This is a genomic window from Streptomyces sp. NPDC091272 (assembly GCF_044757485.1).
Classification (GTDB): Bacteria; Actinomycetota; Actinomycetes; order Streptomycetales; family Streptomycetaceae; genus Streptomyces.
Window position 1 is genome coordinate 1 of the sequence record NZ_JBIVVC010000005.1, and the last position, 111639, is coordinate 111639.

Here is a 111639-nt window from a genome sequence, read left to right on the forward strand (position 1 = left end):
CGTCGGTGAGTTCATGTCGTCGCACCATACGAAGCCACTTCCCACCCGACCGAAAGATCCACCCAGCCCACCAAGAGCCATCAGAAACGACCTAGGCGGGCCCCGCCGTCCAGGGCCCCCGGGGAACCCCCCGACCCGTCCCGCACGTTCATCCCCCGCACCGGTACGGTCAGTGCCGCCACCGACAGCCCCCGTCGCGCCCCCGTCCCGCCCCGTCACCCGCCCAGGAGGCCGCACCCATGACCACCGCCATCAGCCGCAGGGACCGCCGCATCAGCCCGGTGTTCCTCGGCATCGTCGCCGTCATGGCGGTCGCGGGCTGGGCCGTCTGGACGGACTTCGCCGCGCGGGCCGGTGTCACCGCGCGCCTCGACGCCTCCGTGTTCCTCTTCGTCACGGCCGCCTGGATCGTCTCGCTGTGCCTGCACGAGTACGCGCACGCCCGTACCGCCCTGCACAGCGGCGACATCAGCGTCGGCGCGAAGGGCTACCTGACACTCAACCCGCTGAAGTACACGCACGCCCTGCTCAGCATCGTCCTGCCGGTCCTCTTCGTGATCATGGGCGGCATCGGCCTCCCCGGCGGCGCCGTCTTCATCGAGCGCGGCCGTATCCAGGGCCGCTGGAAGCACAGCCTGATCTCCGCCGCCGGGCCCCTCACCAACGTACTGTTCGCCGTCGTCTGCACGGCGCCGTTCTGGCTGGACGCACTGGACGGCGTCCCGGCGACCTTCCGCTTCGCCCTGGCCTTCCTGGCCCTGCTGCAGGTCTCGGCGGCGCTGCTGAACTTCCTGCCGGTACCGGGGCTCGACGGGTACGGGGTGATCGAGCCGTGGCTCTCGCACGGCTTCCGGCGGCAGATCGAGCCGTTCGCGCCGTTCGGCCTGCTGTTCGTCTTCGCGCTGCTGTGGGTGCCGGAGGTCAACCGGGTCTTCTTCGACGTGATCTACGCGATCACCGACGGACTCGGTGTGAACGAGGCGGAGGCGTACTGCGGGCGCGAGCTGTTCCAGTTCTGGCGGGGCGAGAACCCGATCTGCGCCGCTCCCTAGGCGGACGCCGAGGCCGCGTACCAGGCGGAGCCGAGGCGCCCCCTAGACGGACGCCGAGGCCGCGGCCGCTTCCTTGTCCACCTTGGCCTTGCGCACGTAGTACCAGGTCATGTTCGACGAGACGCCTGCCAGCAGGATCCAGACGATCCCGAGCAGGCTGCCCTCGACGAAGGAGACCACTGCCGCGGCGACCGACAGGACGCAGACGACCAGGGAGTACAGGGCAAGGCGGGGCATGGGGGACGGCTCCTGTCCGAGCGGCGAGGGGACACTGCCCGTCCAGTGTCCCCCATGCCCGTATCGCCTCATACGTCGGTTCGCCCCGCGGCGCGAACACGCGTCGCACGCCACCCCGCGCCCGTACGTCGGCCGCTCACGCACTACACGTCGGTCACCCGCCCTGCATGCACGTCGGCGTCACGCCCTACACGTCGGTCACCCGCAGTCCCGCGTGCGCCTTGTAGCGGCGGTTCACCGAGATCAGGTTGGCGACGAGGGACTCCACCTGGTGGGCGTTGCGCAGCCGGCCCGCGAAGACGCCGCGCATGCCCGGGATGCGGGCGGCCAGCGCCTGGACGAGGTCGGTGTCCGCGCGTGCCTCGCCCAGCACCATCACGTCGGTGTCGATCTCCTCGACCGCCGGGTCCTGGAGCAGCACCGCCGAGAGGTGGTGGAAGGCCGCCGTGACACGCGAGTCCGGGAGGAGGGCCGCGGCCTGTTCGGCGGCGCTGCCCTCGGCCGGCTTCAGCGCGTACGCGCCCTTCTTGTCGAAGCCGAGCGGGTTCACGCAGTCGACCACGAGCTTGCCCGCGAGCTCCTCGCGCAGCGTTTCGAGGGTCTTGGCGTGGCCGTCCCACGGCACCGCCACGATGACGACGTCGCTGCGGCGCGCGCACTCCGCGTTGTCCGCGCCCTCGACGCCGAGACCGAGCTCCTCGGCGGCGGCCTGCGCCCGCTCGGCGGCGCGTGAGCCGACGATCACCTTCTGGCCGGCCCTGGCCAGCCGGTACGCGAGGCCGCGGCCCTGGTCACCGGTGCCGCCGAGGACGCCGACGACGAGACCGGACACATCGGGAAGGTCCCACGGGTCCTTGACCGGCTTCTTCTCGGCCGCGGGCCCGGAGGTGGAGTCTGTGGTGGAAGTCATGAGCCGACCCTACTTGGCGGTAGCGCCCTCGTCCGGGTGAGTACGACCGGAACTCCCCGAACACCGAGGGGCCCGCGGGGCAGGCTGGCCGCCATGGATGCCGTGAGGGTCGCACTGCTGCGGGAGGTCCTGGCCGGTACGCAGTGGCTGGGCGCGACGCGGCGGTTCGCCGGGGTGCTGCGCGGCTCGGTGGAACCGTACGGCGGCGGCCTGCTGCTGGTCGGCACCCAGCGGTACGAGCCGTGGCACCTGGCCGCCCACCTGGTGGACGAGGCGGCGTGGTCGGGGCTGCCCGCCCTGGCCCCCACCCTCGTCCGGCACGAGGTGCGCAGACCTGCCCCGGAGCACCTCGCGGTGGATCTGGGCAGGCTGGAGGCGGCCCGGCGCGGCGAGACCCTGCTGGTGGTGGCCCCGGGCACGGTGGAAGCGGGACTCCTTGAGCGGGTGCAGGGGGTACGGAGAACGGGGGCGACGGTACTCGCCCTCTCCGACGAGGGGTCCGAACTGGAAGGACTGGCCCACGAGTTGCTGACGGTCCCGAAGGCCGGTGCGGTGGACCTGGACACCGTCCAGCACCTGGTGAGCGCGGCGGCCGGCGAGAACACGGTGCCTGGAGCCCGCGGCGGGCGGAACTTCCGGGACCGCCTGTCCCGACTGGCCGACCGGCTGACGGCGCCGCCACCGGAGAGGTGGTGAGGACGTCGGGCGCCACCGGAGAGGCGGTGAGGACGTCGGGCGCCACCGGAGAGGCGGTGAGGACGTCGGGCGCCACCGGAGAGGTGGTGAGGACGTCGGGCGCCACCGGAGAGGTGGTGAGGACGTCGGGCGTCGCCCACCCAGGGCCTGGGCGGCCGGGGGCTCGTTGCCCGAGCCCCCGTAACGACAGGCCTGCCCACCCGGGGCCCCGGACAGCGGGCCTGCCGTCCGGGCCGCGGCCACAGGGCAGCCCGCCCGTCCCGATCAGGCCTGCGGGGCGCCCGCGCCCCCCTGGCCGCCCTCCTGCGATCCCTTGTCGTGCCACTTCGGGTCGTTCTCCCACTCCAGGTTGCGCTCGCGTGCCGTGTCCATGGCGTGCTGCGCCTCCTGCTGGGTGGCGTACGGCCCGAAGCGGTCCTTCGAGGGGCACTGCGGGCCCTCCTCGACCGTCTTGTGCTCCAGGCAGTAGAACCATTCACCGGGCTTGCCGGTGGTACGTCGCTTGAACAGGGCCATCGCCCGAACTCCTCGCCTCGGCCGCACGCGGTGCGCGGTTGTTTCTGCCGCCATAGTGCCCCCGTAGCGCTGACTACACTCGTCGGCATGTCTGGCCAGTCGCTGCTCGTACCAGGGGAGCTCTCTCCCATCCGTTCCGTCCCCGGCAACATCCGGCGCCCCGAGTACGTCGGGAAACCCGCGCCCGCGCCGTACACAGGGCCCGAGGTCCAGGACGCCGACACCATCGAGCGGATGCGCGTCGCGGGCCGCATCGCCGCGCAGGCGATGGAGGAGGCCGCCAAGCACATCGCGCCCGGCGTGACCACCGACGAGCTCGACCGGGTCGCGCACGAGTTCATGGTGGACCACGGGGCGTACCCCTCGACCCTCGGCTACCGGGGCTATCCGAAATCGCTGTGCAGCTCGGTCAACGAGGTCATCTGCCACGGCATCCCCGACTCGACCGTCCTCAAGGACGGCGACATCGTGAACCTCGACGTCACCGCGTTCATCAACGGTGTGCACGGCGACAACAACGCCACCTACTTCTGCGGCGACGTCGACGAGGAGTCGAAGCTGCTCGTCGAGCGCACCCGCGAGTCGCTCAACCGCGCGATCAAGGCGGTCAGGCCGGGCCGCCAGATCAACGTCATCGGCCGGGTCATCGAGTCGTACGCCAAGCGCTTCGGCTACGGCGTCGTACGGGACTTCACCGGTCACGGCATCTCGACGGCGTTCCACTCCGGGCTGATCGTGCCGCACTACGACAGCCCGCACGCCACGACCGTGATGCAGCCCGGCATGACGTTCACCATCGAGCCGATGCTGACGCTGGGGACGTACGAGTACGACATGTGGGAGGACGGCTGGACGGTCGTCACCAAGGACCGCAGGCGCACTGCCCAGTTCGAGCACACGCTAGTGGTGACGGAGACCGGGGCGGACATCCTGACGCTGCCGTGACCAGGGGCACGGCGGGCGGACGTTTTTACCGACAGGTCGTCGGGAACCAGTTGACTTAGGTAACCCTAAGCAGGGAGGATCGGTGGTGGCGGGAGCCGTTGCTGCCATCACCGCTCTCCCCGTCCCGTCCCGTCTGTCCTCGGAGGTCCGCTTTGGACACCCCCTTCTCCACCCAGATCCGTGTCGCCTCGCACGAGCAGCACACGGAGGCGGAGACCTCGACGTTCATGAGCGACCTCCTTGGCGGCAAGCTCGGCGTGGACGCGTACACGCGCTACACCGAGCAGCTGTGGTTCGTCTACAAGGCCCTTGAGGACGCCGCCGGTTCGCTGCGCGACGACCCGGTCGCGGGCCCGTTCATCCAGGACGAGCTGATGCGGGCAGGCGAGCTGGAACGCGACCTGACGCACCTGCGCGGCGCGGGCTGGCGCGAGGGCCTGGTCGCCCTCCCCGCCACGGCGGCCTACGCGGCACGCGTCACCGAGTGCGCGCGGACCTGGCCCGGCGGGTACGTCGCCCACCACTACACCCGCTACCTGGGCGACCTGTCGGGCGGTCAGATCATCCGCGACAAGGCCGAGAAGACCTGGGGCTTCGACCGCAAGGGCGACGGCGTCCGCTTCTACGTCTTCGACGGCGTCACCAACCCGGCCGCTTTCAAGCGGCACTACCGGGAACTGCTCGACGCGGTCCCGGCGGACGAGCTGGAGAAGAAGCGCATCATCGACGAGTGCAAGCGGGCGTTCGACTTCAACGGGGCGGTCTTCCGCGAACTGGGCGGGGAGTTCCCGCTCAGCGCGTGACCGCTTGGCGCTCGGCGGTTGAGGGCGCGTCAGTAAGGGCCCGCATCCCGGGGGATGCAGGCCCTTACGCGTGCGCGCGGCCAGGGGTGGGGGACGGCGCGGGCAGCCGTGCGTGTCGGTGATGACGTACGGGGGCGTGGTGAGCGGCCGCGGGGGCGTGGTGACCGGCCACGGGAACGTGGTGAGCGGCCACGGGAGCGTGGTGAGCGGCCGCGGGGCCGGTGCACCGAGGCCGGCCGCGGGACGGGTGCGTCGTGGCGGACCACGGTGCGCGTGCGTAACGGTTGGCGACGGGCGGGTGCGTCGTGGCGGACCACGATGCGCGTGCGTAACGACCGGCTGCCGTACCGGTGCGCCGAGGCCGACCACGGTGCGCGTGCGCGACGGCCGAGTGCGACGCGAGCCCGTCGTGGCCGGCCGCCGCACGGTGCGGGGCGGCCGGCCCGCCGAGGTGCGCCGAGGCCGACCGCAGTGCGCGCGCGTAGCGGCCGGCCGCCGCACAGGTGCGCCGGGGCCGACCGCGGTGCGCACGCGTAACGGCCGGCCGCCGCACAGGTGCGCCGAGGCCGGCCACGGTGCGCGCGCGACGGCCGAGTGCGACGCGGGCCCGTCGTGGCCGGCCGCCGGACGGGAGCGCGGCGGCCGGCCCGCCGTGCAGGTGCGCCGAGCCCCGCCACGGTGCGCGTGCGTGACGGTCGGCCACGGGCGGGTGCGCCGGGGCCGACCGCGGTGCGCGCGTAACGGCCGAGTGCGGCGCGGGCCCGTGGTGGCCGGCCGCCGGACGGGTGTGCCGAGGCCTGCCGCGGTGCGCGCGTAACGACCGGCCGCCGCACAGGTGCGCCGAGGCCCGCCACGGTGCGCGCGCGTGACATCCGGCCACAAGGCGGGGGCCTCGTGGCCCGTTACGGCACGGGGGCGTCGTGGTCTGCCACGGTGCGGGTGCACCGTGGCATGCCGCAGGGCGGTGGGTGCCGGCCGGCCGCCCTGCGGGTGCACGGGGACCTGCAGGTGAGTCTCGGCCGGTCGTGCAGTTCCCCGCGCCCGTGACTGCGCGCCCCCGGCTCTCTCAGCCCCGCTTGCGCTTTCGCGCCGCGAAGACGACCGCTCCGCCCGCCACCGCCAGCGCCCCCGCCGCACCGAGCAGCGCTCCCGACGGCGTGGAGGATCCCGTCGCGGCGAGGTTGCCGCCGGCCGACGCCGCGGTCCCGCCCACGGACCCGCCGACCGAGCCACCACCCGTCGTGGTGCCCGTACCGCCGGTCGTGTCACCCCCCGCTGTCCCGGCGGAGCCCGCGGTGCCGGCCGAGCCCGAGGTGCCGGTGCCTCCCGTGCCCGCGCCCGGCAGCTGCGCGTCCTTGTCCACCGAGACCGCGACCGTCAGCGCGTCCATCTCCTGGCCCGCCTCGTACATGCCGCCGAACGCCTTCGAGCCGCCCGCCGTCAGCTTCACCGGCACGCCCGCGAGCTTCACCACGCCGTCCACGACCGACAGTTCACCAGCCGGCTTCAGGTCCGCGACGGTCAGCGCCTTGTACGTGAGGACCTTCTTCGTCGCGCGGTCCTTCGTCGACACGTCCGCGACCAGCGTTCCCTTTCCGCCCTTCACCTCGACCTTGAGCGCGGAGAAGTTGAGGTCGAGGGTGTACACGCCGCCCTCCTCGTGGCCCAGGAACCGGACCTTGCCGCTGAAGGCCGCGGAGAGGTTCTGCTTCTCGGCGTCGAAGGAGCCCGTGCCCTTCGGGAAGCGGAAGCCGTCGCCGGACTTCACCGCGCCGCCGGAGAGTTCGACCTTGCCGTGCGCGATGGGGCCCGTGACGTAGTTGCGGAAGCGGCCGAGGACGCCCCAGTCCAGGTTGCCGCCGACGATCGCCCCCTGCTCGGCCTCGGCCGGCGGAGCCACCGGCGGCTTCGACCCGGTGGGGCCGGTCGTCGGCGGCTTGCTCTCTTCGGGCCGGGTGATCGGCGGCTTCGTCTCACCCGGGTTCGTGACGGGCGGCTTCGTCTCGCCCGGATTCGTGACGGGCGGCTTCGTCTCACCCGGATTCGTGACCGGCGGCTTCGTCGCGCCCGGGTCCGTCACCGGCGGCTTCGTACCGCCGACCGGGACGGTGAGCGTCATCGGGTCGAACGCCGAGCCCGCCGGGTAGAAGTTGTTGAACGCGACGCTGCCCGCGGCGGTGACCTTGGCCGGGATGTCCTTGAAGACCATCGCGTCCTTGCCCGCGGCGGGCTTGACACCGGTCAGGTCGAGGTTCACGAGCGCCACGTCGTTCGTGACGACGTACTCGCCCTTGCCGCCCTTGTCGGTCATCGACTTCACGTCGGCGGTGACGGTGCCGCCGGTACGGGTCGTGGTGACCTTGATGTCCGAGAGGGTCAGGTCCAGCTTGCCCTGGTGGCCGCTGAAGTTGACCGAGCCCTCCAGCGCGGTGGTACTGGCGTGCGTCGTGACGTCGTAGGCGGTCTTGCCGTTGACGAACGTGAACGCACCGTTGCCCGCGGCCTGCTTGGCGCCGCCCGCAGTCGTGATCTTGCCCTGTGCGACGGGGCCCGCCACGTACTTGCGGAAACCGGCGAAGACACCCCACTCCAGGGTGCCCCCCACGGTCGGGGCTCCCGCCGCGGCGGGAGCGGCAGCGTCGGCGGCGGCTGCCGGCAGGGTGAGGGCGGTGGCGCCGACGGCGGCGACCGTGGCCACGGCTGCGGCAAGGGCTATGGGGCGGCGGTTGACTGCCATGTTCCGAGAACTCCTGAGGAGAAGGGGAGAGAGGGGGAGGGGGGATACGTGGGTGGGGATGGAGGGGCTACCGAACAGGGGCGCAGGCACAGGAGCAGGTACAGGCGCAGGCACAGGCGCAGGCACAGGTGCAGGCACAGGTGCATGTGCACATGCCGGCCAGGCGGTGGCGTCGGAGAGGAGTCAGCTCCCCGCGTCGCCTCCACCCGCCGCCCCACCGCTCCGCCTGCGGACCGCGAAGAACACGGCCCCGGCGACGAGCACCAGGACGACCGCGCCGACGGCGACGTACGTTCCGGTGGAGGAGGACGTGGACGAGGAGGCGGGGGCTGTGGCAGCGGCGGTGTCCGCCGGCTTCGGCGCCGCCGAGGACTTCGGGGCGGTTGTCGTGGGGGTCTTGGTGTCGCTGCCCAGGTCCGGCAGGGGCGGCAGTTTCGCGCTGTCGTCGACGGTGACCGCGAGCGAGACCGGGTCCATGTCCGTGCCCGCCTTGTACATCGAGCCGAAGGCCTTCGCGCCCTGCTCGGTGAGCGTCGCCGGTGCCTCCGTCAGGTCCACCAGGCCGTCCTTGGCGGTCAGCGTCCTCGCCGCGAAGCTCACGAGCGGCACTGCGGGCGTGCGCGTGGCCTGCTTCGTCCGCGGGTCCTTGCCGGCGACGTCGGCGATCAGGGTCCCCTTGCCGTCGGCGACCTTCACCGCGACCTTCGAGAGCGTCAGGTCGAGGTGGGCGCCGTGGAAGCGGACGCTGCCGGCGAACGCCGCGTCGAGGCTCTGCTTCCCTGCGTCGTACGCACCCTTGCCCTGCGGGAAGCGGAACAGCGCGCCGCCGTCCAGCGCGCCTCCCGCCAGCTCCCACCTGCCCTTGGAGATGGGACCGGTGACGTACTCGCGGAAGGTGCGCCGGACGCCCCAGTCGACCGCCGCGTCCTTGAGCGTGCCCGGGACGGCCGCCGTGTCCCGGTCCTTCTGCTCCGGGGCCTTCGCGTCGGGCCGCTTCGCCTCCGGGGACCTCGCGGGTGCCTTCGCGCCCGCCGCCACGTCCACCGACAGGCTCACCGGGTCGAGCGCGGTGCCTGCCGTGTAGTAGCCGGCGAACGCGCGCGCCCCCTGTGAAGTGAGCGTCGCGGGAACGTTGTTGAGCGCGACCGGGCTGCCGCCGCCCTTCATGTTGATGCCGCCGACGGCCAGCGACGCCAGCGGAATCTGCGGGGAGCTGGTCACCTTGCCGGTACTCCTGGCCTTGCTGGTGACGTCCGCGAAGAGGGTGCCGCTGCCGCCGGAGATCCGGACGGTGGGGCGGCCGATGGTGAGGTCCAGTTCGTTCGTACCGTCCGGCTTCCCGTGGCCGGTGAAGCGGACCGCGCCCGAGAATCCGGACCGGAACTCCCCGCTGTCCGGATCGTAGGAACCGGATGCGGAGTGGAAACGGAACTGGCTGCCGCCGACCGTCGCTGCGCCGCCCCGGAGCGCGAAGTTGCCGTGGGCTATGGGCCCGGTGACGTAACTCTGGAAGGAGGACTTGATCCCCCAGTCGAGCCTGCCGCCCTGGACGGTGCGCGCGTCCGCGACGGCGACAGTGGCCGGAAGCAGTGCTCCCAGCACGGCCGCGATGAGCGCGACGGCGAACGCGCGGGCCGATCTGGACGACAACATCAGGGTCCCTCCGAGGTCTGGCGAGCAAGGTAAGGCTAACCTAAGCTATGTCCGACCTGGTCCGGAACCCTCCGGGCCCCGACAGACGGCCGGGCAGCCGAAACTCCCCCGCAACACCGGCCACTTCGGCCGGCCGCGGGCAGCCCGTACGAGCCGGCGACGAGACAGCAGCAGAACAGGAGGTGCATCCGTGCGAACGCCAGCCGCGTCCCCGCGCCCCTCACGTCTGGCAGGTGCACTGATATCCGTGCTCGCCCTCGCCGTCACCGCGACCGGCTGCGGCGCCGGTACGGGACAGGACTCCCCCGCCGCGAAGCCCCCGGCCGCCGCGCGGCAGCCCGCCGACCGCGTGGAACCCCTGACCACCGCGCCCAGGCCCCAGCTCCCGGCCACCGTCCCCTCCGCGGACGGCACGCGGGTCAAGGTCACCTCCACCGACCGGATCGTGCCGCTGACGGGGAGCCTGAACGAGATCGTCTTCACCCTCGGCCTGGGTAAGAACGTGGTGGCCCGCGACATCACCGCCACGTTCGAGCAGGCCAGGGCCCTGCCGGTGGTGACACGCGCGCACGACGTGTCGGCGGAGAGCGTCCTGTCCCTGCGGCCGACGGTCGTCCTCGCCGACACCACCACGGGACCCGCCGAGGCCGTCGCCCAGATCCGCGACGCGGGGATTCCGTTGGTCGTCGTCAAGCCGGCCAAGGAACTCGCCGACGTCGCCAGGCGCATCGACGCGGTCGCCGCCGCCCTGGGGGTGCGGTCCTCGGGCGAGGAGTTGAAGCAACGCACCCAGGAGCGCATCGCCGCCGTCCAACGGGACATCCCGCGGCCCGAGGACGGCAAGAAGCCACGCGTGACGTTCCTGTACCTGCGGGGCTCCGCGTCCGTGTACCTGCTCGGCGGGCGCGACTCGGGGGCGGGTTCGCTGCTGGAGGCCGCGGGGGCGGTGGACGCGGGCAAGGACTCCGGACTGGAGAAGGACTTCACCGCGATCACCAGCGAGGCACTGGTGAAGGCCGCGCCCGACGCGATCCTGGTGATGAGCAAGGGCCTCGCGTCCGTCAACGGCGTGGAGGGCCTCCTCAAGGTCCCCGGCGTCGCCGAGACCCCGGCCGGCGCGGACCGCCGCGTCGTCTCCGTCGACGACGGTGTGCTGCTGAACTACGGCCCGCGCACGGACCAGGTCCTCAGGAGCCTGGTCGAGCAGCTCTACGGCAAGGAAGGGTGACCCGGTGACCGCCACCACCCGGACCGATTCGGACACGCCGACCGTGGAGCGGCAACCCCCCTCCGCCGAGCACGAGTTGCCGCAGTCCGCCGCCAGGAGACGCCGCGGCGCCACCTTCACCCTCACCGCGGGTCTCTCCCTCGCACTCGTGGTCCTGGCCCTCGTCTCGGCGGGGCTCGGCACCTACCACATCTCCCCCGGCGACGTGCTCGCCTCCGTGCAGCACCGCGTCGGGCTCGGCGGCGCCCCGCTGGACCGGGTCGGGGAGAGCGTGCTGTGGAACATCCGGCTGCCGCGCGTCGTCCTCGCCCTCCTGGTCGGCTCCTCACTGGGGTGCGCGGGAGCCCTGATGCAGGGCGTGTTCGGCAACCCGCTCGCGGAGCCGGGCGTCATCGGCATCTCGTCCGGCGCCGCGGTCGGCGCGGTCGCCTCGATCGCGCTGGGCCTGAGCTTCTTCGGGAACTGGACGGTCACCTTCTGCGCGTTCGTCGCCGGCCTGGTCACCGTGCTGCTCGTCTACGTGCTGTCCCGCTCGGGCGGCAGGACCGAAGTGGTCACCCTGATCCTCACCGGCATCGCGGTGAACGCCTTCGCGGGGGCCCTGATCGGTCTGTTCATCTTCTTCGCGGACAACGCGCAGATCACCCAGATCACCTTCTGGCAGCTGGGTTCGCTCGCCCAGGCCACCTGGCCGAAGGTCCTCGCCGTCCTGCCGTGCGCCCTGCTCGGGCTGCTCGTCGCGCCCCTGCACGCGAGGAAGCTGGACCTGCTCGCCCTCGGGGAGCGGCCCGCCAGGCACCTCGGGGTGGACGTCGAGAAGCTGCGCATGGCCCTGGTGCTGGTGGTGGCCCTGCTCACGGCGGCGGCCGTGGCGGTGGCGGGCATCATCACCTTCGTCGGCCTGCTCGTTCCGCACCTGCTGCGGATGGCCAACGGTCCCGGACACCGCTTCCTGGTCCCCGGCAGCGCTCTGGGCGGGGCGCTCGTCCTGCTCGCCGGCGACCTCGCGGCCCGTACGGTCGCGAGCCCCGCCGAGCTCCCCCTGGGCGTGCTGACCGCGCTCTTCGGCAGCCCGTTCTTCTTCTGGCTCCTTCGCAGGACCCGACGCAAGCAGGGTGGTTGGGCATGAACGCCCTGAAGTCGCTTCTCTCCTCCGGCCGTTCCCGCGCGCTGCCGTCCCCGCTCACTCCCGGCGCCGCCGCCGTGGAGGCGCGCGGCCTGCACGTGCGGCTCGGACGGCACGAGGTGCTCTGCGGCATCGACCTGACGGCACACGCGGGTGAGGTGCTCGCCCTGGTCGGCCCCAACGGAGCAGGAAAATCCACCCTGTTGGCCGCCTTCGCCGCCGATCTGCCCGCCACCGGCGGGACGGTACGCATCGACGGCCGCCCCGTCGGCGACTGGAGCGCGCCGGAGCTGGCGCTGCGCCGGTCGGTGCTTCCCCAGGCGGCGGCGCTGTCCTTCCCGTTCCCCGTGGAGGACGTCGTACGGATGGGGCGCGCACCCTGGGCCGGCACCCCGCGGGAGGACGAGGACGACCTCGCGGTCGCGGAGGCCATGGCTGCCACCGAGGTCTCCGGGTTCGGGCCCCGCTCCTTCTCCGCGCTGTCCGGCGGCGAGCGGGCCCGGGTCGCGCTGGCCCGGGTGCTCGCGCAACGCGCCCCTGTCCTCCTGCTCGACGAGCCGACCGCCGCCCTGGACCTGCGCCACCAGGAACTGGTGCTGGGGATCTGCCGGGAGCGGGCCGCCGCGGGGGACGCGGTGGTCGTCGTCCTGCACGACCTCGGCCTCGCGGGTGCGTACGCGGACCGGGTGGCGGTGCTGCACGACGGGCGCATACCGCTCTGCGGCCCGCCGGCCGAGGTGTTCGACGAGGAACTGCTCACCCGGGTCTACCGGCAGCCGGTCGAGGTGCTGCCCCACCCGCGCACGGGGGATCCCCTGGTGCTCCCCAGGAGGTGACCCGGTCGACGGGCCCGAACCGCGCCGGGCCGCGCCGCGGGTCACGGTGCGGCCCCGGTGCCAGGTCCCCGTGCCCGCGCCGTTCCCGGCCCCGGTAGGGTTCCGGACGTCGGTGGCGGCTGGTACGACGGGGACGGCAAGGGCAGCTCATGGGGACGCGCACGCGAAGGGCGAGGCGACGGCTGGCGACGCTGGGAGCGGCGACGGTCCTGGCGCTGACGGCGAGCGGATGCGTGACGGTGCACGGCGAGCTGGCCCTCGTCCCGGCGGCGACCAGGTCCGAGGCCGCGCAGGCGGTCAAGGACTTCACGGACGCCTACAACAAGGCGGACAAGGCGTACGACCCGGCTCTCGTCGCAGGCCGGACCACCGGCGCGCTGAGCGCCATCAACCAGGCGGGGCTCAAGGCCCGCCACAGTCAGAGCCCCGGCGGCAACAGCAACCACCGGCCGCTCGCCCTCACCGACGCCCGCTTCCTGATCCCGAAGAAGGCGGGCTGGCCACGCTGGTTCGTCGCCGACACCGACAGCAACCGCGACACCGAGGGCGGGGACGGCCGCGCCGACACCCGCTGGCTGCTGGTGTTCGTCCGGGGCGGCGCCGACCAACTCTGGGAGGCATCACACCTGTTGACCCTGCGGGCGGGGGACGTCCCCGAGTTCGCGGTGGACGGCGAGGGGTGGGCGCGGCCCGCGGACGGCGCGGCCCTGGCGGTGCCGGCCGATGAGCTGAGCCGCTCCTACGCGGCGTACCTCCAGAGCGGTTCCGCCGTCGGCAGCCGTCCTGCGGCCGGTTTCGCCCCCGGCCGTGACACCACCGGGTGGCTGGACTCGCGCAAGCGGGCCTCGCAGCGCGTCGGACGGTCCATGCAGTACCTCGACCAGGCGCTGGACACGGGTGCGTACGCGCCGCTCGCACTGGCCACCGAGGACGGCGGCGGTTTCGTCTTCTTCGCCTCCCGCCACTTCGAGAAGCAGACCGCGGCCAGGGGCGTGCCGCTGCTGGACCTGAACGCGGACGTACGGGTGCTCATGACCGGCGCCCCGAAGTCCACGCTGATCAAGGAACGCGTGTCGAGCGAGGTGGCGCTGGTGCCGGGAAAGGGCGCGGCGGACACGACGGTGGAGCTGCGCTCCCGGGTGCAGGGACTGGTCGCCGCCACCGGGTCCTAGAGGCGGGCGGCGCGAGAGGTTCAGCGGCCGATGGGCCAGGCCACCGCGTGCGGGTCTGTGTCCGCGCCTGCCTCGTCCGCGGCGGCGGTGTAGCGGGCGCAGGCGTCGGTGAGGGTCTCCAGCAGGGTCAGCGGGTCCGGCAGCCCGTGTTCCAGGCCCCGTACCCAGTGCACGTCCAGGTCACCGGGCAGCCGCGCAGGGGGGACCAGGACGTAGCTGCCCCGGCAGTGCCAGCGCAGGCCAGGGTGCTCGTCCATGGTCTCGGGGTGGCAGTCCAGCTCGCACGGCCACCACTCGTCCTCGTCCTCGGGGGTGCCCCGGGTCGCCGTGAAGAACAGCATCCTGGCGTCGGCCTCGCTGCCGCCCTCGCCGAAGACGGCGACCGGGCCGACCTCGATGCCGGCCTCCAGCAAGCGCTCCAGCGCGCCGGCGCCGGCCGCCAGGGGCACGTCGAGGACGTCGTGGACCATGCCGGTCGCGGTGATGAAGTTGGCCTGCGGCTGGGTGTCGGCCCAGCGCTCGACCTGGGCCCGGTCGGTGGTCGACTGGGTCTGCCAGGCGAAGGACACCGGGTGCCTGGCGGGCGTCGGACAGCCGACGCGCTCGCACGAACACCGGTAGCCCACGGGGTACGCGGCGGGGGCGAGCGGCAGTCCGGCTCCGGCGGCGGCGCGCAGCAGGCCGAGCCGGTCCGCCGAGGTGTCGGGAGCGGCCCTGCCGCCCGAGCGGCGGCGCAGCCACTGGGCGATCCGGCCGCCCTGCGCGGCCGGGGCCCGGCCCGGGTCCGCGCCCTGCCCGGCGGCCTGTTCCGCGCCGGGTTTCGAGCCTGTCCCTGCGCCGCGATTGCGGCCGAACTCCGCGCCCATCTGGCTCCTCACCCTCACACCTCGGCCCCCGGCCCTTGAGCTTTCGCCCCCGGCGGACCCGTCCATGCTCGCACCATCCTGCTCCTCGGGTGGCAGGTGTCCGCATCCGGGGTCCCGCGGCACGGGGCCGGTGGACGTGCTCAGCGCGGGGCGAGACCGTGCACGGCGTAGTCCACGACGCTGTCCGCGTAGGCGTGGGTGAGCGGCGCGGTACGCAGCAGCCAGCGGTGGGTGAGCGGCCCGGTGAACAGCTCCAGCGCTGTCTCGGGGTCCACGTCGGGGCGGACCTGGCCGGCCTCCTGGGCGGACCGCAGCCGGTCCACGTACAGCTGGAGGGCGGGCCGCAGCAGCCTGTCGACGTACTGGGCGCCGAGCTGGGCGTCGACGACGCCCTCGGCGGTGAGGGCGCGGGTGGGGATGTCGTACGTGGGGTCGACGAGTTCGTCGACGGTCGCGCGCAGGACGAGCTTGAGGTCCGCCACCAGGTCGCCGGTGTCGGGGATGGCGCGCGCGAGGTCACCGACCGCCTCGGCGGCCCGCTCGTTGAGGTCCACGAAGGCCTCCAGGAGAACGGCCGCCTTGGAGGGCCACCAGCGGTAGATCGTCTGCTTGCCGACGCCCGCGCGGGCGGCGATGCCCTCGATGGTGGTCTTCTGGTAGCCGAGTTCGCCGACGAGGGCGAGGGCGGCGTCGTGGATCGCCCGCCGGGAGCGGTCACTGCGCCGGCCGGAGTCGGGGGCCTTCGTGGTTGCCATGGGCGCAATTTACCAGCGGACCGAGACGAGACGAGTCGTCTCTCAGCTGCGTGGCCGGTCCGTCCTACCCGCCCCGGCCACCCAGGAACCACCCTTTCGGTGCACAGCACAATCCGCCCTCCACCCCCGACCATGACAGCAGGCACACACCGTGCCCAGCCGGACCCGTCGTTCGTGAGGAGCCCTCATTGACCGGACGCATTCGTGACGCGGCGCCCCGCCGCTACCTGATGTGCCCCCCGCGGCACTTCAGGGTCACGTACTCCATCAACCCCTGGATGGATCCCGCCAAGCCGGTCGAGCTGCCGCTGGCCCTCGCGCAGTGGGAAGACCTGCGCGACCGCTACCTGGCACTCGGCCACACCGTCGAACTCCTCGAACCCCGCGCCGGACTCCCCGACATGGTCTTCGCCGCGAACGGCGCCACCGTGGTGGACGGGCGCGTCCTGGGCGCCAGGTTCGCCTACGCGGAACGCACCCCGGAGGCCGAGGCCCACCGCGAGTGGTTCAGGTCGCACGGCTTCGAGGACGTCCACGAGCCGGAACACGTCAACGAGGGCGAGGGCGACTTCGCCGTCACCGCCTCCTTCCTGCTGGCCGGCCGGGGCTTCCGCTCCACCTCGGCCGCGCACGACGAGGCGCAGGAGTTCTTCGGCCGCCCGGTCATCGGCCTGGACCTCGTCGACCCCCGCTACTACCACCTCGACACGGCGCTCGCCGTCCTCGACGACCGCACCGACGAGGTCATGTACTACCCGGGCGCCTTCTCGCCAGGCAGCCGCGCCGTCCTCGCCAGGCTCTTCCCCGACGCGCTGATCGCCCAGGAGCCGGACGCCGCGGCGCTCGGCCTCAACGCGGTGAGCGACGGCCGTCACGTCCTGCTGCCGCAGGCGGCGGCCGGGCTGTACGCGCCGCTGCGGGCCCGCGGTTTCGAACCGATCGGCATGGACCTCGCCGAACTCCTCAAGGGCGGCGGCAGCGTGAAGTGCTGCACCCAGGAACTGCGCGGCGGCTGAGCGGCGGCGGGTCCACCGGGGCGGCCGGGCGGGGCCTACCGGGGCGGCCAGGCGTCGCCCCAGTCGGTGTCGCGAGCGGCCCGGTAGAGGTCCCCGTCCCGCTTCTTCGAGACGTTCTCCCGGACGAGGGCGAGCTGCTCCCCCTCGTCCCGGCAGAGCTCCAGCATGACCAGGCCCTTGCGGATCTGCGGTCTGCGCACGACGCGGGCGGCGGCACCCGTCGCCCGCACCGCCTCGGGGCGCACCGCGGCCACGTAGGCGAACTTCTCGTCCTCGTAGGCGAGCGAGCCGCCCTTGACCTGCCGGTGCAGCGAGGACCTGCTGACCCTGGCGGAGAAGTGGCACCAGTCGGTGCCCGCAGGGTCGATCGGGCAGGCGGCGCTGTGCGCGCAGGGGGCGGCGACCCGCATCCCCGCCCCGAGCAGCCGCTCGCGGGCCGCCAGGACACGGCGGTAGCCGTCGGGTGTGCCCGGTTCGACAATGACGACCGCCCCGGCCGCGGCACGGGCCGCCTCGGTGACGAGGGTGTCCCGGTCGGCCTCGGTCAGCTCCTTGAGCACGTACGAGACGGTGACGAGATCACTGCTCTCGATGGTGAGCGCCGATCCAATACGAGAGCGCTGCCAGACGGTGTCGCGCAGCGCGGGCACCCCGGAGGCCTCCGCGAGCTCCCGGCCGAGTGCGAGTGCGGGCTCCGCCCAGTCCAGGACGGTGCTCCGCTGCGTCCCCCACGCCTCCGTGACCGCCCAGCTCGCGGCCCCCGTCCCGCCGCCCACGTCGACGTGGGTCTCCGGCGTCCACCCTGGCGCCGCGGCCCGCAGCGCGCCGAGCGCGGACCGTACCGCCTCGAAGGTCGCGGGCATCCGGTACGCCGCGTAGGCGGCCACGTCCGAGCGGTCGCGCAGTACCGGGGCGTCGGTCGGAGTGGTCCCCCGGTAGTTGGCGATCAGCCGGTCGACGGCCTGCGTCGCCTGCTTGGGCGGCAGCCCGTCGAGCAGGCCCGCGAGGGCGCCGCGCAGGGCTTCCGGGAGGGAGAGGGTGGAGTTCACCGGAAAAGTGTAGGGGGCAAAAAGGGACGCGACGGAACTGCTGCGCAAGCAGGGGCAGTTGCATACGCTGACAGCCGTCGGCCGGTTGCGGGGGGCGGTGCACCGGCGTCGGTGCGCCGGGACGAGCAGCGGGGGGAAACAGTGGCACAGCGAACCGTCCGGGTGGCCCTGGTGGCCGGCGTCGCCGTCCTGGCGCTCCTGCTCCTGCTGGCCACCTGCGGCGCCCCCGGGGAGGGCAAGGACGGCAAGGGCGCCGGGGACGGCCGGGGGCCGGGCGCGGACAGCACCGCGCAGGCCCGGCAGCACCCGGCGCCCACCCCTGTCCCGCGCCTCCAGGTCCCGGCCGCGTACGACACGGGACCGCGGGACGCCGAGGGCGGGCCGACGGGGAGGGGGACGGGCTGGCAGATCGTCGGCGGCTCCCCGGAGTACGCGATCGTCCACCCGCCCGCCCGGCTCCTCGGACACGTGGAGCGCTCCGGCGCCGACCGGTTCGTGCTCCGCGCGTACGACGCGGCGACCGGGAGGCCCGTCTGGGCGGGCGCACCGTGGCGGGCGCTCTCGGACCCGGCGTACTTCCCCCGGCTGCTCTCCCTGGCCAAGGGCGACCGCCGTTACTTCGTCACCTGGTCGTACGGGAAGGTCGGCGGCTCGGACGCCCTGTCGACCGGGGACTCGGTCGTCGCCCTGGACGTGTACGACGCCGCGACCGGCCGCCAGCAGCACGTCGAGCTGCCCTGGACGGGGGTTCCCGTGGTGACCGGCACCGGACCCGGCATCCTGATCACCGACGGTGCGGCGACGGCGACGGTGGTGGACCCGCTCACCGGCCGTCCGTCCGCCGTGGCCGCGAAGGACCTGCGGCCGCCCAAGGGCTGTGCGAACTGCCGCACCCGCACCGAGGTCAGGGGCCTGACGTCGAAGGGGCTGCTGGTCGGCGGGCGCAGTGAGTTCTGGGTGCGGGGCGGCTGGTACAGCAGGTCGGTCGCACCGAAGGGCACCGACCCGGCGTCCGGGCTGCCGACGTCGGTGACCCCCGCCGGGCACGTACTGGCGAAGTGGCGGCCGAAGAAGGCGAACGGGTGGGACCGGTGGGCGGTGCACGATGCGGACACCGGCAAGGTGCTCGGCACGGTCGACTGCCGCAGGCCCGCGCTGGAGCCGGGCGCCTACCCGCAGGCGGTGACCTCGCCCGACGGCAGCTATCTGGTGGCCGGGAACCTGGCCTTCGACCTCCGTACCCCCGCGGTCGAGGGCGCGGAGCGGGCCCACTGCCTGCAGGAGAAGGACGGTGCCAGGCCGCTCACGCTGACCTCGGTCACCGACGACGGCGTCGCGTACGGCACGACGAGTCCGGCGTCCGCGGGCGGCACACCGGTGGAGGTGCCGCTGGCGACCGCGGTGCCGGTGGCACTGACGGACACCACGGTGCTGCCGGAGGCGGAGGTGGCGGGCACCGGCCTGTTCCGCTGGACGGACCGGCAGGACAGGCCGCGCCTGATCGGTTATCCCAGGCGCTGACCGGCAGGACAGGCCGCACCTGATCGGCCGGCCCGGGAGCTGACGGCCGGACAGGCCGCACCTGATCGGCCGGCCCAGGCGCTGACCGGCCGGAACGGGGCCCGTCTCAAGGACCCGGGGGGCCGGAACTCTGGCGCGGCGGCGGGAACTCGGCCACTCTGGGCGGATGTTGTTGCCCAGCGCACACGAGCAGACCGAGCTGGTCGAGGTCGTCCGAATCACCCCGGACGCGAACGACCCGCTGCCGAAGACCATGACGGGCGAGGACACGGCACTCTGGGAGCAGGCCGAGGCCCGCGAGGCGCTGGCCCTGGTGAAGGAGCTCCCGGGCAGCCAGCCGGGCCAGACGTTCCTGCCCGGGTGGGGGATGAGGGTGCACGGGCCGCGCGGGACGCTGTTCGAGATCGCCTTCTCGTACGAGTGCCACGCCGCCCGCGTATGGGGCCCCGCCGTCCCGCACAAGCAGGAGGGCATCTACAGCTTCGACCCGGACAGCCCGGCGGCGGTCGAGCTGTTGCGCCGCTTCCGCTCGGGCGAGTAACGGGAGCCGCGCGTACCGGCCGGCCGGCGGGAGGAAGGAGCGGCGCCCCTTCCTCCCGCCGACCGGCGGCTCACGCCTCCGAGGTCCGCTGCCAGGGCCGGCACAGCCCCAGGAAACAGCCCACGGCGAGCAGCGCGCACACCAGTTGGACGACGGCCATCGGCACGGCCGTGGACTCCCCCGCGATGCCGACCAGCGGGGATGCGACCGCACCGATCAGGAACGAGGACGTGCCGAGCAGCGCCGAGGCGGAACCCGCCGCGTGCGGGGTGCGCATCAGGGCCTGGGTGTTGGTGCTGGGCATGATCAGGCCCATCGCCGACATCAGGACGAACAGGCCGGCGGCCACCGGCCACAGCCCGACCTCCCCGAAGACCCCGGTGGTCATCAGCAGCAGCGCGACGGCGGCGACGGTGATCACGGCGAGGCCGAACGCCAGCACCTTGTCGAGGCGGACCCGGCCGACGAGGACCTTTCCGTTGATCTGGCCGACGGCGATCAGCCCGACGGAGTTGACGCCGAACAGCAGGCTGAAGGTCTGCGGGGAGGCTCCGTAGATCTCCTGCACGACGAAGGGCGAGGCGCTGATGTAGGCGAAGAGGACCGCGAAGGCCAGGCCGCCGGTGATCATGTAGCCGGTGAACACGCGGTCGGCGAGCAGCCCCTTCATGGTGCGCAGCGCCTCACCGACGCCGCCGGTGTGCCGGCGCTCCTGGGGCAGCGTCTCGTGCAGCCACTTCCACACCACGAGGGTGAGCAGGACACCGACCGCGGTCAGCACGTAGAAGATGCCGCGCCAGTCGGTGATCCGGAGCACCTGGCCGCCGATGACGGGGGCGATGACCGGGGCCACCCCGGAGATCAGCATCAGCGTCGAGAAGAACTTCGCCATCGCCACGCCGTCGTACATGTCACGGACCACGGCCCGCGCGATGACGATGCCCGCGGCTCCCGCCAGCCCCTGCAACAGGCGGAAGGCGATGAGGAGTTCGGCATTGGGCGCGAGGGCGCAGATGGCGGTCGCCAGCACGTACACGACCATGCCGAAGAGCAGCGGGCGGCGTCGGCCGAGCTTGTCGCTGAGCGGGCCGACGACCAGCTGGCCGAGCGCCATGCCGGCCAGGCAGGCGGTCAGGGTGAGCTGGACGGTCGCGGCGGGGGCGCCGAGGGCCTTGGTGACCTCGGGGAGCGCCGGGAGGTACATGTCCATGGAAAGCGGCGGCATCGCGGTGAGTCCGCCGAGGACGAGCGTGACCAGGAGGCCGGTGCGCCGGACGGCCGTGGCGGCCGGGGAGGCCGGGGCGGCCTCCGGGCCGGCGGACGGGGCCTCGGCCGCCGAGACCTGGGGGCCGGCGGACGGGGCCCCGGCCGGGACGGCGGACCCGGCCGGGACGGGAACGACGGTCACCGGGCCCGCGGTAGCGGCGGTGGCGGACTCGGCGGCGGCCGCCGCCGTCGCCGACTCGACCGCGGCGGTGGCCTCGGCGCCCGCCCCGGTTATGTGGTCCTGTTCCGCTGCCGCTGTCCGGCGGCCGCTGTCCGGCATCGTCGCTCCCGTTTCGTTGAATACCGACCCATGCTCTCAGCTCGTCCGCAGTGATCGGAACAAACGTCCGGTCCGGGAGACGGGCCGGGGGATCAACGTTGCCCGTGGCCTGTCACACCGGCCTGAGTCCCGGGTTGCCGGCCTCCGAGACGAACGAAGCGGCGGTCGTCACGGGCGCCCCCGGGGTGGTGACCGCGGACACGGTCCTGAAGTCGGCCCTGGCCTGCTCGGGGGTGAGGGTGACGAGGGTGTACCCGCGCCGACCGTTGTAGTGCTTCATGTGCGGGTTCGCGCCGGTCAACCGCTCCCAGTCGGCGGGCCGGTCCGCACCGTCCCTGCCGCTGGCTATCGAGGTCGTGACGATCTCCGTGCCGACGGTCCGCGAGCCGGGGTCGCGGAAGTCCCGCTTGATGTCGAGGCCGTACGAGACGTGCACGTCGCCGGTGAGTACGAGCAGGTTGCGCACGCCGGCCGACTCGGCCCCGCGATGATCCGCTCCCTGGACGCGGGGTAGCCGTCCCAGGAGTCCATGCTGAGCTTGAAGCCGGGGGCGGCCTGGCTGCGCCGCTCGGCGAAGGTCACCTGCTGCGGGACGACGTTCCACACGGGCCTCGGTCCCCTGCGCCACCCGTCGGTCAGCCAGCGCTCCTGGGTGGCGCCGGTCATCGTCCTGGCCGGGTCCTCGGACTCGGGGCCCGGGACCTGCCAGCCGTCGCCGTACGCCTGGTCGGAGCGGTACTGCCGGGTGTCGAGGATGTCGAACTGGGCGAGCCGCCCGAACCGCAGCCGCCGGTAGAGCCGCATGTCGGACCCGGTGGGCCGCTGGGGCAGGCGCAGCGGCTGGTTCTCCCAGTACGCGCGGTAGGCGGCGGCCCTGCGCAGCAGGAACTCCTCCGGCGGTACGTCGTTCTCGGGGGTGCCGCCGGCGTAGTTGTTCTCGGTCTCGTGGTCGTCCCAGGTCACGACGAACGGGTGCGCGGCGTGCACGGCGGCCAGGTCGGGGTCCGACTTGTAGAGGGCGTAGCGCAGCCGGTAGTCCTCCAGGGAGACGGTCTCCCGGTTGAAGTGGGCGGGCAGCCGCCGGTCGGTGTACTTCCGCTCGCCGCCGGTCGCGTTCACCGCGTACTCGTACAGGTAGTCCCCGAGGTGCAGTACGGCGTCGACGTCCTCGCCCGCGAGGTGCTTGTACGCGGTGAAGTAACCGTCGTGGTACGCCTGGCAGGAGACCACACCGAGCCGCAGCCCGCCGACGCTCGCGCCCGGCGCCGGGGCGGTGCGGGTCCGCCCGGTCCTGCTGATCCAGGCCCCGGCCCGGAAGCGGTAGTGGAAGACCCGGTCCGGCGCGAGGCCGTCCACCTCGACGTGCACGCTGTGGTGGAACTCCGGGTGGGCGGTGACGCTGCCGCGCCGCACGATCCGCCGGAACCGGTCGTCGTAGGCGACCTCCCACTCCACCCGGACCCGGGACGCGGGCAGGCCGCTGTCGGTCTCGTACGGTCTGGGGGCGAGCCGGGTCCACAGCAGCACGGACCCCGGCAGGGGGTCGCCCGAGGCGACGCCGAGGGTGAACGGGTCCTCCTTGAGCCGGCGGGCGTCGAAGTCGCCGACGGGAGCGGCGTGCGCCCGGGCGCCACCGGTGCCGGGCAGGTTGGTGGCGAAGGCGAGGGTGGCGGCGGCTCCGGCGACGGTCAGGAAGCGACGGCGGCCGTGGGTCAACCGGTGGGCGGCGGCGCGGAGTTCTGGCGCATGGCTACTGGTCATACGGACAGCTCAGCCGCCGGGGACGGCTCACGCTTGTCGCGTACACGTCCACCACATGACGGACAGATGAGTTCCTGGGCGGCGCGGGTGGCTACCCTCCCTGCCCATGAGCACTCAGAAGATCGCGGTGGTGACAGGGGCGGGCTCCGGCATCGGCCGGGCGGTGGCGGTGGAGCTGGCCGGGTCCGGCTGGGCGGTGGCGCTGGCGGGCCGGCGCCCGGAGCCGCTCGCCGAAACCGCGGAGCTGGCGGGCGGCGAGACGCTGCCCGTCCCGACGGACGTCTCCTCCCCCGCCGGGGTGACGGCGCTGTTCGACGCCGCGCGGGAGCGGTACGGCCGCGTGGATCTGCTGTTCAACAACGCGGGCACCTTCGGCCCCGGCAACACGCCCGTCGAGCAACTCTCCTACGAGGACTGGCAGTCCGTGGTCCAGGTCAACGTCACCGGCGCGTTCCTCTGCGCCCAGGCGGCCTACCGGCAGATGAAGGACCAGTCCCCGCAGGGCGGCCGGATCATCAACAACGGTTCGATCTCCGCCCACGCCCCCCGCCCGCACTCGGTCGCGTACACGACCACCAAGCACGCGATGACGGGCCTGACCAAGTCCCTCTCCCTGGACGGCCGTCCGTACCGGATCGCGGTCAGCCAGATCGACATCGGCAACGCGGCCACGGACATGACCCGCCGCATGCAGACCGGCATCCTCCAGGCCAACGGCGAGCTGGCGGTGGAACCGGTGATGGACGTACGAGAGGTGGCACACACGGTCCGCCACATGGCAGACCTCCCCCTGGAGGCAAACGTGCAGTTCGCGACGGTACTGGCGACGAACATGCCGTACGTGGGACGGGGCTGAGCATCGCGCAGGGTGGCGGACCCGCCCCGCCCGGCCCCAGAGGGGCGGGGCGGGCCTGCCCCGCCCCTCTGGGCCCGCCCCGCCCCCTGCGCCCCGCCCCTCGGGGCCCGCCAGGGTGCGCCCCTGGAGGGACGCGGAGCCCGTACCCATGCCCTCGCCCCGGCCCCGACGCACCCGCCTGGCGTCCGGCTCGCCCCGGGCCCCGGCGCATCCGCCCGTGGGGGCGCGCGGCCCGCGCCGCCGACCTGGCCTCGCCTCCGGCCTCGCACCTGGCCCGGCCGCACACCTGGCCCGGCCTGGCCCGTGGCCTCGCCTCCGGCCCCGCACCTGGCCCGGCCCCGCCCCTGGCCTCGCCTCCGGCCCCGCACCTGGCCCGGCCCCGCCCCTGGCCTCGCCTCCGGCCCCGCACCTGGCCCGGCCCCGCCCCTGGCCTCGCCTCGCCCCCCGGCCCCGCGTGCGGCCCCGGGCGTCGACTCACCCGCCCGAAGGGGCGCGCCGCCCCCCACGGGAATGCAACCCACCCCCCAGCAGTTGCCCGCAACATGACGACCACGCCGGCTCCCGCCAGCCCCGAGATCCTCCGTTACACCGCCTTCTCCTCCGACCCCGCCGGCGGCAATCCCGCCGGGGTCGTGCTGGACGCCTCCGCGCTCTCGGACGGGGAGATGCTCGCCATCGCCGCCGGACTCGGTTACAGCGAGACCGCGTTCCTGGTCCCGGCCGAGGCGCAGCACCACTACTCCGTGCGCTACTTCAGCCCCAAGGCCGAGGTTCCGTTCTGCGGGCACGCCACCGTCGCGACCGCTGTCGCGCTCGGCGAGCGCCTGGGCCCGGTCGAGCTCGTGTTCGAGACGAAGGCCGGCACGGTCCCGGTGAGCGTCACCATTCCCCCGGGCGGCAGCCCCCGCGCCGTCCTCACCAGTGTGACGCCGCACACCGAGCCTGCTGACGACGCGGACGTCACCGAGGCCCTCGCGGCCCTCGGCTGGGCGCCCGCCGAGCTCGATCCCGCCGTCCCGCCCCGGATCGCGTACGCCGGCGCCCGCCACCTCGTGCTGGCGGCGGCCACCCGGGCCCGGCTGGCCGACCTCTCCTACGACTTCGAACGGCTGACGGCCCTGATGCTCCGGCTGGACCTGACCACGCTCCAGCTGGTCCACCGCACCTCGGACACCGTCTTCCACGTCCGCGACCCGTTCCCGGTCGGCGGCGTCGTCGAGGACCCGGCGACGGGCGCCGCGGCAGCCGCCTTCGGCGCGTACGCCCGTGAACTCGGCCTGGTGCCGGACGCGTCCACCCTCACCCTCCACCAGGGCGACGACCTGGGCCGCCCCGGCATCCTCACGGTGGAACTCCGCACCGGCGACCCCCGCGTCCGCGTCGGCGGCACGGGGGTGCGCATCCCGCGCGGCGGTCTGAGGCGGCATCGCGACCCGAGGAGTCTCCCCGCCCGTGCCCGTACCAGGGCAACTTTCGACCTCGGTGGGGCGCACCCCGCCGGGGTCGGAAAGCGAAGGCGGCGGCGCCTGGAGTCCACGGGTAGCGCTATCTCTTAGTGGAGTGCAGCATCCACACCGAAACCCCGGCCCAACTCCGGAGGTTTCTTCTCGTTTCACTTCACCGAAGCCACGAAGGCACTCCACGCTTCAGCGGTGGACGTGACCACGGGAAGCTGCCTGTCCTTCGTGTCGCGGATCAGGACGAGGTTGGGGATATTGTCCGCGACCTCGACGCAGTTGTCAGTCTTCGTGTAGGTGCTTGTGTGCCAGTTCAAGGGTTCGCTCATGGTGTCTCCCTGGTCAGTGGCGGTCATATTGGTCGTAGTGCCGGAGAGCACCACGGATCAGCTCCTTGGCGCTGTCGCCGTAGACGGCCGATCGCTTTAGGGTCTCGAACACCTTCGCGTACGCCTCTATCTCCGAGGGCTTCGAGACGGAGAGCTCTGCCGAGAAGGTCTCCACAAGGACGAGCCTGTCGTCGAACATGCTGAACGAGTTGCCGGGCCAGATCCACATGGGGGCGGAACGGGGAATGAACCCGACGCTCAGCCTCGGGAGTCGCATGATGTGCAGGAGCCATTCAAGCTGCTCCAGCATCACCTGTCGGCCACCGAAGTTCGTATACAGGGCTTGTTCTCCCAAGATCACGTGGAAGGCCCTGTTGCCCTTATACAGGTATTGCTGTCGCTCCAGTCGCTTGGCTGTGGCCGCCTCAACATCGTCCGGGATCTCGTAGAAGTCGACCACCTGTCTGAAGGTAGCCTCGGCGTACCCCTCGTTCTGGAGGGCTCCCCACACCACAGTTGGGTGCCAGATCCGAAAGAGTTTGGTTCGCTCGTAGACCGGCAGAGCCTTCTGCTGTCTCGCCGTGGCGCCCTCGCCCAGGTGCCGCCTCCACTCCATCCAGAGCTCGTCGATGTGGCGAAGTGCGCCGATCAGGTCTTCAAATTGATCGGCCTGCCCCGTTGCCTCACACCAGACACGAAGGTCGTCGTCGCTGGGCTTCTGCCTTCCGTGCTCTATCCGGCTGACCTTGGATTCGTGCCAGCCTGTCACGGCCGCGAAAGCGCGACCGCTGCTGAATCCCGCGTCCTTCCGGAATCCACGCAGCCGCGCCCCCAGCGCCTCTCTCTGGCCTTGTGCCTCTGTGCTCACGAGTCGGTCAGGGCTTGTACTCAGCGTGCGGTGTAGCGAGCCCCCACAGGAGATCCCTGATCCGCACGCACTCGGCTACGACCTTCGGATCCTCGATCAACTCCGACCCGAGCACACGGCCGTCATTGTCGAAGTGGCCAACTGCCACAAGCCGAGAGTCGATCAGCCACCAGTCGTTCCCGCCCACTGGGAAGGAGATTCCTTCGGGGAGCTTGTGACGCGGCAACCAACGAATGGATTCTCCTGCTTCCAGATTCACCGGCGTCGTCTCGTACTCCCAACGCACGTAGTCCGAGTGCGGTTCGGTCACGACCCTCACCCTGCGCCAGGCCCCTCCCGATGCGGTGGTCCGCCGTACGAGGTTCACCCAGTAGTCCATGAACGACGGGTCATTGGGCTCGCCCCGCAACCAACTCTGGAACGGTCCATCCTCCTCGGGCACGGAGTAGTCGTCCCTGAGCTCCAGATGGAAGGCTTCCTGCTCGAAGCTCTCAAAGAGCTGGTTGCGCTCGGCGCTTGAGATCAACTCCACGCGGATCCTCCAGAAGTGCAGTGATGGCGGCCTTGGGGACCTCGACCACTGTTTCGTAGTCGGGGACATCCATCGCCGAAAGAGCCTCGGGGTCGGTGACCTCCAGGCCCTGGACGACGAACGTCCCTCCGGGCGTGAGGACCATGATCGGGTCCTCGATGCGCCGGATGTCCCCGGAAGGGAGTCCGTCCTTGGTCAGGTGGCCGAACAGTTCGGTCGGGACCTCCACGGCCGTCTGCCCCTCGCAGAGGTCGAGCTGCATCAGCAGGTCGTTCGCGAAGATCTTCCAGCCCTGGACCAAGTAGGTGTCCCGGTCCGTGGAGTAGAGAGTCGGGCATTCCCCGACGTTGGAGTTCTTACCAAGGAACCGTAGCTTCATGGTCGTTCCACTGTCCTCGCCCTTGCGCAAGTTTGCGCGATGAACCGATGGTCGGCTGAGCATTCGGGCCCGTCAAACGGATCGCTGCAAACTGCTGCAAGTTTCTTGGGAGTTGACAGCGTCCAGTCCTACGTTCGTTGTGACAGCGCGAGCGACGAGGGAATGAGGCGAAGCCATGGCTGACTCCGAAGCGATACCTGCACAGAAGCTCGGCTCAAAACTTGCAGCGCGTCGTCCCGGAGCTACACGCGATCTCTCGGGAGATCCAGGTCGAGACGGGTTACTCGAATTACGTGCACGCGTTCCTAACCCCGGCGAGCAGCCAGGGACTGCGGCACCACTGGGACCAGCAGACAGCGATCATCACGCAGATGTCAGGGATAAAGCGCTGGCAACTGTGGAAGCCGGTCGTGGAGTCTCCGATACGGCACTTCGGCGAGTCGACGCGCGTGTGGGATGAAAGGTGGCGCAAACGCTGGATGGCCATGGGGCCCGATTTGGAGATCGATCTGATGCCGGGGCAGTCCCTGATTCTCCCGCGCGGCTGGGTTCATAACCCCTTCACGCCGGATGCCACGGAAGGAAGCTGTCACCTGACCTTCGCGATCCGCGAGCGGACTCCGTACTGGATGGCTGAGAAGCTGCTTGAGTCCCTCTTGGAGCGCCCAGAGTTCCGGAGGGTCCTCCTTCCGGACGCAGTCATCGGCGGGGGGCTCGCTGGGAGCTTGCACGAGGTGAGGGGGCTGCTCGCCGAGGCTTTCAACTCGAAGGCTGACGTCGAGAAACTCGCAAGCATGATTCGTGATGCCGCACGAAGCGAGTTGGAGTACTCGACCTGATGGCGAGAGACTCGATGGGCTCCACTGCGGAAAGGAACGGAACAGCACGATGGACGACGAACCTCTGTCGGAATGGTTGAAGCGCCGGGAAGCGCGAATCGGTCGCCTGAGAGCTGTGGTCGCCGACGAAAAGGGTCGGCGGGCCACGCATCTGTTCCCGGACAAGCCGCGGGCCATCGAGCGCTGGAACGGGCACACCTGGGAGCTGGTCACTGTCGTACCGAATCTGGCCGAGGCGAAGCGGGTCCTGTATCCGGACGTAGCGAAGCCTGACAGCCCGACGAGGCAGCCTTCGCTCATGAAGGAAGGCACGGGCCGGCACCGGAAGCCCCCTGCTACCTGAGCTCACATGACGGCCCAGACGAAGGCGCGCGACCGACGCCTTCACCGCCACAGGATCGCCACAGGACACTCAGAAACAGGCAGAAAAACAAGGTCACCAGGCGCAAATAGCGTCGGTCGTGCCGCAAATGAAAGCAGCCCCTCCGACCCGCAAAGATGCAGGTCAGAGAGGCTGTTACAGCCCCCCGCCCCCTTGCGGGGACGGAGGCTAGAGACGAGCCGACCTATACGCCGGGTTCTGTCTCGCGGTCGCCTCGCGGCGGCCGCGGAGACGGCCATCCATCTAGGGCCGGCGTTGCCGCCGGCCTCGTGCGGTCTACCCGCGGACTCGGGCGAGCAGCCCTCGGACGTCCGCGCAGGACCGTCTTGCGACGGCCCCTCTTGACCTTGCTCCGGGTGGGGTTTACCTAGCCGTCCGGGTCGCCCCGGACGCTGGTGGTCTCTTACACCACCGTTTCACCCTTACCGAGGACCTCGCGGTCCCAGGCGGTCTGTTTTCTGTGGCACTTTCCCGCGGGTCACCCCGGGTGGCCGTTAGCCATCACCCTGCTCTGTGGAGCCCGGACGTTCCTCGGGAGGGGCCCCGAAGGGTCCTCACGCGGCCGTCCGGCCGACTCGTCTGCCGTGCCGACCATGCTACCCGGCGGGGCGGGGCGCGGGGGACCTGCCCTGTCGTGCCATGTCCTGCTTGACCTTGCCGCAGCGTCAACGTTTCTACTGGGCGCATGAGGATCGGAGAGATCGCCGCGCTCGTCGGTGTCACCACACGTGCGGTGCGCCACTACCACCACGTCGGGCTGCTGCCCGAGCCCGTGCGGCGCAGCAACGGCTACCGCGAGTACGGGCTGCGGGACGCGGTCGTGCTGGCCCGGATCAGGCGGCTCACCGAGCTGGGTCTCGGGCTCGACGAGGTCAGGGACGTCGTACGGGACGACGCGGGGCGCGAACTCGTCGAGGTGCTGGGCGAGCTGGACGACGACCTGGCCAGGCAGGAGGCGCAGATCAGGGCGCGCCGCAGCCACATCCGCGCACTGCTGGCGCGGGCCGACGCGGGAGAACTCACCGAGGAGGGCCCGGTGTCCCAGGAGCTGGGCGAGCTGCTCAACGAGCTTCCGGTGTTCTCCGGCGGCATGGCGGCGAAGGACCGGCAGATCCTCACGCTTCTGGAGACCGTCGCACCGCCGGAGTCGCGGGGGCAGCTGCTCGGCGCGATGCGGGACGCGTTCGTGACGACGCCCGGGGCGGCGGAGCGGGTGCAGGAGGTGTACGCGCTGCTGGACGAGCTGGTGGACGCCGGCCGCGACGACCCTCGGGTGACCGGGGCCGCCGAGGCGCTGGCCGAGTGCATTCCGGACGGGCTCTGGGAGCAGGGGGCCGCGCCGGACGAGAGTGACGCCTTCGTCGAGGCATTCTTCGCGGACTTCTCCCCCGCACAGGCGCAGGCCGTACTGCGGGCGATGGACCTCGTGACCGCACGGGCACAGCGGAAAGAGCAGGCAGAGCAGAGGGGTGAGGGTGCATGAAGAGGATTCTCAGAGGGGTCGCGTACGCCGTCCTGCCGGGGGAACTGGTCTTGTTCGTCTGCCTGTTGGCGGGCGTGCGGGTGTCCGCTCCGGTGCTGGCGGCGGCGGAGGCGCTGGTCGTGGCCGTGGTCCTGGCGGAGGTCTGGCTGTTCGTACGCCTGCGCCGTCGTGGGCTGACCAGCCGGCAGGCCGTGGCCGAGCTGGTGCCGGAGCCGGTCCTGCGGCTGTTGGGGCACGAGCTGCGGGTGCTCGCCTCGCTCGGGCGGTGGGTTGCCCGGCGCAGGCACGGGGTCGGGGCGGCCGACCTCGCATTCGGGCATGCGAAGGCCCAGGCGGCGCTGCTGTACGGGTTCACCTTCGTCTGCGTCGTGGAGACGGTCGGACTGCACGTGCTGCTGGCGGGGCTGCCCCTGGTGCAGAAGGCGTTCCTGGTGGTGGACGTGTACACCGTGGTGCTCATCCTGGGACTGCACGCGGCGGCCGTGACCCGGCCGCATGTCGTACGGGCGGACGGCGGCCTGCGGGTGCGGGCGGGCGCGCACGTCGACCTGTCGCTCCCGGCCGGGCGGATCGAGTCCGTACGGTACGACCTGCGGCTCAACCCCGGGCAGCGGGAGGACGGCGTGCTGGAGCTGGCCGTCGCCTCGCAGACCTCCGTGACCGTGCGGCTGACCGCGCCTGTGGAAGCGGTGTCGCTGCTCGGGAAGCGGCGGCCGGTGACGACCGTACGCTTCCACGCCGACGACGCGCGGGCACTGGTCACGGCGTACCGGGCCGCCACGCTCACGCGGGCCGGAACTGAACCTTCGCCGCCCCCGGGTCTGCCTGCGTCAGCCTGACCCTGATGCGCTCGCCGAGCGGCAGCTTGCCGCCGCCCTCGACCCGGGCGATCACCGCGAGGTCCTCGCCCTGCAACTGGACGGTGCCGACGGTCGGTTCCCGGTCGTCGACGTCGACGACGTGCGCGTCGAAGAGTGCGCCGACGCGGTCCTGGAGGAGGGCCGCCTCGACGATGTCCACGCACTCACGCTCCACGGTGTTCTGCCGCCGGGTGCCCTCCGCCATCTCCTTCGGCAGGCCGGGCAGCGCGGCGAGCACCCACTCCGGGGTGCCCTCCCCCGCCACCGCCGCCACGCACAGCTCGCCCGCGTACCGGTCGACGAGCCGGCGCAGTGGCGCGGTGCAGTGGGTGTACGGGGCGGCCACGGCGGCGTGCACCGCCGGGTCGGGGAGCTCGCCGCCGCTGAACACGGTGTAGCCGGCGCCCCTGAGCAGGGTCGTGCACTCCTGGAGGAAGGCGGCGTGCCCCGGGTCGGCGGGGTCCAGGCTGCGGACGATTTCGGCGTACGAGGTGTGGTGCGGCCAGTCGACGTGCAGGGCGTGCGCGGTGCGGCGCAGTCGGGCTACCGCGCCGTCCGGGGCGGCCGGCAGGGTGCGCAGGATGCCGGCGCCCGCCGCCGTCATGAGGTCGGCGGCGGCCATCCCGGTGAGCAGCGAGATCTGCGCGTTCCAGCCGTCGGCGGGCAGCGGGGTCCGGTAGCTGAGCCGGTAGGCGCCGTCGCGCAGTTCGATCTCCTGCTCGGGGACGTTGAGCGAGATGCCGCCGCGGGCGCGTTCCTGCTCCTCGCGCAGCAGCCCGATGTCCTTGAGCAGGGCCAGGGACTCCTCGGCCGTCCCGGCGTCGATCTGCCGCTGCACCCCGGCGTAGTCCAGCTTGGCGCGGCTGCGCACCAGTGCGCGGCGTACGTCCGTGGCGGTGGCCGTCCCGTCCGCGTCGAGGTCGATCCGCCACAGCAGCGCGGGACAGGTCTGGTCGGGCAGCAGGCTCGCGGCGCCCTCCGAGAGGATCCGCGGGTGCAGCGGAACCTTCTCGTCCGGGAAGTAGAGGGTGGTGACCCTCCGGTGCGCCTCGGCGTCGAGCGCCCCGCCGTGGGCCACGAAGGCGGCCACGTCGGCGATCGCGTAGTGCACCCGGTAGCCCCCGCCGGTCCGCCGCTCCAGGTGCATGGCCTGGTCGAGGTCGGTGGAGGTGGGCGGGTCGACGGTGAAGAAGGGGACGGCGGTGGCGTCGTACGGGTCGGCGGGCAGCCGCGGGTTCTTCGCCGCCCGCTCCGCCTCGGCCTGCACCTCGGGCGGGAAGGCGTCGGGCCCCGCCGGGTCGGCGGGCACGTCGAGCGTCGTGCGCAGCTCGCGCAGGGCGGCCCGCAGGGGGGCCGCGTCGGCGGCGCCGGTCATCTGGATGTGGCGGCGTGGCATGGGTCGAGCGTAGGGCGGGGAACGGGATGCGGCACGGCGGAAGAGGCCGTTCCTGCGACGGACCGCGGACGGACTACCGTTGCCTGGTTCACCCCGTACGTACGAAGGAGTCACCCGGTGCTCGTGCTCTTGCCGCCGTCCGAAGGAAAGGCCGCCGCGGGGCGCGGTGCCGCACTGAGGCCGGAGTCCCTGTCACTGCCGGGGCTCGCCGGGGCGCGGGCGACGGTCGTCGCCGAACTGGTGGAGCTGTGCCGGGGCGACGAGGAGAAGGCCCGCCTGGTGCTCGGGCTCAGCGAAGGACTGAGGGGCGAGGTCGCCAAGAACGCCGGGCTCCTCACCGCCGGCACCCGCCCCGCGGGGGAGGTCTACACCGGGGTGCTGTACGACGCCCTGGGCCTGGCCTCGCTGGACGCGGCGGCACGCAGGCGGGCCCGGCAGTGGCTGCTGGTGTTCTCGGGGCTGTGGGGGGCGGTGGGGGTCGCCGACCGGATTCCCTCGTACCGCTGCTCGATGGGGGTGAAGCTGCCGGGAGTCGGTGCGCTCGGTGCCTTCTGGCGGCCGGCGATGGCGGAGGTCATGCCCGCGGCTGCCGGGGACGGTCTCGTCCTGGACCTGCGCTCCGCCGCGTACGCGGCCGCCTGGAAGCCGAAGGGCGAGGTCGCGGGACGGACGGCGACGGTGCGGGTGCTGCACGCGCAGGTGGTGAACGGGGTGGAGAAGCGGTCGGTGGTCAGCCACTTCAACAAGGCCACGAAGGGCCGGATCGTACGGGACCTGCTGGTCGCGGGCGCCGCGCCCGCTGACCCTGCCGAACTGGTCGTGGCGCTGCGGGACCTGGGGCACGTGGTGGAGGCGTCGCAGCCGACCGCGGCGGGCAAGCCGTGGGCCCTGGACGTGGTGGTGCGGCAGATCCACTGAGGGCGGGAGATCCACTGAGGGCGGGAGATCCGCTGAGGGCAGGAGATGCGGTCGGCGGCGCCGGTATATGCGCGTAGAGTAGCAAGGTTGTTTTTCCAGCTTTGTCTGACTTCCGCCTTCCGCAGGGCCCACCGCCTCCGCGAACGGGCGCAGACCTGTCGAACCCGCAGAGGAAACGCGTGCCCAGCACATTGCCCGACATCCTGGCCGACGTGGCGCAGGGGCGGTACCCGGCGCCCGACGGCCGCACGGTCGTGGTGCCCCAGCCGAGCCCCCGTGACGCGGGGGTGCTCGCCTTCACGGCGCACTCGGTGATCTTCTCCGACCAGGACCCGGAGTGGATAAGGGCGACGCTGGAACAGGCCTGCCCCGACCCCTTCTCCGCCTCCCTGCACCCGGCGTTCCTGGCCGCACTGATGGTGCGCACCGGCCGCCGCATGGACACGGTCGGCTCGCTCACCCTGGCCTCCGCGCTGGAGGGGCCGCCCCCGCTGGACCTGACGCCGATCGAGGACCCGGACCACCCGAGGGTGGCGCGGGCCCGCAGGTACCGCGACGACGTACGGGTCTGGTCGTCCGAGGGCGGCGGCATCCTGATCGTCGGCCGCGGTCTCGCGGGGCGCTGGGAGACCGCGATCGAGGTCGACGAGGAGTCCCGCCACCGGGGCCTCGGCCGGGCGCTGGCCGAGTCGGCCCGGCACCTGATCCCGGCGGGCGAGGTGATCTGGTCCCAGCAGGCCCCGGGCAACGCCCGCAGCGTGCGCGCCTTCCAGGCCGCGGGGTACCGGCCGGTGGGCGCGGAGGCGCTGCTGATCGCGGCGTAGCGGGGGCCGTGGCACGTCTGGGTCGCGGCACGTCTGGGCCGCGACACGTCTGGGCCGCGACACGTCTGGGCCCCGGCACGCTGACGCTGCGCCGCGGCACGCTTCGGGTTGCGCCACGGCACGCCTGGGTTGCGCCGCGGCACGCCTGGGTTGCGCCGCGGCACGCCTGGGTTGCGTCGAGGCACGCCTGAGTTGCCTCGCGGCACGCCTGAGTTGCCTCGCGGCACGCCTGAGTTGCCTCGCGGCACGTCTGGGTTGCGCCACGGCACGCTTCGCGTCGAGTTGCACGGTGTGCAACGCGCGTTGCACACCACACACCTCACCCGGCAGGATGCGGGTATGGCCTCCGTACTCGACCTCGCCCCCGTCGTCCCCGTAGTCGTCCTCGACGACGCCGCCGACGCCGTACCCCTCGCCCGAGCCCTCGTCGCCGGCGGTCTTCCCGCCATCGAGGTCACCCTCCGCACGCCCGCCGCGCCGGCCGCCATCCGGGCGATCGCCGACGAGGTGCCGGACGCGGTGGTCGGCGCGGGGACCGTGATCTCCCCGGCCGGTGTCGCCGAGTCCGTGGCGGCGGGAGCGAAGTTCCTGGTCAGCCCCGGCTGGACGGACTCGCTCCTCGACGCGATGAAGGCCTCGGGGCTCCCCTTCCTGCCCGGCGTCTCCACCACCTCCGAGGTCGTCGCCCTGCTGGAGCGCGGCGTCACCGAGATGAAGTTCTTCCCGGCCGAGGCCGCGGGCGGCACCGCGTACCTCAAGTCGCTGTCCGCCCCGCTCCCCCAGGCCCGGTTCTGCCCGACCGGCGGGGTCTCCCTCGCGTCCGCGCCGTCCTACCTCGCCCTGCCCAACGTCGGCTGCGTGGGCGGGACCTGGATGCTCCCGGCCGACGCGCTCCGGGACAAGGACTGGGGCCGGGTCGAGGCGCTGGCCCGCGAGGCCGCCGCACTCCGCTGAGCGGGGCGGCCCCCAGGCACGACGAAGCCCCCGGCGGTGACCGCCGGGGGCCGTGCGCACGTGCTCAGCGCAGGTGCGAGGTGTCGTTCAGCAGCCGTACGGACGCGTTGCCGTCCGCGTAGTACGCGACGGCCGACAGCGAGGCCGCCGAGAGCTCCATCTTGAACAGGGCCTCCGGCGGGGCTCCCAGCGCCAGCCGTACCAGCGTCTTGACCGGCGTCACATGGGTGACCACCAGGACGGTACGGCCCGCGTACTTCTCGGCGAGCCTGTCCCGCGCCGCCGAGACCCGCCGCGCCACCGCCGCGAAGCTCTCGCCGCCGCCGGTTGGCCCGGCATCCGCGGACCCCAGCCAGACGTCCAGGTCCTCCGGGTACCGCTGCCTGACCTCGGCGAACGTCAGGCCCTCCCAGGCCCCGAAGTCCGTCTCGCGCAGATCCTCCTCGATCTGTACGGGCAGACCGAGGCGGGAGGCGACCGCTTCCGCCGTCTCGCGGCAGCGGGTGAGCGGGGAGCTGACGACCGCCTCGATCGTGCCGCGCGCGGCGAGCGAGCCGGCGACCGCGGCGGCCTGCTTGCGGCCGACCGCCGAGAGCTCGGGGTCGGAGCCGCCGCTGCCGGAGAACCGCTTCTCCGGGGTGAGCAGGGTCTCGCCGTGCCGGAGCAGTACGAGGGTGGCGGGGGCGCCCATGTCCGCGGCGGGCCCCCAGCCGACGGCCGGGGCGACAGCCTCCGTGGCCGCCTGCGCTCCCGCGGGCTCCTCGTCCAGCGCGAACAGACCCTCTTCTGCGGGGGCGCTCCGCGCACCGGCGAGCGCGGCCCGTGCCTTCGCCGCACCGGCCGTCGCGTCACCGACCACCCGGGGCGGTTCGGCGACCGCGGCCCTGAGGGCGGCCGTCGAGCCCGAGGGCTCCCACTGCTTGCCCTTCTTGCCCGCGTCCATGGCCTCGTTGGCGAGCCGGTCCGCGTGCTTGTTCTTCTCGCGCGGGATCCACTCGTACCGCACCTGGGCGCGCGGCAGGACCGTCGCGGCCTCGGCGGCCAGCGGCTTCATGTCCGGGTGCTTGATCTTCCAGCGTCCCGACATCTGCTCGACGACGAGCTTGGAGTCCATCCGCACGTGCACCCGGGCGTCGGGGAACAGGTCGCGGGCGGCCTTGAGCCCGGCGATCAGGCCCTTGTACTCGGCGACGTTGTTCGTGGCGACGCCGATGTACTCGGCGGCCTCGGCGAGGGTTTCGCCCGTCTCAGGGTCGAGGACGACGGCGCCGTAACCGGCGGGGCCCGGGTTGCCCCGGGAACCGCCGTCGGCCTCGACCACCACGGTGCGGCCCACCGCTGCTACAGCCCCGAGTCGGAGGTGCGGACCAGGATGCGGCGGCAGTTCTCGCAGCGCAGCACCGCGTCGGGGGCCGCGGCGCGGACCTCCATGACCTCGGTGATGTTCAGCTCCAGCCGGCAGCCCTCGCAGCGGCGCTGGTGCAGGCGGGCGGCGCCCACCCCGCCCGACTGCGCGCGCAGCTTCTCGTACAGCTTGACCAGGTCGGCGGGGACGGAGGCGACGACGACCTCGCGCTCCTTGGTGAGCCTGGCGCTCTCCTCTTCGAGCTCGGCGGTGGCGGCGTCGCGGCGCGCGGTGGCGGCGTCGACCTTGCCCTGCACGGCGCCGACCCGCTCGGTGAGCTCGGCGGCGCGCTCCTGGGCGGACTCGCGGCGCTCCATGACCTCAAGGACGACGTCCTCCAGGTCGCCCTGGCGCCTGGCCAGCGAGACGATCTCCTTCTGGATGTTCTCCAGGTCCTTCGGCGAGGAGACCGCGCCGGAGTCGAGGCGCTGCTGGTCGCGTACGGCGCGCTGGCGGACCTGGTCGACGTCCTGCTCGGCCTTGGTCTGCTCGCGGGCGGTGTCGCTCTCCTCGGTCGTCGCGGCGACGAGCAGGTCGCGCAGCTGGGTGAGGTCCTTGGTGAGCGACTCGATCTCGGCGTGCTCGGGCAGCGACCGCTGCTTGTGGGCGAGCTGGGACAGCCGGACGTCGAGGGCCTGGACGTCGAGAAGGCGGATCTGGTCGGCGGGCGCGGCGTTCAGTTGGGGGCTCCAGGAGAAGAGAAGGGGGAGGAGAAGTGGGATGTCCAGGGGTCGGTCACCGTCGACGAGACGTGGACCCGCAGGTTCCACCCCTCGCGGTCGGAGACCGCTTCGAGCTGTCCCGCGGCCTGCTCGCACCACGGCCACTCGGTGGCCCAGTGCGCGGCGTCGACCAGTGCGAGCGGTGATGTCTCGCGCGCCTCGGAGACCGGGTGGTGGCGCAGGTCCGCGGTCAGGAACGCGTCCGCCCCGGCCGCCCTGACCGCCTCGAAGAGGCTGTCCCCCGATCCGCCGCTGACGGCGACGGTACGCACGACGGCGTCCGGGTCGCCCGCGAAACGGATGCCCTGCGCGGTGGCGGGCAGCCGCTCGGCGGCCCGCGCGGCAAACTCGCGCACGGTCTCCGGGTGGTCGAGCTCACAGATCCTGCCGAGCCCCCGCCGCCCGTGCGGATCATCCGGATCCGGCACGAGGGGGCGTACGACGCGGAGCCCGAGCGCCGCGGCGAGGGCGTCGGAGACCCCGGGGTCCGCGGTGTCGGAGTTGGTGTGCGCGACGTGCAGGGCCACGTCGTTCCTGATCAGCGTGTGGACGACCCGGCCCTTGAAGTGGCCTGCCGCGACCGTCGTCGTCCCCCGCAGATAGAGCGGGTGGTGGGTGACGATCAGGTCGGCGCCGAGCCGCACGGCCTCGTCGGCGATCTCCTGAACGGGGTCGACGGCGAACAGCACACGGGTCACCTCGGCGTCCGGGTCGCCGCAGACCGTACCGACGGCGTCCCAGCTCTCGGCCCGTTCGGGGGGCCAGAGTGCGTCGAGCGCGGCGATGACTTCAGACAGACGGGGCACGGGGGCAAGGCTACCTGCCGTCCGTCCCCCTTCGGCCTGCGCTGCCGGACGGGCACTCTACCCGCCTGCCGCGGGGCGGAACCCGTTCAGCACACCTGTCCCCCCGGTACCGGTCGAACGACCGGACGGCCACCCTTATGTGTGAAGTGACGTGACTCGTGTTGTCCGGCGGGAAAGGCGAAAACTAGCGTCTCGGGCGGAGGTGACCAGACGATGACAGCCTGTGCCATCGAGACTGCCCCGGAGGGCGGCGCGGTGCGGCGACGCGGATTCACGATCGCCGCGGACGGTTCGTACGCGGCGCGGCTGGCGGGGTCCGGCGAGACGTGGTTCCCGGAGCGCTGGACGCTGGACGGGCCGGAGCCCTACGCGGTGCCGCTCCCGGCCGGCCAGCCTGAGGAGCCGGGCACCGAGGTGCTGCCGCTGAGCGACGGCCGGGTACTGATCCACCGGGAGGCGGCGGGCCGCCATCTCTTCTCGCTGCTCTACCCCACCGGCCCCTCGACCGGCGAACTCCCGCTGGGCGCGGTCGAGTTCGGCGAGGGGCCGCTCACCCTGCTGCCGCCCGCCCCCGGCGGCACGGCCGCGTACGCGCTCGCGGTCGGGCCGCGGTCGACGGCGGTGTGGCTGGTCGCGGGCGGGGCGTTCGGTCCGGAGCACGTGGCGCAGCTGCAGGGCCGGTGCTCCGGCGGGGTGTGGCTGGACCGTGAGGGGCGGATGCTGGCACTGGACCGGGAGGCCGGGGACGGTGGCGTGGTCAAGTCCGTCGCCGTCGACCTGGAGCGGGGCGGTGAGGTGACCCCGCTGCTGCAGATCGCCGAGCGGAGCAACGACCGGCTGCTCCTCGCCGACCCGGACAGCGGGCTGATCGTGATCCGCTCGGACGCGCCGGGCGAGGACCGGCTGGGCTGGGGGGTGCTGGGCAGTACCCGCCCGGTCCGCTTCCCGGACTGCCTGCGGGTCGAGGACTGCACGCTCACGCCGTTCGCGGCGCAGCCGGGCCAGGTGCTGATGCCGGAGGGCTGCGCGGTGGCGGTACGGATCGACCGGACGACGCCTGCGGCGGACCCGGCCCTTGCCCCTGCCCCGGCCTCTGCCTCTGCCCCGGTCCCGGCCCCGAGGAGCTGGTTCGGCATGTGGCGCCCGTCCGGCCGCCGCTTGCACCAGCTGGCGGCTCCGGCGGGCTGGCTGCCGGGCGCGGGCCTGTGGACCCGCGAGGGCGTCCTGAGGCTGCCGTTCGCGACCGACGCGGTGCCGTGCGGGGTGGCGGAGGTGTGCGCACCGCTCACGGAGGACGACCCGGCCACCCCCGGCGGCCGACCGGGAACGACACCACCTGCGGAGCCTTCGCAGCACCCGGAGCCGACGGGGCCCGCGCAGTCGTCGGCGCTCGCGCAGCCGTCGGGGTCCGCGCAGCCGTCGGTGCCTGCGGCGGGAGACCTCTCGGCCGGTGCCTGGCGCCCCGTACCTCTGCAGAAGTCGCCGTTGACGGGGAAGCGCCGGCGCCCGGGGACGCGTGCCGGGGCTGCGGCGGAAGTACCGGTGGCGGAGGTGCCGGCGGAGGCGCAGCCGCCTGCGCAGTCGGTACCGGCGGCCCCTGGAAAGCCGGGGACGCCCCCCGTACACCCGGCCCGCCGGATCGTCCCGGTGCTGGTGCGGGTGACGGATCCGACCCTGCTGCGGGGGCCGGCATCCCCGCTGAACAGGCCGGGACCCGGCAGTTAGACTCGCGGGCCCGAGGCGGCAGAACCGCCCCGGCGTACCTATGCAAGCGATGTTGACGGGGTGACTTCCCACATGTCCGAAGCCCGAACCGACACGACCCAGGAACGGCCGCAGACCACGGCCTCGGCCCAGGGCGCGGCCGGTGGCCCAGGAAAGCACAGGGGCGGTGCGGCCCAGTCCGACGAACCGACGATCCCTGCCCAGGGACGCCACAGAAGGTCAGCTACCGCGCACCACGGGGGATAACGGCCTTCCGGACGGGCTGAGAGGTGCCGCTGCGCGGCATGTCTCAGCCCGTCCGGCATGTGCGGAACGTCTCGCGCCCCGCAGGTCCGGCAGGTGCGGAACGTCTCGCGTCCCGCAGGTCCGGCAGGTGCGGAACGTCTCGCGTCTCGCAGGTCCGGCAGGTCCGGAACGTCTCGCCGCCCCGGTGGTACGGGGCAGCTCACGCGCCGCGGCCCCCCTCGCGCCGCCCCCCTCAGCCCCGTTTGAGCCCCAGCACCTCCGCCGCCCCGAAGCTCTCGTCCGTCGGCCGGTTCTCGAAGTATCCCGAGAGCGCCTCGTCGAGTTCCTCGTACGAGAACACGTCCTTCGCGGTGTCGAACTTCGCCGCCACACGGGGCCGCTCCATCACCGCCACCATGCCTCCGTGCACCACCAGCAGCTGTCCGTTGACCCGGGCCGCCGCCGGGGACGCGAGGTAGCCGACCAGGGGTGAGACGTGCTCAGGAGCCAGCGCGTCCCTCTCGCCCTCTCCCGACGGCTCCGCGAACCCGGCGAAGACGTCCTCGGTCATCCTCGTCCTCGCCCGCGGGCAGATCGCGTTCGCCGTCACGCCGTACTTCGCCAGTGCCATCGCCGTCGAGGTCGTCAGTCCGACGATGCCGCCCTTGGCCGCCGCGTAGTTGGGCTGGCCCGCCGACCCCGCCAGGAAAGCCTCGGACGAGGTGTTCACCACCCGCCCGTACACGGGGCCGCCCGCCGCCTTGGACCGGGCGCGCCAGTGCGCGGCCGCGAAGTGCGTGGTGTTGAAGTGGCCCTTCAGGTGCACCCGGATGACGGTGTCCCACTCCTCCTCGCTCATCGAGAAGATCATCCGGTCCCGCAGGATGCCCGCGTTGTTGACCAGCACATCCAGCTTGCCGAACTCCGAGATCGCCAACTCGACGAGTTCCCGGGCCTGTTCGTGGTCAGCGACGTCGCCCCGGTGTGCGACGGCTGCGCCGCCCGCCGCCCGGATCTCCACCGCGACCTCCTCGGCGGGCCCCGCGGAGGCCGCGCCCGAGCCGTCGCGCCCCGGCTGGCCGAAGTCGTTGACGACGACACCCGCGCCGAGACGGGCGAGTTCGAGCGCCTCGGCCCGGCCGAGGCCGCGCCCCGCACCTGTGACGATCGCGGACAGGCCTTCGAGCGGCAGCGTCATGGGGCAACTCCCTGCTGGAGTGGATCGGTTCGGACCGGACACCTCGGTGGTTCAGAGCGCGATGGAGGTACGGAGCGCCACGCCCGTGCGCATCTGCTCCAACGCGTCGTTTATCTCCGCAAGTTGGACCCGGTGCGTGATCATGCTCTCCAGGTCGATGCGGCCGGCCCGCCACAGCGCGACGGCCCGCTCGTACGAGCGCAGCACGTCTCCGCCGCCGTACATCGAAGGCAGGATCCGCTTCTCGTCGAAGAACAGCTCGAACATGTTGACCTGGAAGAAGTCGTCCATCGCGCCCGCTCCGACGACGCACAGGGTGCCGCCGCGCCGGGTCGTCTCGTACGCGGTGCGGGCCGTGGCGGACTTTCCCACCACCTCGAAGACGTAGTCGAAGCCCTCGCCCGCGGTGATCCGCTGCTTGGCGTCGGCGAGCGCGTCGGGTGACACGGCCTCGGTCGCGCCGAAGCGCAGCGCCGCCTCCCGGCGCGAGGCGACCGGGTCGACGGCGACGATCTGCGCCGCACCCTGCACCCGCGCGCCCTGGATCGCGGAGATCCCGACACCTCCGCAGCCGATGACGACGACCGACGAACCGGCTTCCACCTGTGCGGTGTTGATGGCCGCGCCGAGTCCCGTCGTCACCCCGCAGCCGATCAGCGCGGCGATCTCGAACGGCACGTCGTCCGGGATCGGCACCGCGCAACCGGCCTCCACCACGACCTCCTCGGTGAAGGTCCCGGTCCCGGCGAAGCCGAAGACATCACCGCCCGGCCGCTTGAAGTTGGGGGTCCCCGCGTTCATGAAGCCGGCCAGACAGAGGTGGGTCTGGCCGCGCCTGCAGGACGCGCAGGCACCGCACGCGGGCAGCCAGCAGACCAGTACCCGGTCGCCGGCGGAGAGCCCGGCGACCCCGTCCCCCACGTCCACGATCTCGCCCGCGCCCTCGTGGCCGGGGATGAAGGGGGCGGGCTGCGGCAGTACGCCGTTCATCGCGGAGACGTCGGAGTGGCACAGCCCGGTGGCCCGGACCCGGATCTTCACCTTGCCGGGGCCGAAGCCCACGGTCTCGACGTCGTCGAGTACCTCAAGCTTTTCCTGACCCGTCTCGTGCAGTACGGCTGCGCGCATGACATGACTCCCCTCGTGGATGTGCTCATGGGTGTGCGACGGTCACGAGTGCGTGACGACGGTGTCGGCGAGCACGGGTGCGTCGTCCCGCTCGGCCGCCGTCACCGTCACCTGGGTCCGGCCCTCCCCCGTCCACATGCGGATACGCAGCGTCTCGCCCGGGAAGACGACCCCCGCGAAGCGCGTGCCGTACGAGGTGACCCGGGTGACGTCCCCGCCGAGCACCGTGTCCACGACCGCCTTGAGCGCCATGCCGTACGAGCACAGCCCGTGCAGGATCGGCCGCTCGAAGCCAGCGAGCTTCGCGAACCCGGGGTCGGCGTGCAGCGGGTTCCAGTCCCCGGAGAGCCGGTAGAGGAGGGCCTGCTCCTCCTTGATCGGGCGCACTACGGTGAACTGCGGTGCGGTGGAGGGCACTTCGAGGCGCTCCGAGGGTCCGCGGTCGCCGCCGAACCCGCCCTCGCCGCGCACGAAGATGGAGGAGTCGCTCGTCCACAGCGGCCCGTCGGCGTCGAAGGCCTCCGAGCGCAGGACGATGACGGCGGCCTTGCCCTTGTCGTACACGGCCTGGACCCGGGAGGTCTGGGTGGCCTCGCCGTCCACCGGGATCGGCCGGTGGACACGCACGCTCTGCCCGCCGTGCAGCACGGCGGCGAGATCGACCTCCACACCGGGGGCCGAGAGCCCGCCCGCCATCGCCAGCCCCGCGCCCGCGACGGTGGCGAAGCTCGGCAGGACGTGCAGCCGGCTCTCCAGGGTGTAGCGCAGTTCGTCCGGGTCGGTGGCCGGTACGCCCGCCCCGAGCCCCAGGTGGTAGAGCTGGACGTCCTTGTGCCCCCAGGAGATCGGGGTGGTCCGGGGTTCGGCGGCGAGTGCCTTGGCAACGTCAATCGGCATGGCGGCTGGGCTCCTTGTGGCTTGCTGAGACCCCGGCGCGGCCGTCCGCACCGTCGGACACGCCGGGGCCGTACCGGATCGGCCCGGCCCGCGCCCCGGTGCGTACTTCTGGAACGTACGCACTTCTAGAACGCGTTCTAGCCCGATGGCCCCCATGTATAACGCACCCCGGAGTGCTTGGGAAGACGCATGACGGATCGTCAGATGCGGTGCCCGGCAAGGCGGAACGGCTCCTGCCGCGCGGCGCCCCCCGCGGGCCGGCCCCGGGCCGTGACATTTGTCCTGCCCGGCCGCGTACAAGCGGCTCTACGCCCCGGCCGCCCTGCTCCGTAGCGTTTTCGACATGAGGAAGACACCCGGAGACCAGCCCGCCCACCCCGCCGTCCGTCTCACCGCGGTCACCAAGTCCTACGGCCCCGTCCGCGCCGTCGACGGCGTCGACTTCACGCTCGCACCGGGCAGCACCGTCGCCCTCCTCGGCCGCAACGGCGCGGGCAAGTCCACCACCATCGGGCTGCTGCTCGGCCTGGACGAGCCCGACTCCGGCACGGTGAGCGTCTTCGGCGGCGCCCCCGCCCAGGCCGTCCGGGCCGGGCGGATCGGCGCGATGCTCCAGGACGGGCGGCCGATCCCCCGGGTCACGGTCCGCGAGCTGGTCACCTTCGTCGCCAGGACCTACCCCCGCCCGCTGCCCGTGGACGAGGCGCTGGACCTCGCCGGGATCGCGGAGTTCAAGAACCGCCGCGCTGACCGGCTGTCCGGCGGGCAGATCCAGCGGGTCAGGTTCGCGGTCGCCCTGGTCGGGGCCCCGGAGCTGATCGTGCTCGACGAGCCGACCGCGGCCCTGGACGTCGAGGCCCGCCGCGCCCTGTGGGACTCGATGCGCAGGTACGCGGACCGCGGCAACACCGTCCTGTTCTCCACCCACTACCTCACCGAGGCCGACGAGAACGCGGACCGGATCCTGGTCGTCGACCGCGGCCGGATCGTCGCCGACGGCAGCAGCGAGGCGCTGAAGCGGCGCGCCGGCGGCAACCTGGTCTCCTTCGACCTGGCGGGCCGCCCCACCGAAGGACTGTCCCGCCTCCCGGGCGTGCGCGAGGTCGAGATCCGCGGCGACCGGGCCAAGCTGCGCACCGACGACTCGGACGCCACCGTCGTCGCCCTGGCCGCGATGGACGCCGTCCGCGGGCTCGCCGTCACCCAGAGCACCCTCGAAGACGCCTTCCTCCGGCTCACCGACCCCACCGGCAACACCACCACCGGTACCGGCCCCTCCACCGCCGGCGCCGCCCTCGTCAAGGAGACCGTGTGATGGCCCTCGTACTCGACTACGTCGCCCTGGAGTCCCGCCGCACCCTGCGCGACACGGGGTTCGTGATCTTCGGCGTCGGGATGCCGGTGCTCATGTACCTGCTGTTCACGAACATCGGCGGCGGCGCCGAGCCGGAGTGGAAGATCGCCTCCATGGTCGGCATGGCGGCGTACGGCGCGCTCGGCGCCGCGCTCTCCGCCGGCACCGGCGTCGCGGAGGACAAGGCGCTCGGCTGGCTGCGGCAGCTGCGGATCACACCGATGACACCGGCCCAGGTGGTGGTGGGCCGGGCGCTGACCGCTTCCGTGGTCGTCCTGCCCGTGGTCCTCACGGTGCTCGCGGTCGGCGGGCTGGTCAACGGGGTCCGGCTGGCGGCATGGCAGTGGGCGCTGCTCGCGGCCCTGCTGTGGCTCGGCTCGCTGCCCTTCACCCTCCTCGGCATCGGCAACGGCTACCGGCTGTCCGCGCAGAGCACCGGCGTGGTCAACGTGGGCTGCAACCTGGGGCTGTCGATCCTCGGCGGTCTGTGGTTCCCCGCCCAGTTCTTCCCCGGCTGGCTCCAGGGCATCTCCAGGTACACCCCGACCCGGGCGATCTCCCAGTTCGGCACGGACGTCGGCCGGGGCGGGGCGCCGGGGCTGTTCTCCGTCGCCGTGCTGACCGGATGGCTGCTGGTCTTCGGCTCGTACGCTGTCGTGTCGTACCGCAAGGCCGCACGGACCGTGTGACGAGGCCGGGTGCACAGGAAGGCGAAGGCGATGTTCCGGACGGACAAGAGCTGGAAGGCCGAGTGGCCGGCCACGCGCGCGCAGTGGCGGGCCGGCAAGAAGGGCCGCGGGCCCGGCCCCGGACAGCTGGGCCCGCCCAACGGATTCGCCATGCTGCCCTGGCTGCTGATGGGCATGGGCGCCTTCTCGCACCTGATCCAGGGCAGGACCGCGAACCCCTGGGTGGGCGGTGTCAGCCTCTTCGTCTTCAACTCCCTCTACATCTATGTGGTGTTCCGGGCCTCCGACAAGCGCGCCCGGGAGTCCAGGAGCACCACGCTGGCACTGGTCGGGCTCGGGCTGGTCACCGCCTTCATGTCGGTGATGTACGGCGGCCCGTGGCTGCTCTTCTGGATGCTGCTCGGGCTGGCCGCCGGCTCCGTCCTGCGCGGCAGGCACGTCGGCAGGGCGATGCTCGCGCTGGCCGTCACGGCCGGGCTGGTCGCGGGGTTCAAGGACGGCTGGGGCGCGATCAACGTCGCGTACGGCACGCTGATCTCCGGCCTGGTGACCTCCGCGATCCTCACCCTGGCCGAAACGGTCAAGGAACTGGGCGAGACCCGGCAGGAGTTGGCGCGTACCGCGGTCGACCAGGAGCGCCTGCGCTTCTCCCGCGACCTGCACGACCTGCTGGGGCACACGCTGTCCGTGATCGTCGTGAAGTCCGAGGCGGCCAGGCGGCTGGCGCCCCGCGACCTGACGGCCGCGCTCGTCCAGGTCCACGACATCGAGTCGGTCGGCCGCCAGGCGCTGGTCGAGATCCGCGAGGCGGTCACCGGTTACCGCGAGGGCAGCCACAACACCGAGCTGGACGGGGCCCGTTCGGCGCTCTCGGCAGCCGGGATCGAGCCCGTCGTACGCCAGTGGGGCCCGCCGCTGGAACCGTGGGCCGAAGCGCTGCTCGGCTGGGTGATCAGGGAGTCCGTCACCAATGTCGTGCGGCACAGCAGTGGCGCGACCCGCTGCACGATCACCCTGGAGGCCGCCGCGGAACGGGTCCGCCTGACGGTCGCCGACGACGGGCGGGGCGCCGGGCCCGCGGCGGCCGACGACGCCGTTCGCACCGGCACGGGCCTCAGCGGCCTCGGCGAGCGCCTCACGGCTGCGGGCGGCTCCCTGACCTCGGGGCCGGGGGCGCACGGCGGGTTCGTCGTCACGGCCCGCCTGCCGGTCCCGGCCGGGGCGACGGCGGCCCCCGCCTGACCGTTCCTGCCGGTCCCGGCCGGGACGACGGCAGCACCCGCCTGACCGTTCCTGCCGGTCCCGGCCGGGACGACGGCGGCCCCCGCCTGATCACTCCTGCCGGGTGCGCGACCGGGGCCTCGCCCGTACGTGCATCCGCTCGCCCTGCCGGCCGAACAGGCTCAGCACCTCCACCGGCGCCTCCCCCGTACTGCCGAACCAGTGCGGCAGCCGGGTGTCGAACTCGGCGGCCTCCCCCGCCCCGAGCACCATGTCCCGGTCCCCCAGCACCAGCCGCAGCCGCCCGGTCAGGACGTACAGCCACTCGTACCCCTCGTGGGTGCGGCCCTCCGGCCGGCAACGCGTCACCGGCAGGATCATCTTGTACGCCTGGATCGGGCCGGTCCCGTTGGTCAGCGGCAGCACGGTCGAGCCGTACACCTCGCGCGCCTTGATCCTCACCCGTGGATCGCCGACCTCGGGGGCGCCGACGAGGTCGTCCAGCGGCACCTGATGGGCCTGCGAGATGGGCAGCAGCAGCTCAAGGCTCGGCCTGCGCTGTCCGGACTCCAGCCGGGAGAGCGTGCTGGTGGAGATGCCGGTGGCCTCGGACAGGGCCGCCAGGGTGATTCCCCGGGCGACGCGCATCCGCTGGAGGCGGGGGCCGACGTCGGCGAGTGCCCGGCTGACCGCGGGTGTGTGCTCCATGTCCGCCATTGCACAGGCCCGTCCCCGTGATGGCAACGTGTGTTGCCGATCCTGGGAAACGACCGGCCGGCGCGGAAAGGTTCGTCCGCCCGGCGCGGGAGAGTTCCGGGAACCTCCCGGCCGGCCGGGACCGTCCTACTCTGTGCAGGTGACCGAGATCCCCGCGCACCACCGCCCCGCCAAGTCGATCCGTGTGCTGCTCGCCGAGGACCAGGGAATGATGCGCGGCGCGCTCGCCCTGCTGCTCGGTCTGGAGGCGGACATCGAGGTCGTCGCGCAGGTCGGCGCGGGCGACAGGATCGTGGCGGCGGCCCTGGAGTCCCGGCCCGACATCGCCCTCCTGGACATCGAGCTGCCCGGCATGAGCGGTCTGGACGCCGCCGTCCTGCTGCGTGAGGAGGTGCCCGACTGCCGGGTGCTGATCCTCACCACGTTCGGCAGGCCCGGTTATCTGCGCCGGGCGATGGAGGCGGGCGCGGCCGGGTTCCTGGTGAAGGACGGCCCGGTGGAGGAACTGGCGCAGGCGATCCGCCGGGTGCTGAGGGGAGAGGTCGTGATCGATCCGGCGCTCGCGGCGGCGGCGCTCAGCTCGGGGCCGAGCCCGCTCACCGCGCGCGAGCGCGACGCGCTCAACGCCGCCGTGGACGGCGCGACGGTCGCCGACATCGCGGCGAAGCTGCACCTCTCGGAGTCGACGGTACGCAACTACCTGTCGTCGGCCATCGGCAAGACCGGCACCCGTAACCGGATGGAGGCGGTGCGCTCGGCCCGGCAGCAGGGCTGGCTGTGAGCACGACCTGCCCGGCAGCAGGGCCGGCGGTGAGCACGCCCGCACTCACCCTCCGGCCCTGGCCGTGCTCGCCGCCTCCTCCTCCGCGGCCTCGGCCGCGGTCGCGGTCGGCCCCGTCGGGCCCCCGGCGGCCCGCCTCGGCCCCCGCGGCAGCCACAGCAGCGTCAGGACCACGCCCAGGAGCAGCACCCCGGTCCCGGTCCGGAACGCCAGCGCGTACCCGGCGGTGAGCGCCTCCGGGCTCGCCGCGCCACCGGTACGGGAGGCCGCGACCGTGGACAGGACGGCGAGGCCCAGCGCACCGCCCATGGTCCGCGAGGTGTTGATCAGCCCGGACACCAGGCCCGCGTCGCCGGGCGCCGCGCCCGACGTGGCGAGGGAGGCGAGCGGGGTGGAGGCCAGGCCCGCCCCGAGCATCATCAGGATCCCGGGGCCGAGGATGGCGGTGGCGTACGAGCCGTCCGCGGTCATCGTGGACTGCCAGCCGAAGCCGGTGGCCGCGACGAGGGTGCCGAGGGCGGCCAGGTTGCGCGCGCCGACCCGGGGCATCAGGCGCGGCGCCAGCTTGGACCCGGTGACGATGGCCAGCGAGCTCGGTACGAGGGCGAGGCCCGCCCCCAGCGGGGTGTAACCGAGCACATTCTGCGCGTACAGCGTCATGAAGAACCACATGCAGAACATCGCCGAGCCGTTGACGAACATCGCCGCGTTCGCCGCCGACACCGACCGCACCCGGAACAGCTTCAGCGGCATCAGCGGTTGCTTCGCGCGCGCCTCGACCAGCAGGAAGAGGCCGATCAGCAGCAGTCCGCCGGCCAGCGGGACGAGGGTCGCCGCGGCCGTCCACCCCTGGGCCTCGGTCTGCACGATGCCGTACGCGAGGGTGGCGAGTCCCGCGGTGGCCAGGACGGCGCCCGGCAGGTCGAGCCGGCGGCCCGCCCGCGCATGGCTCTCGGTGAGCCAGAAGTACGCCCCGACCAGGACCAGCGCCCCGATCGGCACGTTGATCAGCAGCACCCAGCGCCAGGACAGGGTGTCGGTGAGCAGGCCGCCGACGAAGCCGCCCGCCGCGCCGCCGCCGGCGCCGACGGCGGACCAGGTGCCGATCGCCCGCGCCCGCGCCGCGCCCTCCGGCACGGCGGACGTGAGGATGGTGAGTGTCGCCGGCGCCAGCACCGCCGCGCCCAGCCCCTGCGCGGCGCGGGCCGCGAGCAACTGCCACCCCTCCTGCGCCAGTCCGCCGGCCAGCGAGGCGGCCGTGAAGAGGCCGAGGCCCACCAGGAACGTCAGCTTCCGCCCGAAGATGTCGGAGGCCCGCCCGCCGAGCAGCATGAATCCCGCGAAGGCGATGGAGTAGAGGTTCACCACCCACTGGAGCCCGCCCGCCGTCATGCCGAGGTCGGCGCGCATGGAGGGCAGGGCGACGTTCACGACGGAGACGTCGAGCACGACGAGGAACTGCCCGGCGCACGCGGCGAGGATCACCAGCCAGGTGCGGGAGGGGCGGGGCCGCGCCTCGGGTATCAAGGGGTCTGCGGGGTCTGCTGGGTCTGCGGGACCTGCGGGCTCTGCGGGCTCGGCGGAATCTGCGGGGTCCGCGGGTACGGGAAAGGCCATGTCCGTCATGGTCGCAGGTACCCGGTGGCCCGTACATCCACGTTTCGGCGCACGGGCCCCCGCCCGGGGTCCTAGGACTTCCGCAGCAGGGTCACCACCGCCGCGCCGCCGAGCCCGATGTTGTGGGCGAGCCCCACCCGTGCGCCGGGCACCTGCCTCTCGCCCGCCGTCCCGCGCAGCTGCCAGGTCAGCTCGGCGGCCTGGGCGAGTCCGGTCGCGCCCAGCGGGTGGCCCTTGGAGATCAGCCCGCCGGACGGATTGACCACCCAGCGCCCCCCGTACGTCGTGCCGCCGCTCTCGACGAGCTTGCCGGACTCCCCTTCGGGGCACATGCCCAGTGCTTCGTAGGTCAGCAGCTCGTTTACCGAGAAGCAGTCGTGCAGCTCGATCACGTCCACGTCCTCGATGCCCAGCCCGGCCGCGCCGTACGCCTGCCTGGCCGCCTCGCGCGACATGGGTTTGCCGACGACGTCGATGCAGGAGCCGGAGGCGAAGGACTCCTCGGTGTCGGTGGTCATGGCCTGCCCGGCGATCTCGACCGCCTTCTCGCGCAGGCCGTGTTCGGCCACGAACCGCTCCGAGACGACGACCGCCGCCGCGGCGCCGTCGGACGTGGGCGAGCACTGGAGCTTCGTGAGCGGCCGGTGGATGGTCTTGGCGGCGAGTATCTCGTCGACGGTGTACGGATCCTGGAACTGGGCGTACGGGTTGTGCACGGAGTGCCGGTGGTTCTTCGCGCCCACCGCCGCGAGCTGCGCCGGCGTCGTGCCGTACCGCTCCATGTGCTCCCGGGCGGCGTTGCCGAAGATCTGGGCGGTGGGCGGGGTCATCTCGAAGCCGTGCTTCGCGGCCATGACGCCGTAGTGCCGTGCGACGGGCGAGGCCGCGAAGTCGCCGCCGTCGGCCCCGCCGCCCAGCGCGCCGCGTTTCATCTTCTCGAAGCCGAGTGCCAGCACGCAGTCGGCGACGCCGCCCTCGACGAACTGCCGCGCCATCATCAGGGCCGTCGACCCCGTCGCGCAGTTGTTGTTGACGTTGTAGACGGGGACGCCGGTCAGCCCGAGTTCGTAGACCGCCCGTTGGCCGGCCGTGGAGGACTGGAAGCAGTAGCCGACCGGGACCTGCTGGACGTGTCCGTAGTCGATCCCCGCGTCCGCGAGGGCCGCCGTGCCCGCCTCCTTGGCCATGTCCCAGTACTGCCACTCCCGCGACTCGGGCTTCTCGAACTTCGTCATCCCGACGCCGACGATGTACGCCTTCATGCTCACTCCCCTTGTTGGTCGCGCGGCAGGCCGAGGATGCGCTCGGCGACGACGTTGAGCTGGACCTGGGTGGTACCGCCCGCGATGGTCAGACACCGCGACATCAGGAAGCCGTGCACGGCGCGCTCTCCGGGCCCCTCCGCCAACGCACCTTCCGGACCCAGGAGTTCGAGTGCCAGCTCGGCGACCTTCTGCTGGTGCGGGGTCTGTACGAGTTTCCTGACGCTCGCCCCCGCGCCCGCCTCCAGGCCGTCCACCTGCTGGAGGGTGGTCCGCAGCCCGATGCAGGCGAGGGCGTGCGCCTCGGCGGCCAGCGCGCCGATCCGCACCCTGGTGGCGCCGTCGAGGCCGTCGCACCGCCCGATCAGTGCTTCGAGGCCCGTGTCGAAGGCGACCTGGTCGGCCATGTGGACGCGCTCGTTGCCGAGGGTGTTGCGGGCCACCTTCCACCCGCCCGTCTCCGCCCCCACCAGGGCGTCGGCCGGCAGCACCGCGTCGTCGAAGTACACCTCGTTGAACAGGGACTCCCCGGTGATCTCCTTCAGCGGCCGGATGTCGATGCCGGGGGTGTTCTTCATGTCGACGACGAAGTAGCCGAGCCCCTGGTGCTTACTGGGGGCGTTCGGGTCGGTCCTGGCGAGCAGGATGCCGTAGTCGGCCCACTGGGCGGCCGACGTCCACACCTTCTGCCCGTTGATCCGCCAGCCACCGTCCTCGGTGCGTTCGGCGCGGGTGCGCAGCGACGCGAGGTCCGAGCCGGCCTCCGGTTCGCTGAACAGCTGGCACCAGAGCAACTCACCTCGCAGAGTGGGCGGTACGAACCTCTCCTTCTGCGCGTCCGAGCCGTAGGCGATGAGCGAGGGCACCACCCAGGTGGCGATGCCGAGCCCGCTCAGGGTGACTCCCGAGGCACCCAACTCCCGTTGCACGGCCAGCTGTCGCACCGGTCCCGCGCCGATTCCGTACGGCTCGGGGAGGTGCGGGGCCGCGTACCCGGCGGGGGCGAGCAGCCGCCGGGCCGCCCCTGGGTCGAGCCCCCGCGCGCCTTCGATCACCTCGCGGGCCTGGGCGCGGTAGGCGTCCGCCTCCGCCGGAAGCTCCATCCGCAGCTCCCGCCGCGTCCCCGCCCCGGCCAGGCGCACCGCCCGCAGCCGGTGGCCGTCCCCCGCCCCCAGCAGCTGCCGTGCCACCAGCGCCCGGCGCAGATACAGGTGGGCGTCGTGCTCCCAGGTGAACCCGATGCCGCCGAGGATCTGGATGCAGTCCTTGGCACACGAGTAGGCGGCGTCCAGGGCGGTGCCCGCGGCGAGTGCGGCCGTCAGCCCGCGCACGTCCGCCGGTTCGTCGACGGCCCCGGCCGCGTCCCACACCAGGGCCCGCGCCTGCTCGACCCGGACCAGCATGTCGGCGCACAGGTGCTTGACCGCCTGGAACCGGCCGATGACGCGTCCGAACTGTTCGCGCACCTTGGCGTACGAGGTGGCGGTGTCGAGCGCCCAGGCCGCGGTGCCGCAGGCCTCGGCCGCGTACAGCACGCCCGCCAGGTCACTCACCAGGGCGCTGCTCAGGGCGAGTTCGCGTTCCGCGGGCACGAGCACGCCCTCGGCGCGCACCTCGGCGGTCGGCCGGGTGGGGTCGGCGCAGGCCTGGACCCGTATCGCCAGGTCACCGGCGTCCACCACGAGCCATATGGTCCCCTGCGGTGCCTCTGCGGCCAGCAGTACGAGGTCTGCCGCCGGGCCCGCGCCCAGCACCGGTGGGGCGACGCCGTCGAGACGGTACCCGTCCGCTCCCGCGGTGGCGGTCAGCGTGCCGGGGCCGGTGGCGACGGCGGCGACGGGACGGCCGGCCGCGAGCCCGGGATGCCCGCCGCGCTGGAGGAGCGCGGCGGCGAGCACGCTCGGCAGGAACGGCCCCGGGAGCGCGCCCCTCCCGGTCTCCTCCAGTACCACCGCGAGGTCGAGCACGCTCCCCCCGCCACCGGGCAGGTGCACGTCGAGCAGCCCCATCCCGGCGGCCCCCTCCCAGTAGGCGGGCCGCCCACCGCCTCCTCCGTCCGTCTCGCCGTCGAGGAGCTTGCGCACGTCCTGCGGCGGCGCCACCCGCGCCACCCAGCCACGCACCGCTTCGGCCAACTCGTGGTGCTCACGCGTGATTCCGATGCCCATGGTCGGGCAGAGTAGAACACGTTCCATTCTGACGGAAGGTCAGGAGACGCGCGGACCTGACGACAGGTCACATGGGTCCGCGAACCTCAACTCCCGCTCACCGGTAGCACTTTCATCGCAGCGTCCCGGTTGGGCACCGACCGGCCGGTGTACGAGTCGAGCAGGAGGCGCTCTCCCAGGGCGCGCTCCAGCCGCACCGTCGTCTCTCGCAGCCCGGCCCGCTTGGTGCAGAGCCCCCCACTTCCCCGCTCCCCCAGAGAGACGGTCAGCACCACGGTGCCGCCCGTCTCCAGCACGTCCACCGCGAGCCCGCCGCCGCAGTCACCGCGAAAGGCACCCACGGTCACCGACCGCCCGTCCGCGGCGACCCGGCTCAGGTGCTCCAGCGGCCCGCCGGGCACGCCCCGGGCCTCCCCCACCGGCGAGGAGGGCGGCTCGGACGCGACGAGGGCGGCCCGCCTCAACGGGGTGTCGTAGCCGTCCAGGGTGAACAGCCAGGCCGGTACCACCGCGGGCCCGCCGCTGGTGGCCAGGGTCATGTCCCCGAGCCGCACCCCGGTCACCGTCAGCCGCGACCCCTTCCCGGCCCGGCCGCCCGACAGCGCCTCGTACGCCGCGCCCGCGCCCTGCACCGGCCGGGTGAGCTGCCGCTGCCCGGCCGCCCACACCGCCCGGCCGTACCCGGGCGGGGCGGCGGGCAAGGCCGCCCGCAGGACGAAGTTGCGTTCCCGGTAGGCCTGCTCGTCGGCCCGCCCCCGCCACCCGCCCCGCGGCGGCTGCACCACGTCACCCATCGGGTGATACCCCGCCCGCCACGCCGCGGCCGCACGCGACGCGTCCCATGCCTGGGCCACCAGCCGCGCCCGCTCCGCCACCTCCGCCGGGTCCACCCGCCCTCCTGCCCCGCCTCCCGCACCACCGCACCCGGCAAGGCCACCCGCACCGAGAACCGCGAGCACCAGCACAGCGACCCGACCGGTGACACGTACTGCTCCGACACGCATGCGAACTCCCGAGGTCCGGCGAAGAGGGCGAGGGCACCCTTGTGACGCGGCGACGGCCGGAAGGGTTTCGCGGGCCCCCGCACGACTCCCCCGCGCCCCCGTACGGCACCATGACCAGCCCAGGCGCGGCGTCCGTCGTGTCCCTGTCCTTGTGGTCCCTGTGCGCCCCGCAACCGGAAGAGACGCTTCATGACATCCCCCGCCCTCGCGCCCAGCGCCGCCGTCCTCGCCGCCTTCGAGGGGGCCAAGGGCTTCATGCCGGTCCATGAGGGGCTGGCCCTGTACGCGGCCGCGGCCGGGGTCGCGAAGGAGCTTCGGCTGCCGTTGCTGGAGGTGGGGACGTACTGCGGGCGCTCCACGCTGCTGCTCGCCGACGCCGCGCGTGCGGCGGGGGTGACGGCCGTGACCGTCGACCACCACCGTGGCAGCGAGGAGCAGCAGCCGGGGTGGGAGTACCACGACGAGAGCGTGGTGGACCCGGAGCTGGGGGTCATGGACACCTTGCCGACCTTCCGGCGGACGCTGCACCGCGCCGGGCTTGAGGAGCACGTGCTCGCCCTCGTCGGGCGCTCGCCGCAGGCGGCCCGGGTCTGGGGCAGCCCGCTCGGGCTGGTCTTCGTCGACGGCGGGCACACCGACGAGCACGCGAACGGCGACTACGAGGGGTGGGCCCCGCACGTCGCCCCCGGTGGGCTGCTCGTCGTGCACGACGTGTTCCCCGACCCGGCCGACGGCGGCCAGGCCCCGTACCGCGTGTATCTCCGGGCCCTCGCGTCCGGCGCGTTCACCGAGGTCTCGGTGACCGACTCGCTGCGCGTCCTGCGGCGTACCGGCTCGGGGATCTGAGCCGCGCGCATAGCATCGCCCTGTGTCGTACGACGGTCGTTACCCCCACGAAGATCCGCCCGAGCCCGAGTCGGGACAGCGCCCGCGCCGCGGTCGCGGCAACGCCCTGATCGTGGCCGCCGCCCTGGTGCCCACCTGCCTTGCGGGCTGGCTCGTCTGGCAGGCGATGAGCGGCCCCGGCGGCGGCGACGAGCCGCCGAAGGTGCTGCCGCTGCCGAGCGCGTCGGCCACGGGCGGCCCGGGGCCGTCCGCCGGCCGGGACGCCAGACCCGGCGCGCCCGCGACCCAGGGCGGCGGCTCCCTGAGCGCGTCCCCCACCGCGCCCGCAGGTCAAAGGCCCCCGGCCGGCGGGCCCCTCTCCGGCCGTACGGTCGTCGTCGACCCCGGCCACAATCCCGGCAATTTCCACCACACCCGCGAAATCAATCGCCAGGTGAACATCGGCACGAACAGCAAAGAATGCGACACCACGGGTACGGCGAGCAATGCCGGTTACACCGAGGCGGAATTCACACTGGATGTGTCGCGCCGGCTGAAAGCCCTTCTCGAAAAGCAGGGCGCAAGCGTCAAATTCACCCAGAACGCCGACCGCCCGTACGGTCCGTGCGTCGACGAACGGGCCCGCATCGGGAACGAAGCGAGGGCCGACGCCGTCCTCTCCGTCCACGCCGACGGCTCGTCCGCCGGTCATCGCGGCTTCCACGTCATCCTGCCCGCACGGGTGAACTCCGGCGCTGCCGACACCTCGTCGATCGTCGGCCCCTCGCGCGAGCTCGGCACCCGGATCGTCGGCAACTTCGTACGGGCGACGGGCGACGCCCCCGCCAACTACCTGGGCGAGAGGACCGGGTTGGTGGTGCGCAGCGACCTCGGCGGGCTCAACCTCTCCACCGTGCCGAAGGTGTTCATCGAGTGCGGAAACATGCGGGACCCCCAGGACATCGCCCTGCTGAGCGATCCCTCCTGGCGGCAGAGGGCGGCCCAGGGCATGGCCGACGGCATCAGCGGCTTTCTGAGGGGGTAGGACTGCCGGGCGGTCCACGGCGCGGGCGGCCAAGGCTTGTCACCGACCGGCAACGATGGGGGCGCCCCAGCGATCGGACGATACATTCATCCGTACGATGGGGAGCCACCCCCGAGCTTCGCACCGAGTTCTCGCGTGAACCGCGCACACCGGCGCAGCGACAACCGCCCCGAAGAAGCCCTGAAGAAGACGACTGACAAAGGACTTTAAGTGAACATCCGCTCCCTCACACGAGGTGATGGCGTGGTGATCGGAGCAGCGGTGGTGCTGTTCATCGCCTCGTTCCTCAGCCTGAACGCAGCTCCCGACTGCTCTGGCATCGACGCGCGTTTCTGCCCCCGCGTGTCCGTCAACGCCTGGGACTCCCTCGGGCTCCTGATGAGCGTGTACCTCGCGGGGGTCATCGCCGCGGTGCTCATCGTCGTGGCGCGCGGCCTCCCCGCGCAGCGCAAGGTGGCGGGCATCGAGCTCGGGCAGTTCGGCGTGGCCCTGGCGGTCTTCGCGGCCTGGACGGCGTTCTGGACGATCATCGACGCGGGCAGCTCCGGCGCCGGTCTGATCCTCGGCCTGATCGCCGCGCTGGTCCTCGCGGCAGGCGCGGTCGCCTCCCCGCTGGTCCCGGCCCTCAAGGCCCCGCTGATGGGCGCCCCGAAGCCGGCCGTCGCCAACCACCCCTACGGCGCCCAGCCGGGTGCCGGTTACGGTTACCCGGGCGGCCAGCAGCAGTCGTACGGCGGCCAGCCGGCGCCGGGCGGCTACGGCTACCCGGCCGGAGCCACCCAGGACCCGCACGCGGCCCAGGCGGCGCAGACGGGCGCGGCCCAGGCCGCTCCGGACGCCGGCCGGCCCGCGCAGGGCGAGCAGGCCCCGGCCGGCGCGGACGCGTCGGGTTTCGCACCGTTCTGGTTCGCGGTTCCGGTCGCGCGCCCGCTCTACCCGGAGGACGGCGCGCCGACCCCGATCGCCGAACTCGCCCCCGGCACCTGGTACTTGGCGGTGGACCAGCGTGGTCCCGGCCTGGTGGCCCAGACCCAGGACGGCCGTCGCGGTCTGCTCCAGGACACCACGGGGATCCAGCGCGGCTGACCGCGCCCGCCTCGTCTCCCCCCGCGCACCGGCTGCGCGCCCCGGCCCCCACCTCACTTGCGAGGCGGGGGCCGTTGCCTTGTCCCGGCCGCTTCCCGGCCCGTACGCTGTGTCGAGCTGACGATCCGTCAGCTACTCCGTGGGCTCACGCGGAGTCGCGTGAACGGGAGGCGGTGCCATGCGGCTTGGACTCGCGCTGGGTTACTGGGGGCGCGGCCCCGATCCGAACGCCCTCGCGCTCGTACAGGAGGCGGAGCGGCTCGGTTACGACTCGGTGTGGACGTCCGAGGCCTGGGGTTCCGACGCCTTCACCCCGTTGACCTGGTACGCGGCCCACACCAGCCGGATCAGGCTGGGTACCGCGATCGTCCAGATGGCGGCCCGCACCCCGACCGCGACGGCCATGCACGCGCTCACCCTGGACCACCTCTCCGGCGGCCGGATGCTGCTGGGCCTCGGACTGTCCGGACCGCAGGTGGTGGAGGGCTGGTACGGACGGCCGTTCCCGCGCAGCCCGCTGACCGCGACCCGGGAGTACGTGGACGTGGTGCGCCAAGTCCTGAGGCGTCAGGCCCCCGTTGAGCTGGACGGACGCTTCCACCCGCACCCGTACCGGGGCGAGGACGGTACCGGCATCGGCAAACCGCTGAAGCCGATCACCCATCCGCTCCGGGCGGACCTGCCCGTCCTGCTCGGCGCGGAGGGGCCGAAGAACATCGCGCAGACCACCCGCATCGCGGACGGCTGGCTGCCGCTCTACTGGTCACCGATGCGCCCGGACGTCTACCAACTCCCCGAACTAACACCCGACTTCATGGTCGCCCCGATGGTCCGCGCGCACGTCTGTGAGGACATCGCCGAGGGCCTGCTCCCGGTCAAAGCGATGCTCGGCTTCTACATCGGCGGGATGGGGCACGCCGCGAAGAACTTCCACGCGGACCTGATGGCCCGGATGGGGTACGAGGAGGAGGCCCGTCGCATCCAGGACCTGTTCCTGGCCGGACGCAAGGAGGAGGCGGTACTGGCAGTGCCGGACGCGTTCGCCGACGAGATCTCCCTGGTCGGCCCGCGCGGGCGGATCGCCGAGCGGCTGGAGCTGTGGCGCAAGGGCCCGGTGACCGACCTGCTGGTCACGGCCCCGGACCCGGTCACCTTGCGGGTGCTGGCCGAACTCAACCGCTGACCGGGCGGGGGGGCCGGTGTCCGGCGACCCACGACCCGCGCCGACGGGACGGCCGGACGGCCGGACGGCGACCGATGTCCGGCGACCCGCGCCGACGGGACGGCGGCCGATGTCCGGCGACCGGCGGCCTGCGACGGCGATCGGCGACCGGCGGAACGAACCCATGGCGGAGACCCGCGAGCAGCCCGCGCAGGGTGACGGCCGGACGGGGGCAGCCCCCCGTCCGGCCGAACACCGCGCCACGGCTCGACCGCCGCGGCTCGACCCTTCGCGGGCTCGCCCGCCGAAGCGCCGCGGCTCAGCCCTTCGCGAGCTGTCCCGCCGACGGCACCTTGTCCGTGACCTCCGCGCCCGCGCTCTTGCCCGCGCTCTTCACACCGTTGACGGCCTTCTCGAAGAGGCCGACCTCACCGGCGCCCGCGGTACCGGCGGCCAGCTTGGTGCCGAGGCCCTTCAGCGACTCGATGCCGTTGGTCATCGGGCCGACCGCCTTGGAGAGCAGCGGGTCACCCTTGGCGTTGTTGACCGCCGCCTTCAGCCTGTTGTACGTGAACGCACCCGCGAGACCCGCCTTGACGAGGGCGAACTTCCGGCCGTCCGCGCCCTTCTTGAACTTGCCCGCCTTGAAGGGCTTCACGACCCACTGGTAGGCCGCTCCTGCGGCCAGCCCCGCGTTGGCGACGAACCGGGTCTTGGCGAGCCGCTGCTTCTCGGCCTGGGGGGAGGACGAGGCGTTCGGACTGGCCATGGAGGACGCGTTCGCCGCCTGGCTCGACTTCGTGTCCTTGTCGTCGTCGTTGCAGGCCGCGAGCGGCATCAGCAGCGCGCAGGTCAGCGGCACCGCGACGAACGCACGGCGGGTCGGGGTGGTGAAGTGGAGGGCGGTACGGGACACAGTGGGCCTCCCGGGGCCTGGGCTTGAGGACAGTGACGGCGCTGCGGCAGCGAGGACAGCACTTCCCCGCAGCGTCACCCGGGCCTCGAACACCCACCACCGGAGCAGGGCCATCCGGGTTTGACGACCGTCAATTCGGCAACATGTTCGGCATGTCCACACGCACGCGCACCGGAAATCCAGCCGCGACCCTGATCGCTGTCGTCGCGGACATCGCAGCCCTGATCCTCGGTCTGTGGATCCTGTTCTACCTACTGGACGCCAACCAGGGGAACGCGCTGGTCGGCTTCGTGAAGGACGCCGCGCACTTCCTGGCGGGCTGGTCCTACGACCTGTTCACCTTCGACGAGGAGTGGGCGCGCGTGGTGGCGGGCTACGGCCTGCCGGCCGTGGTCTACCTGTTCGTGGGCCATGCGATCGCCAGTGGGGTACGCCGCCGCTGACGGACCGGACGCGGGGCACGCTGCGCGCATGACATCGCGCCCCGCGCCCGAGGTCGCGGTCCACGTACGACGTCACGCCCCGCGCACGGCCTCGTGAGCGCGCCCCGCCCCCGTGCGGTGTCCGTCGGTCAGCAGCAGTCCGGGTCCAGGCCCAGCGGCAGCCGCTCACCGCTGAACACCGCGCAGGTGGCCTCCTCGCCGCCGAGCGCGGCCACCGCGAGGAGCAGCGAGCCCGCGGTCCAGGTGGTGAGCTCCTGCGGCCACAGCGCCTTGTCCTCGAAGACGTAACCGGTCCAGTAGAGACCGCTGCCGTCGTCGGCGCGCAGGTGCTGGACGGACTGGAGGATCTCCAGGGCCCGGTCGGACTCCCCCATCACCCAGAGCGCCAGGGCGAGTTCGCAGCTCTCGCCGCCCGTCACCCACGGGTTGGGCAGTACGCAGCGCACTCCGAGGCCGGGTACCACGAAGGCGTCCCAGCGGGCCTCGATGCGCTCCTTGGCCGCGGGGCCGGTGAGGGCGCCGGCCAGGATCGGGTAGTACCAGTCCATCGAGTAGTGGTTCTTGTCGAGGAACCGCTCGGGGTGGCGCCGGATCGCGTGCCGCAGCGAGCCGACCGCCAGCTCCCAGTCGGGCTGCGGCTCCTCGCGCTGCTCGGCGATGGCCAGGGCGCAGCGCAGCGCCTGGTGGATGGACGAACTCCCGGTGAGCAGCGCGTCGTTGACCGGCGTCCCGTCCTCCTCGCGCTTCCAGCCGATCTGTCCGCCGCTCTGCTGGAGCCCCAGGACGAACTCGACGGCCGCGAACACGGCGGGCCACATCCGGTCGACGAAGGCGTCGTCGCCGGTGGCCAGGTAGTGGTGCCAGACGCCGACCGCTATGTACGCGCAGAAGTTGCTCTCGCGGGAGCGGTCGGTGGGGCGCTCGTGCGCGCCGTCGTCGTAGGCGGCGTACCAGGAACCGTCCGGGTTCTGGTGGCGCACCAGCCATTCGTAGGCGCGGGCCGCCGCCTCGTGCTCGCCCGCGGCGTCGAGCGCCATCGCCGCCTCGGTGTGGTCCCACGGGTCGAGGTGGTGGCCCCTGAACCACGGGATCGCACCGTCCGGGCGCTGCTGGGCGAGTATCCCGGCGACGGTCTCGGCGGCCTGATCGGCCGTCAGCACACCGGGCAGGACGAGGTGTTCGGTGTAACCGGGGCTGGTCACTTGGTGTCCGTGACCGCGGCGGCCGGCAGGTGCGGCTTCGTGGCGTACGCGACGAAGCTCTTGCCGACGACCGGGTTGAGCGCCTGCTCGGCGAGCCTGGTGAGCAGCGGCTTCTTCATGATGTCCCAGACCAGGAGCTTGTGGTACGCCTTCACCGGCAGCGCCTTGTCGTTGTCGACGCCGAAGGCGCACTTGAGCCACCAGTACGGCGAGTGCAGCGCGTGCGCGTGGTGCGTGCCGTACGGCCTCAGGCCCGCCCCGCGCATCTTCGCGAGCAGCTCGTCCGCCTTGTAGATGCGGATGTGGCCGCCCTCGACCTCGTGGTACGCGTCGGAGAGCGTCCAGCAGACCTTCTCGGGCCCGTACCGGGGCACGGTCACCGCGATGCGCCCGCCGGGCCTCAGCACCCGCACCATCTCCGCCAGCACTCCCTTGTCGTCGGGGATGTGCTCCATGACCTCGGAGATGATCACGACGTCGAACGAGGCGTCGGGGAAGGGCAGGTTGAGCGCGTCGCCCTCCATGGCGGTCGCGGTGGCCCCCTCGGGCGCCTCCCCGGCCTCCTTCATGGCCGCGAACCACTTGGCGACCTCGCGGATCTCCTCGGCGTTCTGGTCGAGGGCGACCACCTGGGCGCCACGCCGGTAACACTCGAAGGCGTGCCGCCCTGCGCCGCAGCCCAGGTCGAGGACGCGGTCGCCCGGGGCGAGCGGGAAGCGGGAGAAGTCCACGGTCAGCACGGGGGCTCAGCTTTCATCCGGCGGTGGGGTCGTCGTTGGGGGTGGTGCGGTCTGATCGGTCACTGGGGAGGAATTGTTGCGGCAAGTGCCTTGCGGCGCCTAGGACTTGACGGCGGGCGGCTGGGCCGCGATCGCCTCGCGGTAGCGCTCGGCGGTACCGATCGCCGCCTGCTTCCAGGTGAACCTCTCCAGCACCCGGGCCCGTCCGGCCGCCCCCAGCCGGGTGCGCAGCGCCGGGTCCCCCAGCAGCCGCGACAGCTGTCCCGCGAGGGCGTCCGCGTCGCCGGGCGGCACCGCGAGGCAGGTCTCGCCGTCGGGGCCCGCGACCTCGGGGATCGCGCCGCCCGTCGTGGCGACGAGCGGTGTGCCGGTGGCCATGGCCTCGGCAGCCGGCAGCGAGAAGCCCTCGTACAGGGACGGCACGCAGGCGACCTGTGCGCCCCGCACCAGGTCGACCAGCTCGCTGTCGCTGATGCCCTTGACGAACTCGACGGCGTGCGCGAGCCCGTACCGCTCGATGGCCTGGGCGACGGGGCCGTCCTCGGCCCGCCTGCCGACGACCACCAGGTGTGCGTCGGGCCGCTCGGAGCGCAGCTTGGCGAGCGCCTCGACGAGGTGCACCAGGCCCTTCAGCGGGACGTCGGCGCTGGAGGTGGTGACGATGCGGCCCGGCACCTCGGGCACGGCCGCGTCCGGCGACCAGAGCTGTGTGTCGGCGCCGATGTGCACGACGTGCACCCGGTCGCGGCGTACGCCGAGGTGCTGGACGATCTCCGCCTGCGAGGAGCCGGAGACGGTGAGCACGGCAGGCAGCCGGCGGGCGACCCGCTTCTGCATACGGGTGAATCCGTACCAGCGCCGTACCGAGAGCCGCTTCACCGGGGTGGGGGCGGCGTCCAGGTCGAGCAGCCGGTCGACGGTGATGGGGTGGTGGATGGTCGTCACCAGGGGGGCGCCGAGGTCGCCGAGCAGTCCGTACCCGAGCGTCTGGTTGTCGTGGATGACGTCGAAGTCCCCGCGGCGCGCGAGGAGATGGCGCTTGGCCCGCAGCGAGAAGGTCAGCGGTTCGGGGAATCCGCCGGTGCGCATCGTGGCGTACTCGACGACGTCGATCCAGTCCCGGTACTCGTGCCGCGCGGGGTTACGGAAGGGGTCGGGGCTCCGGTACAGGTCGAGGCTGGGCAGCTCGGTGAGCGGCACGCCCTCGTCGAGCACGGGGTACGGCTGGGCCCCCAGCACCTCCACGTCGTGCCCGAGCCGGGCGAGCTCCCGCGAGAGGTGGCGGACGTACACGCCCTGCCCGCCGCAGAACGGATTCCCCTTGTACGAGAGGAGCGCGATGCGCAGCGGGCGGTCCCCGGCGCCGTCGGCGGCGGTGGCTTTCGTGGCGTCCCCCGCCAGGGGACCCGCCTGTACGGCCTCAGCGGTCACTCTCGGCCCCCTTCTTGACGCACGTCCGCCGGAGCGTAGCCGCTGGCGCTAATCTAGAACAAGTTCCAGTGTTGATCGAACACGGAGCTTTGAATCTACCGGCATGATGCGGCGGCGTAAGGTCCGGATCAGGTGATTCGCGCCACGGCGGCACGGACCGCCCCGGAACGGACCCGCAGCGGTCGCAGGGACTCGCTCGAACTCGGCACGGACACGGGGGCACGGGGTCAGATGAAAGCGGAAGCCAGAACGGCCGGCGGCGGGGCGTCCGGCGCCCTCGTCCCCACCACGCCACCCCTGACCGAGCGTCAGGAGGCACGCAGGCGGCGCATTCTGCACGCCAGCGCCCAGCTCGCGAGCCGTGGCGGCTTCGACGCCGTACAGATGCGCGAGGTGGCGGAGGCCGCCGAGGTGGCGCTGGGCACCCTCTACCGCTACTTCCCCTCCAAGGTGCATCTGCTGGTCGCCACCATGCAGGACCAGCTGAGCCACATGCACCTCACCCTGCGCAAGCGTCCCCCGGCCGCCACGGGCTCCTCGGAGCGGGTGGCCGAAACCCTCATGCGCGCCTTCCGCGCACTCCAGCGCGAGCCGAACCTCGCGGACGCCATGGTCCGCGCCCTGACCTTCGCCGACCGCTCGGTCAGCCCGGAGGTCGACACCGTCTCCCGGCAGACCACGGCGATCATCCTGGACGCGATGGGCCTGGACACGGACACCCGCCGCCCCACCCCGGAGCAGCTCTCGGCCGTCCGCGTCATCGAACACACCTGGCACTCGGCCCTGATCACCTGGCTGTCGGGCCGCGCCTCCATCGCCCAGGTGAAGATCGACATCGAGACGGTCTGCCGCCTGATCGACCTGACGGCGGAGCGGGACCGGCCCGCGGAGAAGGGCTGAAAACCCGCGCCCGTTCTCCGCGCGCGGGCCCCGGCCGCTCACCTGACCGCGGCCGCTCACCCGACCGCCGCCGGTCGGCCCCGGTCAGTCCTCCGGCGGGAAGACCGTCTCCCCCGTGTCGCGCAGGGTGATCGTGATCGCCTCGACCGGGCAGCTCTCCGCCGCGGCGAGCACGTCCTCGTTGGCGTCGCGGTCGGGTCCGGTGGGATGGGACTGGCGTGCGGTGTCCAGGCGGAACGCGCCGGGGGCCGTGTTGACGCACATGCCGGAGCCGATGCAGACGCCGCGGTCCACCTCCACGTGCCAGCGGTCGCCCATCAGGAGGCCCCCGGACCCTCGTGACCCGCCGGGAGGTGGATCATCTTGTGCTCCAGGTACTCGCCGTAGCCCTCGGGTCCGAACTCGCGGCCCAGGCCGGAGTTCTTGTAGCCGCCGAACGGGCCCATCATGTCCATGCTGAAGGTGTTGACCGAGTAGGTGCCGGTGCGCACCGAGCGGGCGACCTCGATGCCGCGTTCCACGTCCGCCGTCCAGACGCTGCCGCTGAGGCCGTACTCGGAGTCGTTGGCGATGCGGACCGCGTCCGGCTCGTCGTCGTACGGGAGCAGGCAGATCACCGGGCCGAAGATCTCCTCGCGGGCGATGCGCATCGAGTTGTCGACGTCGCCGAAGAGGGTGGGCTCGACGAACCAGCCGGTCTGCTGGGAGGCAGGCCGGCCGCCGCCCGCGAGGATCTTGGCGCCCTCCTCCTGGCCGATGCGGATGTAGTCGAGCGAGCGCTGCTGCTGGCGCCTGGCGACGAGCGGGCCGACCTCGGTGGCCGGGTCCATGGGGTCGCCCACCTTGAGCGCGTTCGCCGCGGCGGCGAAGGCCTCCGCGAACTCGTCGTAGCGCGAGCGGGGGGCCAGGATGCGGGTCTGGGCCACGCAGGCCTGGCCGTTGAGCATCCAGGAGAAGGGGACCAGTCCCGCGACGGTCGTCTCCAGGTCGGCGTCCTGGAGGATGACGGCGGCCGACTTGCCGCCCAGTTCCAGGGTGACGCGGGTGAGGTTGCGGGAGGCGACCTCCATGACGCGCTTGCCGGCGGCGACCGAGCCGGTGAAGGAGACCTTGTCGACGTCCGGGTGGCCGACCAGGTACTCACTGACCTCGCGCTCGGCCGGGATGATCGAGAGCACCCCCTCCGGGAGCCCCGCCTCCGCGCAGATCTCGCCGAGGAGGTAGGAGTCGAGCGGGGTCTCGGGCGAGACCTTCAGGACGACGGTGCAGCCGGCGAGCAGCGCGGGGGCGAGCTTGGCCGCCGCGGTGAACTGCGGGACGTTCCACGGGACGACCGCCGCGACGACGCCTACCGGCTCGCGCCTGATCAGGAGGTTGCCCAGGACCCCGGTACGGCTGGTCTCGAACGGGACCTCCTGCGCCACCTTGATCGCCGCGTCCCAGACCATCATCGCGGCGAGCGCCTGCATCATCACGCTCGCGGTGTACGGGGTGCCGTTCTCGGAGGTGATGACCCGGGCCAGTTCCTCGTGCCGTACGGCGATCGCGTCCTTGATGCGGGTGACGACGGCGACCCGCTCGTCCAGCGGCATCCGGGGCCAGGCCCCGGTGTCGAAGGCACGGCGGGCCGCCGCGACCGCCCGGTCCACGTCGGCCTCGTTCGCGTGCGGGACGCGCCCGATGACCTGCTCGGTGTGCGGGGAGACGACCTCGATGAAGTCCTGGCCCAGGGGGTCGGCCAAGGCGCCGCCCACATATAGCTGCTGGTGCTCCACAAGCTCGGTCATGGCTGCTGCCTCCCGCAAGTCCGGTCGCGCCCGGTCGTACTGACGTCTCGTCAGCTCGCTCCCTCGAACTGATACCAGTTCTAGTTCGTACGGGGAAGGGGCGTGACGCGGGCGCCGCGCAGGAGCGGGGCGAGGGCGATCAGGAAGCAGAGGCCGCCCAGCGCGAGGAAGTTGAGGTTCAGGGTCATCAGAACCGTACCGAGGACCAGTGCGCCCACCATGAGCAGCTTGGTGCGCGGCGGCAGGGAGGTGAGCGCCGCCAGGGCGATCGCGCCCAGGAAGAAGAGCGGCGGCACCAGGCCGTAGACGACCGGCTCCACCCCGGGCACCGCCTTGACCTGCTGGAAGATCTCGACCATCTCGGGGCGGTCGGCCGCCATGAAGCCGGCCGTCAGGTCGATCACCGCCTGTACGGCGGTGGCCACGAGCCCCACCAGGCCCACCGCCAGGGCTGCCCCGGCCGGGACGCGCCTGGATGCGGGGGCGGCCCGGCGCAGGTGCAGCAGTACCGGAACGAAGAGCACGAGCCCGGCCAGCATGGCCAGATGGCCCGCGGTCCAGCCGGCGCTCGGCACGCCCCGCTCGCTGAGGAGGCGGATGACCCCGTACGCGACGAGGGCGAGGGGCCCGGCGACGAAGGCGGTGCGGGTGAGGCGGCCGGGGGCCCCGGCGGGGGCGGCGGGGGCGGCGGGGGCGGTGCGGACGGGGGCTGTGTACGTCGTGTTCGTCATGCCCCGATCCTGTCCGTGTACAGCCACCCGGACCATCGGGGAGAACCACGGGATGCCCCCGACAACACCCCTGAGACGACTGGGGGTTGGCAGGGCTTCCGTCCCCGACCCGCAATGGAACCGGTTCTAGTTATAGTGACCGCGAGGCAAGTCCCGCACCACTGAGGACAGTTGGGAGAGCCATGAGGCGGAGCACAGCCGGGGCGCAGGGCACGGGCCGGGCCGACGGGGCGGACCGTACGGGCACGGAGGCCGAAGCCGCACCGGGGGTGCTCGACCACGGCGGCGGCGTCTGGAGCATCAAGGTCCCCATCCCCGACAACCCGCTGGGCCACACCCTCGTACACCTGCTGGACACCGACAGCGGCCCGGTCCTCATCGACACCGGCTGGGACGACCCCGCCTCCTGGGACACCCTCACCGCCGGACTCGCCTCCCTGGACGTACGGGTCGAGTCCATCCACGGCGTACTGATCACCCACCACCACCCCGACCACCACGGCCTCTCCGGCCAGGTCCGTGCGGCGTCCGGGGCGTGGATCGCGATGCACGCCGCCGACACGGACGTCGTCCGGCGCACCCGCAGCGCCGAGCCCGGTGTCTGGCTCGACTACCTGAGCGCCAAGCTGGCCGCCGCCGGAGCCCCCGACGACCATCTCGCGCCGCTCGTCGCGGCCCGCGAATCCGGCCGGACGCGCACGCTCCCCGGGCTGAGCGCGGCGCTGCCCGACCGCGAGATCGTCGCCGGCGAGCTGCTGCCACTGGCCGGGCGCAAACTCCGCGCGGTGTGGACCCCCGGCCACACCCCGGGCCATGTGTGCCTGCACCTGGAGGAGCGGCACCCCCGCAACCTCCCGGGCCACGGCCGGCTCTTCTCCGGCGACCACCTCCTGCCCGGCATCACCCCGCACATCGGCCTGTACGAGGACCCCGACACCGCGGCCCCCGACGGCCCCGCCCATGGTGCTTCCGGCGGCGGGGACCCGCTGGGCGACTACCTGGCCTCGCTGGAGCGCGTCGCACAGCTCGGCGTGGCCGAGGTCCTCCCCGCCCACCAGCACGCCTTCACCACCCCGCGCGAGCGCGTCGAGGAACTGATCGCCCACCACGAGGAGCGCCTGACCGGCCTGCGCGCCCTGCTCGCCACCCCGCTCACCCCCTGGCAGCTCGCCCGGCGCATGGAGTGGAACAGGCCCTGGGAGCAGATCCCGTACGGCTCACGGAACATCGCCGTCTCGGAGGCCGAGGCCCATCTGCGCCGCCTGGTGAAGCTGGGCCACGCGCAGGCGGTACCCGGCAGCGACCCGGTGACGTACACGGCGTGCTGAGCGCGGCGGGCACCGGCCCCCGGACGTCGCGGCGGCCTCCCCGAGGTCCGCCGGGCGCCCCCGTGCGCGCGGGGCGGCGGCCACCCGCCCCCGGCCAGGTACCGGTACCGGTCGGTAGAATGCGGGCATGATCACCCTTCGCCGCAGCGCCGCCGCGCTCGCCGCCACCGCCGTCCTCGGTGCGGTGGCCGCCCCCGTCGCCTCCGCCGCGCCGACCCCGTCGCCCGTCGCCGTTCCGTCCGGGCTGTACGGGAAGGGGGACCCGACGTACGACGGGGTGTTCCGGCAGTCGCTGGCGCTCGTCGCGCAGCAAACGACCGGGGTGCGGCCCTCGGCCAAGGCCGTGGACTGGCTGGTGGGGCAGCAGTGCGACAACGGCGGCTTCGCGGCCTTCCGGGCCGACCCGGCCAAGGCCTGCGACGCGAAGACCATGGTCGACAGCAACGCGACGTCCGCCGCCGTGCAGGCACTGAGCGCGCTGGGCGGCCAGGACGCGGCCGTGCGCAAGGCGGTCGGCTGGCTGAGGTCCGTACAGAACGCGGACGGCGGCTGGGCCTACTTGCCGAAGACGCCGTCCGACTCCAACTCCACGTCGATCGTGATCGGGGCACTGGCCGCCGCGGGCGAGAAGCCGCAGGACGTACGGGGCAAGGACGGCAAGTCACCGCTCCAGGCACTGCTGGCGTTCCAGGTCAACTGCGACGGCAAGGCGGAGAACCAGGGCGCCTTCGCCTTCCAGCCCGACAAGTCGGGCAAGCTCTTCCCGAACGCCGACGCGACCGCCGCCGTGGTGAGCGCGTCCCTCGGCAAGGGCCTGGTCGTCGACGCCCCCAAGACGGACCGGCCGGTCGAGGCGGCCCCCGGCTGCAAGCAGGGCATCTCCGACCCGAAGGCCGCCGCGTCGGCGGGCTCCGACTACCTCTCGCGGCTGCTCGCCAAGAACGGACAGCACCTGATGTCCGCGATGCCGGGCGCCGAGTCCCAGCCCGACTTCGGTAACACCGCCGACGCGGTCGTGGCACTCGCCGCCGACGGGCACAAGGAAGCCGCGGCCAGGTCCGCCGACTGGCTGGCGAAGAACTCCGCCGCCTGGGCGAAGCAGACCGGCCCCGCCGCCTACGCCCAGCTGGTGTTCGCCGCGCACGCCACCGGCGCGGACCCGCGCTCCTTCGGCGGCGCCGACCTGGTCACGCAGCTGAACGCGACCGGCCCGGCGCCGCAGGCGCAGAAGGACGCGGGCGACGCCCAGGAGAAGCAGGAGAAGCAGGACGACGGCGGCGGGGCCACCGCGACCTGGTGGATCGTCGGCGTCGCGTTCGTGGCGAGCATGGGCGCCGGCTTCCTGATCAGCGGGCGCAACAAGAAGAACCGGCAGCTGTGAGCCGTTCGACGAGGTGCGCCGCGCTGCTGACCGCGGTGGCGGCCGTGCTGTTCGCCTTCCTGCCCGCCGCCCAGGCCGCGGACACCCCCTCCGGTTACCGGTACTGGTCCTTCTGGGAGCGCGACGGCGCACGGTGGACGTACGCGACGCAGGGCGCGGCCACCACCCGCCCCGACGACGGCGCCGTGGAGGGGTTCCGGTTCGCCGTGAGCCAGGACTCGCAGGACGCGGCGAAGCCGCGCGGGAACGCCGACTTCGGCGCCGTCTGCGCGCGGACCGCGGCCCAGGAGGGCACCAAGCGGATCGCCCTCGTCCTCGACTTCGGCACCGCGCAGGACGCCCCGGACGGGGAGCGGCCGCCCGCGCCGCGCACCCTGTGCGCGCGGGTGAGCCCCGACGCGACGGCCGCCGACGCGCTCGCGCAGGTGGCGAAGCCGTTGCGGTACAACAGCGCGGCGCTGCTGTGCGCGATCGCCGGGTACCCGAAGGCGGGCTGCGCGGAGCAGGTGTCCGGGCCGGGCGGCTCCGCGACAGCCGCCTCCCCCTCCGCGGCCGCTCCCACCGCGGTCCGGGGCGGGAACGAGGACGGGGGCGGGCCGTCCGCCGGGCTGATCGTCGGGTTCGCGGCCGTCCTGCTGCTCGGCGGGGCCGCCGTGTGGCAGGCCCGCCGCCGCCGGGGATGAGTACGGTCCTCCCGCAGCTCCGCGCCCCCGCCGCGCACCGCAGCAACGCCGTGCACGCCGGTGCCTGGTGGCTGTGGGCGCTCGGGCTGGCCACCGCCGCCTCCAGGACCACCAACCCCCTGCTGCTGGGACTGCTGGTCGCGGTGGCGGGCTACGTGGTCGCCGCGCGCCGCACCGACGCACCGTGGGCCCGCTCGTACGGCGCGTTCGTCAAGCTCGGGCTGATGGTGCTGGTGATCCGGCTGGTGTTCTCGGTGTTCCTGGGCTCGCCCATCCCCGGGCAGCACGTGCTGTTCACGCTGCCCGAGGTGCCGCTGCCCGACTGGGCGAAGGGGGTACGGCTCGGCGGGAGGGTGACGGCCGAGCAGCTGGTCTTCGCGCTGTACGACGGGCTGAAGCTGGCCACCCTGCTGATCTGCGTGGGCGCGGCGAACGCGCTCGCCAACCCCGCACGGCTGCTGAAGTCACTGCCGGGCGCCCTGTACGAGGCGGGCGTGGCCGTGGTGGTGGCGATGACCTTCGCCCCGAACATGGTCTCCGACGTCGTACGGCTGCGGACCGCCCGCCGGCTGCGCGGCCGGCCGACCGGCGGGGTGAAGGCCCTGCTGCAGATCGGTCTGCCGGTGCTGGAGGGCGCGCTGGAGCGGTCGGTGGCCCTGGCCGCCGCCATGGACGCGCGCGGTTACGGCCGTACCGCCCAGGTCCCGCCCGCCGTGCGGCACCTGACGAGCGTGCTCACCCTGGGCGGGCTGCTCGGCGTGTGCGCCGGGACGTACGGGCTGCTGGCCGCCGAGGGCGCGGGGTACGGGCTGCCGGTGCTGCTGGTCGGGCTCGTCGCCGCCATGGGCGGGCTGCGGCTCGGCGGGCGGCGCAGCGTGCGCACCCGGTACCGGCCGGACAGGTGGGGGGTGCGGTCCTGGCTGGTCACCGGGTCGGGGGCGGCCGTGGCCGGGCTGATGATCCGGGCGGGCTCCTACGATCCCGAGGCCCTGCACCCGGGGGTGCTGCCGCTGGTGGCACCGCAGTTCCCGCTCTGGCCCGCGCTCTCGGTGCTGCTCGGGCTGCTGCCCGCGTTCGTGGCGCCGGTGCCCCCGCCGCCGGCCGCGGCGAAGGAAGCCTCCCTCGCGGGAGAGTCGTCCGCCTCAAGAAAGAACGTGAAGTGATCCGGTTCGAGAACGTCTCCGTGCGGTACGACGGAGCGGACGCCCCCGTCCTGGCAGGGGTCGACCTGACCGTCCCCGAGGGCGAGCTGGTGCTGCTGGTCGGCCCCTCGGGAGTCGGCAAGTCGACACTGCTCGGCGCGGTGTCCGGTCTGGTGCCGCACTTCACCGGCGGTGTGCTGAGCGGCCGGGTCACCGTCGACGGCCGCGACACCCGCACCCACAAGCCCCGCGAACTCGCGGACCTGGTCGGCACGGTCGGCCAGGACCCGCTCTCGCACTTCGTCACCGACACCGTCGAGGACGAGCTGGCGTACGGCATGGAGTCGCTGGGCGTCGCCCCGGACGTGATGCGCCGCCGCGTCGAGGAGACCCTCGACCTGCTCGGCCTCGCGGAGCTGCGGGAGCGCCCGATCGCCACGCTCTCCGGCGGTCAGCAGCAGCGCGTCGCGATCGGCTCCGTCCTCACCGCCCACCCCAAGGTCCTGGTCCTCGACGAGCCGACGTCCGCCCTGGACCCGGCCGCCGCCGAGGAGGTCCTGGCGGTGCTCCAGCGGCTGGTGCACGACCTGGGCACGACCGTGCTGATGGCCGAGCACCGGCTGGAGCGGGTCGTGCAGTACGCCGACCAGGTCGTGCTGCTGCCGGGCCCCGGCCTCCCCCCGGTGATGGGTGACAGCGCCGGGGTCATGGCGCTCTCCCCGGTGTTCCCGCCGGTGGTGGGGCTGGGCCGGCTGGCCGGGTGGACGCCGCTGCCGCTGTCCGTGCGGGACGCCCGGCGCAAGGCGGTCGCCCTGCGCGCCGAGCTGGCCGGCCTGACGCCTGCCGCCGCCGTCCCCGCGCCGCAGGCGCCGCCGGTCGCCGAGACGGCCGGGCTCTCGCTGCGCCGGGGCCGCGTGGAGGCACTGCGGGACGTCTCCCTGTCCGTACGGCCCGGTGAGGCGGTCGCCCTGATGGGCCGCAACGGGGCGGGGAAGTCCACCCTGTTGAACGCCCTGGTCGGCATGCACGCGCCGACGGCGGGCCGGGTCACCGCCGGCGGCCGCGTTCCCGCGAAGACCTCGCCGCGCGAGATGGTGCGCAGGGTGGGACTCGTACCGCAGGAGCCGCGTGACCTGCTCTACGCGGACACGGTCGCCGCGGAGTGCGCCGCGGCCGACCACGACGCGGGGGCGGACGCCGGTACCTGCCGGGCCCTGGTGAGCGCGCTGCTGCCGGGTGTGCCCGACTCCACCCACCCCCGTGACCTGTCGGAGGGGCAGCGTCTCGCGCTCGCCCTCGCGCTGGTGCTGACCGGGAGGCCGCCGCTGCTGCTGCTCGACGAGCCGACCCGCGGCCTGGACTACGCGGCGAAGGCCAGGCTGGTGGAGATCCTGCGGGAGCTGACGTCGGACGGGCACGCCCTGGTGCTCGCCACCCACGACGTGGAGCTGGCCGCCGAGCTGGCCCACCGGGTGGTGATCCTCGCCGACGGCGAGGTCGTCGCGGACGGGCCGACCGCGCGGGTGGTGGTCTCCTCCCCGGCCTTCGCCCCCCAGGTCGCCAAGGTCCTCGCGCCCCAGGAGTGGCTGACCGTCAGCCAGGTGCGCGACGCGCTGGACCGGAGCGCCCCCGACGGCCCGCGGGAACCGCGGTGAGCGCCGCACGGCCCGCGCGGGCGGTGCGGCCGGTGCGGCTCGGCCCCCGGTCCGTCGCCGCGCTCGTCCTGGTCGGTGCGGTCGGCGTGATCGCCTTCGGGTGGCCGCTGCTCGCCGACTCGGCAGCCGGCCTCGCGCACTCCAAGGACGCGCCGTGGCTGTTCGCCGCGCTGCTGCCGCTGCTGGTCGCGGTGGTGATCGCGACGATCTCGGACTCGGGCCTCGACGCGAAGGCCGTCGCGATGCTGGGGGTGCTGGCCGCCGTGGGCGCGGCGCTGCGCCCGCTGGGAGCCGGCACGGCGGGTCTGGAGCCGATGTTCTTCCTGATGGTGCTGAGCGGGCGGGTCCTGGGCCCCGGCTTCGGGTTCGTGCTCGGCTCGGTCACGATCTTCGCCTCCGCCCTGCTCACCGGCGGGGTGGGGCCGTGGATGCCGTTCCAGATGCTGGCGATGGGCTGGTTCACCATGGGCGCGGGGCTGCTGCCCGGCTGGCGGCGGCTGCGCGGGAAGGCTGAGCTGGTGCTGCTCGCGGGGTACGGGGCGGTGGCCGCGTTCTTCTACGGCACGGTGATGAACCTCCAGGGCTGGACGTACATCGGCGGTCTCTCCACCGGGGTCTCCTTCGTGCCGGGCGACCCGGTGCACGAGAACCTGGTCCGCTTCCTCGCGTACTGCCTCGCCACCTCGGTGGGCTGGGACCTGGGCCGGGCCGTGCTGACGGTGGTGCTGACCCTGACGGTCGGGCCCGCCCTGCTGAAGGCCCTGCGCAGGGCCACCCGCCGCGCCGCCTTCGAAGCACCGGTCGCCTTCGAGGCGCCGGCCGCCCTCGCAGAACCGGCTGCCCTCGAAGAACCGGCCGCCGTCGGAGAATCAGCCGCCTCCGAAGAACCGGCCGCCGCCGAGAAACCGGTCACCCCGCAGCCACCGCCCGCCGACGGGGACCCTCACAGCCGCTGAATGATCGTCCCCGTCGCCAGCGCCCCGCCCGCGCACATCGTGATCAGCGCGAACTCCTTGTCCCTGCGCTCCAGCTCGTGCAGCGCGGTGGTGATCAGGCGGGCCCCGGTGGCGCCCACCGGGTGGCCGAGCGCGATCGCGCCGCCGTTCACGTTGACCTTCTCCAGGTCCTGCTCGAAGACCTGTCCCCAGCTCAGCACCACCGAGGCGAAGGCCTCGTTGATCTCGACCAGGTCGATGTCCTTGAGCGACATGCCCGCCTTGCCGAGCACCGCACGCGTCGCGTCGATCGGCCCGTCCAGGTGGTAGTGCGGGTCGGAGCCGACCAGCGCCTGCGCGACGATCCGCGCCCGTGCCTTCAGCTTGAGCGCCCGTGCCATCCGCTTCGACGCCCACATCAGGGCCGAGGCGCCGTCGGATATCTGCGAGGAGTTCCCCGCGGTGTGCACCGCCTTGGGCATCACCGGCTTCAGTGCGCCCAGCGCCTCCAGCGAGGTGTCCCGCAGTCCCTCGTCCCGGTCGACGAGGCGCCACATGCCCTGGCCGGCGCTCTGCTCCTCCTCGTCCGTCGGCACCTGCACGGCGAACGTCTCGCGCTTGAAGCGCTCCTCCGCCCAGGCGGTCGCCGCCCGCTCCTGCGACAGCAGGCCCAGCGCGTCGACCCGTTCGCGGGTGAGTCCCCGGTTCCTGGCGATCCGCTCGGCCGCCTCGAACTGGTTGGGCAGGTCCACGTTCCACTCGTCGGGGAAGGGCTTGCCCGGCCCGTGCTTGGAGCCGCTGCCCAGGGGCACCCGGCTCATCGCCTCGACGCCGCAGCCGATGCCGATGTCGATGACACCGGCCGCGATCATGTTCGCGACCATGTGGTTGGCCTGCTGCGAGGACCCGCACTGGCAGTCCACGGTGGTCGCCGCCGTCTCGTAGGGCAGGCCCACCGCCAGCCAGGCGTTGCGCACCGGGTTCATCGACTGCTCGCCCGCGTGCGTGACGGTGCCGCCGACGACCTGCTCGACGCAGTCGGCCGGAATTCCGGTGCGGCCAAGCAGCTCCCGGTAGGTCTCACCGAGCAGATAGGCGGGGTGCAGATTGGCGAGCGCGCCTCCGCGTTTGCCGATGGGGGTGCGTACGGCTTCGACGATGACGGGTTCCGCGGCCATGAGCTCGTCCTCTTCTCACCAGGTACCGGGGGCATCGAGCAAGGGATCCGCGCGGGAGGCCGGACCGGGCCCCGAGCGAGGATCCAGCAAGAATTAGTACGCGTTCTAGTTCTGCTGCCAGTCTCGTGAAGAACGGCCCGAGTGCGCAAGGGTCTTGCCACTTGTAGAACTCGTTACTACCTTGCGGTCAACTCCTGATGGGCCGTCAGACGTGTTCCGGTGATGCGTCAGTGAGAGGAAGCTGCCGATGCCCTGCCCCGCCCTCCCCGAAGGGTTCGACTTCACCGATCCCGACGTCCTTCAGACCGCCGTCCCGCTGCCCGAGTTCGCGGCGATGCGCAGGACCGCGCCGGTGTGGTGGTGCGCGCAGCAGCCCGGGATCGCCGGGTTCGGCGACACCGGCTACTGGGCGGTGACGCGGCACGAGGACGTCAAGTACGTCTCCACGCACCCCGAGCTGTTCTCCTCGACCACCAACACCGCCGTGATCCGCTTCAACGAGTCGATCAGCCGGGACCAGATCGACGTCCAGAAACTGATCATGCTCAACATGGATCCGCCCGAGCACACCCGGGTCCGCCAGATCGTCCAGCGCGGCTTCACCCCGCGCGCCGTCCGGTCCCTGGAGGACACCCTGCGCGACCGGGCGCGGAAGATCGTCGAGGCGGCGGTGGCCGAGGCGGCCAAGGGCGACGGCAGCTTCGACTTCGTCACGAACATCGCCGTGGAGCTCCCCCTGCAGGCGATCGCCGAGCTCATCGGTGTCCCGCAGGAGGACCGCAGCAAGATCTTCGACTGGTCCAACAAGATGGTGGCGTACGACGACCCCGAGTACGCGATCACCGCGGAGATCGGCGCCGACTCCGCCATGGAGCTCGTGTCGTACGCCATGAACCTGGCGGCGGACCGCAAGGAGTGCCCGGCCAAGGACATCGTGTCGCAGCTCGTCGCCGCCGAGGACGAGGGGAACCTGGCCTCCGACGAGTTCGGCTTCTTCGTGATCCTGCTGGCGGTGGCCGGCAACGAGACCACCCGCAACGCCATCAGCCACGGCATGCACGCCTTCCTCACCCACCCCGAGGAGTGGGAGCTCTACAAGAGGGAGCGCCCGGCGACCGCCGCCGAAGAGATCGTCCGCTGGGCGACCCCGGTGGTGTCCTTCCAGCGGACCGCCACGCAGGACCTCCAGCTGGGCGGCCAACAGATCAAGAAGGGCGACCGGGTGGGGATCTTCTACTCCTCGGCCAACAACGACCCCGAGGTCTTCGAGGAGCCGGAGAGGTTCGACATCACCCGGGACCCCAATCCGCACCTGGGCTTCGGGGGCGGCGGCCCGCACTTCTGCCTCGGCAAGTCCCTCGCCGTGCTGGAGATCAACCTGATCTTCAACGCCCTCGCGGACGCCCTCCCCGACCTGCGACTGGCGGGCGAGCCCCGGCGGCTGCGCTCCGCGTGGATCAACGGGATCAAGGAGCTCCAGGTCCGCACCTCCTGAAACCCGTGCGCCGGCCGGCGCCACCGCGGGCCGGCGCCGCAGGCCCCTTGGGACATCGATCACACACGCACACGTGATCCGGATCCCGCAAAAAAGATGTTTGCCCAGGTGAGAAGGGGTACAAGCGCAGTCGGGTAACGGCCGATGCACCGTGTGCAAAGTGCAACCGAGTGCTTATGGTCTGTTTTGGGTCGCCCCGCGGTGCGGGGCGGCTCCTGTCTTTCCCCACCGCTGCCGTTCGGGGACAGCCGCTGCCCACCTCCGTCCACCCAGAAAGTGCAGGCGAGCGAATACGTGCCGGCGTCCACCTCCGTCGCCCCCCAGCCAGTGCCCCTGACCAAGGGCGAAGCCGCTGACACCCCCGTCACCGTCACCGACCCGGCGATGGTGAAGCGGGCCGTGAAGGCCGCCGCCCTCGGCAACGCCATGGAATGGTTCGACTTCGGCGTCTACAGCTACATCGCGGTCACCCTCGGGAAGGTCTTCTTCCCCGGCGGCAACCCGACCGCGCAGCTGCTGTCGACGTTCGGCGCGTTCGCCGCGGCGTTCCTGGTGCGGCCCGTCGGCGGCATGGTCTTCGGTCCGCTCGGCGACCGGATCGGCCGTCAGAAGGTCCTCGCCCTGACCATGATCCTGATGGCCACCGGCACCTTCGCCATCGGCCTGATCCCGTCCTTCGCCTCGATCGGCCTGTGGGCCCCGGCGCTGCTCTTCGTGGCCCGCTTGGTCCAGGGGTTCTCGACCGGCGGTGAGTACGGCGGCGCCTCGACCTTCATCGCGGAGTACGCGCCGGACAAGAAGCGCGGCTTCATGGGCAGCTGGCTGGAGTTCGGCACGCTCGCCGGCTACATCGGCGGCGCCGGCCTGGTCACCCTGCTCACGGCGCTCCTCAGCTCCGATGACCTGCTGTCCTGGGGCTGGCGCCTGCCGTTCCTGATCGCGGGCCCGATGGGCCTCATCGGGCTCTACCTGCGGCTGCGGCTGGAGGAGACCCCGGCGTTCGCGGCCCTGGAGAAGGAGTCGAGCGCCAAGCAGAAGGAGCAGAAGAAGGTCTCCCTCAAGGAGACGGTGGTCGGCCAGTGGCGGGCCATGCTGCTCTGCGTCGGCCTGGTGCTGGTCTTCAACGTCACCGACTACATGCTGCTGTCGTACATGCCGACGTACCTGACCGAGCAGCTGAAGTACGACGCCACGCACGGCCTGCTCGTCATCCTGGGCGTGATGGCCCTGATGATGTGTGTGCAGCCCTTCGCCGGCCGCCTCAACGACCGCTTCGGCCACCGCCCGGTGATCGCCGCCGGCTGCGTCGGCTTCCTGGTGCTCTCCGTTCCGGCGCTGCTGCTGATCCGCCAGGGCAGCCTGCTCGCGATCGGCCTGGGCACGGGAGCGCTGGGCCTGCTGCTGGTCTGCTTCACCTCGTCGATGCCCTCCACGCTGCCCGCGCTGTTCCCGACGAAGGTCCGCTACGGCTCGCTGTCGATCGGCTTCAACATCTCGGTGTCGATCTTCGGCGGTACGACGCCGCTGGTCGTCACGGCGCTCATCGGCGCCACCGGCAACCTGCTGATGCCCGCGTACTACATGATGGCCGCGGCCGTCGTCGGCGGTGTCGCGGTCTTCTTCATGACGGAGAGCGCCCGCCGCCCGCTGCCCGGCTCCCCGCCGTCCGTCGAGTCGGAGGCCGAGGCCCGCGCACTGCGCGCCGCCGGATAACCCCCTCGCGCACCCAAGCTCGGTGCGCACAAGACACACGGGAGCGGCCCCCACCACTCGGGTGGGGCCGCTCCTTCATGCCTGCTGCCACGCGCCGCCGGGTCGCTATCCGGCCACGACCCTGCGGCGGTAGCTGCTGCCGTCCTTCGTACGGGACAGGAAGCCGCCCTCGACGAGATAGCGGCGCAGGGCGGGGGCGTCCTCGTGCACGGTGCGGATCGCCGCGTTGACCTCGGGCTCGGTGTAGTCGCGCCCCGGCACGAACAGGGTCTCGGTCAGCTGCGCGAGCACCTGCGCACGGCGGGCGGCCTTGCGGGGTACGGACGTCAGCCTGCCGTCGGAGAAGAACGCCTCGACACCTTGACCCGCCACGGGTGCACTCCCAGCTCTAAGACGACAATGAAACGCGGGTTCCGTTCTAGCCGGTGGGCACGTCCGCCTGCCACGCATTAAACGCGCGGCCCGCCGGCTCGACGGGCAGTGACGCGCGCCGGGGCCGCCAGCAGACTGTCCGGGGTGTCCAGCCACGCGAATTGCCCTTCCGTCGTCACGGTGAGCCCGAATCGCGTGTGATCAGGTTCGCCTCGGTCGATCCACCACCGGTAGGCGGTCTCCACCTCGTCCCAGAGCCGCCGTGGGCCGTCCTGCCAGACCCGGGTCCTCCTGCCGTCCCGGAACTGCGCGCAGGCCCAGGAACGGCCTTCGCCCAGCTCGTACAGCCGGACCACCCGGCTGTCCCGCGCCCTGGGCTCCACGGACTGGAAGCAGTCGGGGACCTTCAGGCCCAGGGCGAATTGCAGAGTGGACCATCTGGACCCCTGCTTCCCCACGAACTCCTCCTCCGTGAGCTCCGATCCTGACTCGTCGCCGTCGGTCACGGGGCCCGTGAGGTAGTCCCGGTGGACCACCTCGGGCATTCTCTGGCCCCGCAGCTTCATGAACTCCACGGGGGCGCCGAAGTGCCCGGACGCGTACTCCCCGCTCTCGACCACCAGCCGGAGCAGAGCGTCACGGTTGCTGTAGTGCGTCCCCCAGGGCGCCACGACGATGGCGCCGGCGGTGCACTGCCGCAGCCACGCCACGGGGATCTGACGCAGGCCCGCCGTAGCGGTGATGCGGTGGAACGGAGCCTGTTCCGGGAGCCCCAGGTATCCGTCGCCGTGGACCACGGTCACGGGCAGCTCCGCGTCCTTGAGGGCGGCGCGGGCGCGGTGCGCGACAGCCCCGTCCACCTCGACGCTGAACACCTTGCCCGCACCGAGCCGATGCGCCAGAAGCCCGGCGTTCCAGCCTGTTCCGGTGCCGATCTCCAGAACCCTGCTGCCCGGCTCGACCGCGAGGTCCTGAAGCATCCGAAGGACGACCGAAGGCATCGAGGCCGACGAGGTCGCGACACGGCCGGGCGAGGTTCCGCTGTGCTTGCCGTCGTCCCACTGCGTGACGACGGGCACGTCTGAGTCCGCGTACCGCAGCCACGCCTCGGGGTCCGCCGACCGGAGGACCGGAACGCTCCGCTGTGTCTCCATGTCGAAGGGCCACATCAGCTCCGGGAGGAAGCCGGCACGCGGAACAGCGCGAAAGGACGGCTCCCAGTCCCGGGAAAGATGCCCTTGAGCCGCGAGAACGCGTCCCAGCTCCACCACGCCGGGACGCTCGTCGCCGGGGTTCGCCGTCACCGCTTCGGCGGGTTCGGCACGCCGGGACCCCCGTCGGGGGTCGGCGGCTGGTGGGGGCCGGGGTACGGCTCGCCGGGGACCTTGTCTGCGCCGTTCTGCATCACCATGTGTCTGCCTCTCGTGAGTCCGGTGCCTGGATACTTGTTCGGTTGTGCGGGCGGAAGTTGGGGGCCTGCCCCCGGCAGCCGGTCAGGGGCCCGGCCATGACGTGCCGCAGGGGAACCGGGCCGGCCCGCAGCAGGAAGAGTTCAGGACTGCCACCGTGGTGGTACGGGTGCCGTGCCACGTGTACGACCCGGCGCCACGTGCCGTCGAGGAGGACCCAGGTACCGCTGCGTACCTCGCCCGGGTCGATCTCGGTGATCTCGCCGGGAATCCGCTCCGCACCCGGTGGCAGACGCTTCCCCATCCACAGCTCGTCACCGTCGCCCCGTACCAGGAGCAGCAGGCCCGCGGTGTCCCGCGCCACCACCAGACGGATGTCACCGTGCAGTGTGACCAGGTCTCCGATGTCCACGGTCGTTCCCTCTCCGGATCGGTGTGCGCGTAGTGACTCGGTGATGAGGATCAGCAGCCCGGGGGCCGCGGTGCAGATGACCAGGAAGCGCTCACCCATGCGCGGTCACCGCTGGGGGCGGCCCGGTGTGGGGATGGTTGCGAAGTTCCGCGTTGCACTGTTCCACGGTCAGCTCCGTGCCGTTGCGCGTAGCCGTGTCGCGCTGCCGCACGAGGGCGGCGCACACGCCGCAGGACGGGTACGGGTCGGGGTTGTGATCCTCCACGGACCAGACGTCCGTGACCTCCCCGACGAGCAGGAGGCCGCCGGCACACCCGGACTCCTCCATCAGAAATCGCAGGTCCGCCCGCGCTGCGCTGCCCATGGCCGTCGCTCCCCTCTGTGGCGGTTCCATCACCCGGTGGAGTCAGCCTGGCGTAGCCTGTGCGGGTCTTCAACTAATCAGGCGTGGTTGCAGAGTTGGTGCCCCCATGGTGAACAAGAAGGATCTCGGGTTTGACGGATCGCCGGTTCCCCCTTTCGGCGCCCGTCTTCGCAGGCTGAGAGAGGAGCGAGGTTGGACGCAGAAGCGCCTTGCGTCCCTTGTTGGTTGCACGGAGCAACACATCTCTGCGGTGGAGACAGGGCGGCGCGCGCCAACTAATCAGTTCGCGGCGGGAGCAGACACGGCATTCAAGACCGGCGATTACTTCGCTCGGCACAGCCGAACGGCCAGACGTCGAGCCCTCATCGAGGGATTCCCTCAGTACCTGGAGCACGAAGCGCGAGCGGCGGAGATCCGGCTGTACGAAGTAGGCGTTGTTCCTGGGCTCCTACAGACACCGGAGTACTCGGCCACGCTCGAAGCGGATGCCGTACGGCGGGGAGCGATCAGCCAGGAACAGGCCGAGGAACGGGTGGCCCTGGTCGCGCGCCGCCAGGCCTCGTTGGTCCGCTCGCCACCGCCCCTGGTCATCGCGGTTCTGGACGAAAGCTGCATCCGTCGTCCCATGGGGAGCCCGGCCATCATGAACGCCCAGTTGGCCCGTCTGCTGGAGTTTGCCGATCAGCCCACCGCCTTGCTGCAAATCGCTCCGTTCACCATGGGCGAGCGGCGCCCTTTCAGCCTCCCCGTGACGGTGCTGACCCTTCCGGACCGCCCCTTGATGTCCTATGCGGAGTCGGCGCAACGAGGCCACCTGGAACGGGAAAGTGCGTTCGTACTGCCCCTGTTGAGCGCCTACCATCAGCTACAGGTCGGGGCGTTATCGCAAGCAGAATCCTTGGCCATGATCAATGAGGTACGAAAGGGCACCCTGTGACGACCGAAACCCCAAACTGGTTCACGTCTTCCTACAGCGGCAACGGTGGACAGTGTGTTGAGGTGGCCACCAACCTCGTCGTGCCGTGCGGCGTGGTTCCCGTCCGCGACAGCAAGGCCCTTGGCGGGCCTTCCCTGAACCTCCCCGGCAGCACTTGGGAAACGTTCATCGACGCCGTGAAGGTCGGCTGCCTCTGAGGCTGCTGGGCTCCTGCGGACACAAGACGGGCCCCCGGCATCCACCAGGGGCCCGTGCGGCAGGATGGGAGGCATGAGCATCGTGAAGATCAACGCCCTGACCGTGCCGGCCGAGCAGCGGGAGGTGCTGGAGAAGCGGTTCTCCTCGCGCGCCGGGACCGTGGAGAGCTCCGACGGGTTCGAGTGGTTCGAGCTGCTGCGGCCCGTCGAGGGCACCGACCAGTATCTCGTGTACACGCGCTGGCGTGACGAGGACGCGTTCAAGGCCTGGATGGAGGGGCCGATGAAGGAGGCCCACCAGCGCGGTGCGGACAGCGCGGAAGGCGGCGGGCGTCCCAGGCCCGCCGCCTCCGGCTCCACCGTGTGGTCGTTCGAAGTGGTCCAGCAGACCGGTCCGAAGACCGGCTGAGACCGCCCGGGACCACTTCCGGTCCGATCACATCTGGAGCAGCCGCTCCGTCACCTCGCGGTACTTGCGCAGCGCGACCCGCAGCTCCTCCGTCTCCGTCTCCCGGTCCTTGGTCTCCCAGGCGCCCCGGAGCGAACGGCGGTGCTCGGCAAGGGTCTCCGCAACGTGGCGGGTGGCCTCCTCCAGTACGTGGTCGGCCTCCTCGACCGCGCGCCGCGGCTCGTCGACGAACTGGTTGACGGCCTGCTGGAGGCGCAGCCCCAGCTTGTCGCGCTCGCCGTGCGGGAGGAGCTGGGCGCCCACGCCGGGCTGGTGCGCGGTGGCGGAGCCGGGGTGCTGTTCGCCGCGGGCGCCCGCGACAGCGCCCCCGGCGGGCGCGTCCAGGTGGCCCGCGCCCGCGCGATCCTGGCCGGCGCCGGTGCGGTCGGCGCCCAGGCCGGCGCCCGCCCGGCCAGTGCCTGCGCGGTCGGCGCCCAGGTGGTCGCCACCGCGGTCGCTACCGATGCGGTCGGTGTTCATTGCGTCAGTCCCCAATCCGTCCGTACCCCTGCCGTCCGTGCCGCGGCCGTCCTTGCCCGCTGCGGGCGTACCCGCGCCGCCTCGGCCCCCGCCTGCGGCGGGTGCCTGTACCGGCGGGACCGGCGGCGCCTGACGCTCCTGGCCCGGCTGCCGTCCCTGCGCCGCGTCCGAACCCTCCGGCGGCCTGCGCAGCGGGCCGATCTCGTCCGACGCGCCCGCCCCCGTCACTCCGAAGTCCCTCGCGCTGCGGCCCCGTTGGTTGGCCTGGGCCTGTACCGGGTCGTGCAACGCGTCGAGTTCGGCCTCCGCGCCGCGCTCGGAGGGCGTCGGGGTGCGGGGGGCCGTACCGTCCGCGGCGCGCTCCCGGCCATCGTTTCCGCTCTCGTACGTCATGTCAGACTCCACTCCCCTTGGCGTTCCGGCCGAGAATGCCGGGCCGGTGCGAACCAGAACCGTGCTCGTCCCCGTGGTGGCCGGGGCCGTGCTCACCGTGCTCCGGCCCGTGTCCGCCCCGGTGGTCCGTGACCAGGGCCTCGAACAGTGCGCGGGCCTCGACCACGGCCTCGCGCATCTCCTCCGTACCGCCCTCGCCGCGTGCGGCGCCGCGCACCCGGCGGAAACCGTCGACGTGCGTGGCGTGGTGCACCGACAGGGCCTCAAGCTGCTCGCTCTCGCCGTCGGGGTAGCCCCGCTCGACGGCGACCGCCGACAGCAGGCGGTCCGCCTCGGCGACCGCCCGCTGCGGGGAGTCGACGAACTGCTCCTGCACACCGGCCCACAGGGCCACGTAGCTCTCGTGCCGCTCCCGCGACAGTTCGCGCGGGCGGAAGTCGCCGTAGCGCTTCACCCGCTCGCCCAGCTCGTGCTCGGCGGCCTTGGAGTCACCGCCGTGCCGGGCCAGCACCCTTTCGTATTCGGGGCCGAACCGCCGCTTCAGGCTCCCGCCGCCCACACGGCCCCGTCCGGGACCGAGGAAGACGACAGCCGCCGCGACGGCGATCACGACCACCACGATCAGCACAATGATCAGGACTGTGGACATGCTCTGCCTTTCCGGTACTTGGGGCTCGGGGCCCGTTCGTGCGGGCCTCTCGACCACCGGGTAGCCCGTAATCCGGTGGCCAAACGGTCGCCCGTTCCGGTACAGAGGGGCGATGAGCTGGATCATCACCACCGAGCACCCCCGCACCCCGGACGCGACCACGCTGCGCCGTGACTACTACGACGAGGTCGCGAGCCGGTACTGGGACCGCCCCGCCACCGAGCGCGAGATCGACGAGGGGCTGAGCGACGACGGCACGGAGCTGCTGCTGCCGCCGACCGGCACGTTCGTGGTCGGGCGGTACGAGGGCAAGCCTTCGGCGTGCGCCGGGATGGTCCTGCTCGAACCCGAACTGGCCGAGCTGACAAGGGTGTTCGTACGCCCGGAGGCGCGCGGCACCGGTGGTGGCGGCCGGCTGCTGAAGGCGATCGAGGACACCGCGCGGGCGTACGGCGCCCGGCGCATCCAGCTCGACACCCGCAACGACCTGGTGGAGGCCCGCGGCCTGTACGTCAAGCACGGCTACCTGGAGGTCGGCGCGCTCAACGCGAAGCGGTACGCGGAGCACTGGTACCAGAAGGACCTGACACTCTGACCGGGCGGACGGCGCCCCGGGCCGCACGACCGGACGGCCCTTTGACCGCTCGGCCGGACGGCTCCCCCGGTTCGGCCCTTCGGTGGCTCAGTGGCCCCACCGCTCCCGCCGTACCTCTGCTGCCCCCGTCGGCCCGTCCGTGTTGGACCCGCACAGTTCGGCGCTCAACTTCTCCACCAGTTCGGAGAGTTCGTCCTGCCGGCCGGGCTCCCACCAGTCGCCCAGCAGCTCCGCGAGGGACTCCTCGCGGGCCTTCGCGAGCCGGTCGGCGACGGCCGCGCCGTCGTCGCTCAGCAGCAGCGCGAGGCCCTCGCGGCGGGCGAGCGCGCGTTCCTCCGTCTGCCGGGCCGCCTCGCGGATCACGTCCGCCGGCACCGTGCTGTGCTCGGCCAGCAGCGCCGGCTGGACGAAGCCGTCCCTGCGCATCCGCAGCAGCAGCCAGCTCGCCGCCGGCAGGAGGTCGTAGCCGGCCCGCGCGGTGATGTTCTCGTACGCGGCGCGGCGGCCGTCCCGGGTGCCGAGCACCGACAGCGCCCGCGCCACCTCGTCGCGCGAGGAGCGCTCGACCGGGTTGGAGGCGAGTGTCTGGGACGCCTCGGGAGCGGTGACGGAACCGCGCAGCCGGTCCTCCTTGAGGAACCAGGCGAGGACGAACGCGACGAGGCCGACCGGGGCCGCGTAGAGGAACACGTCCGTGATGGCGGAGGCGTACGCGTCCAGCACCTCGGGTCGCAGGGCGGCCGGAAGTCCCGCGATGGCGCGCGGGTCGGACTCCAGCCGGGCGACGTCGACGCCGGGCGGCAGCGGCTGCCCGGCCAGGGCGTCGGTCAGCTTGCCGTCGAGCCGGCTCGTGAAGATCGTGCCGAAGATGGCGACCCCGAACGAGGCGCCGATCGAGCGGAAGAAGGTCGCCCCGGAGGTGGCCACGCCCAGGTCCTCGTACGGCACCGCGTTCTGCACGATCAGCACCAGCACCTGCATGACGAGGCCGAGGCCCGCGCCGAAGACGAAGAAGCACAGGCTCATCCGCAGGGTGCTGCTGGTGGCGGTCAGCTGGTGCAGCAGCAGCAGGCCGACGGTCGTCACCGCGGTGCCCGCGATCGGGAAGACCTTCCAGCGCCCGGTCCTGCTGACGATCTGCCCGGAGCCCGTCGTGGAGATCAGCATGCCGAGCACCATCGGCAGCATGTGCACACCGGACATGGTCGGACTGATGCCGTGCACGACCTGAAGGAACGTCGGCAGGTACGTCATCGCCCCGAACATCGCGAAGCCGACCACGAAGCTGATGACCGAGCTCAGCACGAAGGTCCGTACCCGGAAGAGCCGCGGCGGAAGCACCGGCTCCGCGGCCCGCCGTTCCACGGACACGAAGGCGACGAGCACCACCACGCCCAGTACCGCCAACCCGATGATCTGCGGCGACGCCCATGCCCAGGTGGTGCCGCCGAGGGAGGCGATGAGGACGAGGCAGGTGGCGAGGGAGGCGATGAGGAAGGTGCCGAGGTAGTCGATGCGGTGCTTGCTCGTACGGGCCGGGATGTGCAGGGCGGCGGAGATGACGAGGAGGGCCACGATACCGATGGGCAGGTTGATGTAGAAGACCCAGCGCCAGCTCAGGTGCTCGGTGAACAGTCCGCCGAGCAGCGGCCCGAGCACGCTGGTCGTACCGAAGACGGCGCCGAAGAGACCTTGGTACTTGCCGCGTTCCCGGGGTGTGACGATGTCTCCGACGATGGCCATGGCGAGCACCATCAGGCCGCCGCCACCGAGACCCTGGAGCGCCCGGAAGGCGATGAGCTCCGGCATGTTCTGCGCGATGCCGCACAGGGCCGAACCGACCAGGAAGATCACGATCGCGGTCTGGAACAGCTTCTTGCGGCCGTACTGGTCGCCCAGCTTGCCCCAGAGGGGGGTCGCGGCGGTCGCGGCCAGCATGTAGGCGGTCACCACCCAGGAGAGGTGGTCCATGCCGCCCAGGTCGCTGACGATCGTCGGCAGCGCGGTGGACACGATGGTCTGGTCGAGGGCCGCCAGCAGCATTCCGAGCAGCAGCGCGCCGATGGAGACGAGCACGGCGCGCTTCGGCTGCCCCTCGCCCGGCGCCGGGACGGCTTCCCGCAGAGCCGGTCCGCTCCGGGGTGGTTGCGGTGATTGCGGCCGTTGCGACGGCTGGGGCTGCTGCGCCTGAGGTTCCTCCTGAGCCATGTCTCCATCCTTGTCGGTTTGGGTGGATACGGCCTGCCGAGCGGGGCCGGGTCCGGGACCTGGCGATGGAGCCCCGCGAGAGGGGGCCGCATAATCGCTGCAGTTCGAGGGAGGGGACCCCATGGAAAACGGACACCTATGTCCTGAATGCGGTACGGAACGCGCGGCGCCGGACGGAGGCAGACCCGGGCCGGGCACCCCGGCCTGTGACTGCGCCCGCCGTGCCGCGGACGCACACCACGCGCAACGAACGGCGGCGATGGCCGACGCGGAGGACTTCCACCCTCTCCGCATCCGTCCGTACGTCAACCTGGGCCGCCCGGAGGAGGCCTCCCCGACCCTCGCGGACGGAGAGGCCTCCGACCCCTCCGCGCCGGCCCGGCCCGCCACCCCGCCTGCCGCCCGGACCATGCCGTTGCACACGGTCCCGCAGACGGACGGTCACGGACCCGCGCCGCACGAGGGCGGCTTTCCCGGGCGGGGGCCCGCGCCGCACGAGGGCGGCTTTCCCGGGCGGGGGCCCGCGCCGCACGAGGGCGTCTTTTCGGGGGGCGGGCCCGCGCCGCACGAGGGCGGCTTTCCCGGGCGGGGGCCCGCGCTGCACGAGGGCACTCGTCCCGGAGGTGGGTCCGCGCCGCACGAGGACACCCATGCCGGGCGTGTGCCCGCGCCGCACGAGGGCGCCCCTTCCGGGGGCGGCCGCGTGCCGTATGAGGGCACCCTTCCCGGAGGCGGGCACCCGGACCCCCGCCCGACCGGTGCCGCCGAACCGCCCCGCCGCCGGGCCCGCGGGACCGTGCTGCTGGCCGCCGCTGCCGCCGCGGTGGTCCTCCTCGGCGCCGCCTTCGCCGTCGGCGCGTTCGACGGCGAGAGTGATCGCACCCGCGCGCTCCCGGCCGGCGGCACCCCCACGGCCGCCGCCCCCACCCCGTCCACCGGGCCGAGCGCGGGCAGCGCTCCGTCCCGTACCGCTTCCGCGTCGGTGCGGCCCGTGGCCGCGACCGCGACCGCGTCGAACACCCCGAGCCCCACCCCCACCCGTGCGACCCGTTCGGCGACCCCCACGCCCGAGCCGACCGTCACGCCTTCGAGGACCCCGACGGCCCCGGTCACCTCGGCGCTCGCCCCGCCGCCGCCCGACCCGCCGGCCGCGACGCCGCCCGCGGGCTCCCTGGCCGAGGGCTCCTCCGGCCCCGAGGTGCGGGAGTTGCAGGACCGGCTGTCCCAGGTCTGGCTCTACCGCGGCCCCAGGGACGGGCGCTACTCCTCACGCGTCACCTCCGCCGTCGCCTCGTACCAGTCGCGGATGCGCGTCGAGGGGGACCCGGAGGGCGTCTACGGGCCGGCGACCCGCGCCTCCCTGGAGGGCTTCACCCGCGAGCCGTGACCGCGCGCCGCGCCGTGCGCCGGGGGCGGGGGTGGCGCGAGCGGCTCCTGTTTTGTATCGTGCAAGAACAAAGTGGTTCCGTCCGCGTACCCTGACCGGTGGGCGGAACCGCTTGTTTCCTTCTCGCGGCGCGCAGGACCCGCGCGCACGCAGTACGGACGGCACAGACACAGACACAGCCTCCGCGCCGCCCTCTGCCCGCACATCCCGCAACGCCGCGCCCCCAGCGCCTGGAGTCCCACATGCCCAGCACCAGCGTCCTGCCCTTCAAGGCCCTCCTCCTGGACATGGACGGCACGCTCGTCAACTCCGACGCCGTCGTCGAGCGCTGCTGGCGGGAGTGGGCGCTCGACCACGGCCTGGACCCGGCGGAGGCGCTCAAGGTCGTGCACGGCCGGCAGGGCTACGCCACGATGGCGGTCCTCCTCCCCGACCGTCCCATGGAGCTCAATCACGCCGACAACAAGGTGATGCTGGCCAAGGAGACCGCCGACACCGACGGTGTCGTCCCGGTCCCCGGCGCCGCCGCCTTCATGGCCGCCCTGGCCAACCTGCCGCACGCCCTGGTCACCTCGGCCGACGAGAAGCTGGCGCAGGCCCGGATGGCGGCTGCCGAGCTGCCGATGCCGTCGGTGCGGGTGACCGCCGAGCTGGTCGGCGCGAGCAAGCCGGACCCCGAGGGCTTCCTCAAGGGCGCGGCCGAGCTCGGTCTCGACCCGGCCGACTGCATCGTCCTTGAGGACTCGGGCGCGGGCATCGCGGCAGGCAAGGCGGCCGGGATGCGCGTCCTGGGCGTCGGCCCGCGCGCGGGTGTGCACGAACCGACGGCTCTCGTGCAGGACCTCACCCAGGTCCGCGTCCACACCGCGGCGGACGGCTCGACGGCCCTGCACATCACGGCCTGACCATCGGCCCGTGACCGGCCGGAACATCGGCCCGTGACCGGCCGGACCCTCAGCCCGAGACCGGCCGGACCCTCAGCCCGAGACCGGCCGGACCCTCAGCCCGAGACCGGCCGGACCCTCAGCCCGTGACCGCCTCGAACAGGCTGAACGCCGCCAGCACCAGCATCAGGCACGCCGCCACCTTGGTGATCAGCCGCAGCGGCACCCGCTTCATCAGCGCCTGACCGCCGACGATGCCGAGGCCCGCGACGGCCCAGAGCGCGAGGACCGCGCCGATGCCCACCGACACCGGGTTGTCGTAGCGGGCGGCCAGTGTCGCCGTCATGATCTGCGTGATGTCACCGAACTCGGCGACCAGGATGAGCATGAAGCCCGCGCCGGAGACCTTCCAGAAGGACTGGTCCTTCGGCGCCTTGACCTCCTCGTCGTCCTCGTCCTTCTTCAGCAGCAGCACGAGCGCTCCCGCCAGGAACAGCACGCCCACCACCGACTGCACCAGCCACTGCGGCAGCAGGGTCAGCACACTGCCCGCGGCGATGGCGATGCAGACGTGTACGAGGAAGGCGGCGGCGACGCCCGCGAAGACGTAGCTCGCGCGGTAACGGGTGCCGAGCATCAGCCCGGCGAGAGCCGTCTTGTCGGGAAGTTCCGCCAGGAAGACGGTCCCGAAGGTGATGGCCATGACGGTAAAGCTGATCATTGGAGGAGGTTCCTCAATCGGTCGGGCTGCGCGCGCCGAGAGACCTGCCTGTTTTCGGGGTCGCTTCGGCACGGCAGCGTCGTCAGCACTCAACAAACACTGCGGCCGAAGGTCTCGCTGACCCGACGCGGTGAAGCGTGGGCCTCCGGGCGCCGGCTGAGCGAACTCAGCAGTATGTCGACGGTCCGGCGAAGAGCTACTCCCCTTCTGCTCCGAACAGGGTACGCGACGTCCCCGCCCGGCCGGCAACCGCGCCCCAGCCCCGGTGCAGCAACCCCGCGCCTCAGTCCCGGCGCGCCAGTCCCGCGCCTCAGTCCCGGTGCAGCAGCCCCCGCGCCACCAGCTCCAGCGTCCCGGCGACCGCCACCGCTTGCACCGCGAGCAGCGCCACCAGCACGAACAGCTGCACCGCCCCCGCCAGCACCGGTGAGGCACCGCCCAGCAGCATCCCCACGAAGGCGCCCGGCAGGGTGACCAGTCCCACGGTCCTGGTCTGGTCGAGCCCCGGCAGCAGCGCGTCCGACGCTGCGGGCCTGGCCACCTCCAGCCGTGCCTCCCGGTCGAGCAGCCCCAGCGCGAGCCCCGCCTCCACCTCGCCGCGCCGTACCGCCAGCTCGTCCAGCGCACGCCTCCCGCCCAGCACCGTCGCGCTCAGCGCGCCCCCGATGAGGATCCCGGTGACGGGGATCAGTGCGACGCCGCTCGGCGGCACGAGGCCGGTGAGCAGCAGGGCCGCGACCACGGGCGCCACCGAGACGCCGATCGGCGCAGCGGCCCACCACCAGGTGCCGTTACGGGTGGCCCGGCGGCCCGCGGTCCGTACGGCGACCCCGTACATCAGCAGCAGGAAGCCGCCCAGCAGCCATCCCGAGCGCGCCACCCACCCGATGGCCAGGGCCACGACGGCGAGCTGCGCGGCGGCCCGCACCCCGGCGACCGCGACGTCACGGCCCCGCCCCCGGGTGCCGTCGCCGGACAGCCGGGCGCAGGCGACGACGGTGGCCGCGAGGACGAGCAGCACGAGGAGGACGGCGCCGAGGGTGAGGTTGACGGGAAGCAGGGCGGGGGCGGACCGGTCGGCGAGCACCGGCCCACCTTAGGTCGCACGATCGGCGCACGCCGGGCCCGAGTCGGGTCGAAACCGGCGCGCACCGGCCCGAGCCGGGTCGGAACCGGCGCGCACCAGTCGACTTCGCATTGCCCGGCTCCGGGATCCGGCTCGGCCCCGCGCCGCCCCCAACGCACCTCACGTGTAAGCCCGGTGGCGATTCGTCAGGTCCGGTGAATGCCGACCGCGTTCCGCCGAACGCCCCCGCCAACTCCTTGATATGACGTGACCATGTCGCCACGCTGTTACCTGACGCACGTCTCCCGGAAACCCGGTGTCGCCACGATGGCCCGGCAGCGCGGGAGTTGACGGGACGCGCGGCACAACTTCCCCCCACAGCACGGGAGTTCACATGTCACGCCTCACCGCGGCACCGTCCGTGAAGATCTACGCGCGTCGCGCCGCCGTCGCCGCGAGCGCCGCCGCCCTCGCCGCCACCGGCCTGCTCACCACCGCCCCCGCCGCCCTCGCCTCTCCGCCCCCGCCGGTCAGCGCGGCCACCGCACGCACCTACCTGGCCGCCCTGACCGTCAGCGCGGAGGGCTCGTCGGACGGCTACAGCCGGGAGAAGTTCCCGCACTGGTCCACCCAGTCCGGCGCCTGCAACACCCGCGAGGCGGTGCTGAAGCGGGACGGCCGCGACGTCCAGCAGGACTCCTCGTGCGCCGCGGTGAAGGGGAGCTGGTACTCCGAGTACGACGGTGCCACCTGGACCGCCGCCGCCGACGTGGACATCGACCACATGGTGCCGCTCGCGGAGGCATGGCGCTCGGGCGCCAGGAACTGGACGACCGCCGACCGCGAGGCGTTCGCCAACGACCTCACCCGCCCCCAGCTCATCGCGGTCACCGACAACGTGAACCAGTCCAAGAGCGACCAGGACCCCGCCGAGTGGCTGCCGTCGCGGACCGCCTACCGGTGCACGTACGCGCGGATGTGGGTGCACGTGAAGCACCACTGGAAGCTGACGGTCGACCAGGCGGAGAAGACGGCCCTGGAGGGCGTGCTCAGGAACTGCTGAACGTGACCGCCCGGTCGCCCCACGAAGTCAATGTCAAGTTGACCTAAGGAACTCCCCCGCTCCCCTCCGTCGTTCCGTACCGTACGGGGCTGGCCCCGCACGGGGGTACGACGGAGGAGGGCACATGACCGGGCTGCGCCTGGGACCAGTACTGAGGTACGTCGACTGGGAGACCGGCGACGCCGCGACCGTCTGGGTGGAGACGGACCGCCCCTGCACGGCGGAGGTCCGCTGCGAGGAGGGCGGCGGCGGGACGGCGGAGACGTTCCAGATAGCCGGACACCACTACGCGCTGATCCCGGTGACCGGACTGCGACCGGGCAGCTCCACGCGGTACGAGGTACTGCTCGGCGGCGATCAGGTGTGGCCGACGCCGGATTCCGGTTTCCCGCCGAGCACCATCAACACCCCGCTGCCGCAATCGGATTCGGCCCGCATCACCTTCGGTTCCTGCCGGTGGGCGGCGCCCGCCGAGGGCGAGAAGGACCCGGCGGGTCCCGACGCGCTGGACACCCTCGCGGCCCGCCTCAGCAAGAGCCCGGACGGGACGAACGCCGAGCGCCCCGACGTCCTGCTGCTGCTCGGCGACCAGGTCTACGCGGACGAGATCTCCAAGGCCACCCGCCGCTGGCTGGCCGCCCGCCGCGACCTGCGCGAGGCGCCCGGCGTGGAGGTCGCGGACTACGAGGAGTACACCCACCTCTACTACGAGTCCTGGCTCGACCCCGAGGTGCGCTGGCTGCTGTCCACCGTTCCCACCTGCATGATCTTCGACGACCACGACGTGATCGACGACTGGAACACCAGCGCGGCCTGGGTCTCCGAGATGCGTGACACCCCGTGGTGGCAGGAGCGCATCCTCAGCGGGCTGATGTCGTACTGGGTGTATCAGCACCTGGGCAACCTCTCCCCCGCCGAGCTGGCCGCCGACGAGCTGTACGAGGAGGTGCGCGCCACCCCGGACGGCACGGACGCGCTGCGGCGGTTCGCCGCCCGCGCGGACCGGGACCCGGCCTCGGTGCGCTGGAGCTACCGGCGCGACTTCGGTTCCGTACGGGTGCTGATGGTGGACACCCGGGCGGCGCGGGTCCTTGAGGAGGGCGCGCGGGCGATGCTCGACGAGGAAGAGGCGAGCTGGCTCGCCGAGCAGGCACTGGACGTCTCCCGGCCGTACGACCACCTGCTGATCGGCACGTCGCTGCCGTGGCTGCTGCCGCCGCTGATCCACGACGCGGAGAGGTGGAACGCGACCCTGGCCGCGGGCGAGCGGGGACGCAGGTGGGCCCGGTTCGCGGAGACCCTGCGCAGGGCGTCGGACCTGGAGCACTGGGCGGCCTTCCCGGCGTCCTTCGACCGGATGGCGCGGCTGATCGCGAAGGTCGGGGATGGGCCGGGCGCCCCGGCGACGGTGTGCGTGCTCTCGGGTGACGTGCACCACGCGTACGTCGCGGAGCCGACCCGGTGGCCGGACGACGCGCACCCGGGCACCGCGCGGGTCTACCAGCTGACCTGCTCACCGGTGCACAACGGCGTTCCGTCGTCGATCAAGCTCGGGTTCCGCTTCGGGTGGAGCGCGACCGGGCAGCGGCTCGGCCGCCGGCTCGCGCGGCACGCGCGGCTCGGCGAGCCGCTGATCAAGTGGCGCCGGAGCGACGGCCCCTGGTTCGGGAACCAGCTGATGACGCTGACGCTGCGGGGCCGCTCGGCGCAACTGCGGCTGGACCAGGCGCAGCGGCCGCGCAAGGGCCGGCAGGAGAGCGGCGAGGTGCAGAACGAGGCCCAGGGAAAGAGCCGGCTGGTGACGGTGATGAACACGAACCTGACACACGAATGACACAAGTGGGGTAACTGGCGTAAGGGAAGCGCCACTTGGGGGCGAATTTCGGTCATGACTCGAATGTTGAACTTGCAAGCACAGTGAGGCTTACCTAACCTCCTGGGCATCGCAGGTCTCTTCGGGCTGCGTCCCCACCGGCCCTCCCCCGGCCACCACCGAAGGAGTCCCCCACTCATGACCGCACCTTCCGCACCCGCGCAACCCGCTGCCTCCGGGCAGACCGCTCTCGCCGCACGGCTCTCGGAGTACCGGCCGTACGCCCTCGGGCTGTTCCGTCTCGTGACCGGAGTGCTGTTCGCCTGCCACGGCGCCGCCTCGCTGTTCGGCGTGCTGGGCGGCGGGGGCGGCACCGGCGCGACGGCCGCGTTCGGCGCGTGGCCGAGCTGGTACGCGGCGGCGATCCAGCTGGTCGGCGGCGTTCTGCTGACACTCGGCCTGTTCACCAGGACCGCCGCACTGGTCTCCTCAGGCTCGATGGCGTACGCGTACTTCGTGGTCCACCAGCCGCAGGCGCTGTGGCCGCTGCAGAACGGCGGCGAGGCGTCGGCGATGTTCTGCTGGACGTTCCTGCTGCTGGTCTTCACCGGACCGGGCGCGGCGGCGGTCGACGGACTGCTGGCCGCACGGCGCGGCCCGCAGCGGGAGAAGGCACCCGAGGCGCAGCGGGTGACGGCTTCCGCCTGACCGGTCGTCCCGTACCGGGGTGACGGCGTCCGCCCGAGAGCGGTCGTCCCGTACGGGCAAGGGGTGTCCGGGCCGAAACCCGCTCGCGGACCGAACCCCCTTGCCCGCTCACCGCCCGCGCGGGCCTCGTACGTCACTCCGCCACGAAGTCGCCGAACGGCACCGTGAGGCAGCCGACCCGGTCGCCCGCGCCGCCCTGCTCGCGGTGCAGGACCACCGAGCCTGCCGCGCCCTTCGGCAGTCCCCACGCGTGGTGCGCGGAGGCCTCGGCGTCGCCGGAGCCGTTGGTGGTGAAGTCGAGCCACACCTCGTTCTCGTCGTTGACCAGATTCGGGTCACTGACGTGCTGGTAGTGCTTGCCCGCCGCCTCGGGGTCGACGCCGCACGGCTTCTGGTGCACATGCATCCCGAACGGGTGGTCCGGCTTGAGCCCCCGCACCCGCACGGTGACCGTCGTGCCTTTGCGGTCCTTCCGCTCCCGGACCTGGATCCAGCCACCGGCCGGCGCCAGCGCCTGGTCGTACGTCACCGCCCCGGGCGGCTCGAACGCCGAGACCGGGACGAGGTCGTCGTCGACCGTGCGCTCCTGGACGTCACCGCCGCGGCCCCCGTCACCGCCGTCGGCGGGGACGGCCGCGGCCGTCCCCGCCGTCCCGGCGAACAACGCGGCCACGGCCACCGCCGCGCCCAGGTTCCTTGCCCGCCTCGACCTCTGGATCAGACCTGTCATGGTGACTCCTTCGCCGTGCTCACCGGGCGTCCGGCAACCCTCGCGAGGGCCCGTCGACCTCTCCGCCCCCACCCTCCGCGCCCCCTGTCGGGCCGTCGCTCCGGGTGCGGCGAACGGGTGAACGTGACGGCCGCCACAGAGCGGACGTGATCTCCCCGACATCACGCCTTTTGGGCACGAATCGCGCTCCCACCAGGCGTAAGGTGGAACGCTGTTAAGCCGCCCCTGCCGCTCCCCATGCGACGTCGCGGCGTTGTTTTCCGTAGCCGGGGAGTTCGCAGTGCTGGAAAGTCTGGGGTCCTTGACCGCCGGTCCGTGGATATACGCGGTGGTGGGCATCTCGATCGTGCTTGACGTGTTCGTCCCCATCCTGCCGAGCGGTGTCCTGGTGATCACCGCGGCCACCGCCGCGGCGGCGGGCGCCTCCAGTGCCACCGCCCCGGACTCCTTCGCGAACGACATGCCCGAGCTGCTTCTGCTGGCCCTCTGCGCGGCGACCGCGTCGCTGCTGGGCGACCTGGTGGCCTACCGGCTCGCCTGGCGGGGCGGCGCCCGGCTCGACCGGGCCATCTCCCGCTCGCGCCGGCTCTCCGCCGCGCAGGAACGTCTGGGCACCGCGCTCAGCAAGGGCGGCGGCATTCTGGTGGTCGTCGCACGCTTCGCCCCGGCCGGCCGCTCGGTGGTCTCGCTGGGCGCGGGCGCCGCGCACCGCAGGGCGAAGGAGTTCGTCCCGTGGTCGGCGCTGGCGGGCGTCGCGTGGGCGCTCTACAGCGTGAGCCTGGGCTACTTCGGCGGCCAGTGGCTGGGGGCGGGCTGGATCAGCACCGGGATCTCGGTGCTCGCCCTGGCCGTCGCGGGAGTGCTCGCGGCCTACGTCGTACGCCGTCCGCGCACCTCCAGCCCGGCCAGCAGCCTGGCGGTCGCCTCGGCCACCTCTCCCACTGCCTGATCGAAGACTTCCTGGTTGTGCTTGGCGGGAGCCCGGAACCCGGAGATCTTCCGCACGTACTGCAGGGCTGCTGCGCTGATGTCCTCCTGCGTGGCCTCTTCGGGGATGGCGGGCGGTCGAAGGGTCTTGATGCTGCGGCACATACGACAACGGTAGCCAGCCGCACCGACAACGGCCCGCCCGCAGCACGTGCGAAGGCCCCCGACCGTCAACGGTCGGGGGCCTTCGTGCAGTGGGCGCGGACGGTTTCGAACCGCCGACATCCGCCTTGTAAGGGCGGCGCTCTACCCCTGAGCTACGCGCCCGGCATGAGGCAACAGCGTACATGGACAGGGGGGCAGCTCCCCAATCCCCACCGGACGTGCGCCGGTCAGGGCAGGGCGGGCGCGGGGCGGGGCCGGGCCGATGCGGCCGGGCAGGGGCCGGGGGTTACCCCCACCCCCGATGCGGTGGGCGGCCGGATCGTAGGGCGGGCGCCCGGTTCCTATCGTGGACACCACACCGACCGTACGCACCAGGGGGACGACCACCATGGCAGTCAGGACCGCACGCAGGAACCGCACCCTTCTCGCCACGGGCGGGGCCGTGCTCGTCGCGCTGGTCGCCACCGGCTGCGGCGGCGCGGACGCCTCGGACTCGCCGGTGGAGAAGAAGAACTTCGCCTTCAGCGGCAAGGCCCTGACCATCGACGCCGACAACTCGGCCCTCGACCTGGTCCCCGCCGACGTCAAGGAGATCCAGGTCGAGCGGCAGGTGGACGGCTGGGCCCTGCTCGGCAGCGGCCCCGACCCCCGGTGGACGCTCGACGGCGACACCCTGACCCTGAAGGTCGGCTGCACGGGCATCTCCATGGACTGCGAGGCCCGGCACTCGGTGAAGGTGCCGCGCGGCGTCGCGGTGACACTGAACAACGACAACGGCCGCGTGCGGGCGACCGGCTTCGACACCGACCTGAAGATCACCTCGGACAACGGCGAGGTCAGGCTCAAGGACGTGAGCGGCGGCAAGCTGGACGTGGAGAGCGACAACGGGAAGATCCACGCGGAAGGACTCTCCGCGCGGTCCGTGCGCGCCGAGTCCGACAACGGGGAGGTCGAGCTGGGCTTCACCGCCGTGCCCGACCTGGTGGACAGCCACAGCAGCAACGGCGCGATCCGGCTGGGCCTGCCGAAATCGACGTACAAGGTCGACGCGGCGAGCAGCAACGGCCGGGTCACCGTGGACGTGCCGAAGGCCGACAACAGCCCCCATGTGGTGAAGGTCCGCAGCGACAACGGCGAAATCAATCTCCGAAGCGCGAACTAACCGGCCCGTGTGTTCGTCCTTACCTGGTGGGACAATGAACAGGCCATGCCAGGCAGGCGGACACAGCACGGGAGAGGGATGTGACGGCGACAGACGCGCAGCCGCACACGCAGCGAGTACGCCGTCGGGCACACCGCCGTCCGGATCCGCAACCGGGCACGCCGGCCTCGCGCGCGGCCGTCGGCACGGGGGCTGCTCCCCACGTCTCCGCCGGGCTGTCCAGCGACGAGCTGCCCACCGCCGCGTCCGCGCGCGCCGTGCCGCACGGCGTCCGGGACGCACTGACCCTGCTGCTGCTGCCCGCGGCGGTCCTCCTCCCCCTCTCCCTGGCGTCCTTCGCGGGCGGCGGCACCCGGCGCTGGTTCGGCGGGCGCAGCGAGAGCGCGCGGGCGGACGCGCAGGCGGCGAAGGACGCGGCTGCCGCCGCGTTCTACGACCTGGACACCGCCCAGCGGGACATGCGGATCTCGATCGAGACGATCTCCGCGGTGGACAGCTCGCCCGACGCTCGGCGCACGGCGGAGCAGTTCGCGACGCTCGGGCAGCGCATCGACGAGGTCTCGCACACCTACATCACCGCCATCGACGCCCATGACCTGGAGCGCGACGACCTCGACCCGGGCGACGCGACGCGAGCCCGCGCCGAACTGGTCAAGGCGAAGGACGAGCTCGTCCGGGTCAAGGGCGAGCTCGACCGGTTCGCCCGGAGTCTGGGACCGCTGCTCGACAAGGCGGAGACCCAGCTCGCCCGGCTGGCCCCGGCCGTCGAGCGGGCCCGGCAGTCCCTCCTCGCCGCGAGCAACGCCCTGGACGCGGTCCGGGCCGCCGGGTTGCGGGCGGACGATCTCGCCGCCAGGCTCGCTGCACTCGCCCCCGAACTGACCAGACTGAACCAGGGCGCGGGGCAGCACGGCGTACCGGAGACGCTCGCGCGTGCGGAGAAGGTGAGCCGCGACTCCGAGGCGGTACGGGCGGAGGCGGCGCGGCTGCCGGAACGGGCCGCGGAGATCGACAAACGCCTGGTCTCCCTGCGCACCCGCGCGCAGGCCCTCACCACCCGGGCGGGCAAGGTCGACCCGGTACTGAGCGAACTGCGCCGGCGCTTCACCGCGGCGTGCTGGCAGGACCTCCAGCAGGTCCCCGCCGAGGCCACGGAGAACGTGCGGCTGGCGGAACAACGTCTCAAGGAGGCCTCGAAGGCCCGCGCCGAACAGCGCTGGCCGGATGCGACCTCCCTGCTCAGCACGGTACGTGCGCTCCTCAACGACACCGACGAGGCCGTCTCGGCGGCGTCCGACCGCCTCCAGCGGCTGAACGCGGTGGCGAAGGACCCGCAGCAGGAGATCCAGCGCACGCGCTTCGCGATCCGGGACGCGCAGCGTCTGGCGATGGCCGGCCGCAACACCCCCGACCCGCGCCACGCGCGCCCGCTGGACGACGCGGTCGCCCGCCTCGACCGGGCCGTGGCCGCACTGGAGGGCCGCCACCCCGACTACTGGCACTTCCTCACGGAAACGGAAGCGGTCCGCCGTACGGTCTCCCGAGTGGTCAACGACATCCGCGAAGAAAGAGGCGCGGGAGCCTGACCCGGGCCGCACTACCCTGTCCACATGCCTCGCTACGAGTACCGCTGCCGTCCCTGCGCCACCACCTTCGAGGTGAGCCGTCCCATGGCCGAGTCCTCCGCGCCCGCCCCCTGCCCGGCGGGTCACGAGGACACGGTCAAGCTGCTGTCCGCGGTGGCGGTCGGCGGTACGGCGGCGACTTCCGGTGCCGCTCCCGCCGCCGGTGCGGGCGGGGGCTGCTGCGGCGGGGGCTGCTGCGGCTAGGGCCGCTCGTTCTCCGTCCGGTCTGCCGTACGCGGGCTTCTTCAGGCCCCCTTCAGCCCCCGGTCCGTAGCGTGGCCCGCATGATCGAAAGCAGCGCGCCTCAGTGGATCAACAACTTGATGGAGACCATGGGGGCTCCCGGTGCGGGCCTGGCAATCGCTCTGGAGAACCTCTTTCCGCCGCTCCCGAGCGAAGTGATCCTGCCGCTGGCCGGGTTCGCGGCCGGCACCGGCCAGATGAGCCTGTGGGCAGCCCTGTTGTGGACCACGGTCGGCTCGGTGGTCGGTGCGTTCGCGCTCTACGGGGTGGGCGCGCTGCTCGGCCGGGACCGGACGGTGGCGATAGCCGCGAAGCTGCCGCTGGTGAAGGTCTCGGACATCGAGCGGACCGAGGCGTGGTTCGCCAGGCACGGGACGAAGGCGGTGCTGTTCGGGCGGATGATCCCGGTCTTCCGCAGCCTCATCTCCGTGCCGGCGGGCGTCGAGCGGATGTCGGTCCCCCTCTTCCTGGGGCTCACCACGCTCGGCAGCGCGGTGTGGAACACCCTGTTCGTGCTCGCCGGTTATCTGCTGGGCGACAACTGGGAGCAGGTGGCGGGCTATGTCTCGCTCTACTCGAAGGTGGTACTGGGCGTCGCCGGGTTCGCGGTCCTCGTCTTCGTGGTGATGCGGGTGGTCAGGCGGAGGGGGAAGGGGAAGCAGGAAGACGAGGGGGAGCAGGGGCAGCGCGGTCGGCCGCGGCGGACTCACGGATGAAGCGGCGCAGGATCTCCTCCCCCGCGGCGACGCCGTTCTGGGGCAGGGCGGTGATGTGCGGCGCGTCCCACCCCGCGTCGGCGAGCTCCCCGTGGCCCGGCCGCCAGCCCCGGTCGGCGGCCAGCAGCAGGTCCGCGTCGAGGAGGGAGTCCCCGGCGGCGAGGGTGAGCGTGGCACCGGTGCGGCGGGCGACCTCGCGCACGGCGGCGCTCTTGGTCAGCGGGCCCGGGACCACGTAGATCTTGCGGCCCTGGAGCGAGACGGTCCAGCCGTGTGGCGCGGCCCACTCCGCGAGTTCCTTGACCCAGCCGTCCGGGAGCAGCGTCCGCTCGACGACCAGGTACGCGAAGAGGTCTTCGGCCACCCTGTCCTTCAGCAGCCAGGATGGGTCGGCCGTACGGGCGAGACGGTCGCGGATCTCGCCGAGCGGCGCGCACTCGTCGGCGAGCCGGCGGGCGACCTCGTCCTGCCAGTCGAGGTCGGAGACACCGTCGACGAGGAGGTGCCCGCCGTTGGCACAGATCGCGAACCGCGCGGCGGGGCCTGGCAGATGGATGCGGTGGTACTGCTCGCGGGTGCGCGTCGTGGTGGGTACGAAGAGCGTGCGGGGAGCCTCCGAGGACAGCGATTCGAGCAGCCCCGCCGCGGTCTCGGTGAGGTACGAGAGCGGTTTGCCCTGATAGATCTCGACGCACAGCAGCCGTGGCGCCTGCTCGTCGGGCATCGGCAGGCCGAGCGCGGCCGACGAGTAGATGAGCGTCCGGTCGAGATCGCTGGCGACCAGGACCGGGCCGCCGGCGGGGGCAGGGGCGAGGGCGGGTCCGGCAGCGGGGGCAGGGCCGGAAGCGGGTGCTGCCCCGGCGGCGGGAGTGGGGCCCGGTGAGGTGCTCACTTGGTGTCCACCGCCTTGCCGTCCGCGCCCGTCGCGCCCCGGGTGAAGCGCGGGTGGATCAGACCGACACAGGTGTACGGGAGGTCGTCGACCTCCTCGACGGGTACGCCCCGCTGTTCCGCCAGCAGGCGCACATGGCCGAGGTCGGCGCCCGCGCCCCGGCGGGCGAGGATCTTCCAGGGGACCCGGCGCAGCAGCACCCGGGTGGTCTCGCCGACGCCGGGCTTGACCAGGTTGACGTCGTGGATGCCGTACTCCTCGCTGATCCGCTCGACGGCCGCCCAGCCCTCCCAGGTGGGCGTGCGGTCCTGGCCCTGAAGGGTCTTGACCTCCTCCGTCACCCGCTCGGCGACCTCGTCGAAATGGCCGGCGACCGTGTCCAGGAAGAGCGTGGAGACGTCGGTGTCCGCGAGTTCGCGGTAGAACTTCCCGCCGTGGAAGTCGTCGGGTCCGACCAGGTCGGCGCGCAGCACCGTCCGGGAGACGAGGCCGGAGACGGTGGAGTTGAGGCAGGCCGACGGGATGAGGAAGTCCTCGCGGGTGCCGTAGGTGCGGACGCAGGAGCCGGGGTCGGCGAGTACGGCGATCTCCGCGTCGAACCCGCGCAGGGGGTCCTCGATGCCCTGCTCCGCGTGGAACGCGGCGACGGCGTCGGCGAGTTCGCGGGTGATGGCGCCCTTCCCGGTCCAGCCGTCGACGAAGACGACGTCGCGGGGGTCGTGGTGGGCGGCCAGCCAGCGCAGTGCGTTGGCGTCGATGCCGCGGCCGCGCACGATGGAGACGGCGTAGTGCGGCAGGTCGAGGCCGTGGCGGTACTGCGCCCAGCGCCGCATCAGCACGCCCACGGGGGTGCCCGCGCGGGCGAGCGAGACCAGCACCGGACGCGGGGACCGCTCGGCGAGGACCGTCTCGGTCACGGTACCGACCGCCTGCGCGATCCGCGCCGCTGACTCGTCGAGGGCCGTGCGGAACAGCCGCTGGTACTCGGGCGTCGGCTGGTACTCCACCGGCAGCGACTCCGCGTAGTGCGCGCCACCGGCCTGGATCGCCTCCTCGCGTTCCTCCGTGGGCGCCTCCAGGGTGACGTCGGAGAGGTCCTGGAGCAGCCAGCCGACGTCCTCGGGTGCGTAGGAGGAGAAGTCGGGGCCGCGGAGGGGTTCGGGCATCTGCTGCTCCTGTGCGGGCGAAGGCGGGGACGAGGGCGGGAGGGACGGCGGTGTGCGGGGGGTGTAGGAGGGGAGCACCGCGAGCAGGACGTGGCCGGTGTGCGGGGCGAGGGCTGCCGGCAGCCCGTCGGAACCGTGCAGTTCGGGGGTGTCGCCCGCGGAGTCGACGACCACGATGACGGCGTCGAACCCGGCGCCCGCGACGTTGTACGCGTAGCGCTCCCCGGGGCCGTCGGCCGGGGTGTCGTGTGCGGGGAAGACGAGCCGGGTGCGGATGGCGTAGCCGGGGTCGTCGACGGCGAGGACGGGAGAGCGGGTGGTGGTGGAGCAGCGGACGTCGACGCCCGACTCCTCCAGGGCGTGCGCGAGCCGCAGCGGTGCGTACATCAGCTCCTCGGAGCCGAGGACGAGCACGCGGGCGCCGCTGCCGGGACCGACGCCGAGGCCGCTCAGCGCGCCGCCGAGGCGGGCGGCCAGGTCCGGCAGGGCGGCTTCGAGCGTGGCCCGGTGCGCGGGCGTGAAGCCGTGCCGTCCGCCGTCGGGTGTCCCGGCGGGCCAGCCGAGTTCCAGCCGTACGGTCTGATGCGCCCGGGGTGCGTCCCGCAACTCGGGGGCCTGCCGCGACCGCTGCTTCGCCTCCTCGTCCGCGACCAGCCGCTGCCTCGCCTCCTCGTCCGCGACCAGCCGCTGCTTCGCCTCCTCCGCCGCGACCAGCCGCTGGCCCGCGGCCAGCACCCCGTCGGGCAGGCGGACGGTGCCCCGGGCGCGGGAGATCAGGTCGACGCGGGCGCTGATCTCGGCGGCGAACTCCGCCAGGCGGCCCCGGTCGCCCGGCGAGCGCATGTCGGCCAGGGCAACGACGACGTACCGCCCGCGCGGGTGGCGGGCATGCAGGTCGCGAATGGTGTTGAGGACCGTGTTCCCGGTGGAGAACTCGTCGTCGACGAGGACCAGCGGGCCGTCCCCGCGCAGCAGTTCGGGGTCCTCCGGGAGGAGGAGGTGCGAGGTGGCGTGGGAGTGGGACTCCTCGAAACCGCCCGCCGTCGCGACCCCGGCGACCGGCCTTCGGGTGGAGTGGAGGTAGGGGGCGAGGGCGAGACCGTCGGCGACACTGTGCCCGAGCCCGGTCGCGGTCTCCGCGTAGCCGAGCACCACCGCGCGTGCGGCCTCCCGGTCGCCCAGCAGCGCGCGGACCTCCCGGCCCAGCGCGAGCCCGGCGCCGTACACCAGCGAGGGCCTCTGCGGGACGTGCTTGCCGAGCACGTTCGAGACGAGCAGGTGGGCCCGTTTGGGGTTGCGCCGCAGCGCGAGCCCCAGCAGGTCGTTCAGCGTCCCGTCCGGCGTCCGGCCGCCGGGGGGGCCGTCGCCGCCGACGAGCTCCACCCCCAGCCGTTCCGAGACCCAACTGCCGGACCACACCGCACCGTTCGCCACTACTCTCCCTTGCTTCAACCGGATCACGGACAGATTCGCCCGGACTCTTTCGGGTCGGTTCCCTCAGAGGGCCGTCGCCGTCATTCCACGGGTCCCGCCAGCCCCACCGTCAGCAGTTCCACGAAGCCGACGTCCTCGCGCGCCACTCCGAACGCCGCGGCCCGCTGCAGTGTGCGCTCCGCCCAGGCTCGGTGCGGCTTCACCTCGTTCATCTTGTTCGTGTACGCCGAGCGCAGCACGCCCCCGCCGCCCCGCTCGGGCCGCAGGATGTCCTGGGCGTCGCCGAACTCCTCGTGGCTCACCACCGACAGGGCGTGCACCGGCAGCACGTGGGAGGGGTGGATGCAGGTCTTGCCGAGCAGGCCGTTGGCGCGGTCGAGACCGATCTCGCGCAGCAGGCCGTCCATGTCGTGCTCGATGAGCGCGGTGCGCAGTTCCTCCGCCCGTCCCTCCAGGAAGGGACTGCGGCGCAGCTGCGGTTTGAACATCCGCTCCTGGACGCGGAAGTACTCCCAGACCGGTCCTGTGATGGTGAAGCCGGTGCCGTCGGAGCGCCCGAGGACGTTCACCACGTCACCGATGACCCCGGCGACGATCTGGACGTCGTACGCCGTCATGTCGGGCGCCCTGCGCAGCCCGTACGCCGAGCAGAAATCGGTGACGCCGAGCCGCAGGGCGAGCACCCGGTCGCGGTACTTGTCGACGGTGCGGGAGATTCCCCGGAGGGTCTCGGCCCGGGTCTCCAGGTGCAGCAGCTCCGGCGACTCCAGCACGGGCATCGCGAACAGCCGCCGCCCGCTCGTCGCCTCCGCGGCCGTGAGCGCCTCCAGGAAGGGGACTCCGCGCTCCTCGGTGAATTTCGGCAGTACGAATCCGGACAGCAGCCGCGCGGCGTCGCCGAGCCGGCGCACCAGGTCGGGTATCTGCCCCGGCTCGCGCACCCGGACGAACAGCAGCGGCAGGTCCCGGCCGCGGCCGGCGAGGTCGACGAGCTGGCGCACCAGGTTCTCCTCGGCGCCCTCGACCTCCGCGTCGTCTATCGAATCCTCCAGGCAGAGCACCATGGAGACCACTCCGCGGCCGATCTGCTTCAGCACGTCGTCGGCGAGCCTGGGCCGGGTCGCCGGGCTGTAGAGCGTGGCCCCCAGGGCGGCCGAGAGCGTCGCGGCCGGGGAGTCGGCGTCGAAGAACTCCGGCTCGCGGTGGAACAGATCTCTTCGCATCCCGGCAGGGATATGCCCGAAATGACGCATCTGATGACCCCCGAGCTGGCGCGTGGAACGTCGGACATGTGGCCGGTAATAGTACGTATGGGCGGGTGTCTGAAGTTCCCCCGCCGTGTGAATTCCAGGTGACCCGCCGTGCCGGGCCCTGCGCCGATCCTGCCCCGGACCGTACGGGACACGCCCCCCACGTTGTCCGTCGCGGCCCCGGGGAGGCAGGATGACCGGCATGACGCACGCGATGCTGAAGGGCGCGAACGTACCCCTCGACGCCACGGCCGTACGGGCCGTGCTCCGGTGGACCCCCGGCCCCGGCATCCCCGACGTGGACGCGTCGGCCCTGCTGGTGGGACCGGACGGGCTGGTGCGTTCCGACGAGGACTTCGTCTTCTACAACCAGGTCAGGCACCCCTCGGGGCTGGTCCGCAAGCTGTCCATGAAGCGGGTCGCCGAGGGACTCACCGACACCGTCGTCGCGGACCTCTCCTCGCTCGACGCCTCGGTCGACCGGATCGTGATCGCCGCCTCCCTCGACGACGACGCCATCACCGAGGGCGCCACCTGCCAGGACGTGCGCGACCTGCGGATCCTGCTGTACGACGCGACCGTCGCGGGGGGCGAGCCGCTCGCCGCGTTCGACGTCAGACCGGACACCGGCGAGGAGACCGCGATCATCTGCGGCGAGGTCTACCGGCGCGGCGAGGGCTGGAAGTTCCGGGCGGTCGGGCAGGGCTACCCGAGCGGGCTGATCGGTCTGGCGACGCAGTTCGGCATCTCGGTGGACGAGAGCGAGGCCGCACAGGGGACGCGCCCGCACGTCCCGGTGCCCGCACGGTCCCCGGACGCCGCCACCCGGGCGGCTGCCCCGACCGTCTCCCCGGGATCGCCCGCCGCGTCCCCGGGCGCTCCGCCGATGCCCGCGACCACGCCGCCCTCGGCCCCGCCCGGCCCGCCCTCGTACGGCTACCCGCAGCCTGCCCCGGCCGTGCCGCAGGCTCCGCCGGCCTACGGCTACCCGCAGTCGGCCTCCACCCAGCCGGCCTACGGCTACCCGCAGCCGGCCGCCGCGGCGGCGCACGCCCCCGACCCGAACTTCCGGCTGCCGCCGATGGGCCCGCAGTTCATCCGCGGCTGACCCGCCGGGCCCCCGCGCTCACGCCTTCGTCTTGTAGCCCCGGCCCCACTGGAGGCCCCACCCGTAGAGCCGGTCGAGCTCGGCCTGGAATCCGTAGACGAACTTGACCTCGCGGCGCACGGTCAGGCCGTCCTTGGTGTTCTCGATGGTGAACACCGCGCAGGAACGGGCCTGCGGGGCGCGCTCGTCGAGGGCGATCTCGATCCGTGGCCCGTTGCTCGGGTAGAGCGTGACGACCGCGTGGGTGCGGTCGAAGGCCGGGGTCTGGTCGTAGATGTATACGAAGACCAGCAGCCTCTTGATCTCCTCGCGGTGGTCGAGGTTGATGAAGACCGTCTCGCCGGAGGGTGCGCCGAACCGGTCGTCCCCGCTGAGCTTGACGTACGGCGCGGCGTTCATGTCGCCGAAGAAACCGCCGAGGGGCTGTACGACGCCCTTGGTGCCGTCCTTCAGCTCGTACAGGCAGCCGAGGTCCAGGTCGACGTTGACGACGCCCTGGGTGTGCGCCTGGACGGTCTCCGGCTGGAAGAACTTGAAGGGGCGGCTCAGCAGGCCGCCGCTGTGCTTCTGCCGGCCGCCTATGTCGGAGGTGCGCATCCGCCAGGAGAGGTTCACCCGCAGACTGCCGGTGTCGGCGCCCTGTTTGCTGAGCGAGACCACCGGGTTGCGCTTGGTCAGCTCGATGGCGTTGGTCGCCGCGCTCCCCGAGTCGAACTGCGCGGAACTTCCCCGCCAGCCGCCCAGACTGTCCCGTACCCGGTCCCAGAAGGCCATCGCCCCCACCACCCCCACCGCACTCTTCCCCGCTGTCCTGTCACAGCTGCCCTGTCACAGCCCGACGGGGCGGCCACCGCGGCAAGTGCGCCGTGTGGCCGCCCCGTTGAGAGCGTTCCTCAATCCCCTCCCGGTCACACCCCGGAGGAGACCTCGTCCTGTTTCTTGAAGTCCGTTCCACCCTCCTGCGCCGCGATCCGCTTGTTGCGGCGGACCGACGACCAGAAGGAGGCGGCGATCAGGACGACGCCGACGAGACCGGTGATGACCTCGTTGATCTCGTACTGGATGGTGACCAGCAGGATGACGGCGAGGGCGCCGATCGCGTAGTGCGCGCCGTGCTCCAGGTAGACGTAGTCGTCCAGGGTTCCCTGGCGGACCAGGTAGACCGTCAGCGAACGCACGTACATCGCGCCGATGCCCAGACCCAGCGCCATCAGAACGATGTCGTTGGTGATGGCGAAGGCGCCGATGACGCCGTCGAAGGAGAACGACGCGTCCAGGACCTCCAGGTAGAGGAACATGAAGAACGCGGCCTTGCCCGCCATCAGCATGCCGGTGTTCCGCTGCCCGGTGCGGGCGGCCTCCTCCTCGGCCTCGTGCTCGCGTTCCTCGTCCTCTTCGATCTTGTTCTCGAAGTGGCTGGAGAGCCCGTTGACGACCAGGTAGGTGATCAGTCCCGCGATGCCCGAGATCAGTACCGTCTCGGCCTTGTTGACGTGCTGACCACCGTGCTGGTGCGCGTTGACGGCGAAGGTCATCGCGGTGACCAGCAGGATGATCAGGGCGATGCAGACCGACAGCATGTCGACCTTGCCGAGCTTGGCGAGGGGACGCTCCAGCCAGCCGAGCCACTTGATGTCACGGTCCTCGAAGATGAAGTCGAGGAAGATCATCATCAGGAACATGCCACCGAAGGCGGCGATCGACGGGTGCGCGTCGGTCACCAGCTGCTTGTACATGTCCTTGTCGGTCATCGCCAGGTCGACGGCCTCGATGGGACCGATCTTGGCGCTGATGGCCACGATGACGACAGGGAAGACCAGGCGCATGCCGAACACGGCGATCAGGACACCGACCGTGAGGAAGATCTTCTGCCAGAAGGCATTCATCTTCTTCAGGATTCCGGCGTTGACCACCGCGTTGTCGAAGGACAGCGAGATCTCCAGGATGGACAGGATCGCCACGATTCCGAAACCGGTCCACCCCCCGTAGAGAACCGCCGCGACCAGGCCGAGCGCGGTAACCGCGAACGACCAGCCGAAGGTTTTCAGAACCACTGGCTACCCCATCGTTGAGTACGACTTTCCCCGCCGATGGCGGGGCTTTACGAAACGTTGACCCCGAAGTCTAGAGCGATGCCCCGCAGTCCGGACGCGTACCCCTGCCCAACGGCACGGAACTTCCATTCTCCGCCGTACCGGTAGACCTCGCCGAAGATCATCGCTGTCTCGCTGGAGGCGTCCTCGCTGAGGTCGTAGCGTGCCAGTTCCTGGCCGTCGGCCTGGTTCACGACGCGGATGAACGCGTTACTGACCTGACCGAAGGTCTGGCCGCGGTTGTCGGCGTCGTGGATCGAGACCGGGAAGATGATCCTGTCCACGGTGGCCGGCACCTTGGAGAGGTCGATGAGCAGCGACTCGTCGTCGCCCTCGCCCTCACCGGTGAGGTTGTCGCCGGTGTGCTCGACGGAGCCTTCCGGGCTGGTGAGGTTGTTGTAGAAGATGAAGTACTCGTCGCCGAGCACCCGGCCGTCCTTGCACAGCAGTGCGCTGGCGTCCAGGTCGAAGTCGGCGCCGGTGGTGGAACGTGCGTCCCAGCCGAGCCCGACGAGCACCTGGGTGAGGTTCGGAGCGGCCTTCGAGAGGGAGACGTTGCCTCCCTTGGCGAGCGTGACGCCCATGATCTTTCTTCCTCCCCGCAGTGGAACCGTGATGAAGCGGTGGTCAGGCGCGTCCGGCGCCGCACCGAGGACGCGGCGGTGGACAGGCGCGTCCGGCGCCGCACTGGGAGTGCGGCGCCGGACGGGAAACGCGGTGTGCCTGTCTGGCTCAGACGTTGACGCCGAAGTCCTGCGCGATGCCGCGCAGGCCCGAGGCGTACCCCTGGCCGATGGCACGGAACTTCCACTCGGCGCCGTTGCGGTAGAGCTCGCCGAAGACCATCGCGGTCTCCGTCGAGGCGTCCTCGCTGAGGTCGTAGCGGGCGAGTTCCTGGCCGTCCGCCTGGTTCACCACGCGGATGTACGCGTTGCGGACCTGGCCGAAGCTCTGCTGGCGGGACTCGGCCTCGTAGATCGAGACCGGGAAGACGATCTTGGCGACATCGGCCGGGACCCCGGCCAGGTTCACCTTGATGACCTCGTCGTCGCCCTCGCCCTCACCGGTGAGGTTGTCACCGGTGTGCTCGACGGAGCCGTCGGGGCTCTTGAGGTTGTTGAAGAAGACGAAGTTCGAGTCGTTGGCGACCTTGCCCGCGTCGTTCGTCAGCAGGGCGCTGGCGTCGAGGTCGAAGTCACCGCCGGTGGTGGTGCGCGCGTCCCAGCCCAGACCGACGATGACCGCCGTCAGGTTAGGGGCGGCCTTGGACAGCGAGACGTTTCCGCCCTTGCTGAGGCTGACTCCCACGAGTCCTCCAAAGTGTCGAGGGGCTCGGGAAGGCCCTGCCCCCGTAGTACAGCTGGCATCGGATCAACGGTTTGATCCTAGTGACCGGTTCCCTGCAAGGCAGGACTTAAGTCCCGAATTCTTCGGGTCCTCCGGCCCGGCCGGGTCCGGGGTGCCCACGCTCCCGCGCGGATCAGAGGGTGTCGAGGGCCTTGACGTACTCATTGAGGTCACGGGCGTCGGGCAGGCCGTTGACGACGCTCCAGCGGACCGTGCCCTCCTTGTCGATGACGAAGGTGCCGCGCACCGCACAGCCCTTCTCCTCGTCGAGGACGCCGTACGCACGGGAGACCTCGCCGTGCGGCCAGAAGTCGGAGAGCAGCGGGTACTCCAGGCCCTCCTGGTCGGCGAAGACGCGCAGGGTGTGGATGGAGTCGTTGGAGACCGCGAGGAGCTGCACGTCGTCGTTCTGGAACTTCGGCAGTTCGTCGCGCAGGGCGCGCAGTTCGCCGGTGCACACGCCGGTGAAGGCGAAGGGGTAGAAGAGCAGCACGACGTTCTTCTCGCCGCGGAGGTCGGACAGCCGCACGGTGCGGCCGTGGTTGTCCTTGAGCGCGAAGTCCGGGGCCGGGACGCCCGCCCCGACCGCCGCGCCGCCTGCCGCCCCGGCCGCCGTGCCGGCCGCCGCCCCGGTCGCCGCCCCGGTCGCCGTGTCGCTCGCCGTGTCGCTCGCCATGGAGATGCGCTTCCCTTCGTTGAGCCGTACGGGTGCTGCCAGGGTACGCAAAGGACCCCCGCCGACCTGGGTCGACGGGGGTCCCGCAGTTACTGCGTCATGGGGTGGTTCCGGCCGTTAGCGCTTGCCGGTCTTCGCCGCCTTGGGGGAGACCAGACGGCTGCCCGTCCAGTCCTTGGCCGCGTTGATGCTCTTGGTCTGCGAGAGACCGGCGGTGGTCGCGGCTTCGTTGATGTCGCTCGGTTCGACATAGCCGTCACGGCCGGTCTTGGGAGTCATCAGCCAGACGGTGCCACCGTCCTCGACGAGCGTGGTGGCGTCCACCAACGCGTCCGTCAGGTCGCCGTCCTCGTCCCTGAACCACAGGACGACGGCGTCAGCCACGTCGTCGTAGTCCTCGTCGACGAGTTCGCCGCCGATGATCTCCTCGATGGCTTCGCGGAGCTCCTGATCGACATCGTCGTCGAAGCCGATCTCCTGGACCACCTGCTCGGGCTGGAAACCCAGCCTCGCGGCAGGGTTGGTCCGCTCCTCCGCGTGGTCCGCGGTCGCGCTCACGGTTTGCCTCCTGATCTGTTTTCGGGAAGTGCTTTTTCAGCAATGTGCCTGAGCCGCGCGCGTGCGCGGCATTGGCCGTAGTCCACACGGATGGGACCGATCGCGCAAGTACCCGGCCGCCCGGACCGCCGAAACGGTGACGGATGGGGCGCCTCTGCCGCAACTCCTGACGCCTCCCGGGGCCCGCACAGTGATTCATCCCACACCATTCGGGACACTTTGCGATGTTCTGGCCCTTCCTTGCGCCCTTCGGACACGAACCGCCTTACGGAACACATGATCGGGTTGGGCGTAAGGTTGCGATTTGGCCGACGTCGCACCGCGGCACCGGCCGGGCGGTCGCACACCGGTGACGGCCCCCTGGTTACCACTCAGTAGAGATGACGTTTGCGTCCCCTGGGTACACGATGGCTGTGGCGCGAACCACTCGGACAGGCGCCACCAGACAGCTGTGCGTACGGCGTGCGGCACCCTCGGTGACGGCCTCCTGTGTGCGGTCATCTCCCTACCAGTGAAGGAACAGCGTGGCTTCCGGATCCGATCGCAACCCGATCATCATTGGCGGCCTGCCGAGCCAGGTCCCGGATTTCGATCCCGAGGAGACCCAGGAATGGCTCGACTCGCTTGACGCGGCCGTCGACGAGCGGGGCCGTGAGCGCGCCCGCTACCTGATGCTCCGGCTGATCGAGCGCGCCCGCGAGAAGCGCGTGGCCGTGCCCGAGATGCGCAGCACGGACTACGTCAACACCATCGCGACCAAGGACGAGCCGTTCTTCCCGGGCGACGAGGAGATCGAGCGCAAGGTCCTCAACGCGACCCGCTGGAACGCGGCCGTGATGGTCTCCAGGGCCCAGCGCCCCGGCATCGGTGTCGGCGGCCACATCGCCACCTTCGCCTCCTCCGCCTCGCTGTACGACGTGGGCTTCAACCACTTCTTCCGCGGCAAGGACGAGGGCGACGGCGGCGACCAGATCTTCTTCCAGGGCCACGCGTCCCCCGGCATCTACGCCCGTGCCTACCTCCTCGACCGGCTGACCGAGCAGAACCTCGACGCGTTCCGCCAGGAGAAGTCGAAGTTCCCCAACGGCCTCTCCTCGTACCCGCACCCGCGGCTGATGCCGGACTTCTGGGAGTTCCCGACCGTCTCGATGGGCCTCGGTCCGCTCGGCGCGATCTACCAGGCGCGGATGAACCGCTACATGGAGGCGCGCGGCATCGCCGACACCTCCAAGTCGCACGTCTGGGCCTACCTCGGCGACGGCGAGATGGACGAGCCCGAGTCGCTCGGCCAGCTCTCCATCGCCGCCCGTGAGGGCCTGGACAACCTGACCTTCGTCGTCAACTGCAACCTGCAGCGCCTGGACGGACCGGTCCGCGGCAACGGCAAGGTCATCCAGGAGCTGGAGTCGCAGTTCCGCGGCGCCGGCTGGAACGTCATCAAACTGGTCTGGGACCGCTCCTGGGACCCGCTGCTCGCGCAGGACCGCACCGGCATCCTGGTCAACAAGCTCAACACCACCCCCGACGGCCAGTTCCAGACGTACGCCACCGAGACCGGCTCGTACATCCGGGAGCACTTCTTCGGGGACGACCAGCGGCTGCGCGACATGGTCAAGGACATGTCCGACGACCAGATCCTGCACCTGGGCCGCGGCGGCCACGACCACAAGAAGGTGTACGCGGCGTACGCGGCGGCGAAGG

106 protein-coding genes, 1 tRNA gene, 1 other RNA gene and 3 pseudogenes (1 of these 111 only partly in view) are annotated in these 111639 nt (G+C 72.3%); 55 read left to right on the plus strand and 56 right to left on the minus strand.

Going from position 1 to position 111639, the window contains the following annotated elements:
• Window positions 1–239: 239 nt before the first annotated feature.
• Window positions 240–1052: a site-2 protease family protein gene (locus tag ACIQM4_RS15605; RefSeq protein ID WP_401591465.1), complete on the plus strand. Its 813-nt coding sequence runs from the start codon at window positions 240–242 to the stop codon at window positions 1050–1052.
• A gap of 42 nt (window positions 1053–1094) precedes the next feature.
• Here ACIQM4_RS15605 and ACIQM4_RS15610 read toward each other — a convergent pair whose 3' ends face one another.
• Both ACIQM4_RS15610 and npdG read right to left on the minus strand, forming a co-directional pair.
• A complete protein-coding gene (locus tag ACIQM4_RS15610; protein ID WP_401591467.1) occupies window positions 1095–1289 on the minus strand; it encodes a hypothetical protein in 195 nt (64 codons plus the stop codon).
• Between the two features lie 187 nt (window positions 1290–1476).
• Window positions 1477–2199, minus strand: coding sequence for an NADPH-dependent F420 reductase (gene npdG / locus ACIQM4_RS15615; protein WP_401591469.1), 723 nt, complete (start codon window positions 2197–2199; stop codon window positions 1477–1479).
• A gap of 93 nt (window positions 2200–2292) precedes the next feature.
• Here npdG and ACIQM4_RS15620 point away from each other — a divergent pair, with 93 nt between their 5' ends.
• On the plus strand, window positions 2293–2895 hold the full coding sequence (locus tag ACIQM4_RS15620; RefSeq protein ID WP_401591471.1) for a hypothetical protein: 603 nt from the start codon (window positions 2293–2295) through the stop codon (window positions 2893–2895).
• Between the two features lie 264 nt (window positions 2896–3159).
• On the opposite strand, the gene ACIQM4_RS15625 is transcribed toward ACIQM4_RS15620, so the two are convergent.
• Window positions 3160–3411 (minus strand): hypothetical protein, encoded by a 252-nt coding sequence (locus ACIQM4_RS15625; RefSeq protein ID WP_401591473.1) that lies wholly within the window; start codon window positions 3409–3411, stop codon window positions 3160–3162.
• A gap of 87 nt (window positions 3412–3498) precedes the next feature.
• Here ACIQM4_RS15625 and map point away from each other — a divergent pair, with 87 nt between their 5' ends.
• Together map and ACIQM4_RS15635 are read left to right on the plus strand one after the other, a co-directional pair.
• Window positions 3499–4356, plus strand: coding sequence for a type I methionyl aminopeptidase (gene map, locus ACIQM4_RS15630; RefSeq protein ID WP_401591475.1), 858 nt, complete (start codon window positions 3499–3501; stop codon window positions 4354–4356).
• Window positions 4357–4508: 152 nt separating this feature from the next.
• Window positions 4509–5159 carry a heme oxygenase (biliverdin-producing) gene (locus ACIQM4_RS15635; protein WP_401591477.1) on the plus strand — a complete coding sequence of 217 codons (651 nt, stop codon included), beginning with the start codon at window positions 4509–4511 and terminating at the stop codon, window positions 5157–5159.
• A gap of 1066 nt (window positions 5160–6225) precedes the next feature.
• Here the strand turns inward: ACIQM4_RS15635 and ACIQM4_RS15640 are convergent.
• Complete coding sequence (locus tag ACIQM4_RS15640) at window positions 6226–7896, minus strand: HtaA domain-containing protein (RefSeq protein WP_401591479.1); 1671 nt, start codon at window positions 7894–7896, stop codon at window positions 6226–6228.
• A gap of 183 nt (window positions 7897–8079) precedes the next feature.
• Complete coding sequence (locus ACIQM4_RS15645) at window positions 8080–9549, minus strand: HtaA domain-containing protein (RefSeq protein WP_401591481.1); 1470 nt, start codon at window positions 9547–9549, stop codon at window positions 8080–8082.
• A gap of 190 nt (window positions 9550–9739) precedes the next feature.
• Here ACIQM4_RS15645 and ACIQM4_RS15650 point away from each other — a divergent pair, with 190 nt between their 5' ends.
• The 4 genes from ACIQM4_RS15650 (at window position 9740) to ACIQM4_RS15665 (ending at window position 13911) form a co-directional block, all read left to right on the plus strand.
• Window positions 9740–10777 carry a hemin ABC transporter substrate-binding protein gene (locus ACIQM4_RS15650; RefSeq protein WP_401591483.1) on the plus strand — a complete coding sequence of 346 codons (1038 nt, stop codon included), beginning with the start codon at window positions 9740–9742 and terminating at the stop codon, window positions 10775–10777.
• Window positions 10778–10853: 76 nt separating this feature from the next.
• On the plus strand, window positions 10854–11906 hold the full coding sequence (locus ACIQM4_RS15655; protein WP_401592317.1) for a FecCD family ABC transporter permease: 1053 nt from the start codon (window positions 10854–10856) through the stop codon (window positions 11904–11906).
• Window positions 11903–12739, plus strand: a complete 837-nt coding sequence (locus tag ACIQM4_RS15660) for a heme ABC transporter ATP-binding protein (RefSeq protein WP_401591485.1) — start codon at window positions 11903–11905, stop codon at window positions 12737–12739. Before ACIQM4_RS15655 ends, ACIQM4_RS15660 begins: the two co-directional genes overlap by 4 nt.
• A gap of 149 nt (window positions 12740–12888) precedes the next feature.
• On the plus strand, window positions 12889–13911 hold the full coding sequence (locus ACIQM4_RS15665; RefSeq protein WP_401591487.1) for a hypothetical protein: 1023 nt from the start codon (window positions 12889–12891) through the stop codon (window positions 13909–13911).
• A 20-nt stretch (window positions 13912–13931) separates the two neighbouring features.
• Here the strand turns inward: ACIQM4_RS15665 and ACIQM4_RS15670 are convergent, their stop codons facing one another.
• Window positions 13932–14777 (minus strand): bifunctional DNA primase/polymerase, encoded by an 846-nt coding sequence (locus ACIQM4_RS15670; RefSeq protein WP_401592318.1) that lies wholly within the window; start codon window positions 14775–14777, stop codon window positions 13932–13934.
• A gap of 140 nt (window positions 14778–14917) precedes the next feature.
• Window positions 14918–15532 (minus strand): TetR/AcrR family transcriptional regulator, encoded by a 615-nt coding sequence (locus ACIQM4_RS15675; protein WP_401591489.1) that lies wholly within the window; start codon window positions 15530–15532, stop codon window positions 14918–14920.
• A gap of 188 nt (window positions 15533–15720) precedes the next feature.
• On the opposite strand from ACIQM4_RS15675, the gene ddaH reads away from it, so the two are divergent.
• Window positions 15721–16548: a dimethylargininase gene (gene ddaH, locus ACIQM4_RS15680; protein WP_401591491.1), complete on the plus strand. Its 828-nt coding sequence runs from the start codon at window positions 15721–15723 to the stop codon at window positions 16546–16548.
• 35 nt (window positions 16549–16583) lie between these two features.
• Here the strand turns inward: ddaH and ACIQM4_RS15685 are convergent, their stop codons facing one another.
• Complete coding sequence (locus ACIQM4_RS15685; protein WP_401591493.1) at window positions 16584–17597, minus strand: small ribosomal subunit Rsm22 family protein; 1014 nt, start codon at window positions 17595–17597, stop codon at window positions 16584–16586.
• A gap of 141 nt (window positions 17598–17738) precedes the next feature.
• Between ACIQM4_RS15685 and ACIQM4_RS15690 the strand changes: the two genes are divergently transcribed.
• Entirely contained in the window at window positions 17739–19118 is a 1380-nt protein-coding gene (locus ACIQM4_RS15690) for a hypothetical protein (protein ID WP_401591494.1), read from the plus strand.
• 166 nt (window positions 19119–19284) lie between these two features.
• Complete coding sequence (locus ACIQM4_RS15695) at window positions 19285–19659, plus strand: hypothetical protein (RefSeq protein WP_401591496.1); 375 nt, start codon at window positions 19285–19287, stop codon at window positions 19657–19659.
• Window positions 19660–19729: 70 nt separating this feature from the next.
• On the opposite strand, the gene ACIQM4_RS15700 is transcribed toward ACIQM4_RS15695, so the two are convergent.
• Both ACIQM4_RS15700 and ACIQM4_RS15705 read right to left on the minus strand, forming a co-directional pair.
• Window positions 19730–21205 carry a Bcr/CflA family multidrug efflux MFS transporter gene (locus tag ACIQM4_RS15700; protein WP_401591498.1) on the minus strand — a complete coding sequence of 492 codons (1476 nt, stop codon included), beginning with the start codon at window positions 21203–21205 and terminating at the stop codon, window positions 19730–19732.
• Between the two features lie 112 nt (window positions 21206–21317).
• Window positions 21318–22966 (minus strand): annotated as a pseudogene (locus ACIQM4_RS15705) (alkaline phosphatase D family protein).
• Window positions 22967–23072: 106 nt separating this feature from the next.
• Between ACIQM4_RS15705 and ACIQM4_RS15710 the strand changes: the two are divergent.
• Window positions 23073–23822 carry an SDR family oxidoreductase gene (locus ACIQM4_RS15710; protein WP_401591500.1) on the plus strand — a complete coding sequence of 250 codons (750 nt, stop codon included), beginning with the start codon at window positions 23073–23075 and terminating at the stop codon, window positions 23820–23822.
• 542 nt (window positions 23823–24364) lie between these two features.
• A pseudogene (locus ACIQM4_RS15715) lies at window positions 24365–25225 on the plus strand (PhzF family phenazine biosynthesis protein); the annotation flags it as partial.
• A 209-nt stretch (window positions 25226–25434) separates the two neighbouring features.
• Here ACIQM4_RS15715 and ACIQM4_RS15720 read toward each other — a convergent pair.
• The 4 genes from ACIQM4_RS15720 to ACIQM4_RS15735 are packed head-to-tail and all read right to left on the minus strand — an operon-like array spanning window position 25435 to window position 27387.
• Entirely contained in the window at window positions 25435–25608 is a 174-nt protein-coding gene (locus ACIQM4_RS15720) for a DUF397 domain-containing protein (protein ID WP_401591502.1), read from the minus strand.
• 13 nt (window positions 25609–25621) lie between these two features.
• Entirely contained in the window at window positions 25622–26476 is an 855-nt protein-coding gene (locus ACIQM4_RS15725; RefSeq protein WP_401591504.1) for a helix-turn-helix domain-containing protein, read from the minus strand.
• A 7-nt stretch (window positions 26477–26483) separates the two neighbouring features.
• On the minus strand, window positions 26484–27008 hold the full coding sequence (locus tag ACIQM4_RS15730) for a DUF6879 family protein (protein WP_401591506.1): 525 nt from the start codon (window positions 27006–27008) through the stop codon (window positions 26484–26486).
• Window positions 26968–27387, minus strand: a complete 420-nt coding sequence (locus tag ACIQM4_RS15735) for a hypothetical protein (protein ID WP_401591508.1) — start codon at window positions 27385–27387, stop codon at window positions 26968–26970. Before ACIQM4_RS15735 ends, ACIQM4_RS15730 begins: the two co-directional genes overlap by 41 nt.
• A gap of 221 nt (window positions 27388–27608) precedes the next feature.
• On the opposite strand from ACIQM4_RS15735, the gene ACIQM4_RS15740 reads away from it, so the two are divergent.
• Both ACIQM4_RS15740 and ACIQM4_RS15745 read left to right on the plus strand, forming a co-directional pair.
• Window positions 27609–28226 carry a JmjC domain-containing protein gene (locus ACIQM4_RS15740; RefSeq protein WP_401591510.1) on the plus strand — a complete coding sequence of 206 codons (618 nt, stop codon included), beginning with the start codon at window positions 27609–27611 and terminating at the stop codon, window positions 28224–28226.
• A gap of 49 nt (window positions 28227–28275) precedes the next feature.
• The gene (locus ACIQM4_RS15745) at window positions 28276–28569 is read left to right on the plus strand and encodes a DUF6087 family protein (protein WP_401591512.1); all 294 of its coding nucleotides are present in this window, start codon (window positions 28276–28278) and stop codon (window positions 28567–28569) included.
• A 210-nt stretch (window positions 28570–28779) separates the two neighbouring features.
• Here the strand turns inward: ACIQM4_RS15745 and rnpB are convergent.
• Window positions 28780–29186, minus strand: an RNA gene (gene rnpB, locus ACIQM4_RS15750) — RNase P RNA component class A.
• Between the two features lie 107 nt (window positions 29187–29293).
• Between rnpB and ACIQM4_RS15755 the strand changes: the two genes are divergently transcribed.
• Together ACIQM4_RS15755 and ACIQM4_RS15760 are read left to right on the plus strand one after the other, a co-directional pair.
• A complete protein-coding gene (locus ACIQM4_RS15755) occupies window positions 29294–30091 on the plus strand; it encodes a MerR family transcriptional regulator (protein ID WP_401591514.1) in 798 nt (265 codons plus the stop codon).
• Entirely contained in the window at window positions 30088–30930 is an 843-nt protein-coding gene (locus ACIQM4_RS15760; RefSeq protein WP_401591516.1) for a hypothetical protein, read from the plus strand. Before ACIQM4_RS15755 ends, ACIQM4_RS15760 begins: the two co-directional genes overlap by 4 nt.
• On the opposite strand, the gene ACIQM4_RS15765 is transcribed toward ACIQM4_RS15760, so the two are convergent.
• Entirely contained in the window at window positions 30875–32347 is a 1473-nt protein-coding gene (locus tag ACIQM4_RS15765; protein ID WP_401591518.1) for an RNB domain-containing ribonuclease, read from the minus strand. The genes ACIQM4_RS15760 and ACIQM4_RS15765 overlap by 56 nt on opposite strands.
• Window positions 32348–32464: 117 nt before the next feature.
• Between ACIQM4_RS15765 and yaaA the strand changes: the two genes are divergently transcribed.
• The 3 genes from yaaA (at window position 32465) to eda (ending at window position 35043) form a co-directional block, all read left to right on the plus strand.
• Window positions 32465–33265, plus strand: coding sequence for a peroxide stress protein YaaA (gene yaaA / locus ACIQM4_RS15770; protein ID WP_401591520.1), 801 nt, complete (start codon window positions 32465–32467; stop codon window positions 33263–33265).
• A gap of 179 nt (window positions 33266–33444) precedes the next feature.
• Complete coding sequence (locus ACIQM4_RS15775) at window positions 33445–34089, plus strand: GNAT family N-acetyltransferase (RefSeq protein ID WP_401591522.1); 645 nt, start codon at window positions 33445–33447, stop codon at window positions 34087–34089.
• Window positions 34090–34428: 339 nt separating this feature from the next.
• Window positions 34429–35043 (plus strand): bifunctional 4-hydroxy-2-oxoglutarate aldolase/2-dehydro-3-deoxy-phosphogluconate aldolase, encoded by a 615-nt coding sequence (gene eda / locus ACIQM4_RS15780; RefSeq protein WP_401591524.1) that lies wholly within the window; start codon window positions 34429–34431, stop codon window positions 35041–35043.
• Window positions 35044–35107: 64 nt separating this feature from the next.
• On the opposite strand, the gene ACIQM4_RS15785 is transcribed toward eda, so the two are convergent.
• From ACIQM4_RS15785 to ACIQM4_RS15795, 3 genes are read right to left on the minus strand one after another with little or no spacing between them, the layout of a single operon-like run.
• Window positions 35108–36379 (minus strand): bifunctional RNase H/acid phosphatase, encoded by a 1272-nt coding sequence (locus tag ACIQM4_RS15785; protein ID WP_401591526.1) that lies wholly within the window; start codon window positions 36377–36379, stop codon window positions 35108–35110.
• 5 nt (window positions 36380–36384) lie between these two features.
• Window positions 36385–37128: a zinc ribbon domain-containing protein gene (locus ACIQM4_RS15790; RefSeq protein ID WP_401592320.1), complete on the minus strand. Its 744-nt coding sequence runs from the start codon at window positions 37126–37128 to the stop codon at window positions 36385–36387.
• The gene (locus tag ACIQM4_RS15795) at window positions 37125–37976 is read right to left on the minus strand and encodes a Nif3-like dinuclear metal center hexameric protein (RefSeq protein ID WP_401591528.1); all 852 of its coding nucleotides are present in this window, start codon (window positions 37974–37976) and stop codon (window positions 37125–37127) included. The genes ACIQM4_RS15790 and ACIQM4_RS15795 overlap by 4 nt, the downstream gene beginning before the upstream one ends.
• A 213-nt stretch (window positions 37977–38189) precedes the next feature.
• On the opposite strand from ACIQM4_RS15795, the pseudogene ACIQM4_RS15800 reads away from it, so the two are divergent.
• Window positions 38190–39473, plus strand: a pseudogene (locus ACIQM4_RS15800) (hypothetical protein); the annotation flags it as partial.
• Window positions 39474–40179: 706 nt separating this feature from the next.
• On the opposite strand, the gene ACIQM4_RS15805 reads toward ACIQM4_RS15800, so the two are convergent.
• From ACIQM4_RS15805 to ACIQM4_RS15815, 3 genes are read right to left on the minus strand one after another with little or no spacing between them, the layout of a single operon-like run.
• Complete coding sequence (locus ACIQM4_RS15805) at window positions 40180–41124, minus strand: 3-oxoacyl-ACP reductase (RefSeq protein WP_401591529.1); 945 nt, start codon at window positions 41122–41124, stop codon at window positions 40180–40182.
• A 51-nt stretch (window positions 41125–41175) separates the two neighbouring features.
• On the minus strand, window positions 41176–42252 hold the full coding sequence (locus ACIQM4_RS15810; protein WP_401591531.1) for an alcohol dehydrogenase catalytic domain-containing protein: 1077 nt from the start codon (window positions 42250–42252) through the stop codon (window positions 41176–41178).
• A 42-nt stretch (window positions 42253–42294) separates the two neighbouring features.
• Complete coding sequence (locus ACIQM4_RS15815; protein ID WP_401591532.1) at window positions 42295–43149, minus strand: MaoC/PaaZ C-terminal domain-containing protein; 855 nt, start codon at window positions 43147–43149, stop codon at window positions 42295–42297.
• Between the two features lie 343 nt (window positions 43150–43492).
• Between ACIQM4_RS15815 and ACIQM4_RS15820 the strand changes: the two genes are divergently transcribed.
• Genes ACIQM4_RS15820 through ACIQM4_RS15830 form a run of 3 tightly spaced genes read left to right on the plus strand, consistent with a single transcriptional unit; the run spans window position 43493 to window position 46434 of the window.
• The gene (locus tag ACIQM4_RS15820; RefSeq protein WP_401591534.1) at window positions 43493–44464 is read left to right on the plus strand and encodes an ATP-binding cassette domain-containing protein; all 972 of its coding nucleotides are present in this window, start codon (window positions 43493–43495) and stop codon (window positions 44462–44464) included.
• On the plus strand, window positions 44464–45192 hold the full coding sequence (locus ACIQM4_RS15825) for an ABC transporter permease (RefSeq protein WP_401591536.1): 729 nt from the start codon (window positions 44464–44466) through the stop codon (window positions 45190–45192). Before ACIQM4_RS15820 ends, ACIQM4_RS15825 begins: the two co-directional genes overlap by 1 nt.
• Window positions 45193–45222: 30 nt before the next feature.
• A complete protein-coding gene (locus ACIQM4_RS15830; protein ID WP_401591538.1) occupies window positions 45223–46434 on the plus strand; it encodes a sensor histidine kinase in 1212 nt (403 codons plus the stop codon).
• 90 nt (window positions 46435–46524) lie between these two features.
• Here ACIQM4_RS15830 and ACIQM4_RS15835 read toward each other — a convergent pair whose 3' ends face one another.
• The gene (locus ACIQM4_RS15835; protein ID WP_401591540.1) at window positions 46525–47121 is read right to left on the minus strand and encodes a helix-turn-helix domain-containing protein; all 597 of its coding nucleotides are present in this window, start codon (window positions 47119–47121) and stop codon (window positions 46525–46527) included.
• A gap of 157 nt (window positions 47122–47278) precedes the next feature.
• Here ACIQM4_RS15835 and ACIQM4_RS15840 point away from each other — a divergent pair, with 157 nt between their 5' ends.
• The gene (locus ACIQM4_RS15840) at window positions 47279–47911 is read left to right on the plus strand and encodes a response regulator (protein ID WP_401592322.1); all 633 of its coding nucleotides are present in this window, start codon (window positions 47279–47281) and stop codon (window positions 47909–47911) included.
• Window positions 47912–47956: 45 nt separating this feature from the next.
• Here the strand turns inward: ACIQM4_RS15840 and ACIQM4_RS15845 are convergent, their stop codons facing one another.
• From ACIQM4_RS15845 to ACIQM4_RS15860, 4 genes are all read right to left on the minus strand, one after another.
• A complete protein-coding gene (locus tag ACIQM4_RS15845) occupies window positions 47957–49528 on the minus strand; it encodes an MFS transporter (RefSeq protein ID WP_401591542.1) in 1572 nt (523 codons plus the stop codon).
• A 71-nt stretch (window positions 49529–49599) separates the two neighbouring features.
• Complete coding sequence (locus ACIQM4_RS15850; protein WP_401591544.1) at window positions 49600–50790, minus strand: lipid-transfer protein; 1191 nt, start codon at window positions 50788–50790, stop codon at window positions 49600–49602.
• A 2-nt stretch (window positions 50791–50792) separates the two neighbouring features.
• On the minus strand, window positions 50793–52958 hold the full coding sequence (locus tag ACIQM4_RS15855; RefSeq protein ID WP_401591546.1) for an acyl-CoA dehydrogenase: 2166 nt from the start codon (window positions 52956–52958) through the stop codon (window positions 50793–50795).
• A gap of 86 nt (window positions 52959–53044) precedes the next feature.
• Window positions 53045–53848: a hypothetical protein gene (locus ACIQM4_RS15860; RefSeq protein ID WP_401591548.1), complete on the minus strand. Its 804-nt coding sequence runs from the start codon at window positions 53846–53848 to the stop codon at window positions 53045–53047.
• A gap of 303 nt (window positions 53849–54151) precedes the next feature.
• On the opposite strand from ACIQM4_RS15860, the gene ACIQM4_RS15865 reads away from it, so the two are divergent.
• The 4 genes from ACIQM4_RS15865 to ACIQM4_RS15880 all read left to right on the plus strand — a co-directional run bounded on the left by ACIQM4_RS15865 (window position 54152) and on the right by ACIQM4_RS15880 (window position 58101).
• The gene (locus tag ACIQM4_RS15865) at window positions 54152–54808 is read left to right on the plus strand and encodes a class I SAM-dependent methyltransferase (RefSeq protein ID WP_401591550.1); all 657 of its coding nucleotides are present in this window, start codon (window positions 54152–54154) and stop codon (window positions 54806–54808) included.
• Between the two features lie 22 nt (window positions 54809–54830).
• On the plus strand, window positions 54831–55832 hold the full coding sequence (locus ACIQM4_RS15870; RefSeq protein WP_401591552.1) for an N-acetylmuramoyl-L-alanine amidase: 1002 nt from the start codon (window positions 54831–54833) through the stop codon (window positions 55830–55832).
• A gap of 210 nt (window positions 55833–56042) precedes the next feature.
• On the plus strand, window positions 56043–56918 hold the full coding sequence (locus ACIQM4_RS15875) for a hypothetical protein (protein WP_401591554.1): 876 nt from the start codon (window positions 56043–56045) through the stop codon (window positions 56916–56918).
• Between the two features lie 178 nt (window positions 56919–57096).
• Window positions 57097–58101 (plus strand): LLM class F420-dependent oxidoreductase, encoded by a 1005-nt coding sequence (locus ACIQM4_RS15880; protein ID WP_401591556.1) that lies wholly within the window; start codon window positions 57097–57099, stop codon window positions 58099–58101.
• Between the two features lie 298 nt (window positions 58102–58399).
• Here ACIQM4_RS15880 and ACIQM4_RS15885 read toward each other — a convergent pair whose 3' ends face one another.
• Window positions 58400–58918 carry a hypothetical protein gene (locus ACIQM4_RS15885; RefSeq protein ID WP_401592324.1) on the minus strand — a complete coding sequence of 173 codons (519 nt, stop codon included), beginning with the start codon at window positions 58916–58918 and terminating at the stop codon, window positions 58400–58402.
• 230 nt (window positions 58919–59148) lie between these two features.
• Here ACIQM4_RS15885 and ACIQM4_RS15890 point away from each other — a divergent pair, with 230 nt between their 5' ends.
• Window positions 59149–59439: a hypothetical protein gene (locus ACIQM4_RS15890; protein ID WP_401591558.1), complete on the plus strand. Its 291-nt coding sequence runs from the start codon at window positions 59149–59151 to the stop codon at window positions 59437–59439.
• 128 nt (window positions 59440–59567) lie between these two features.
• Here ACIQM4_RS15890 and ACIQM4_RS15895 read toward each other — a convergent pair whose 3' ends face one another.
• The 3 genes from ACIQM4_RS15895 to ACIQM4_RS15905 all read right to left on the minus strand — a co-directional run bounded on the left by ACIQM4_RS15895 (window position 59568) and on the right by ACIQM4_RS15905 (window position 62812).
• Window positions 59568–60641: a prenyltransferase gene (locus ACIQM4_RS15895; RefSeq protein ID WP_401591560.1), complete on the minus strand. Its 1074-nt coding sequence runs from the start codon at window positions 60639–60641 to the stop codon at window positions 59568–59570.
• Window positions 60638–61381 carry a class I SAM-dependent methyltransferase gene (locus ACIQM4_RS15900; RefSeq protein WP_401591562.1) on the minus strand — a complete coding sequence of 248 codons (744 nt, stop codon included), beginning with the start codon at window positions 61379–61381 and terminating at the stop codon, window positions 60638–60640. Before ACIQM4_RS15900 ends, ACIQM4_RS15895 begins: the two co-directional genes overlap by 4 nt.
• Before the next feature lie 99 nt (window positions 61382–61480).
• Entirely contained in the window at window positions 61481–62812 is a 1332-nt protein-coding gene (locus tag ACIQM4_RS15905) for a glycosyltransferase family 4 protein (protein ID WP_401591564.1), read from the minus strand.
• A 231-nt stretch (window positions 62813–63043) separates the two neighbouring features.
• Here ACIQM4_RS15905 and ACIQM4_RS15910 point away from each other — a divergent pair, with 231 nt between their 5' ends.
• Window positions 63044–63712 carry a TetR family transcriptional regulator gene (locus tag ACIQM4_RS15910; RefSeq protein ID WP_401591566.1) on the plus strand — a complete coding sequence of 223 codons (669 nt, stop codon included), beginning with the start codon at window positions 63044–63046 and terminating at the stop codon, window positions 63710–63712.
• 84 nt (window positions 63713–63796) lie between these two features.
• On the opposite strand, the gene ACIQM4_RS15915 is transcribed toward ACIQM4_RS15910, so the two are convergent.
• The 3 genes from ACIQM4_RS15915 to ACIQM4_RS15925 form a co-directional block, all read right to left on the minus strand.
• Window positions 63797–64030 carry a ferredoxin gene (locus ACIQM4_RS15915; RefSeq protein ID WP_401591568.1) on the minus strand — a complete coding sequence of 78 codons (234 nt, stop codon included), beginning with the start codon at window positions 64028–64030 and terminating at the stop codon, window positions 63797–63799.
• Window positions 64030–65499 carry an aldehyde dehydrogenase gene (locus tag ACIQM4_RS15920; RefSeq protein WP_401591570.1) on the minus strand — a complete coding sequence of 490 codons (1470 nt, stop codon included), beginning with the start codon at window positions 65497–65499 and terminating at the stop codon, window positions 64030–64032. Before ACIQM4_RS15920 ends, ACIQM4_RS15915 begins: the two co-directional genes overlap by 1 nt.
• Before the next feature lie 80 nt (window positions 65500–65579).
• Entirely contained in the window at window positions 65580–66230 is a 651-nt protein-coding gene (locus ACIQM4_RS15925) for a hypothetical protein (protein WP_401591572.1), read from the minus strand.
• A 182-nt stretch (window positions 66231–66412) separates the two neighbouring features.
• Between ACIQM4_RS15925 and ACIQM4_RS15930 the strand changes: the two genes are divergently transcribed.
• The 6 genes from ACIQM4_RS15930 (at window position 66413) to ACIQM4_RS15955 (ending at window position 73375) form a co-directional block, all read left to right on the plus strand.
• The gene (locus tag ACIQM4_RS15930) at window positions 66413–67558 is read left to right on the plus strand and encodes an MBL fold metallo-hydrolase (RefSeq protein WP_401591574.1); all 1146 of its coding nucleotides are present in this window, start codon (window positions 66413–66415) and stop codon (window positions 67556–67558) included.
• Between the two features lie 130 nt (window positions 67559–67688).
• Window positions 67689–68939, plus strand: a complete 1251-nt coding sequence (locus ACIQM4_RS15935) for a prenyltransferase/squalene oxidase repeat-containing protein (protein ID WP_401592326.1) — start codon at window positions 67689–67691, stop codon at window positions 68937–68939.
• Window positions 68936–69622, plus strand: coding sequence for an SCO2322 family protein (locus tag ACIQM4_RS15940; RefSeq protein WP_401591576.1), 687 nt, complete (start codon window positions 68936–68938; stop codon window positions 69620–69622). Before ACIQM4_RS15935 ends, ACIQM4_RS15940 begins: the two co-directional genes overlap by 4 nt.
• Window positions 69619–70785 carry an energy-coupling factor transporter transmembrane component T gene (locus ACIQM4_RS15945; protein WP_401591578.1) on the plus strand — a complete coding sequence of 389 codons (1167 nt, stop codon included), beginning with the start codon at window positions 69619–69621 and terminating at the stop codon, window positions 70783–70785. Before ACIQM4_RS15940 ends, ACIQM4_RS15945 begins: the two co-directional genes overlap by 4 nt.
• Window positions 70782–72419: an ABC transporter ATP-binding protein gene (locus ACIQM4_RS15950; RefSeq protein ID WP_401591580.1), complete on the plus strand. Its 1638-nt coding sequence runs from the start codon at window positions 70782–70784 to the stop codon at window positions 72417–72419. The genes ACIQM4_RS15945 and ACIQM4_RS15950 overlap by 4 nt, the downstream gene beginning before the upstream one ends.
• Window positions 72416–73375: an ECF transporter S component gene (locus tag ACIQM4_RS15955; RefSeq protein WP_401591582.1), complete on the plus strand. Its 960-nt coding sequence runs from the start codon at window positions 72416–72418 to the stop codon at window positions 73373–73375. Before ACIQM4_RS15950 ends, ACIQM4_RS15955 begins: the two co-directional genes overlap by 4 nt.
• Here ACIQM4_RS15955 and ACIQM4_RS15960 read toward each other — a convergent pair.
• Window positions 73363–74532: a steroid 3-ketoacyl-CoA thiolase gene (locus ACIQM4_RS15960; RefSeq protein ID WP_401591584.1), complete on the minus strand. Its 1170-nt coding sequence runs from the start codon at window positions 74530–74532 to the stop codon at window positions 73363–73365. The two genes, ACIQM4_RS15955 and ACIQM4_RS15960, sit on opposite strands and share 13 nt — an antisense overlap.
• A 247-nt stretch (window positions 74533–74779) precedes the next feature.
• Here ACIQM4_RS15960 and ACIQM4_RS15965 point away from each other — a divergent pair, with 247 nt between their 5' ends.
• Together ACIQM4_RS15965 and proP are read left to right on the plus strand one after the other, a co-directional pair.
• Entirely contained in the window at window positions 74780–76027 is a 1248-nt protein-coding gene (locus ACIQM4_RS15965) for a cytochrome P450 (protein WP_401591586.1), read from the plus strand.
• A gap of 327 nt (window positions 76028–76354) precedes the next feature.
• Complete coding sequence (gene proP, locus ACIQM4_RS15970) at window positions 76355–77740, plus strand: glycine betaine/L-proline transporter ProP (protein WP_401592328.1); 1386 nt, start codon at window positions 76355–76357, stop codon at window positions 77738–77740.
• Between the two features lie 105 nt (window positions 77741–77845).
• On the opposite strand, the gene ACIQM4_RS15975 is transcribed toward proP, so the two are convergent.
• From ACIQM4_RS15975 to ACIQM4_RS15990, 4 genes are all read right to left on the minus strand, one after another.
• Complete coding sequence (locus ACIQM4_RS15975) at window positions 77846–78112, minus strand: DUF2087 domain-containing protein (RefSeq protein ID WP_401591588.1); 267 nt, start codon at window positions 78110–78112, stop codon at window positions 77846–77848.
• A gap of 77 nt (window positions 78113–78189) precedes the next feature.
• Complete coding sequence (locus tag ACIQM4_RS15980) at window positions 78190–79416, minus strand: methyltransferase domain-containing protein (protein ID WP_401591590.1); 1227 nt, start codon at window positions 79414–79416, stop codon at window positions 78190–78192.
• Between the two features lie 100 nt (window positions 79417–79516).
• On the minus strand, window positions 79517–80032 hold the full coding sequence (locus ACIQM4_RS15985) for a hypothetical protein (protein ID WP_401591592.1): 516 nt from the start codon (window positions 80030–80032) through the stop codon (window positions 79517–79519).
• Complete coding sequence (locus ACIQM4_RS15990) at window positions 80025–80297, minus strand: hypothetical protein (protein ID WP_401591594.1); 273 nt, start codon at window positions 80295–80297, stop codon at window positions 80025–80027. The genes ACIQM4_RS15985 and ACIQM4_RS15990 overlap by 8 nt, the downstream gene beginning before the upstream one ends.
• A gap of 106 nt (window positions 80298–80403) precedes the next feature.
• Here ACIQM4_RS15990 and ACIQM4_RS15995 point away from each other — a divergent pair, with 106 nt between their 5' ends.
• The 3 genes from ACIQM4_RS15995 to ACIQM4_RS16005 all read left to right on the plus strand — a co-directional run bounded on the left by ACIQM4_RS15995 (window position 80404) and on the right by ACIQM4_RS16005 (window position 81840).
• Complete coding sequence (locus ACIQM4_RS15995; RefSeq protein ID WP_401591595.1) at window positions 80404–81234, plus strand: Scr1 family TA system antitoxin-like transcriptional regulator; 831 nt, start codon at window positions 80404–80406, stop codon at window positions 81232–81234.
• Window positions 81231–81431: a DUF397 domain-containing protein gene (locus ACIQM4_RS16000; protein ID WP_401591597.1), complete on the plus strand. Its 201-nt coding sequence runs from the start codon at window positions 81231–81233 to the stop codon at window positions 81429–81431. The genes ACIQM4_RS15995 and ACIQM4_RS16000 overlap by 4 nt, the downstream gene beginning before the upstream one ends.
• A gap of 73 nt (window positions 81432–81504) precedes the next feature.
• Complete coding sequence (locus ACIQM4_RS16005; protein ID WP_401591599.1) at window positions 81505–81840, plus strand: antibiotic biosynthesis monooxygenase family protein; 336 nt, start codon at window positions 81505–81507, stop codon at window positions 81838–81840.
• 27 nt (window positions 81841–81867) lie between these two features.
• Here ACIQM4_RS16005 and ACIQM4_RS16010 read toward each other — a convergent pair whose 3' ends face one another.
• Window positions 81868–82752, minus strand: coding sequence for a hypothetical protein (locus ACIQM4_RS16010; protein WP_401591601.1), 885 nt, complete (start codon window positions 82750–82752; stop codon window positions 81868–81870).
• A 1-nt stretch (window position 82753) separates the two neighbouring features.
• A complete protein-coding gene (locus ACIQM4_RS16015; RefSeq protein WP_401591603.1) occupies window positions 82754–83401 on the minus strand; it encodes a hypothetical protein in 648 nt (215 codons plus the stop codon).
• Window positions 83402–83513: 112 nt separating this feature from the next.
• On the opposite strand from ACIQM4_RS16015, the gene ACIQM4_RS16020 reads away from it, so the two are divergent.
• Window positions 83514–83996, plus strand: coding sequence for a GNAT family N-acetyltransferase (locus ACIQM4_RS16020; protein ID WP_401591605.1), 483 nt, complete (start codon window positions 83514–83516; stop codon window positions 83994–83996).
• 87 nt (window positions 83997–84083) lie between these two features.
• Here the strand turns inward: ACIQM4_RS16020 and ACIQM4_RS16025 are convergent, their stop codons facing one another.
• Window positions 84084–86204 (minus strand): MDR family MFS transporter, encoded by a 2121-nt coding sequence (locus tag ACIQM4_RS16025; RefSeq protein ID WP_401591607.1) that lies wholly within the window; start codon window positions 86202–86204, stop codon window positions 84084–84086.
• A gap of 259 nt (window positions 86205–86463) precedes the next feature.
• Here ACIQM4_RS16025 and ACIQM4_RS16030 point away from each other — a divergent pair, with 259 nt between their 5' ends.
• Window positions 86464–87591 carry a peptidoglycan-binding protein gene (locus tag ACIQM4_RS16030; protein ID WP_401591609.1) on the plus strand — a complete coding sequence of 376 codons (1128 nt, stop codon included), beginning with the start codon at window positions 86464–86466 and terminating at the stop codon, window positions 87589–87591.
• Between the two features lie 242 nt (window positions 87592–87833).
• Window positions 87834–88496: an HAD-IA family hydrolase gene (locus ACIQM4_RS16035; RefSeq protein ID WP_401591611.1), complete on the plus strand. Its 663-nt coding sequence runs from the start codon at window positions 87834–87836 to the stop codon at window positions 88494–88496.
• A 118-nt stretch (window positions 88497–88614) separates the two neighbouring features.
• Here the strand turns inward: ACIQM4_RS16035 and ACIQM4_RS16040 are convergent, their stop codons facing one another.
• Together ACIQM4_RS16040 and ACIQM4_RS16045 are read right to left on the minus strand one after the other, a co-directional pair.
• Entirely contained in the window at window positions 88615–89196 is a 582-nt protein-coding gene (locus tag ACIQM4_RS16040; RefSeq protein WP_401591613.1) for a TMEM165/GDT1 family protein, read from the minus strand.
• 310 nt (window positions 89197–89506) lie between these two features.
• A complete protein-coding gene (locus ACIQM4_RS16045; protein ID WP_401591615.1) occupies window positions 89507–90283 on the minus strand; it encodes an ABC transporter permease in 777 nt (258 codons plus the stop codon).
• Window positions 90284–90656: 373 nt separating this feature from the next.
• Between ACIQM4_RS16045 and ACIQM4_RS16050 the strand changes: the two genes are divergently transcribed.
• The 3 genes from ACIQM4_RS16050 (at window position 90657) to ACIQM4_RS16060 (ending at window position 93846) form a co-directional block, all read left to right on the plus strand.
• Window positions 90657–91325 carry an HNH endonuclease family protein gene (locus ACIQM4_RS16050; protein ID WP_401591617.1) on the plus strand — a complete coding sequence of 223 codons (669 nt, stop codon included), beginning with the start codon at window positions 90657–90659 and terminating at the stop codon, window positions 91323–91325.
• Between the two features lie 124 nt (window positions 91326–91449).
• Window positions 91450–93159, plus strand: coding sequence for an alkaline phosphatase D family protein (locus ACIQM4_RS16055; protein ID WP_401591619.1), 1710 nt, complete (start codon window positions 91450–91452; stop codon window positions 93157–93159).
• A gap of 177 nt (window positions 93160–93336) precedes the next feature.
• Entirely contained in the window at window positions 93337–93846 is a 510-nt protein-coding gene (locus ACIQM4_RS16060; RefSeq protein WP_401591621.1) for a DoxX family protein, read from the plus strand.
• Window positions 93847–93979: 133 nt separating this feature from the next.
• Here the strand turns inward: ACIQM4_RS16060 and ACIQM4_RS16065 are convergent, their stop codons facing one another.
• Window positions 93980–94576: a superoxide dismutase family protein gene (locus tag ACIQM4_RS16065; RefSeq protein WP_401591623.1), complete on the minus strand. Its 597-nt coding sequence runs from the start codon at window positions 94574–94576 to the stop codon at window positions 93980–93982.
• A gap of 280 nt (window positions 94577–94856) precedes the next feature.
• On the opposite strand from ACIQM4_RS16065, the gene ACIQM4_RS16070 reads away from it, so the two are divergent.
• A complete protein-coding gene (locus ACIQM4_RS16070) occupies window positions 94857–95525 on the plus strand; it encodes a DedA family protein (protein ID WP_401591625.1) in 669 nt (222 codons plus the stop codon).
• Here the strand turns inward: ACIQM4_RS16070 and ACIQM4_RS16075 are convergent.
• The gene (locus ACIQM4_RS16075) at window positions 95447–95668 is read right to left on the minus strand and encodes a DUF2277 domain-containing protein (protein WP_401591627.1); all 222 of its coding nucleotides are present in this window, start codon (window positions 95666–95668) and stop codon (window positions 95447–95449) included. The two genes, ACIQM4_RS16070 and ACIQM4_RS16075, sit on opposite strands and share 79 nt — an antisense overlap.
• 90 nt (window positions 95669–95758) lie before the next feature.
• A tRNA-Val gene (locus ACIQM4_RS16080) sits at window positions 95759–95830 on the minus strand.
• 226 nt (window positions 95831–96056) lie between these two features.
• Here ACIQM4_RS16080 and ACIQM4_RS16085 point away from each other — a divergent pair.
• From ACIQM4_RS16085 to ACIQM4_RS16100, 4 genes are all read left to right on the plus strand, one after another.
• On the plus strand, window positions 96057–96830 hold the full coding sequence (locus tag ACIQM4_RS16085) for a DUF4097 family beta strand repeat-containing protein (protein ID WP_401591629.1): 774 nt from the start codon (window positions 96057–96059) through the stop codon (window positions 96828–96830).
• 230 nt (window positions 96831–97060) lie between these two features.
• Entirely contained in the window at window positions 97061–98416 is a 1356-nt protein-coding gene (locus ACIQM4_RS16090; protein WP_401592330.1) for a hypothetical protein, read from the plus strand.
• Window positions 98417–98440: 24 nt separating this feature from the next.
• Window positions 98441–98659 (plus strand): zinc ribbon domain-containing protein, encoded by a 219-nt coding sequence (locus ACIQM4_RS16095; RefSeq protein ID WP_401591631.1) that lies wholly within the window; start codon window positions 98441–98443, stop codon window positions 98657–98659.
• Window positions 98660–98739: 80 nt separating this feature from the next.
• On the plus strand, window positions 98740–99414 hold the full coding sequence (locus ACIQM4_RS16100; RefSeq protein ID WP_401591633.1) for a DedA family protein: 675 nt from the start codon (window positions 98740–98742) through the stop codon (window positions 99412–99414).
• Here ACIQM4_RS16100 and ACIQM4_RS16105 read toward each other — a convergent pair.
• From ACIQM4_RS16105 to ACIQM4_RS16115, 3 genes are all read right to left on the minus strand, one after another.
• Window positions 99335–100138: an HAD family hydrolase gene (locus ACIQM4_RS16105; protein WP_401592332.1), complete on the minus strand. Its 804-nt coding sequence runs from the start codon at window positions 100136–100138 to the stop codon at window positions 99335–99337. The genes ACIQM4_RS16100 and ACIQM4_RS16105 overlap by 80 nt on opposite strands.
• 164 nt (window positions 100139–100302) lie before the next feature.
• Window positions 100303–102906, minus strand: a complete 2604-nt coding sequence (locus tag ACIQM4_RS16110; protein WP_401591634.1) for a phosphoribosyltransferase — start codon at window positions 102904–102906, stop codon at window positions 100303–100305.
• An 80-nt stretch (window positions 102907–102986) separates the two neighbouring features.
• A complete protein-coding gene (locus ACIQM4_RS16115) occupies window positions 102987–104159 on the minus strand; it encodes an HpcH/HpaI aldolase/citrate lyase family protein (RefSeq protein WP_401591636.1) in 1173 nt (390 codons plus the stop codon).
• Between the two features lie 190 nt (window positions 104160–104349).
• On the opposite strand from ACIQM4_RS16115, the gene ACIQM4_RS16120 reads away from it, so the two are divergent.
• A complete protein-coding gene (locus tag ACIQM4_RS16120; RefSeq protein ID WP_401591638.1) occupies window positions 104350–105264 on the plus strand; it encodes a TerD family protein in 915 nt (304 codons plus the stop codon).
• 18 nt (window positions 105265–105282) lie between these two features.
• Here ACIQM4_RS16120 and ACIQM4_RS16125 read toward each other — a convergent pair whose 3' ends face one another.
• The 6 genes from ACIQM4_RS16125 to ACIQM4_RS16150 all read right to left on the minus strand — a co-directional run bounded on the left by ACIQM4_RS16125 (window position 105283) and on the right by ACIQM4_RS16150 (window position 109938).
• Window positions 105283–106038: a Tellurium resistance gene (locus tag ACIQM4_RS16125; protein ID WP_401591640.1), complete on the minus strand. Its 756-nt coding sequence runs from the start codon at window positions 106036–106038 to the stop codon at window positions 105283–105285.
• Between the two features lie 134 nt (window positions 106039–106172).
• Window positions 106173–107318, minus strand: a complete 1146-nt coding sequence (locus tag ACIQM4_RS16130; protein ID WP_401591642.1) for a DUF475 domain-containing protein — start codon at window positions 107316–107318, stop codon at window positions 106173–106175.
• Window positions 107319–107365: 47 nt separating this feature from the next.
• Window positions 107366–107941 carry a TerD family protein gene (locus ACIQM4_RS16135; protein WP_401591644.1) on the minus strand — a complete coding sequence of 192 codons (576 nt, stop codon included), beginning with the start codon at window positions 107939–107941 and terminating at the stop codon, window positions 107366–107368.
• Between the two features lie 148 nt (window positions 107942–108089).
• The gene (locus tag ACIQM4_RS16140; protein WP_401591646.1) at window positions 108090–108665 is read right to left on the minus strand and encodes a TerD family protein; all 576 of its coding nucleotides are present in this window, start codon (window positions 108663–108665) and stop codon (window positions 108090–108092) included.
• A 172-nt stretch (window positions 108666–108837) separates the two neighbouring features.
• Window positions 108838–109380 (minus strand): peroxiredoxin, encoded by a 543-nt coding sequence (locus ACIQM4_RS16145; RefSeq protein WP_401591648.1) that lies wholly within the window; start codon window positions 109378–109380, stop codon window positions 108838–108840.
• 117 nt (window positions 109381–109497) lie between these two features.
• Window positions 109498–109938, minus strand: a complete 441-nt coding sequence (locus tag ACIQM4_RS16150) for a DUF3052 domain-containing protein (RefSeq protein ID WP_401591650.1) — start codon at window positions 109936–109938, stop codon at window positions 109498–109500.
• Window positions 109939–110462: 524 nt separating this feature from the next.
• Here ACIQM4_RS16150 and aceE point away from each other — a divergent pair.
• Window positions 110463–111639, plus strand: the start of a protein-coding gene (gene aceE, locus ACIQM4_RS16155; RefSeq protein WP_401591652.1) for a pyruvate dehydrogenase (acetyl-transferring), homodimeric type. It continues 1565 nt past the right edge of the window; the window shows 1177 of its 2742 coding nt (coding positions 1–1177); it begins with the start codon at window positions 110463–110465; its stop codon lies off the right edge, out of view.

Excerpts from the sequence above, each read along its gene's own strand:
- ACIQM4_RS15835 (WP_401591540.1), bottom strand. The coding sequence starts at position 47,121 with ATGGAGCACACACCCGCGGTCAGCCGGGCACTCGCCGACGTCGGCCCC.
- ACIQM4_RS15820 (WP_401591534.1), top strand. The coding sequence starts at position 43,493 with ATGAGGAAGACACCCGGAGACCAGCCCGCCCACCCCGCCGTCCGTCTC.
- ACIQM4_RS15925 (WP_401591572.1), bottom strand. The coding sequence starts at position 66,230 with ATGACGAACACGACGTACACAGCCCCCGTCCGCACCGCCCCCGCCGCC.
- ACIQM4_RS15645 (WP_401591481.1), bottom strand. The coding sequence starts at position 9,549 with ATGTTGTCGTCCAGATCGGCCCGCGCGTTCGCCGTCGCGCTCATCGCG.
- ACIQM4_RS15995 (WP_401591595.1), top strand. The coding sequence starts at position 80,404 with ATGGTGAACAAGAAGGATCTCGGGTTTGACGGATCGCCGGTTCCCCCT.
- ACIQM4_RS15865 (WP_401591550.1), top strand. The coding sequence starts at position 54,152 with ATGACATCCCCCGCCCTCGCGCCCAGCGCCGCCGTCCTCGCCGCCTTC.
- ACIQM4_RS15670 (WP_401592318.1), bottom strand. The coding sequence starts at position 14,777 with ATGGGCGCGGAGTTCGGCCGCAATCGCGGCGCAGGGACAGGCTCGAAA.
- ACIQM4_RS15675 (WP_401591489.1), bottom strand. The coding sequence starts at position 15,532 with ATGGCAACCACGAAGGCCCCCGACTCCGGCCGGCGCAGTGACCGCTCC.
- ACIQM4_RS16125 (WP_401591640.1), bottom strand. The coding sequence starts at position 106,038 with ATGGCCTTCTGGGACCGGGTACGGGACAGTCTGGGCGGCTGGCGGGGA.
- ACIQM4_RS15825 (WP_401591536.1), top strand. The coding sequence starts at position 44,464 with ATGGCCCTCGTACTCGACTACGTCGCCCTGGAGTCCCGCCGCACCCTG.
- ACIQM4_RS15760 (WP_401591516.1), top strand. The coding sequence starts at position 30,088 with ATGAAGAGGATTCTCAGAGGGGTCGCGTACGCCGTCCTGCCGGGGGAA.
- ACIQM4_RS15810 (WP_401591531.1), bottom strand. The coding sequence starts at position 42,252 with ATGCGCGCAGCCGTACTGCACGAGACGGGTCAGGAAAAGCTTGAGGTA.
- ACIQM4_RS15945 (WP_401591578.1), top strand. The coding sequence starts at position 69,619 with ATGAGTACGGTCCTCCCGCAGCTCCGCGCCCCCGCCGCGCACCGCAGC.
- ACIQM4_RS15850 (WP_401591544.1), bottom strand. The coding sequence starts at position 50,790 with ATGAAGGCGTACATCGTCGGCGTCGGGATGACGAAGTTCGAGAAGCCC.
- ACIQM4_RS16030 (WP_401591609.1), top strand. The coding sequence starts at position 86,464 with ATGGCCGACGCGGAGGACTTCCACCCTCTCCGCATCCGTCCGTACGTC.
- ACIQM4_RS15735 (WP_401591508.1), bottom strand. The coding sequence starts at position 27,387 with ATGAAGCTACGGTTCCTTGGTAAGAACTCCAACGTCGGGGAATGCCCG.
- ACIQM4_RS16135 (WP_401591644.1), bottom strand. The coding sequence starts at position 107,941 with ATGGGCGTCACGCTCGCCAAGGGAGGCAACGTCTCCCTCTCGAAGGCC.
- ACIQM4_RS16020 (WP_401591605.1), top strand. The coding sequence starts at position 83,514 with ATGAGCTGGATCATCACCACCGAGCACCCCCGCACCCCGGACGCGACC.
- ACIQM4_RS16065 (WP_401591623.1), bottom strand. The coding sequence starts at position 94,576 with ATGACAGGTCTGATCCAGAGGTCGAGGCGGGCAAGGAACCTGGGCGCG.
- ACIQM4_RS16035 (WP_401591611.1), top strand. The coding sequence starts at position 87,834 with ATGCCCAGCACCAGCGTCCTGCCCTTCAAGGCCCTCCTCCTGGACATG.
- ACIQM4_RS15700 (WP_401591498.1), bottom strand. The coding sequence starts at position 21,205 with ATGCCGGACAGCGGCCGCCGGACAGCGGCAGCGGAACAGGACCACATA.
- ACIQM4_RS15830 (WP_401591538.1), top strand. The coding sequence starts at position 45,223 with ATGTTCCGGACGGACAAGAGCTGGAAGGCCGAGTGGCCGGCCACGCGC.
- ACIQM4_RS15910 (WP_401591566.1), top strand. The coding sequence starts at position 63,044 with ATGAAAGCGGAAGCCAGAACGGCCGGCGGCGGGGCGTCCGGCGCCCTC.
- ACIQM4_RS16105 (WP_401592332.1), bottom strand. The coding sequence starts at position 100,138 with ATGCCCGACGAGCAGGCGCCACGGCTGCTGTGCGTCGAGATCTATCAG.
- ACIQM4_RS16100 (WP_401591633.1), top strand. The coding sequence starts at position 98,740 with ATGATCGAAAGCAGCGCGCCTCAGTGGATCAACAACTTGATGGAGACC.
- ACIQM4_RS16095 (WP_401591631.1), top strand. The coding sequence starts at position 98,441 with ATGCCTCGCTACGAGTACCGCTGCCGTCCCTGCGCCACCACCTTCGAG.
- ACIQM4_RS15755 (WP_401591514.1), top strand. The coding sequence starts at position 29,294 with ATGAGGATCGGAGAGATCGCCGCGCTCGTCGGTGTCACCACACGTGCG.
- ACIQM4_RS15845 (WP_401591542.1), bottom strand. The coding sequence starts at position 49,528 with ATGGCCTTTCCCGTACCCGCGGACCCCGCAGATTCCGCCGAGCCCGCA.
- ACIQM4_RS16055 (WP_401591619.1), top strand. The coding sequence starts at position 91,450 with ATGACCGGGCTGCGCCTGGGACCAGTACTGAGGTACGTCGACTGGGAG.
- npdG (WP_401591469.1), bottom strand. The coding sequence starts at position 2,199 with ATGACTTCCACCACAGACTCCACCTCCGGGCCCGCGGCCGAGAAGAAG.
- ACIQM4_RS15665 (WP_401591487.1), top strand. The coding sequence starts at position 12,889 with ATGGGGACGCGCACGCGAAGGGCGAGGCGACGGCTGGCGACGCTGGGA.
- ACIQM4_RS15815 (WP_401591532.1), bottom strand. The coding sequence starts at position 43,149 with ATGCCGATTGACGTTGCCAAGGCACTCGCCGCCGAACCCCGGACCACC.
- ACIQM4_RS15965 (WP_401591586.1), top strand. The coding sequence starts at position 74,780 with ATGCCCTGCCCCGCCCTCCCCGAAGGGTTCGACTTCACCGATCCCGAC.
- ACIQM4_RS15805 (WP_401591529.1), bottom strand. The coding sequence starts at position 41,124 with ATGACGCTGCCGCTCGAAGGCCTGTCCGCGATCGTCACAGGTGCGGGG.
- ACIQM4_RS15625 (WP_401591473.1), bottom strand. The coding sequence starts at position 3,411 with ATGGCCCTGTTCAAGCGACGTACCACCGGCAAGCCCGGTGAATGGTTC.
- ACIQM4_RS16060 (WP_401591621.1), top strand. The coding sequence starts at position 93,337 with ATGACCGCACCTTCCGCACCCGCGCAACCCGCTGCCTCCGGGCAGACC.
- ACIQM4_RS15695 (WP_401591496.1), top strand. The coding sequence starts at position 19,285 with ATGTTGTTGCCCAGCGCACACGAGCAGACCGAGCTGGTCGAGGTCGTC.
- ACIQM4_RS15745 (WP_401591512.1), top strand. The coding sequence starts at position 28,276 with ATGGACGACGAACCTCTGTCGGAATGGTTGAAGCGCCGGGAAGCGCGA.
- ACIQM4_RS15885 (WP_401592324.1), bottom strand. The coding sequence starts at position 58,918 with ATGCCGCTCGCGGCCTGCAACGACGACGACAAGGACACGAAGTCGAGC.
- ACIQM4_RS16010 (WP_401591601.1), bottom strand. The coding sequence starts at position 82,752 with ATGACGTACGAGAGCGGAAACGATGGCCGGGAGCGCGCCGCGGACGGT.
- ACIQM4_RS15990 (WP_401591594.1), bottom strand. The coding sequence starts at position 80,297 with ATGGGCAGCGCAGCGCGGGCGGACCTGCGATTTCTGATGGAGGAGTCC.
- ACIQM4_RS16145 (WP_401591648.1), bottom strand. The coding sequence starts at position 109,380 with ATGGCGAGCGACACGGCGAGCGACACGGCGACCGGGGCGGCGACCGGG.
- ACIQM4_RS15890 (WP_401591558.1), top strand. The coding sequence starts at position 59,149 with ATGTCCACACGCACGCGCACCGGAAATCCAGCCGCGACCCTGATCGCT.
- ACIQM4_RS16050 (WP_401591617.1), top strand. The coding sequence starts at position 90,657 with ATGTCACGCCTCACCGCGGCACCGTCCGTGAAGATCTACGCGCGTCGC.
- ACIQM4_RS16115 (WP_401591636.1), bottom strand. The coding sequence starts at position 104,159 with ATGCGTCATTTCGGGCATATCCCTGCCGGGATGCGAAGAGATCTGTTC.
- ACIQM4_RS16015 (WP_401591603.1), bottom strand. The coding sequence starts at position 83,401 with ATGTCCACAGTCCTGATCATTGTGCTGATCGTGGTGGTCGTGATCGCC.
- ACIQM4_RS15605 (WP_401591465.1), top strand. The coding sequence starts at position 240 with ATGACCACCGCCATCAGCCGCAGGGACCGCCGCATCAGCCCGGTGTTC.
- eda (WP_401591524.1), top strand. The coding sequence starts at position 34,429 with ATGGCCTCCGTACTCGACCTCGCCCCCGTCGTCCCCGTAGTCGTCCTC.
- ACIQM4_RS15620 (WP_401591471.1), top strand. The coding sequence starts at position 2,293 with ATGGATGCCGTGAGGGTCGCACTGCTGCGGGAGGTCCTGGCCGGTACG.
- map (WP_401591475.1), top strand. The coding sequence starts at position 3,499 with ATGTCTGGCCAGTCGCTGCTCGTACCAGGGGAGCTCTCTCCCATCCGT.
- ACIQM4_RS15930 (WP_401591574.1), top strand. The coding sequence starts at position 66,413 with ATGAGGCGGAGCACAGCCGGGGCGCAGGGCACGGGCCGGGCCGACGGG.
- ACIQM4_RS16085 (WP_401591629.1), top strand. The coding sequence starts at position 96,057 with ATGGCAGTCAGGACCGCACGCAGGAACCGCACCCTTCTCGCCACGGGC.
- ACIQM4_RS15855 (WP_401591546.1), bottom strand. The coding sequence starts at position 52,958 with ATGGGCATCGGAATCACGCGTGAGCACCACGAGTTGGCCGAAGCGGTG.
- ACIQM4_RS16040 (WP_401591613.1), bottom strand. The coding sequence starts at position 89,196 with ATGATCAGCTTTACCGTCATGGCCATCACCTTCGGGACCGTCTTCCTG.
- ACIQM4_RS15640 (WP_401591479.1), bottom strand. The coding sequence starts at position 7,896 with ATGGCAGTCAACCGCCGCCCCATAGCCCTTGCCGCAGCCGTGGCCACG.
- ACIQM4_RS15765 (WP_401591518.1), bottom strand. The coding sequence starts at position 32,347 with ATGCCACGCCGCCACATCCAGATGACCGGCGCCGCCGACGCGGCCCCC.
- ACIQM4_RS15710 (WP_401591500.1), top strand. The coding sequence starts at position 23,073 with ATGAGCACTCAGAAGATCGCGGTGGTGACAGGGGCGGGCTCCGGCATC.
- ACIQM4_RS15720 (WP_401591502.1), bottom strand. The coding sequence starts at position 25,608 with ATGAGCGAACCCTTGAACTGGCACACAAGCACCTACACGAAGACTGAC.
- ACIQM4_RS15915 (WP_401591568.1), bottom strand. The coding sequence starts at position 64,030 with ATGGGCGACCGCTGGCACGTGGAGGTGGACCGCGGCGTCTGCATCGGC.
- ACIQM4_RS16075 (WP_401591627.1), bottom strand. The coding sequence starts at position 95,668 with ATGTGCCGCAGCATCAAGACCCTTCGACCGCCCGCCATCCCCGAAGAG.
- ACIQM4_RS15985 (WP_401591592.1), bottom strand. The coding sequence starts at position 80,032 with ATGGGTGAGCGCTTCCTGGTCATCTGCACCGCGGCCCCCGGGCTGCTG.
- ACIQM4_RS16025 (WP_401591607.1), bottom strand. The coding sequence starts at position 86,204 with ATGGCTCAGGAGGAACCTCAGGCGCAGCAGCCCCAGCCGTCGCAACGG.
- ACIQM4_RS16005 (WP_401591599.1), top strand. The coding sequence starts at position 81,505 with ATGAGCATCGTGAAGATCAACGCCCTGACCGTGCCGGCCGAGCAGCGG.
- ACIQM4_RS15610 (WP_401591467.1), bottom strand. The coding sequence starts at position 1,289 with ATGCCCCGCCTTGCCCTGTACTCCCTGGTCGTCTGCGTCCTGTCGGTC.
- ACIQM4_RS16120 (WP_401591638.1), top strand. The coding sequence starts at position 104,350 with ATGACCGGCATGACGCACGCGATGCTGAAGGGCGCGAACGTACCCCTC.
- ACIQM4_RS15660 (WP_401591485.1), top strand. The coding sequence starts at position 11,903 with ATGAACGCCCTGAAGTCGCTTCTCTCCTCCGGCCGTTCCCGCGCGCTG.
- ACIQM4_RS15920 (WP_401591570.1), bottom strand. The coding sequence starts at position 65,499 with ATGACCGAGCTTGTGGAGCACCAGCAGCTATATGTGGGCGGCGCCTTG.
- ACIQM4_RS15960 (WP_401591584.1), bottom strand. The coding sequence starts at position 74,532 with ATGGCCGCGGAACCCGTCATCGTCGAAGCCGTACGCACCCCCATCGGC.
- ACIQM4_RS15880 (WP_401591556.1), top strand. The coding sequence starts at position 57,097 with ATGCGGCTTGGACTCGCGCTGGGTTACTGGGGGCGCGGCCCCGATCCG.